Source organism: Hydrogenophaga sp. OTU3427 (assembly GCF_038440225.1).
Classification (GTDB): Bacteria; Pseudomonadota; Gammaproteobacteria; order Burkholderiales; family Burkholderiaceae_C; genus Hydrogenophaga.
Genome location: NZ_JASATI010000013.1, coordinates 1 through 105,357, shown reverse-complemented (window position 1 = coordinate 105,357; position 105,357 = coordinate 1). Strand labels below are relative to the sequence as shown.

Genomic DNA, 105,357 nt, shown 5'->3' with positions numbered 1-105,357 from the left:
GGCGGCGGTGGCCAACGTGGAAGATGAAGCAACGGGCACGCTGGCGGTGACGGGAGCCGCCCAAGAGGGCGGCAGCCTGGCGGCCTTGCTGACGGCGACCGACGCGGACGGGGCGGTCACGACGGCCTACCGCTGGCAAGAAAAGATTGCCGGAGTGTGGACGGACATCGCTGGAGCAAACACCGGCACGCTGGCGATACCGAGCGACCAGAGCTACGTGGGCAAGGAAGTGCGCGCGGTGGCCACAAGCACGGATCCGTTTGGCGGCACGACGGCGTTCGAGGGCACGGGACAGGTGATTGCCAACGTCAACGACGCGCCCACCTTGCAGGCGATCTCGTTGTCGACCGTCGAGAACGCGGCCATCCTCCTGCCCATCATTCCCGACCATGCGACGGACGCCGATGGCAATGCGTTGACCTTGGGTGTCGTGACTTTTGACACCATGCTTTGGCCGAGCGGTTTTTCCCTCATCAACCCCGTGACCAAGCAGGCAGTCAACTTGCCAGACCTCAAGGTGCAGGTGTCCGATGTGGACGGCAAATCAATTTACCTGACCCCCGCAGCGGAACTGGACTGGATGGCCTCCAACCAGACGATCACGGCGAAACTGAAATACACCGTGACCGACAGCACCGGTGTCTCCAGCACCGATGACATCACCCTCACCATCATTGGCTCCACTGCCGACAAGGGCAAGAACCTCATCGGCACCAACGGCGCGGACAACCTGGTGGGCACCACGGGCAAGGCAGAAGACGTTCTGCAAGGCGGGAATGGGAACGACACCCTCAAGGGCAACGACGGTACGGATGCCCTGTACGGCGGCAACGGCGATGACAAGCTGTATGGCGACGAGGGCATCGACTACCTGTATGGCGACAACGGCAACGACCAGTTGTTTGGCGGCGATGCCGCAGATGTGCTGTTCGGTGGCAAGGGCAACGACATCTACAGCGGTGGTGCCGGCGGTGACCATTTTGTGTTCGAGTCGCAACTGGGTGCGGACCGTGTGACCGACTTCAAATGGAGCGAAGGTGACAAGCTGCATTTTGTGGACTTCTTTTCCGGGCCGATCACCGCTGGCGACGTGGTCAGCAAGTACGCGGCGGCCACCGCCGGTGGCGACGTGGTGTTGAACCTGCAGGGTGGCTCCATCGTGCTGGTGGGCATGGCTGCCGGCGATGGCGACTGGAGCGCGCACCTGGCGTCGGCCATCTCCTTCGTTGCGCCGACCTGATGTGTCCCCGCCCGGCCCGTGCTCCGGCGTGGGCCGGGCCGGCGCGGAGCCGGGGGGCCATCGCGGGCGGGATCGCGCCGTCGGGGTGCGCGCGAGGCGGGCGTTAAGATGCACCGTGATGGCGATGCCCTTTGAACCACACACTCCCTCGGAACGATGAACTTCGAACTCAAGACCCTTTCGCTGGCCCAGGCCGCTGCCACCGCCTGTGATGCCCTGGTGCTGCTGTGGCCCGACCAGCCCGTGGTGGCCAAAGGCGATCCGCTGGCCGAGCTGGCCCGCCGTGAAGCCGCCGGCGCCCACTGGGAAGGTGGCGTGGCCAAGCTCTGGCTCAGCCAGGGCCACCCCGCCTGCAAGGCCGCCCGCTTGGTCATGGTGCGGGCGGGGGATGGCTCGCCCGCCAGCGTGCGCAGGGCGGTGGCGGCGGCGTTGGGCGCCCTGAAGTCGCCCGCCGTCAAGAAGGTGGTGTTGAGCCTGGCCGTGCTGGCGCCAGTGCCGGGTGTGTTGCGTGCCGCCATGACAGCCGCAGCCGACGCCACCTACGCCTACACCGCCACCAAGTCCAAGCCTACGCCGCGTGCGCTCCAGACGCTGTTGCTGGGCGTGGCCGACGCGGCTGCCGTGCGGGCCGACCACGCGCAAGGTGCCGCCCTGGTCAAGGGCATCGAGCTGGCCAAGGAATGGGCCAACCGGCCTGGCAACCACGCCACGCCTTCCATGCTGGCCGACGTCGCCCGCAAGCTGGGCAAGTCGCCCCGCATCCAGACCGAGGTGCTGGGCCCGCGCGAGGTGGCCAAGCTGGGCATGGGCGCCTTCATGGCCGTGGCGCAGGGGTCCGAGGAACCACTTCGCTTCATCGTCATGCGCTACCAGGGCGCTGCCAAGACAGACGCCCCGGTGGTGCTGGTGGGCAAGGGCATCACCTTCGACACCGGTGGCATATCGCTCAAGCCCGCTCCCGAGATGGACGAAATGAAATTCGACATGGGCGGGGCCGCCAGCGTGCTGGGTCTGTTCGCCGCCCTGGCCGAGGCGCAACCCAAGGTCAACGTGGTCGGCCTGATCCCCACTTGCGAGAACATGCCCGATGGCCGCGCCATCAAGCCCGGTGACGTGGTCACCAGCATGAGCGGGCAGACCATCGAGATCCTCAACACCGACGCCGAGGGCCGCCTCATCCTGTGCGACGCGCTGACCTATGCCCAGCGCTTCAAGCCGCGCGCGGTGATCGACATCGCCACGCTGACCGGTGCCTGTGTCATCGCCCTGGGCGGGGTGCGCAGCGGCCTGTTTGCCACAGACGACGCGCTGGCGCAGGCGCTGGCCACCGCCGGCGAAGAGGCGCAGGATCCGTGCTGGCGCATGCCCCTGGACGACGAATACGCCGAGGGTTTGAAGACGAATTTCGCCGACATGGCCAACGTGGCCGGTCGCCAGGCCGGCGCGGTCACGGCCGCCAAGTTCCTGCAGAAGTTCGTGGGCGATGCGCCCTGGGCCCACCTGGACATCGCCGGCACCGCCTGGAAGAGCGGGGCGGCCAAGGGCGCTACCGGCCGCCCGGTGGGCTTGTTGTTCAGCTACCTGACGCAAGTGGCCGCCGCCCCCGTGCCGGCAGCCCGCAAGGCCCCACGCAAGCCCGCCACGCCCCGCGCTGGCGCGTGACCTGAGCACGCCGTGGCCGAGGTCGCCTTCCATTTCAACGTGCCCGATCGCACGGCCTACACCTGCCGCTTGCTGCGCAAGGTGTGGCGCGCCGGGCACCGGGCACACGTGGTGCTGGACACCGCCGACATCCACGCACTGGACGCCGCGTTGTGGGCTTTCGCGGCCGACGAATTTGTGCCCCACGCCACGCAGCACGCGCCGGCCCATGTGCGCGCACGTTCGCCCATCCTGCTGGCAGACGAGCAAGCCGCCGTGCCGGCCGACGCGGTGCTGGTGAATCTGTTGCCCCATATTCCGCTGGTGCTGGAGCAGGGGGTTGCGGCACATCGCGTGATCGAGATCGTCACCCAGGACGAGCGCGACCGGGCGCCAGCCCGGGAACGCTGGCGCTGGTACGCCGCGCAAGGCCACCAGCTGGTGCGCCACGATCTGGCGGCGGTGGGGGCCCCGGCATCGTGAACGACGGGTTCGATCGCGGTGGTGGGCCAGGTGGCGTGGGGAGCGAGGCCGTGCCCGAGCCGCGTGTGCCGCCGCGCTTCGTGCCCACGCTGACCGAGGTGCTGCCCGCAGCGCCCCGGCCGGGGGCCGTGCCCCGCGCCGAAACCGAACTGGCCCCTCCCGCCCCGGAGCCCGTGGCCGTGCCGGACTGGCCCCAGGCGGCGGTGGTGCTGACGCCCGAACCCGAACCCGTCGCGCCCGATCCGCCCGCCGTGCCGAACGAGGAGGTTCTGGCCTCGCACGCGGAGGTCATGGCGCAGCAGGTCATGGTCCGACTGGAAGCCCGTTTGCCGGCCTTGACGGCGCGCTGGATGTCGGAGTTGCACGCCGAGGTGCTGGCGGTGGCGCAGGAGGTCCTGCGCACGGACCCGCCGCCACCGCCGCCCGCCGATGTGTCGGGGTTCAGCAGTTCGGCTTGAGGCCCATTCGCAGCGCTTATGCGGCATGGTCTGGGGTTGTGCCTATGCGGGCTTACCCTTGAAGCCTCAACCAACTGGGGGTGGCAGGGCGCCGACTATCAATTTTTGGAGTATCTTTATGGGTGTGGAGAAAAACTCCGCTCATAAAACGTCATTGTTCTCCTTTCATTCACAAGGGTTCCTATGCAACTGAAGATGAAATTGGCTGTTGTTTCTGCGGCCGTGATTCTTGCCGCTTGCGGCAAAAAAGAAGAAGCGCCGGCACCCGCGGCCGCGCCTGCTGCAGCACCCGCACCTGAAAGCGTCACCATCAAGATCGGCCACGTCGGCCCGACCAGCGGTGCCATCGCCCACTTGGGCAAAGACAATGAAAACGGCGGCCGCATGGCCATCGACGAGCTCAATGCCGCCGGCCTGAAGATCGACGGCAAGACCGCCAAATTCGAGCTGCTGGCCGAAGACGACGCTGGCGATCCGAAGCAGGGCACCGCCGCCGCCACCAAGCTGGTGGACGCCAAGGTCAACGGCGTGATCGGTCACCTGAACTCCGGCACCACCATCCCGGCTTCGCAGATCTACAACGCCGCCGGCATCCCCCAGATCTCGCCTTCCGCGACCAACCCCAAGTACACCCGCCAGGGCTACAACAACGTGTTCCGCGTGGTGGCTGACGATGTGCACCTGGGTGGCACGCTGGGCAAATACGCGGTTGAAAGCCTGAAGGCCAAGACCGTGGCCGTCATCGACGACCGCACCGCCTACGGCCAGGGCGTCGCCGACGAATTCGAAAAGGGCGTGGCTGCCGCTGGCGGCAAGGTCGTGGGCCGTGAGTTCACCAACGACAAGGCCACCGACTTCAACGCCATCCTGACCACCCTGAAGGCCAAGAAGCCCGACGTCGTGTTCTTCGGCGGCATGGACGCCGTGGCCGGCCCGATGCTGCGCCAGATGAAGCAGCTGGGCATCAAGGCCAAGTTCATGGGCGGCGACGGCATCTGCTCCAGCGAGCTGCCCAAGCTGGCCGGCGACGCGATCGCCGACGACCAGGTGTTCTGCGCCGAAGCCGGTGGTGTTGAAGGCGAACAGAAGGCCGGCATGGACAAGTTCCGCGCCGACTTCAAGGCCAAGTACAACGCCGACGTGCAGGTCTACGCGCCCTACGTGTACGACGCCGTCAAGGTGATGGCCGACGCCATGGTGCGCGCCAACTCCGCCGACCCGGCCAAGTACCTGGACGCGCTGAAGCAGACCAACTACAAGGGTGTGACCGGCAACATCGCCTTCGACGAAAAGGGCGACATCAAGAACGGTGCCCTGACGCTGATGACCTACAAGGCCGGCAAGCGCGAAACCATCGCCGTGATCCGCTGATCACCCTGTGATCTGAGCGCCGAAAAAGGCCGCCGCAAGGCGGCCTTTTTCTTGTCAATGTGCGCCGCCGCCACCGCCCGAGGCGCCTTGCGGCCGCTGGGCGGCCCAGATCAGCGCGATCAACGCGAAGAAGCACAGGGCCGAGGCGTAAAACAGGTCCGTCACGGCCAGGGTGAAGGCCTGCTGGTTGACCAGCCGGTCCAGCGTGGCCAGGGCCTGCCCCTGGGTCAGGCCACCCGCCGTCAGCTGGGCGAGGGTGGCCTGGGCCGTGGGACTGCCGGCGTGGATGGCCTCGACCAGTTGCGCATGGTGCATGGCCGCGCGGCTTTCCCACAGCGTGGTGAACATCGAGGTCCCGACGGCGCCGGCCGTGATGCGCACGAAGTTGGACAGGCCCGAGGCGGACGGCATGCGTTCGGGCGGCAGCCCCGAGAACAGGATGGCCTGCAGGGGGATGAAGAAGAAGGCCATGGCCGCGCCTTGCAAGAGCGTCGGGATGAGAATGGACATGAAGTCCGCCTGCGCATTGAAATGCGAGCGCATCCACAGGACACCGCCAAAACCCAGGAAGGCCACCGTTGCCAGCTTGCGCGGATCGATGCGGCCCACGTTCTTGCCTACCCAGGGCGAGAACACGATGGCGAGCAGGCCCACCGGCGCAGTGGCCAGGCCGGCCCAGGTGGCCGTGTAGCCCATGTACTGCTGCAGCCACAGCGGCAGCAGCACCACGTTGCCAAAAAACAGGCCGTAGGCCACCGACAGCGCCAGGGTGCCGGTGACGAAGTTGCGCCGCGCGAACAGGCGCAGGTCGACGATGGGATGGCGGTCGGTCAGCTCCCAGGCCAGGAAGAACAGGAAGCTGACGGTGGCGGCCACCGTCAAGGCGATGATCTCGCTGGACTCGAACCAGTCCAGTTCCTTGCCCTTGTCGATCATGATCTGCAGCGTTCCCACGAAGAGGACCAGCAGCAGCAGGCCCACCACGTCCAGCGGCACGCGGCGGGGGCCGGGGTCGCGCTTGCGGTAGATGGACCAGGTCAGCATCGCGGCAAACAGGCCCACCGGGATGTTGATGTAGAAGATCCAGGGCCAGGCGATGTTGTCGGTGATCCAGCCGCCCAGCAGGGGGCCGGCGACCGGCGCCACCAGCACCGTCATCGCCCACATCGCCATCGCCGAGCCGGCCTTGGCGCGCGGGTAGCTGGCCAGCAGCAGAGTCTGTGACAGCGGGATCATGGGCCCGGCGACCAGGCCCTGCAGCACGCGAAAGGCGATCAGCATGCCGATGTTGGGCGCCAGGCCACAGAGCCAGGACGCCAGCACGAACAGCAGGATGCTCATGGTGAACAGACGCACCTGGCCGAAGCGCTGGGTGAGCCAGCCCGTGAGGGGCACCGAGATCGCATTGGCCACCGCGAACGAGGTGATGACCCAGGTGCCCTGGCCGGGACTCACGCCCATGTCGCCCGCGATCGCCGGGATCGACACGTTGGCGATGGACGAGTCGAGCACGTTCATGAAGGTGGCCAGCGACAGGGCCAGCGTGCCCAGCACCAACTCGCTGCCTTGCAGCGGGGCGAAGGTGGCGGGCTGGGCGGGCGCCGGCGGTGTCTGGGCCGGGGTGCCGGGGTGTGTGGCTGTCGTGGACGACATGGTGGGCGGTGTCCTGCGGCTCAATGCGCCTGGGCCAGCGACGCGGCGGCGGTGGTTGTGGCGGCCTGGGCCAGGTGCGGCCGGGCGGGCAGGACCTTGGGCAGGGCCACGCCGCTGTTGCGCGCGATGATGCGGCGCACCCGCTCATCGGCCTCGGCGCGGTCCTGGTCGAACACGCTGGTCTGCAGCGTGTTGGCCGACTGGGTGCTCTCGGACAACATCCGGCCGTCGGTGCGGCTCACGTCGACCTTGGCCTCCATGGACAGGCCGACGCGCAGCGGGTGTTCCTTGAGTTCGGCCGCGTCCAGCTTGACACGAACGGGCACGCGCTGCACCACCTTGATCCAGTTGCCGGTGGCGTTCTGCGCCGGCAGCAAGGCGAATGCGGCGCCTGTGCCAGCGCCCAGGCCGTCAATGCGGCCGTGGTAGGTGACCTTGTTGCCATAGACGTCGGCGGTGAGTTCGACGGCCTGGTCCAGGCGGAGGTGCTTGAGCTGGCTTTCCTTGAAGTTGGCCTCCACCCAGACCTGGTCCAGCGGAATCACCGAGAGCAATGGTGCGCCGGCCGGCACGCGCTGGCCCAGCTGCACGTTGCGGCGTGCCACATAGCCGTCCACCGGCGCCACCAGGTCGACCCGCTTGAGCGCCAGCGCGGCCTCGCGCACCCGTGCGGCGGCGCGCGACACGCTGGGGTGTTCCTCGGGCGTGGTGCCGGCGGTCAGGGTCAGGGTGGCTTCCAGCTGTTCGCGGGCGCCGAGCAAGGCCGACTCCGCCGCCGCGGCGCCGCTGCGAGCGGCGCTCAGCTGGGCTTCGATGTGCTTGAACTCCTCCTTGCCCACGGCGCCGCTGGCCAGCAGGGGCTGGCGGCGGTTGACGTCGTCCTGCAGCCGGCCCAGCTCGCTGCGCGCCCGCGCCAGGTCGGCGGTGCGCAGCTCCACCTGCGCCTGCTGCGCGCGGTTGTTGGCGTAGAGCGTGCGCACTTCGCGCACGGTCTGCGCCAGTTGTGCCTCGGCCTGTTCCAGCGCGATCCGGGCGTCCGCCGGGTCCAGGCGGACCAGCCACTGGCCGGCCTTGACGTGGTCGGTGTCGTCGGCGCCGATGGCCAGCACGGTGCCCGGCGCCTGCGGCGTGATCTGCACCACGTTGCCCTGCACATAGGCGTTGTCGGTGGACTCGAAGTGGTTGAGCACCAGGGCCCAGTACGAGGCGTAGCCCAGGCCCGCGAGCAGGACGGCGGCGGTCACGGCGGTCAAGGCCTTCTTGCGGGCAGGGTTGCGGGTCGGGGTGGGCGTGGGGGCGGCGGCAGGGGCGTTCATGGGGTGCTCCGGTATCGGTGGTTCGGGTGGGGGCGGTTCGGTGGTGTGAGGGTCAGCGGCTTTCCGGCTGCATCGCGGCGAGTTCGGTCGGCGCCTGGTGGCCACCGCCCAGCGCACGCGCCAGCGCGGCCTGGGCGCTCAGTGCGCGGGCCCGCAGATCCAAGGCCTGGCGCCGTTGGGCCAGCACCGCGGTTTCGGCCTGGATGAGGGTGAGGTGGCCGGTCAGGCCGGCGGCGTAGCGCTGGCGCGCGAATTCGTAGGCTGATTCGGCCGCCGCCTGGGCCTGGGCCTGCTCGGCCTGCTGGCGTGCGATGGAGCGCAGCACATTGAGCTGGTCGGCGGCCTCGCGCACGGCGTCCAGGATGGCGCCGTTGTAGGTCTCGATGGCCGCGTCCAGGTCGGCCGTCTTGCCCCTGAGCTGGGCGCGCAGGGCGCCGGCGTCGAAGATGGGCAGGTGGATGGCCGGGCCGATGCCGTAGTGGCGGCTGCCCGACTCCACCAGCTGCCCCAGTCCGATGCTGGACAGGCCCGCGAAGGCGGTCAGGTTGATGTTGGGATAGAACTGGGCCCGGGCGACCTTGACGCCCGCGGTGGCCGCCTCCATGCGCCAGCGCGCGGCCGTGATGTCGGCGCGGCGCCCGAGCAGGTCGGCGGGCAGTTGATCGGGCAGGCGCGCGGCCTTCAAGGCGCGCAGCGTGGGGTGGGGGCCGTCCAGCTGCTCCAGCGGCATGGCCGCGAGCGCAGCGATCGCCAGCCGCGTCGAGGCGATGCGCTCGTCCAACTGCTCGAGCTGCAGCCGAGTCTCGGGCAAGGCCCCTTCACCCAGGCGCAGTTCCACCTGGCTGTCGAGGCCGGCCGACACACGTTCGCGGATCAGGCCCAGCATCTCCTCTCGCTGCGCCAGGGCACGCTGGGTGACCTCGCGCTGGTCGGCCAGCTGCGCCCACTGCACATAGGCCTGCACCAGCTGGGTGGCCAGCAGCTGGCGCGCCGCCGCCAGGTCGGCCTGGGCGGCCCGCTCGCTGCCCACGGCGGCGGCGATGGCCGCGCCGTGCTGGCCGAAGAAGTCCAGCTCCCAGCTGCCGGCGAGCTGTGCGTTGGCCAGCGTGCGGATGGAGCCGCCCAGGGGCGCCGGATAAATGCTGTTCGCGCTGAAATGCTGGCGCGTGCTGTCGGCGCCCGCCACCACCCGTGGCCCGTCGCCGGCTTCCTGGATGGCCACGCCCGCCGCCGCCTTGGCCAGCCGCGCCTGGGCGACCTTGAGGCTGGGGTGGGCGGCCAGGCTGCGCTCGACCAGTCCGCTCAGGCGCGCATCGCCCAGGTCTTGCCACCACTGCGCGCCCACCGCCGGCGCGGTGGAGGCCACGGCGGGCAGGCCGATCTCCCGGGGCGTCAGCGCCCGCGCGCCGGACTCGATGCCGGCGGTGCTCACGCAGCCGGCCAGCACCACGGCCAGGGCCACGGCCGTCGTCCGCAGGCCAAAGTGCTTCCGCTCATCCGTGGGCGGCAGCGGGGTCCGTGGGATTGATTGACTGGGTGTCATTTGCTTAGGCAATTAAATAGGTCAAAAAAAAAGCGGCCTTGGGTGCCTCATGGGCCATCGCGCATGTGTTCCCCATTGGCGATCATGCGTCTGAGCAGCTTCACCAGCGTCTGCAACTCGGTGTCGTCGAAGCCCGCCAGATGGTGGTTCAGCACCTCGGACAGCATGGCCGGGACATGTTCCAACGCCTTGGCGCCTTCCTCGGTGAGTTCCACATGCACGACCCGACGGTCTTCCAGCGAGCGCTCGCGCTTGCACAGGCCCTTCTTCTCCAGACGGTCCAGCAGACGGGTCATGGCACCGGCATCGGACACTTGCCAGCGCGCCAGCTCGGCCACGGTGGAACGCCCGTTCTTTTTCAAGTACATGAGCGGGTTCCACTGGGCGGTGGTCAGGTCGTAGGCGGCCAGCCGCTTGTCGATCTGCTGGCCCAGCGACAGCATCACCCGCTTCATCAGGTAGCCCACGCTTTCCTCGGCGCAGAACTTGTTGGCGTCGTAGAACGCGGCGGGGCGGTCTGGGTGTGGCATGGCGGTGGATGGGTGCGGACAGTGGGGCGGATTATCCATGCCTGATAAAATATTGCCTAGGCAATTAAATTGCCCGATATTGCATCAGGGTTATCCCGGTTCAGCCGGGCAGGTTCCACCAGGCGCGCGCACTGGCGATGCCGGCCCAGGTCAGCAGCAGGGAGCCGATCAGGTGCAGGCCGGCATGCAACAGCGCGATCGCCAGCCGGCCTTGCTGCACCAGCGCCACGGCCTCGGCGGAAAAGGTGGAGAAGGTGGTCAGCGCGCCCAGCGCGCCGGTGATGAGGAAGAGTCGCCAGGCCGGGTCGATGCCGGTGTGCGCCTGGAAGAAGATCACCGCCGCGCCGATCACGTAGGCGCCTATCCAGTTGGCCGCCAGCGTGCCCCAGGGCAGCCAGCCGCCGGCGTTGAACCACAGGCCCAGTTGCCAGCGCGCCAGCGCGCCGGCGCAGGCACCGATGCAGATGGCCAGGACGGGGTTCATGGGCCTGTGGGTGGTTCAGCCGTTCAGAAGGGGGCGCTGTCGTCGGCCGTGGCCAGGGCCACGTGGGCCGCGCCGGTGGTCACCGTGCCGCCCCCGGCGGGCGCCGAGGCCGGCGCCGCGCCGAATTCCAGCAGTTCGCCGCCCAGCAGCTCCACCAGTTCGGGAATCAGCTGGCCCAGCTCACCGGTGCTCAGGGCCACGTCGGCGTCGAAGTTGTCTTCCTTTTCCTTGGACGTGCCTTCGAACACGGTTTCCAGGAAGCCCACCTTCTTGAGCGTCATCGACTCGGTCAGCGTGAAGGCCACGCGGCCCTGCCAGTTCAGCGCGAGTTTGGTCGGCAGCTTGCCTTGCGCCACGTGTTGCTTGACCTCATCGATGTCCAAGGTGTGGCGGGCGTACTTGACCACCGCGCGGTCCTCACCGCTGGACTTGAGCTCGCACTCCTGCTCGATCTGGAAGGCGCCACCGGCCTCGCCCGCGCTGAGCCACTGCGCCATGGCGCTCTGGGGCGTCTGCTGGGTGTTGAACAGGCGCGGGGCCAGGCCGGGCACGGCCTCGACCAGGGCGGTGATCACGGTGTCGGCGCGCGACTGGCTGCCGGCGTCCAGGATCAGCAGGTCCTGTTCGTGGTCCATCCACACCCACACGCTGGAGACCTTGCTGAAGGCCTGTGGCAGCAGGGCGCGCTTGGCGTCCTCGCGCAGGTCGCGCGTTTCCTTCTTGCCGGGCTTGCGGCCGGTGCTGGCCTCGATGCGGGCGATCTCCTCGTCGGCCTTGCGGCGCACCACGTTGGACGGCACCGATTTGGACTCCACCATGAACTTGAGGATGCGCTGCCCGGCCACCGACTCGACCAGGGCGCCGTGCGCCTCGCCGCGTGGCGCCGTCCAGCCCACCGACAGCTCCTGCGAGGCCCCACATTCCACGAAACGCGCGCCGTGCAGCGCTTCTTCCATTGCTTCCAGCGTGGGCAGCGTTTCAGCGCCCAGGCGGTAGACCATCACGTTCTTGAACACGTCTTTCCTTTGTCTGCTTGCCATTCCCGCGTTGGCACGCGGGCAGGGTGGGCAGTGTAGAGGATGGCGGGAGGCGCCTTTTATTGTTCCTTGCCCATGACCAGGTCGGGCACGATGGTGACGATCTGCGGGAACAGCGTGATCAGCGCGATGCACACCACCAGGCAGGCAAAGAAGGGCAGGGCGGCGCGGGCGATGCGGTTGCTGTCCTTGCCGGTCATGTTCTGCAGCACGAACAGGTTGAAGCCCACCGGCGGGGTGACCTCGGCGATCTCCACCAGCAGGATGATGAAGATGCCGAACCAGATCAGGTCGAAGCCGGCCTTCTGGATCATGGGCAGCACGACCGCGCTGGTCAGCACGATCATGGAGATGCCGTCCAGGGCGGTGCCCAACACCAGGTAGATCAGCACCAGCGCGCCGATCAGGGCATAGGGCGACAGGTGCATGCTGTTGACCCATTCGGCCAGCTCGCGCGGGATGCCGGTGAAGGCCATGGTCTTGGTCAGGAAGGCGGCGCCGGCCAGGATGAACATGATCATGCAGCTGGTGCGGGTGGCACCCATCAGGCCTTCGCTGAAGTTGGTCCAGGTCAGGCTGCGCCCCCAGGCCGCGATGGCCAGCGAGCCCAGCACGCCGAAGGCCGCGCATTCGGTGGCGGTGGCCCAGCCGGCCACCAGCACCCAGACGATGAAGACGATCAGCAGGCCCACCGGGATCAGGCTGCCCGAGGTGCGCAGCTTGGTCATGAAGCTGCTCGGCGGATCGGCCGGGGGCACCTGGTCCGGGTGCTTGAGGCTCCACCAGCCTATGTAGCCCGAGAACAGCAGCATCAGCAGCAGACCTGGCAGAAAGCCGGCCAGGAAGATGCGAATGATGGAGGCGTCCGCCGCCACCGCGTAGACCACCATGGTGATGGAGGGCGGGATCAGGATGCCCAGGGTGCCCGCCGTGGCCAGCGAGCCGATGGCCAGCTGCTCGTTGTAGCCGCGCCGCTTGAGTTCGGGCAGGGCCACCTTGGCGATGGTGGCGCAGGTGGCGGCCGACGAACCCGACACCGAGCCGAACACGCCGCAGCCCAGGATGGTGGTGTGCATGAGCCGCCCGGGCACGCGGTTGAGCCAGGGGCGCAGGCCCTCGAACATCTCTTCGCTGAGCTTGGTGCGGAACAGGATCTCGCCCATCCAGATGAACAGCGGCAGCGCGGCCAGCTCCCACGAGGCGTTGGACTCCCAGAAGGCGGAGAACAGGTTCTTGCCGGGCAGGGTGGAGGTGAAGAAGGCCTGGCCTATCCAGCCGACGATGGCCAGCGTCATGGCGATCCAGACGCCCCCGGCCAGCAGCACCAGCATGATGGCCAGCAGCATGCCGCCCATGAGTACGGTATCCATGGGATTCCTTGAAGCGTCAGATATCGGAGGAGAAGTCGCCGCGCGCGTGGCGTTCTTCCACGGCGGTCTGGTAGTGGGGCTTGTGGCCCTGCAGCACCAGCACCAGTTCGTCCAGCACCGTGGCCAGCAACAGCCAGCAGCCCAGCACGAAGGTGCTTTGCGGGATCCAGATCGGGATCACCACCAGGCCCATGGCCATTTCATTGAACTCGTGGCTTTCCCAGGTGAACAGCGTGGCCCACCAGGTGAGGTAGGCCACCGCGACCGTGGCCACCCCCAGGCAGACCGCGTCGAGCGCGTGGCGTGCACGCGGCGGCAGGGCCTCCAGCAGCAGCGTCACGCGCACGAAGTCGCCGTGGCGGAAGGCGTGGGCCATGGCAAAGAAGGAGGCGGCGGCGCACAGCCACGCGACAACATCGTTGACGCCGCTGACCTGCAGGTTGAGTTGGCGGCCCACGCCACCCACGATCATCAGCACGAAGATCAGGAACACGCAGGCCGCTGCCAGCGCGCCCGCGAAGTCGATCAGGGTGTGCAGCCCGGCGCGAAGGCGTTGCATGGTGTGGTCTGTCGCGGCTTACTTCTTGGCCCGGGCCTTGTTGTAGGCCTCGATGATGGCCGCGCCATCGGGACCGGCGGCCTTTTGCCAGTCGGCCAGCATGATGCCGCCGACCTGCTGCATGTCGGTCATGAGCTTGGCCGAGGGCTTGTGGATCTTCATGCCCTTTTCGGTCAGCAGGCGCTTGTACTCGTCGTTCTTTTCCTGGCTGATCTTCCAGCCACGGGCCTCGGCGTCGGCGGCGGCCTTGAGCACGCCGGCTTGCGTGGCGGCGTCCAGGGCGTTGAAGGCGCGCAGGTTGACGATGACCGCGTTCTTGGGCAGCCAGGCCTGGGTGTCGTAGAAGTTCTTGATGTGTTCGTAGGTCTTGGAGTCGTAGCCCGTGGAGCCCGAGGACATGTAGCTCTCGACCACGCCGGTGGCCAGGGCCTGGCTCAGTTCGGCGGCCTGGATCTGCACGGCCTGCGCGCCGATCAGCTCGGCGATCTTGGCCGTGGCGGGACTGTAGGCGCGCCACTTGATGCCGCGCAGGTCGGCCACCGAGGCGATCTCGCGCTTGCTGTAGATGCCTTGCGGCGGCCAGGCCACGGCGTACAGCATCTTCATGCCCTGGGGCGCCAGCAACTTGTCCATCGCCGCCTTGGAGGCTTCGTAGAGCTTGCGCGAATCCTCGTAGCCGGTGGCCAGGAAGGGCACGCCGTCGAGCGCGTAGATGGGGTTCTCGTTGGCGAAGTTGGCCAGCAGGATTTCACCGATCTGCGCCTGCCCGCCCTGCACCGCGCGCTTGATCTCGGGCGCCTTGAACAGCGAGGCGTTGGCGTGGATGGTGATCTTGAGCTTGCCCGCGGTGGCCTTGTCCACGTCGTTGGCGAACTGCGTCAGGTTCTCGGTGTGGAAGTTGGTGGCCGGGTAGGCGGCCGGCAGGTCCCATTTGGTTTGCGCCTGTGCGGCGGCGCCAAAGGCCAGCGCGGTGGACAACAGGGTGGCGGAGAACAGTCGACGCTTCATGGGGGCTCCAGAAAAGGATGGGGCGAAGTGTGGTTTTGGTGCCGGGACCAACGTCACAGAATGTAGCCGGGCGCCGAGCCAGTGTGCTCCGTGTTTTCCCTTGATGTCAACAAATTGTTGGCATTTTGTTGGTGAAATTACTAGACTCTTCGCATGGCTTCCACGCGCAAATCCCAAAAAGCAGATTCCGTGCCCATTGTCTCGTCGGCGCACCTGGTGTCGCCGCAGAGCGCGGAGATGAGCGAGTTCGAGTTCGGCCTCATCGTGGCGGGCAACGCCTTCCACCGCTGGGTGGTGCACTGCATGAGCGCCGCCGGCCTCAAGGACCTCACGCCGCTGGACGTGCTGGTGCTGCACCATGTGACCCACCGCGCGCGCGACAAGCGCCTGGCCGACATCTGCTTCATCATGAACGTGGAAGACACCCACCTCATCAACTACGCCCTCAAGAAGCTGCAAGGCCTGGGCGTGGTGGCCTCCAGCAAGAGCGGCAAGGAGGTGACCTACGCCGCCACCGAGCAGGGGCGTGCCCACGTGGAGCGCTACCGTGAGATCCGCGAGAGCTGCCTGATCGACGCCCTGGGCGCCGACGAAGGGCTCAACCACGACATCGGCCAGCTCGCGCGCCTGTTGCGCGTCCTGTCCGGCATGTACGACCAGGCGGCCCGAGCGGCCGCATCCCTCTGAACCCAGGTTTCCCATGAACACACGCACCGACAACCGCTGGCAATTCTGGATCGACCGCGGTGGCACCTTCACCGACATCGTCGGCAAGCGCCCCGACGGCAGCCTCACCACCCACAAGCTGCTGAGCGAAAACCCCGAGCAGTACCGCGACGCGGCCGTGGCCGGCATGCGCCACCTGCTGGGCCTGGCGCCGGAAGAGCCGGTGACGCCGGCGCTGGTGGAATGCGTGAAGATGGGCACGACGGTGGCCACCAACGCGCTGCTGGAGCGCAAGGGCGAGCCCACGCTGCTGGTCACCACGCGTGGTTTCCGCGATGCGCTGCGCATCGCCTACCAGAACCGGCCGCGCCTGTTCGACCGCCACATCGTGTTGCCCGAGCTGCTCTACAGCCGCGTCATCGAGGCCCAGGAACGCGTGGGCGCCCACGGCGAGCTCATCGAGGCGCTGGACGAGTCCCACCTGCGCGAGCGCCTCTGGGCCGCGTTCGACGCCGGCCTGCGCAGCGTGGCCATTGTCTTCATGCACGGCTACCGCTACACCGCCCACGAGGCCCGCGCCGCCGAACTGGCGCGCGAGATCGGCTTCACCCAGGTCAGCACCTCGCACGGCACCAGCCCGCTGATGAAGTTCGTGAGCCGGGGCGACACCACCGTGGTCGATGCCTACCTCTCGCCCATCCTGCGCCGCTACGTGGAGCAGGTGGCGGCCGAGATGCCGGGCGTGCCGCTGTACTTCATGCAGTCCTCCGGTGGCCTCACCGACGCCCACCGTTTCCAGGGCAAGGACGCCATCCTCAGCGGCCCGGCCGGCGGCATCGTGGGCATGGCACGGACAGCGGAGCTGGCCTTTTCAAGTTTTCCGGCGGAGATCGCGGGACAGCCCAAGGTGATCGGCTTCGACATGGGAGGCACCAGCACCGACGTGAGCCACTACGCCGGCGCCTTCGAGCGCGAGTTCGAGACCCAGGTGGCCGGCGTGCGCATGCGCGCGCCCATGATGAGCATCCACACCGTGGCCGCGGGCGGCGGCTCCATCCTGGCCTTCGACGGCGCGCGTTTCCGCGTCGGGCCCCAGAGCGCCGGCGCCAACCCCGGTCCGGCCAGCTACCGGCGCGGCGGCCCGCTGGCCGTGACCGACGCCAACGTGATGGTGGGCAAGGTGCAGCCGGCCTGGTTCCCGCGCGTGTTCGGCCCGCAGGCCAACGAGGCGCTGGACGCCGACGTGGTGCGCGCACGGTTCGGCGAGCTGTCTCATCAAACCGGCCGTGCGCCCGAGGACGTGGCCGACGGCTTCATCCGCATCGCGGTGCAGCAGATGGCCAACGCCATCAAGAAAATTTCGGTGGCCCGCGGCTACGACGTCACCCGCTACACGCTGCAGTGTTTTGGCGGCGCTGGTGGCCAGCACGCTTGCCTGGTGGCCGACGCCCTGGGCATGACGCGGGTGCTGGTGCACCCGCTGGCCGGTGTGCTCAGTGCCTACGGCATGGGCCTGGCCGACCAGACCGTGATGCGCGAGCAGGCCGTCGAGTCGCCCTTGTCGGCCGACGCGCTGCCCGGCATCGCGGCCCAGCTGGACGCCCTGGCCGACGAGGCCCGCACCGAGCTGTTGCGCCAGGCCAGCGGTGGCGGCGCCATCACGGTGCACCGGCGCGTGCATGTGCGCTACGCCGGCAGCGATGCGGCGATGGTTGTACCTTTTGTCGACGATGTAGCGGGTGTCCAGACGGCTTTCGAAGCCGCCTATCGCCAACGCTTCGCCTTCCTCATGAGCGGCAAGCCCCTGGTGGTGGAAGCGGTGTCGGTGGAGGCGGTCCTGCCTGGCGACGCGCCGGCCGAGCCGGTGCTGCCCCTGCATCCGCCGCGTGAGGTGCCCCGCCGCGACACCGTGCGCGTCTACACCGAAGGCGCCTGGTTCGACGCCGCCCTGGTGGTGCGCGAGGACCTGCGCCCGGGCGACCTCATCCCCGGCCCGGCCATCGTTGCCGAGAAAAATGCCACCACCGTGGTCGAGCCCGGCTGGGTCGCGCGCCTGACCGAGCACGACCATCTGCTGGTGGAGCGCCAGGTGGCGCGCGCCCAGAGCTACGCCGTGGGCACCACCGCCGACCCGGTGCTGCTGGAGGTGTTCAACAACCTGTTCATGAACATCGCCGAGCAGATGGGCCTGCAGCTGCAGAACACCGCCTACTCGGTCAACATCAAGGAGCGGCTGGACTTTTCGTGTGCCCTGTTCGACAGCGAAGGCCACCTGATCGCGAACGCGCCCCACATGCCGGTGCACCTCGGGTCCATGGGCGAAAGCATCAAGACCGTGATCCGCGAGAACAGCGGGCGCATGCACCCAGGCGACGTGTTCGTGCTCAACGACCCCTACCACGGCGGCACCCATTTGCCCGACGTGACGGTGATCACGCCGGTCTACATCGGTGACGAGGCGCAGCCCACCTTCTATGTGGGGTCGCGTGGCCACCATGCGGACATCGGCGGCAGCACGCCGGGCTCCATGCCACCGTTCTCGACCCGCATCGAGGAAGAGGGTGTGCAGATCAACAACGTCAAGCTGGTCGACCGAGGCCAGCTGCGCGAGGCCGAGATGGTGGCGCTGCTGCAAAGTGGCGAATACCCGTCGAGGAACCCGCAGCAGAACATGGCCGACCTCAAGGCCCAGATCGCCGCCAACGAAAAGGGCGTGCAGGAGTTGCGCAAGATGGTGGCGCAGTTCGGCCTGCCCGTGGTGCAGTCCTACATGCGCCACGTGCAGGACAACGCCGAGGAATCGGTGCGCCGCGTCATCCCGCGCCTGAAGGACGGTGCCTTCACCCTGCCGCTGGACAACGGCGCGCAGATCTGCGTGGCGGTGCGGGTCAACGCGGCCGCGCGCACGGCCGAAATCGATTTCACCGGCACCAGCGCGCAGCAGACCAACAACTTCAACGCCCCCACGGCCGTGTGCATGGCCGCCGTCCTGTACGCCTTCCGCGCGCTGGTGGACGACGACATCCCGCTCAACGCCGGGTGTCTGAAGCCGCTCAAGGTCATCATCCCGCCCGGCTCCATGCTCAACCCCAACCCACCGGCCTCGGTGGTGGCGGGCAACGTGGAGACCTCCAGCTGCATCACCAACGCGCTGCTGGGCGCGCTCGGCGTGATGGCGGGCGGGCAGCCGACCATGAACAACTTCACCTTCGGCAACACGCGCCACCAGTACTACGAGACCATCTCGGGCGGCAGCGGCGCGGGTGGTGTGTTTGACGCGCAAGGTGTGCTCACCGGTGGCTTCCAAGGCACCAGCGTCGTGCAGACCCACATGACCAACTCGCGCCTGACCGATCCCGAAATCCTGGAGTTCCGCTTCCCGGTGCGGCTGGAGGGCTATGCCATCCGCGCCGGCTCGGGCGGCGCGGGGCGCTGGCGCGGTGGTGACGGCGGCGTGCGGCGCGTGCGGTTCCTGGAGCCCATGACGGCCAGCATCCTGAGCAATGGCCGCATCCACCCCGCCTTCGGCATGGCCGGCGGCCAGCCTGGCGCGGTGGGCATCAACCGCGTCGTGCGCGCCGATGGTGCGGTGGAGGCACTCGCCCACATCGGCCAGGCCGAGATGGCGGTGGGCGACGTGTTCGAGATCCACACGCCCGGCGGTGGCGGTTTTGGGGAACCCGCATGAAACACATCCTGCTCACCGGCTTCGAGCCTTTTGATGGCGACCACGTGAACCCTTCGTGGGAGGTGGCCCACGCGCTGGACGGCATGTACTTCGGCGGCGCCAAGGTGAGGGCCTTGCTGCTGCCCTGCGAGTTCGGTCGTGCGCGCGAGGTGCTGCAGTCGGCGTTGGCGGCGCAGCCCTTCGACGTGCTGCTGTCGCTGGGCTTGGCCAGCAACCGGCCCGAGGTGACGGTGGAGCGGGTGGCCCTCAACGTGGACGATGCGCGCATCCCCGACAACGCGGGGCAGCAGCCGGTGGACCGGCCCGTGGTCCCGGGCGGTCCCACCGCCTACCTGGCCAGCCTGCCCATCAAACGCATGGTGGCGGCGGTGCGGGCGGCGGGCGTGCCGGCCTCGGTGTCACAGACGGCGGGCACCTTCGTTTGCAACCACGTTTTCTACGCGGGGGCGCATTGGCGCGCCACCCGCGCGCCCGGCCTGAGGGTGGGGTTTGTGCACCTGCCGCCACTGCCTGTGCAGGCCGCGCGCCACCCGGGCATGACGGGCATGCGGCTGTCCATGTTGACCGACGCGGTGCGCGCGGCCCTGCTGGCGGCGGTGTCGCACGAGGACGATGCGCCGTTGGCCGGCGGCGCCGTCTCGTGACTTAGAACTTGTCCGTCAACGAGGCGGGGTCGCGCAAGCGCCTTTTTGGGATGGGCTCCAAGGCGCAAAACACAGACGGGCCGGTGGCCTGTCGAGGCTTTGCAACGCCGCAGACCGCCTAATAAGGCACTTGCCCTTCGGGGTGTGACGAAATCGGGCGATTTGCCCACCCAACCCCTTGCATGGGCCACCGGCCCATGCTGCGCGGTGTTGGCGGTCAACTCATCCCGATGGCGTCCCAACGCGGCCCCGCCGAATTGACGGACAAGTTCTTTAAAAGAGGTGGCCGACGTTGAACAGCGTCAGCACACCCAGCACCGCGAAGATCAGCGCGGTGATGCCGTGCACCAGCGTCATGGAGACCGCCTTGGCGATGCGGTCGCCCAGGAACACGGCGGGCACGTTGGCCAGCATCATGCCCAGGGTGGTGCCGGCCACCACCGAGATCAGGTCGCTGTAGCGGGCGGCCAGGGCCACGGTGGCGATCTGGGTCTTGTCGCCCATTTCGGCAAGGAAAAAGGCCAGCACCGTGGTGCCGAACACGCCCAGGCGCAGCTTGCTGTCACCGTCGCCTTCGTCCACGCTGTCGGGCACCAGCATCCAGACCGCCATGGCGATGAAGGACAGGCCGATCACCCAGCGCAAGAGGTCGGGGCCCAGGGCCTGGGCCACCCAGTCGCCGATGACGCCGGCCAGCGCGTGGTTGGCCAGGGTGGCCACCAGGATGCCGAGGACGATGGGAACGGGTTTGCGGAACTTGGCCGCCAGCAGCATGGCCAGCAACTGGGTCTTGTCGCCCATTTCGCCCAGGGCGACGACACCGGTCGAGATGAAAAAAGCTTCCATGAGAACTCCAAGGGCCAGCAATCCACCAGAGACCACACCGCATCCCCGGCCCAACCGGAGGCAGTGAGGTCAAAGGTCTTGCCAGGCTCTTGGCTGTCTGCGCCATGGCCGTGAGGACCAAGTGTGTTGACGCAAACCTCTGCAGGGCGCAGAGCGGCTACTCCCCAATGACGAGCGGAAGAAGTATACCGAGTTGGCGTGGTTGGCCTCGTCGCGGATGTTTCAGCTGTGGGCGTCGCAAGACGCCACGACCGGTATTTTTTGTTGCAAAGTGTGCCAACTTGTTCAATCTGGCCGGCCTCTGGTAATGTCTTGGTAGATCGTCAAAAAATGATACTTCAGGGAGTGTTGGACGTTTTTGGGGAATGCCCATGACCAAACACCTTGCTTGTTCCTTGGCCTTGTTGTTCTGCACAGCCGCCTTTGCCGAGGGTCCCTCGTGCAATGCCGCTGCCGCGGAGAAGAAGCTCGCTGGCGCCGCCAAGACCTCCTTCCTGAAGAAGTGTGAGAAGGACGCCTCCGCCACGTGTGAGGTGGCGTCCAAGGAGAAGAAGCTCGCAGGTGCGGCCAAGAACAGCTTCGAGAAGAAGTGTGTGAAGGACGCGGTGGGCTGATGACCTGAGTCGCGGTGCTGCGCATGCCGTGCAGCGCCGCTGGGGTTGCCATGTTTCCGCTTCCGCTCCGTACCGGGCGGTGGCCAGGGTTCGGGGAGATGAAGTGTTGCCGCAACGTGACGGGTGTTCGCCATGGTGAGCCTGCAGCGCCGTCTGGACCAGTCGGTTCAGCAGACGCTGCGCCGTGTCTTCCTGGCCATGGGGGGCGTGGTCCTGCTGGCCTTTCTGGTGTCCCTGGGCTTCGGGCGTTACCTGGTGGCGCGGCTGGACACGGTGTACGCCGACCGCGTGGTGCCGCTGCACGATCTGCAGCGCATCAGCGACATGGTCAACGCCCGCATCCCGCGTGCCCTGGCGGCCGCTGTCGAACGGGGCGCCTCGCCTGACACGGCCCTGGCCCCTCACTGGGCCGAAATCGAGGCCCTGTGGGCGGCCTACCAACTGACCTACATGACTCCGGCCGAAACCGTGCTGGCGCGCCAGGTGCGAACGGCCCTGGACCAACTGCGCCGGCAACTGTTCCGCCGCGCGACCGCGCTGGCCGGCCCCCCACAAGCGGCCCACGAAGGCGCGGTGCTGCAGTTCAACACCGAGATGGCGGCCTTGCTGAAGCTGCAGGTGGACGTGGCCCGCGACAACCTGGAGCAGGCGCGCAGCGCCAGCCAGTGGGCCGTTGTGGCCGCCTTGCTCATGGTCGCCGCCGTCCTGCTGCTGGCGCTGCTGGCCCACCGCCTGATCGCCGACAGCATCATCGCGCCCATCCGCTGGGTGGCATCGGCCCTGGAGCACCTGGCCACGGGTGAAGCCCGCCCGCAGCCCCAGGCGCGCACGCTGAACGCCGACTTTTCCGAGGTGCTGGACCAGATCGCGCTGTTGCAGGCCTTCCTGGCCGAGCGCCAGCGCCTGCTGCAGGAGGAGCAGCGGATCAGCCAGCGCCTGCGCAGCGCCCAGTCGGAGCTGGTGGAGGCCGAGAAGCTGGCGTCGCTGGGGGGCCTGGTGGCGGGTGTGGCGCACGAACTCAACACCCCCATCGGGGTGGCGGTCACGGTGGCCAGCAGCCTGGAGGAAAAGCGCCGTGTTTTCGCTGCTGCGCTGGCCGGCGGTGCGCTCAAGCGCTCGGCGCTGGACGTATTCCTGGCCGATGTGCTGGAAGCGACCCGGCTGCTGCTGCAGAACCTGGAGCGCGCCAGCGGCCTGGTGAGCAGCTTCAAGCAGGTGGCGGTGGACCGCACGGGCATGACGCGCCGCCGCTTCGACCTGCGCCAGGTGGTCGACGAGATCATGGCCTCGCTGCGGCCCAGCCTGCGCGGCAATCCTTTGCAACTGGTCAACGAAATCCCGCCCGGGATCGAGCTGGACAGCTACCCGGGGGCGCTGGGCCAGGTGCTGGGCAACCTGCTCAGCAACGCCGTGATCCATGCGTTTGGCGACGCGGCTTCGCCCTTGTCGGTGGTCCGCGTCGGCGCCAGGCGGCTGGACGGTGATCGCGTGGCGCTGACGGTGGCCGACAATGGCGCCGGCATCGCGCCGGAGCACCTGGCCCGCGTCTTCGAACCCTTCTTCACCACCCGTCTGGGCCAGGGGGGCAGCGGCCTGGGCCTGTCCATCGTGCGCAACATCGTCGTGGGCGCGCTGGGCGGGCGCCTGGACCTGCAAAGCGCGCTGGGACAGGGCAGCACCATCGACATCGAACTCCCGGTCGTGGCCCCGTTGGCCGCGGCCACCAGCCAAGAGGACACCGCGATCTATGCCGTCCACTGAGGACCTTGCGCTGCAAGGCGACGATATCCTGCTGTTCGAGGACGAGTCCGTCACCGCGCGGGCACTGAGCCAGACCTCGGTGCCGTGGCGGGTGCTGGTGGTGGACGACGAGGAAGACGTCTTCATGGCCACGGCCTTCAGCCTGCGCGACAGCGAGATCGACGGCCGTGGCCTGGAGCTGCTGCAGGCGACATCGGCGCGGCAGGCGCTGGAGCTGATCGCCCACGAGCCCAACATCGCGGTGGTGCTGCTGGACGTGGTGATGGAGACGCCCGATGCCGGCCTGCGCCTGGTCGAGCGCATCCGCGCGATGCCGGGACGCGAGCCGCTGCGCATCATCCTGCGCACCGGCCAGCCGGGCTACGCGCCAGAGTTGGACGTCATCAAGCGCTACGACATCAACGACTACAAGACCAAGTCGGAGTTGACGCAGGGACGGCTCATGGCCTGCCTGACGGTGGCCGTGCGGGGCTACCACCAGCTGGTGCGGCTGCAGGCCCACCAGCGCGGGCTCGAAAAAGTGGTGTCGGCCTCGGGCACGCTGGTGACGCAACGCCATTCGCTGCAGAGTTTTGCCGAAGGCGTGCTGACGCAGATCTGCGACATCAGCGAATGCCAGCCCCAGGGCGTGGTGGTGCTGCGCAAGCGCGAACGCCAACCCGGCGAGACGCAGGGCCAGGTGGTGGCCGCCGCCGGTGTCTACCGCGACCTGGTGGGCGAGTCGCTGAACCAGTTGCCCGAACCCGTTCAGCAGTGTTTTGCCCAGCAGCTGGGCGGGGCCGTGGGCGACATCGGTGGCTTCAAGACCGTGCACATCCGCTCGTCGGGCGGCGATGAGCTGGTCGTGCTGCTGACCGCCCAGGCGCCGCTGAACGACGTGACCCGGCACATGCTGGAGGTGTTCGCCATCAACATTTCGCTGGGCCTGGACAACGTGCAGGTCTTCCAGGAACTGGAGCATCTGGCGCACCACGACGTCGAGACCGGCCTGCGCAACCGCCTCGGTTTCCGGCGTGGCCTCAGCGCCAAGGGCGCCTGGTTTGCCCAGGTGCAGATCGACGAGCTGGAGGACATCCGCGGCACCCTGGGGGAACAGGTCACCAACCAGTTGATCGCCGAGGTCGGGCGGCGTCTGGAGCAGGGCCTGGGTGAAGGTGGGCGCGTGGCCCGCATCAACGGCGACCGCATCGCGCTGGCGGTGCCGGGCAGCGGTGGCGACGCCCTGCGCCAGCGCGTGCTGGACCTGCTGAGCCAGCCGGTGGCCGTGGCCGGTGTGGAGGTGCGGCTGCCCATCGCCATCGGCTGGTCCGAGGGCGCGGCGTCCGTCACCCAGGCCGTTGACGAAGCGGGCCTGGTGGTCTCGCGCCTGCCCACCGGGCGCCAGCTGCGTTGCGGCGACTGGACGCCGGCGCTGGCCGACGAGGTGCGCCAGCGCGTGCGCCTGCTCAGCGACCTGCAGGACGCGCTGGCCGAAGACCGCATCGAGATGTTCCTGCAACCCCAGCTGCGGCTGCTGGACGAGCGCGTGATGGGCGCCGAGGCCCTGGTGCGCTGGCGCCGTCGCGACGGCACGCTGGTGCTGCCGGCCGAGTTCATTCCCATGGCCGAACAGACCGGCGCCATCCGCAGCCTGGGCGAGCGGGTGGCCGAGAAGGCGGTACTGGCGCTGGCGAGCTGGGCCGACCCGGTGCACCGGATCTCGGTCAACGTCAGCATCCGGCAACTGGAGGAAACGGGCTTCGCGGACTGGTTGCACACCCTGTGCCAGCGCCATGGGGTGGCCAACCGGCGCCTGCGGCTGGAGATCACCGAGAGCGCTTTCGCGCAGGACCACAGCCAGGTGCAGGACACGCTGGCGGCGCTGGTCTCGCACGGCTTCGAGCTGTCCATCGACGACTTCGGCACCGGCCACTCCAGCCTGGGGCGGCTGGTCGAGCTGCGCTTCCAGGAACTGAAGATCGACCGCAGCCTGGTCTGCGCCATCGAGACCGATGCGCGCGCGCGCAAGCTCGCGGCCATGATCGTCGAGCTGGGCCGTGACCTCGGCGTCGAGGTGCTGGCCGAAGGTCTCGAAACGCCGGGGCAGTTGCTGCAGTTGCGCGACATGGGCTGCGTGCTGGGCCAGGGCTGGCTGTACGGCCATGCCATGCCTCAGGCCGACTACGAATTCCGCCACGGCCTGGCCTGAGGGCGGCCGGGGATCTGCGAGGTGCCTGGCATATGCTAGGCAACTTTCCACACTTGACCCGACCCCCATGGCCGACCAGCAGATCACTGTCACCCTGCAGCAGCAGCAGGACTACCGCTTCCTCATCGACTTCGGCGCGCCCGTGCCACCCCTTGTGGGCGACGAGCCGCCACCCATGGGTGGCGCCAGCGGGCCGTCACCGGTGCAGCTGCTGACGGCGGCGGTGGGCAATTGCCTGTCCGATTCGCTGCTGTTCGCATTGCGCAAGTACAAACAAAGTCCCGAGCCCATCCACACCGAGGTGGTGGCCGAGGTGGGGCGCAATGCCGAGGGGCGCCAGCGTGTGCTTGCCATCCGCGCCGAGCTGCGTCTGGGCGTGCCGGCCGACCAGCTCGACCACCTGCAGCGCGTGCTGGACAGCTTCGAGCAGTACTGCACCGTGAGCCAAAGCGTGGCCGCCGGCATCGCCATCACGGTGCACGTGAGCGACAGCCTTGGTCAAGCGCTGAAGTGACCCCCCGCGCCGCCTTCGGCGTCCCCCCCAGGGGGCGATGCCAGCCGACGGGCGGAGCCCGATCGGCGGCATCCTCGGTGGCGCCACTGATGTGGGCGGCGTTCAGTCGTTCAGCAGGTCCACCAGCGTGCGCGCGATCACCTGGGTGGCGCGTTGCAGGTCGGCCAGGTCCAGGCGCTCGTCGGCGCGCTTGGCGTGCGACTCCAGCACGGTGCGCGGTCCGGCGCCGTAGATCACGCCGGGGATGCCGCGCTCCACGTACAGACGCACGTCGGTGTAGAGCGGCGTGCCCACGGCCGGGATGGTTTCGCCGAAGATGGCGCCGCCGTGTTTCTGGATGGCCGACACCAGCGGCTGGTTGCCCGCCAGCGGCTTCATGGCGTTGGCCAGCAGGATGCGCTTGACGTCGACCTGCAGGGTCTTGCCGCCACGCGGCGGCTGGAAGGAGGCCGCCGCGTCGGCGATGGTCTGGCGCAGCGCGGCCTCGACCTCGACCGGGTTTTCCTCGGGGATCATGCGGCGGTCGAGCTTGAAGCTCACCTTGCCGGGCATCACGTTGGTGTTGGTGCCGCCGCTGATCTGGCCGACGTTGAGGTAGGGGTGGGTGATGCCCTCGACCGAGGAGCGCACTTTCAGGTAGTCGCTGTTGAGGCGGTACAGCGCGTTCAGGATGTGCACGGCGCCCTGCAACGCGTCGGTGCCGCTGTCGGGGATGGCGGCGTGGGCCATGTCGCCCTGTACCGTCACTTCCATTTGCAGGCAGCCGTTGTGGGCGGTCACCACTTGGTAGCTGAAGCCGGCCGCGATCATCAGATCGGGTTTTGTCAGGCCTTGTGCGAGCAGCCAGCCCGGGCCGACCTCGCCGCCGTATTCCTCGTCGTAGGTGAAGTGCAGTTCGACCGCGCCCTTGAGCGCCAGGCCCTGGGCCTGGGCCACGGCCTCGACCGCGCGCAGCGCGAAGGTGAAGGTGGCGAAGTCGCACTTGCTCACGGCCGTGGCGCGGCCATACATCTTGCCGTCCACCACCTCGCCGCCGTAGGGGTCGTGGGTCCAGCCTTCGCCGGGTGGCACGACGTCGCCGTGGGCGTTGAGGGCGATGGTCCTGCCGCCTTCGCCAAAGCGGCGGCGCACGATCAGGTTGGTGATGGTCTGCAGGCCGGCGGCGCGCACCGTGGCCTCGGGCACGGCGTGTTTCTCGGCCGTGTAGCCCATGCCGGCCAGCAGCTCGGCGGCGCGTTCGGCGTGGGGCGCGTTGTTGCCGGGCGGCGTGTCGGTGGGCACGCGCACGAGTTCACGCAGGTAGGCCACTTCTTCGTCGAAGTGGTCGCTGATCCATTGGTCCAGGGCAGGGTAGGAAGTGGTCATGGTCGTTCTCAAAGGGGATCTTGGGCAAGGCTGTCGAGCAGGTGGGCAAAGGCCTGGACACACAGCTGCATGTCCTCGCTGCTGGTCGATTCGAGCGGGTTGTGGCTGATGCCGCTGTTCTCGCCTCGCACGAACAGCATGGCCTGGGGCATCACCTCGTGCAGCTTCATGGCGTCGTGGCCGGCCCCGCTGGGCATGCGGAACAGCGGCAGGCCCTGGGCCTTCACGGCGGCTTCCCAGCGCTGCTGCAGCGCGGGCGCGCTTGGGGCGGCGGCGGCGCGCATGGTTTCCTCCAGCGTGTGGCGCAAGCCGCGGCGCTCGCAGATGGCGGCCAGCTCGGCCAACACGTCGCCGGCCAGGGCGTCGCGCTGGGCGTCGGTGGGGGCGCGCAGGTCCAGGCTGAAGCTGCAACGGCCCGGCACCACGTTGATGGAGCCGCTGGGCACCTGGAGCTGGCCAATGGTGGCCACCGAGTCGCCGTCCTTGGCGGCGCGCTGTTCGAGGTAGAGCGCGAGTTCGGCCACGGCGCAGGCGGCATCGCGGCGGCGGTCCATGGGCGTGGTGCCGGCGTGGCTGGCCATGCCGATCACCTCGCCCAGGTAGCGCACGCTGCCATTGATGGAGGTGACGACGCCCAGCGGCAGGTCCATCTCGTTGAGCACCGGGCCCTGTTCGATGTGCACCTCGACAAAGCCGAGGTAGCGGGCCGGGTCGCGCCGCAGCTTGGGGATGTCGTCAATGCACAGTCCGGCGTGCTGCATGGCCTCGCGCATGGTGATGCCATCGGCGTCCTTCTGGTCCAGCCACTCGGGCTTGAAGTCCCCGATCAGCGCACCGGAGCCGAGGAAGGTGGCCTTGTAGCGCTGACCTTCCTCTTCGGCAAAACCCACCACCTCGAAGCCGAAGGGCAGGCGGCGGCCGGTGCGGTGCAGCTCTCGCACGCAGGCCATGGGCACGAAGATGCCCAGGCGCCCGTCGTATTTGCCGCCGTTGCGCACGGTGTCGTAATGCGATCCCGTCAGCAGGTATTTCGCATTGGGTGTGGCACCGTGGTACCTGCCCACCACATTGCCCACGGCGTCGATCTCGACCTCGTCGAAGCCGCAGTCGCGCATCCAGTGGCTGATGCGTTGCGCGCAGGCGCGGTGGGCGTCGGTCAGGTAGGTGACGGTGAGCTGGCCTTTTTCGGCAAAACCGGGGTCGCTGTGGACGCTGAGTTTTTCCTGCCAGTCCCAGACGTCATTGCCCAGGGTGGGCTCGACGCCGAACTTGTCGTTCAGGCGGATCTCGGCGATGCGGTGGATGTTGCGCAAGGCCTCGGCCAGCTCGAAGTCCGGGTGGTGGTGCACGCGGCGGCCGAAGGCTTCGATGATCTGGGCCTTGTTCAGCCCCGTGCCGCGTGGGCCGCGCACGGCCAGGATGAAGGGGAAGCCGAAGCGGGCGTTGTAGTCGGCGTTGAGCTGCTGGATACGCGCGAATTCCTCGGGCGTGCAGTCGGTCAGCCCGGCCTTGCCTTGCTCGTTGGTCGATTCCGCCGTCAGCGTCTTGGCCACCATGGCCTTGCCCGCCAGCTCCGGGTGGGCGCGGATCAGGTCCAGCTGGGCGACGCGCCCGCCGGCCTTGACGGTCTGCACCAGCGCGTGCTTGAAATGCGCCAGCGACAGAAACGGGCGCTGCACCAGCGTGCGCTCGACGATCCAGGGCGAGTGTTCGTAGAGGCCGTCCAGCGCGGCGGCCACATCGGGCAGCGGCGCGGTGTTGAGTTGGTCAATGGTCAGCGGCATGGCTCAGGCCCCGGCTTGGGTGGAGGGATAGGGATGGGTGGCTTTCCAGTGGCGCGCGATGTCGAGGCGGCGGCAGACCCAGACCTTGTCGTGGCGCTGGATGTGGTCGAGGAAACGCTGCAGCGCGGTGATGCGCCCGGGGCGTCCGAGCAGGCGGCAGTGCATGCCGATGCTCATCATCTTGGGCGCGTTGTCGCCGCCCGGGTCGCCCTCGGCGTAGAGCGCATCGAAGCTGTCCTTCATGTACTGGAAGAAGGGGTCGGCGTGCGAATAGCCCTGAGGCAAGGCGAAGCGCATGTCGTTCACGTCCAGCGTGTAGGGCACGATGAGCTGCGGCACGACCTCGCCATTGCTCTTTTTCACCTGCATCCAGAAAGGCAGGTCGTCGCCGTAGTAGTCGCTGTCGTATTCGAAGCCACCATAGTCGGCCACCAGGCGGCGGGTGTTGGGGCTGTCGCGGCCGGTGTACCAGCCCAGGGCGCGTTCGCCGGTCAGGCGCTCGATGGTCTCCATGCCGCGCTGCATGTGTTCGCGCTCGATGGCTTCGTCCAGGTTCTGGTAGTGGATCCAGCGCCAGCCGTGGCAGGCGATCTCGTGGCCGAGCTCGACGAAGGCGGCGGTCAGCTCGGGATGGCGCTCCAGCGCCATGGACACGCCAAACACGGTCAGCGGCAGGCCCCGCTTCTCGAATTCGCGCAGGATGCGCCAGACACCGGCGCGCGAGCCGTATTCGTAGATGCCTTCCATGCTGATGTGGCGGTCGGGGAAGGACGCGGGGTTGAACATCTCCGACAGGAACTGCTCGGAGCCGGCGTCGCCGTGCAGCACGCAGTTCTCGCCGCCTTCCTCGTAGTTCAGCACGAACTGCACCGCGATGCGGGCGCCGCCGGGCCACTGGGCATGGGGAACGTCGCGGCCATGGCCGACCAGGTCGCGGGGGTAGGGCTGGGTGGTGTCGTAGACGCGGGAAGCGGGGTGTTTCGTGGAGCTCATGACAGGGCCATCGAAAGGTCGTTGGAGGGCAGCTTGCGGTCAAAGGTCAGGTTGGCCTCGACGTGTTGCAGGTGTTCTTGCATCAGGCGCACCGCGAGTTCGGTGTCCTTGGCGGCCAGGGCCTTGACGATGGCCTCGTGCTCATCGTGCGAATGGCCGGCCGCGCCGGCGCTCTGGTACATCAGGGTGATCAGGGCGCAGCGCGAGAGCAGTTCGCCCAGCAGCTCGGCCAGCACGTGGTTGCCCATGAGCTCGGCCATGCGGACGTGGAAATCGGCCAGCAGCTCGGTGCGGCTGGCCACGTCCTGTCCGTCCAGCGCCTTCTTTTCCTCGGCGATGTGGGCCTTGAGCGCCTTGATCTTGGCCGGTGTGACGGTGCGCACGAACTCGCGCGTCATCTCGGCTTCGAGCATGCGGCGCACCGCAAACACCTGCCGCGCCTCGTCCACGGAGGGCGTGGCCACGAAGGCGCCGCGCGCCGGCTCCAGGCGGATCAGCCGGTTCTGCGCCAGCTGGAACAGCGCTTGCCGCACCAGGGTGCGCGAGACGCCGAAGTGGTCGGCCAGTTTCTGCTCCGCCAGCTTGGTGCCGGGGTGCAGGCGGTGTTCGACGATGGCCCGGCTCAGGGTTTCGACGATGTGGCGTGTGCTGGATGATTCCATGACCAGATCATAGCCACGAATCAAAAAACTGTATACACTTTTAGTCGACCGGATAAACCCCTAGAGCCTGGCCGACCTGGCCGTCCCACCCACTTCACTCACAAGGAAACACCATGGGCCTCAGCACCCACGTACTCGACACCATGAACGGCTGCCCGGCGGCGGGCATGTCGGTGGCGCTCTACACCACCGAAGCGGTGGCCGGCAGCGACGAGCCGCGCGCCACGCTGGTCAAGCGCTTCCAGTTGAACGCCGACGGCCGCAACCCGGACGGCCCGCTCTACGACAACGCCAGCCTGCGCGTGGGCACCTACCGCCTGGTGTTCGATGTGCAGGGATACTTCCAGGCGCGCGGCGTGGCCCTGCCCGAGCCCAACTTCCTGAACCGCGTGGCGCTGGACTTCGGCGTGGCCCACACCGACCAGCACTACCACGTGCCGCTGCTGGTCAGCCCCTGGAGCTATTCCACCTACCGCGGCAGCTGAAGGCCTGCTGCACGCCGCAGCGGCGAAACCTCGCCATCACAGCTCCGAGCGTTGGCCCTCGGTCAGCGTGTCGAGCTGGAAGCGCCCGCTCTTGTCCCACAGCCAGGTCTCGGTGTAGACGACCTTGCCCAGCCGGGCCGGCGCCGGGTAGGGCGCCGCGCGGCGCACGGTGCGTTCGATCTCGGCCATGACCTCGGGCGCATGTTTGGGCGCGCGCAACCAGCCAAAGCTGCGCACCTGGCCGCGCGCGTCCAGTTCCACCTGCATCACGCCGATGGCGTACAGCAGCGGCGGCAGCTTGCCGCTGTAGATGCGGCCGTTGTTGAGCGCATACAGGTGAGCGGCGGCGTCACGGCGGTAGCTGCGCGGGTCGCTCGCATACGAGGGTTTGACGCTGGCCGGGCCGGGCGCCGACGGCGACGGGCTGCCGCTGGACGGTGTGGTGGGTGAGGTGGCCATCGGTGGGCCCGCGGGTGCGCCGGCCGGGGGGGCGGTCACCGGGCTGCTGCAGGCGGCCAGCAGGGTGAGCACGCCCAGCGGCAGGGCGCGCAGCAGGCGTTGGGTGGGCGACGGCGTGGCGTGGTGGCGAAGGCTCATGGGGGGACTCATGCGGTTTTGCGGAAGGAGTGTATGCCTGTGGCGCGCCCCTGACCACGCATGTTGCGGGGCATACTGACGGGCTGACAATCCTTGCAATTGCTTACCCGATGTCCTTGCTGGCCCAATTGATCGATCAGCTGGCACACACCGCTGCCGTGGTGGTGCAGGTGCACGCCACCCGTGGATCGGTGCCGCGCGAACGCGGGGCCTGGATGGCGGTGCTGGCCGACGGCCAGATAGGCACCGTGGGCGGCGGCCACCTGGAGTGGCAGGCCTGCGAGCGGGCCCGCGCCCTGCTGCGGGCCGGCCAGGCGGGTACCGAGCAACAGACCGTGGTGCTGGGTCCCAGCCTGGGCCAGTGCTGCGGCGGCGAGGTCACGCTGCGCTACGAATGGGTGGGACCGCGCGACCGCGAGGCGCTGGCCCGGCGCCTGCGCGCCGCCCACACGCCGGTGGCGCTGTTCGGTGGGGGCCACGTCGGGCGTGCCATCGTGGCGGCCCTGTTGCCCCTGCCTTTCGACATCCACTGGGTGGACAGCCGCGACGAGATGTTCCCCACCGATCTGCCGCCGCAGGTGCTGGCCGAACATTCCGACCCGGTGCAACGCGCCGTGGCCGACCTGCGCCCGGGCGCGCGGGTGCTGATCATGAGCTTCAGCCACGCCGAGGACCTGGACATCGTGGCCGCCTGCCTGCTGCGCCAGCGCGAGCGGGGCGACCTGCCTTTTGTGGGGCTGATCGGCAGCCGCACCAAATGGGCGACCTTCCGGCACCGGCTGGAGGCGCGCGGCTTCCTGGCCGGGGAACTGGCCCACGTCACCTGCCCCATCGGCCTGCCCGGCATCACCGGCAAGGCACCCGAGGTGATCGCCGCCAGCGTGGCGGCACAGTTGTTGCTGCACCAGGGGGAAACCCTCACTGGTGTTGGCGACTGAAAGTGTATACACTTCGACCCGAAATCGCAGCGGTGCTGGCGGCCCCCGGGCTGTCTGGTTCGCGGTTTGTTGATGGTTCAGAGCGCCCGCGGTGGTGAACCACGAGTCCCGACAACGAACCTGACCCCATGGAAACCTACCTGCTTGATTGGGCCAACCTGCTGGTGCGTTGGCTGCACGTCATCGTCGCCATCGCCTGGATCGGCTCCTCCTTCTACTTTGTCTTTCTCGACAGCAGCCTGACGTCCCCGGTCGACGACGACCTGAAAAAGCAGGGCGTCAGCGGCGAATTGTGGGCCGTGCACGGCGGCGGCTTCTACCACCCGGTCAAGTTCAACGTCTCGCCGCCCAAGCTGCCCGAGCACCTGCACTGGTTCTACTGGGAGAGTTACTCCACCTGGCTCAGCGGCTTCGCGCTGTTCCTGATCTCCTACCTCTGGAGCCCCAGCGTCTACCTGATCGACCCCAAGGTCATGGCCTGGAGCCCGCCGGCCGCCATCGCCGCCGCGCTGGCCTTCCTGGTCGTGTTCTGGCTGCTCTACGACGGCATCTGCCGCCTGCTGGGCGAGAAAGAAGGCGGCGACGCCAAGGTGGGTGCCCTGGTGCTGGTGCTGGTGTGTGGGGCGGCCTGGCTGGCCTGCCACCTGTTCGCCGGCCGCGCGGCCTTCCTGCTGGTGGGCGCCATGCTGGCCACGGCCATGAGCGCCAACGTGTTCTTCTGGATCATCCCCGGCCAGCGGACCGTGGTGGCCGACCTCAAGGCTGGCCGCCCGGTCGACCCCATCCACGGCAAACGCGGCAAGCAGCGCAGCGTGCACAACACCTATTTCACGCTGCCGGTGCTGTTCGCCATGCTGAGCAACCACTACAGCTTTGCCTACGCCAACAGCCACAACTGGCTGGTGCTGATCGGCATGATGTTCGCCGGTGCCGCCATCCGCCAGTTCTTCGTCATGCGCCACGGCTTCAAGCTCGGCCGCAACCCGCATCCCTGGCCTTACGCGGCGGTGGGCGTGGCAGCCTTGCTGGCCCTGATCGTGTGGCTCAAGCCGGCGCCCACCGCGCCCGCGCCGGCAGCGGCGGCCGCGCCCGCCCAGGTGGGCTACGCCCAGCTCAAGCCGGTGGTCGAACAGCGCTGCGCGATGTGCCACGGCGAGGCCCTGCAGTCCAAGGGGGTGCGCCTGGACAGCCCGGCCCTGCTGTCGCAGCATGCCCAGGCCATCTACCAGCAGGTGGTGGTCGCCAAGACCATGCCCATGAACAACGCCACCGGCCTGACCGAGGGCGAGCGGGCGTTGTTCGCCCAGTGGTTCCAGGGCGGCGCCAAGGTCGACTGAGCCCCGGGGCGGCCGGGCTGCGTAACATCGCGGCATGAGTTCCGCCCCTGTTGCCCCTTCTTCCGTGCGCCGCGGCGCCGGCCAGGTCCCTTCGGACGAACGCTATGGCCGTCCGGCATCGGGCTGGCGGGCACGCCTGTTCCGCGTCATCTTCGAGTCCGACACCCGCGCCGGCCTCCTGTTTGATCAGGCCCTGATTGTCCTGATCCTGCTGAGCCTGGTGGTGGTGGTCGCCGACAGCGTGGGCTCGCTGCAGGCCCGCTGGGGCGGCGTGTTCAACGTGCTGGAGTGGACCTTCACGCTGCTGTTCACGCTGGAGTACGTGTTGCGTCTGCTGTGCGTGACACGCCCGTTGCGCTACGCGCGCAGCTTCTTCGGCGTCATCGATCTGCTGGCCATCCTGCCCACTTACCTGGCCTTGTTCGTGCCCGAACTGCACGCCCTCATCGACGTGCGCATCCTGCGTTTGCTGAGGGTGTTCCGCATCTTCAAGCTGACCACCTTCATCAGCGAATACCAGGCCATGGGCAGCGCGCTGCTGGCGAGCTGGCGCAAGATCATGGTCTTTCTGTCGGCGGTGCTGATGATCGTGGTGGTGATGGGCACGGTGATGTACGTGGTCGAGGGCCCGGCCAACGGCTTCGTCAACATCCCGACCGCCATTTACTGGGCCATCACCACCATGACCACGGTGGGTTTTGGCGACATCACGCCCAAGACCGATTTCGGGCGCCTGATCGCATCGATGATGATGTTGCTGGGCTGGGGCACGCTGGCCGTGCCGACCGGCATCGTGACGGCCGAGATGACCATCCAGCGCCGCGACCAGGCGGCCGCGGCGGGTGCGCGCCAGCCGGACCGGGTGTGCCAGGTCTGTGGGCAGGAGGGGCATGCGTCGCAGGCGGCGTATTGCCACCACTGCGGGTCGTCTTTGGCGCGTTGATGCCTGGGATAAGGCGTTGGCGGGCCTGGCCGATGGGGTGAACAGCTCCGCGAATGTCCCCCGAACCGGCTGCGCCGGTTCTCCTCCTTTATTTCGCTGCGCCGTCCACCCCACCGACCAGGCCAGTCCGGGTGTGGGCAGGCCGGCGTGCCCATGCGCGTGATGGATCAGGGTGGTGGGGCGTCCGGCGCAGCGGCATAAAGGGGGAGCCGGCGCAGCCGGCGGAGGACAGCCGCGGAGCCGGATGCCCTGCCGCCCTGAGCCCGCCCAGGGTCTTTCAACCGGACACCGGCAACAGCTTCTCGATCGCAGCGACGTCCACCTCGTCGATCTGCGCCGGCAACATGAAACGGTCGGCGAATTCGCGCCACACGCCGCTGTGCAGGAAGTAGCGGAACAGCTCGCTGTCCAGGTGCTGGTCCTTGCACATGAAGGCCATGATCCGGAGCGATTCCGACAGGGTCTTGGGCGACTTGTAAGGGCGGTCGGCGGCGGTCAGGGCCTCGAAGATGTCGGCCAGCGCCATCACCCGGTCGGCCGTGCTCAGGCGCTCGGCGGGCAGGCGGCGCGGGTAGCCCTGGCCATCCAGCTTCTCGTGGTGGGTGGCCGCGATCTCGGGCACGCGCGACAGATGCCGTGGCCAGGGCAGGCCCTTGAGCATGATGTAGGTCTGCACGATGTGGTCGTTGATCTTGAAGCGGTCTTCGTCGGTCAGCGTGCCACGGCGCACCGACAGGTTGTGGACCTCGCCCATGTGCTGCTGGTGGCTGGGCAGCACCATGTCGAAACCATAGCGGTTGTGCGGGTCGTCCTTCTCCACCGGCGGCCGGTGGCTGCCCCAGGGCACCAGGTGTTCGGGTCGGTCGGCCAGCAGCGGCTCGGCCACCGGCAGGGCAGGGGCCTCGGGCTCCACCGCCAACAGGCGCCGCAATTCCTCGCCCGAGAGGCCCAGGCGGTTGTCGAAGTGGCGTTGCCAGGTCTGCCCGGCGATGGCGCGCAGGCGCTCGATGGCGGCGTCGGCCATGAACTCGCCGCCCACGTTGCACTGGGCCACGAAGGCGAAATCCTCGCGCAGCTGGGCCTGGCGCGCGTCCCGCTCGGCCTCGGAGGGGGCTGCCTCGACGCCAGCGGCCAGGCGCCGCAGGTGGGCGATCTCGGCGTCGCGCCACAGCACCTCGAAGCGCATGCGCAGCTCGTGGATGCGGTTGTAGATCAGCTCCAGCTTGGTCGCCTTGTCGACGATGTGTTCGGGGCTGGTGACCTTGCCGCAGTCGTGCAGCCAGGCGCCGAGGTAGAACTCGTAGCGCTGGTCCTCGTTCATCGCAAAAGCGGCGTAGGGGCCGCCGCTGTCGGCGCTCATGCGGTCCACCAGCATGGTGGCGAGCTGGGGCACCCGTTCGCAGTGGCCGCCGGTGTAGGGGCTCTTGGCGTCGATGGCGTCGGCCATCAGGCGGACCACGGCGTCCAGCAGGTTTTTCTGCGCCTCGATCAACTGGCGGGTTTCGATGGACACGGCCAGCATGCCCGACAGGCGCGTGGCGAAGGCGATGAAGGCGTCGTCGCCGTGTTCCTCGTCGCCCGTATGGCTCAGCACCAGCAGGCCTTGCAGCTGCCCGGTGCGTCCACGCAGCGCCAGTTCCATCTGGTGCTGGCCGCCGGCCACCTGGCGGGTGCCGCTGCGTGCGCTGCGCTGGGCGCCGTAGGCAAACTGGCCGACCAGCGAGGGCGGCAGCGTGCCGATGGCCACCGCGCGCACCATGGCCGCCTGCTCTTCGTTCCAGAGGTAGACCGCGCCGCCCTCGCAGCGGGTCGCATCCAGGAACTGCCGCAGCACGTTTTCCAGCATGCGCTCCACCTTGGGTTCGGTGGCCATGGTTTCGCTGATGCGCAGGAAGTTGTCGATCGTCGCGCCCATGCCGTCCATGGCGCGGAACAGCTGGTTGACCTCGCGCACCCAGCTGCGCTTGCGGTGGCTGGTGCGGGCGAAATCGAAACGCCCGATGCGCAGCGCCCGGCGCGACAGGCTGTCCAGGCTGCGACCGATGGTGGCGCCGGCCCACCAGCCCAGGGGCAGCAGGGCGATCACGAGCGCGATGACCAGCGCGATCACCTGCAGGCGGCGGCGCTCGATCGCGCCCATCAGTTCGCTGCTGGGCAGGGCCACCAGCAGTTTCATGCCGGGGCTGCGCCAGACGTCGAAGTCCATCGCCACGCCCAGCCATTCCCGCCCGTTGACCTCGTAGAGCGAGGCCGGCTTGTCATCGGTCAGCAGTTCGCCCAGAGGCGTCAGGCTGGGCTCGGCCAGCTCCTCCAGGGTCTTGAAGTCGAAGCTGTTGTTGGCACGCTTGAGCACCCGGTCCATCTCGGGGTAGGCCAGCACCTCGCGCTGCGGGCTGATCAGGGCGAGCTGGGTGTTGGGCGTGACCCGCAGGTCGCCCAGGCTGGCGGCCAGGTCGTCCATGACCACGTCGATGCCGATGACCGAGTGGCCGGTGCGGCTTTTCTGGCTCAGCGTGATGCCGACCTGCTGCGTGGTGAAGAACACATAGGGCGCCGAAAGCACCGAGCCCCCGGTGTCCCTGACCGCCTGGTACCAGGGGCGCGGGCGCGGGTCGAACTGGTAGTCGGCCTGCGCCCGGTGCTGGACGAGCGTGCCGTTGGCGGTGAAGAAGTGGTACTCGCCGCGACGTGTGCCATCGGGCTGTTGCGTCACCGACTGGACCAGAAAGTTGGCCATCGGCGGCGTCTCGAAGCGCTGGCGGATCTCGGGGCGGTCCAGCGGGCGCGCCAGCAGGAAGTCGCCGTTGTCGTAGCCCACGTAAATGGCCGAGATCAGTTCGTTGACGGCCAGTTCCTCCGACAGCACGTAGATGCGCTCCAGCCGCTGCTGCAGGGTGGTGGCGCTCACCAGCGGGTCGAAGCTCAACTGGCGCACCGTGGATTGCGCCGGCTCCAGCATGCGCCGGGCCTGTTCGGTGACCAGGCGGCCGGCGTCGCGTGCGGTGCGGGTGGCGGTGTTGATGGCGTTCTGGCGCGAGCCGTAGGTGCCCAGCGCCAGCACGCCCGCCGCCAGGATCAGCATGCACAGCACCACCACGCTGGCGATGGACACCCGTATCGGCCAGCCCGGGTCGGCGGCCGGGATTGGGGGAGGTGGGGACGCGTGGGGTTGGGTCATCGAATGTCAGGTGCGGGTATCACAACTGACATTGTTATAAAGTTTTAAGTCAAGGGGGCCGCTTCTGTGGACTATTTCCCGGCGGTGCGTGCCCGGTGTGGGTGGACAGGCCGGGGTCAGGCAGGGTGGCCCGCCTCGGCGCCGCCCACGGCCAGCGGGCGGTGGTGATCGATCAGCGCGGCGGCATCCTCGCGCCAGAAGCCGAGCGCGTCGTAAAAACCTTCCCACACGCAGCCGTTGCAGCCGCGGCCGCAGCAGGTGTCGGGCTCGGGCGGGGACGCACGGTGGGCGAGGCCGGCCTCGCGCAGCAGGCGCGTCACATGGGCCACCAGCGCGTGGGCGCCGGGCAGGTCCTGGGGTTGGAGCGTGCGCCAGTCAACGGCCGTGAAGCGGGGCTGTTGCCGGCCCTGGAATTCGCCCGATTCGGCAAACATCGCCGCCGGCCGCACCCACAGCCCATGTCCGCCGTACAGCGCGCGGTACAGGGTCATGGGAGCCAGGGTCTCGCTGCAGCGCACGGTGTCCAACACCTCGTACCAGCCGCCCTTGTAGTGGCGGTACAGGCCGGGCGGTGTGGCGCCCAGGGGTGCCAGGTCGGCGTCGGCGGGGGCAGGCGAGGCTGAGGTTTCGGTGTGTTGGGTCATGGCAGGTACAACGCGCAAGTGTGCCGCATGTGGGATTGGCGGAAATCCGTCACATGCCACTTTCTGGCTACCGGTTTTCCGTTTGTGTCGATGCACTCCGGTGGGGACGGCCGCCCCGCCAGGGTGCGGATCGTTCGTTTCGAGGTGCATTTCCGAGGGTTTGTACCAGGTGGCATGGCCTTTGCAGAAAGGAACACAAACCCCAGCCCCCATGCGCCGATTTCTGACTTCCTTTCTGCTGTTGATGGCCGCCACGAGTGGCCAGGCCGAGGCGCCGCACCTGGCGACGCTGCAGAAGATCGCGCAGACCGCCACCATCAGCCTGGGCCACCGCGAGTCGTCGGTGCCGTTTTCCTACTACGACGGCCGCCGTCAGGTGGTGGGTTACTCCCACGACGTGATGCTGCGGGTGGTGGACGACCTGCAGGCCGAACTCAAGCTGCCCGCGCTGGCGGTCAAGCTGGTGCCGGTGACCTCGCAGAACCGCATACCGCTGCTGCAGAACGGCGCGGTGGACATGGAGTGTGGCTCCACCACCCACAACATGGACCGCGCCCGCCAGGCGGCTTTCTCGGTGTCCATCTTCCTGACCAGCTCGCGCCTGCTGACCAGCAAGCGCTCGGGCGTCGCCGAACTGACCGATCTGGGCGGGCGCCGCGTGCTCGTGACCGCCGGCACCACCAGCGAGCGCCAGTTGCTGCTGCACATCCAGGACACCGGGCTGCGCACCGAGGTGCTGCGGGCCAAGGACCATGGCGAGGCCTTTGCCATGCTGCAGGCGGGCAAGGCCGATGCCTTCCTGATGGACGATGCCGTGCTCTACGGCCTGCGTGCCAAGGCCGATCGGCCCGACGACTGGGCCGTGGTGGGCCGACCCATGCCGGCCGAGGTGTACGCCTGCATGCTGCGCAAGGACGACGATGCCTTCAAGGCCGCCGTGGACCGCAGCCTGACCCGCCTGATGCGCTCGGGCGAGGTTCTGAAGATCTACCGCCGCTGGTTCCAGAGCCCCATTCCCCCCAAGGGGCTGAACCTGAACTGGCCGCCCCCCGACGCGCTGCTGGAGCTGTACCGTTCACCGACCGACAAGCCCCTGGGCTGACGGCCGTGCCCGCTGGACCGAATCCCTTTTCCCCAAACCACCAATCCAAAGAGGTGAAACCATGAAAAATTCCTTGTTTGTCGTGACCGCCCTGCTGGCCAGCACGGCCGCCCTGGCGCAGACGCCGCCGCCCGACACCCTCAAGAAAATCAAGGATTCGGGGTCCGTGACCATGGGCGTGCGCGAGAGCTCGGGGTCCCTGTCCTACACGCTGGGCGATGGCAAGTACGTGGGCTACCACATCGATATCTGCCACAAGGTGCTGAGCGACGTCCAGAAGCAGCTGGGCCTGGCCAAGCTGGACATCAAGTACCAGCCGGTGACCTCGCAAAACCGCATCCCGCTGGTGCAGAACGGCACGGTCGACCTCGAGTGCGGCTCCACCACCAACAACGCCACCCGCCAGAAGGACGTGGCCTTCGCCGTGACCACCTTCGTGGAAGAGGTGCGCATCGCCGTCAAGGCCAATTCGGGCATCACTTCCATCGCCCAGCTCAACGGCAAGAGCGTGGCGACGACCACCGGCACCACCTCTGTGCAGACCCTGCGCAAGAACGAGCGCGCCACCGGCGTGGACTTCAAGGAACTGATGGGCAAGGACCACGCCGACAGCTTCCTGTTGCTGGAGAGCGGCCGCGCCGACGCGTTCGTGATGGACGGCGCCATCCTGGCCGGCAACATCGCCAAGGCCAAGAACCCGGCCGATTTCAAGATCGTCGGCGAAGTGCTGTCGGTCGAGCCCATCGCCATCATGATCCGCAAGGACGACCCCGCCTTCAAGAAGGCGGTGGACGACAGCGTCAAGGCCATGATGAAGTCGGGTGAAGTGGCCAAGCTGTGGACCAAGTGGTTCGAGCAGCCGATTCCCCCGTCCAACACCAAGGTCGGCATGCCCCCCAACGAGAACACCAAGGCGGCCTGGGCCAACCCCAACGACAAGCCGATGGAAGACTACGCCAAGAAGTAAGGCCCCCACGCTCCGCCGCTGCGCGGGTCGCTGCCCCCCGGGGGGCTGGGCCTGCCTTGGGGCGGCCCGGCGGCTGGCCCGTCGTGCCCCCACGCTCCACCGCTGTGCGGGTCGCGTCCTCACCAACAACAAGGAAAACACCATGAGCGCATGGGATTGGCAGGTGTTCTGCAAGGACACCATCGACGGCGATATCCAGCCCACTTGCTTCGGCAAGGGCGGGGACATCACCTACCTGGACTGGCTGTTGTCGGCCTGGGGCTGGACGCTGAGCGTGGCCGTGCTCGCGCTGGCCGTGGCCCTGGTGGTGGGCGCGGTCATGGGCATTTTTCGCACCACGCCCAGCCGTTGGCTGGTGGCCTTGGGCAATGTGTGGACGGAGCTGTTCCGCAACATTCCGCTGCTGGTGCAGGTCTTCCTGTGGTACCACGTGCTGCCGGCGCTGGTGCCACCGCTGAGGCAGGTGCCCAGCTTCATCCTGGTGGTCTTCGCGCTGGGCTTCTTCACGTCCGCGCGCATCGCCGAGCAGGTGCGCGCCGGTATCCAGAGCCTGCCCAAGGGCCAGCGCTATGCCGGGCTGGCCATGGGCCTGACGCTGTCGCAGACCTACCGCTACGTGCTGCTGCCCATGGCCTTTCGCATCGTCATTCCGCCCCTCACCAGCGAGAGCATGAACATCATCAAGAACTCCTCGGTCGCGTTTGCCGTGTCCATCGCCGAACTGACCATGTTCGCCATGCAGGCGCAGGAGGAAACCTCGCGCGGCATCGAGGTCTACCTCGCCGTGACCGGGCTGTACTTCCTCTCGGCCTTTGTCATCAACCGCATCGCCCTGTTCATTGAACACCGCGTGCAGGTGCCCGGCATGATCGGAGGCCACTGATGAACCTCGACTTTGCTTTTCTCGACTGGGCGGTCGTTTCGAGCTTCGTGCTCAAGGGCCTGATCTTCTCGGTCCAGCTCACGCTGATCGCCATGCTCGGCGGCATCGCCCTGGGCACGGTGCTGGCGCTCATGCGCCTGTCGGGCAGGAAGTGGCTGGTGATGCCCGCCGCGGCCTACGTCAACACCCTGCGGTCCATTCCGCTGGTGATGGTCATCCTGTGGTTCTTCCTGCTGATACCGCTGCTGATCGGGCGGCCCATGGGGGCGGAGCTGTCGGCCATCATCACCTTCACGGTGTTCGAGGCGGCCTACTACTCCGAGATCATGCGCGCCGGCATCCAGAGCGTGCCCAAGGGGCAGGTGCAGGCTGGCTACGCCGTGGGCATGACCTACGGCCAGACCATGCAGCTGGTGGTGCTGCCGCAGGCCTTCCGCAACATGCTGCCGGTGCTGATGACACAGACCATCATCCTGTTCCAGGACACCTCGCTGGTCTACGCCATCGGCGCCTACGACCTGCTCAAGGGCTTCGAGGTCGCCGGCAAGAACTTCAACCGGCCGGTGGAGACCTACCTGGTGGCCGCCGTTGTCTATTTCGTCATTTGTTTCTCGCTGTCGATGCTGGTGCGTCGCCTGCAGAAGAAGATCGCCATCATTCGATAGGACGCACAGCCATGATCGACATCAAGAACGTTTCCAAGTGGTACGGCAGCTTCCAGGTGCTGACCGACTGCACCACGTCCATCCAGAAGGGCGAGGTGGTGGTGGTCTGTGGCCCGTCGGGCTCGGGCAAGTCCACCCTGATCAAGACCGTGAACGCGCTGGAGCCTTTCCAGAAGGGCGATATCGTGGTGGACGGCATTTCCATCGCCGACCCCAAGACCAACCTGCCCAAGCTGCGCAGCCGGGTCGGCATGGTGTTCCAGCACTTCGAGCTGTTCCCGCACCTCTCGGTGACCGAAAACCTCACGCTGGCGCAGATCAAGGTGCTGGGCCGCAATGCCGACGAGGCCAAGACGCGGGGCCTGAAGATGCTGGACCGCGTCGGCCTGATGGCGCACAAGGACAAGTTTCCCGGCCAGCTCTCGGGCGGCCAGCAGCAGCGGGTGGCGATCGCCCGCGCGCTGTCCATGGACCCGATCGTGATGCTGTTCGACGAGCCGACCTCGGCGCTGGACCCCGAAATGGTGGGCGAGGTGCTGGACGTGATGGTGCAGCTGGCCCACGAGGGCATGACCATGATGTGCGTGACACACGAAATGGGGTTTGCCCGCAAGGTCTCCCACCGCGTGATCTTCATGGACAAGGGCCAGATCGTGGAGGACTGCCGCAAGGACGAATTCTTCGGCAGCCCCGACGCCCGTTCGCCGCGCGCCAAGGATTTCCTCTCCAAGATCCTTGCCCATTGAGGGGTCCACCCCCGTTTCTCGCTCACTGCGTGTAGCGCGAATCCCCCCTCAAGCGGGCAACACCAGCCGTCCGGCCAAGCCGGCCCGGCGGTGTTTCCCGGTGGGGCCCGTGCATGCGTGGCGGCGCGCGCGCCGGCTGGCCGTATGCTTGCTTCCATGATGTTCCGGACTCTCGCCGCTGCACCCGAGCCCGATCCCTCGCCGCAGGCCCTCGCGCCACGCCGAGGCACCGGCGAGGTGCTGGCCCGCGTGGCCCTGCTGATGGTGGCGCTGCTGCTGATCGTGGCGGCCGGCGCCTGGGTGTACGAGCGCAGTTTTGCCCGCGGCGCGGCCAGCCTCAAGGCGGCGTCGAACGACCGGCTCGACCTGTTCGCCTCGGTGGTCGAGGCGCGCGTGCGCCGGCTGGAGCCGGTGCCGGCCACCATACAGCTCAACCCTGGCGTGGTGCGGCTGCTGCGCGAGCCCAGCGCGGCGCACACCACGGCGGCCAACGACTACCTGTCCCGCCTCAACGCCCACCTGGGCAGCGAGGCGGTGTTCGTGCTCGATGTGCGTGGCGTGGTGCGGGCCTCGAGCAACACCACCCAGCACGACGACAGCCAACTCGGCGAGGACGTGTCCTACCGCCCCTACTACCTGGAGGCCCTGGCCGGCCGCTCGACGCGGCATTTCGCGATCGGCAGCGGCGACACCGCCGGCTATTTCGCTTCCCACCCCATCTACGACGGCGCCCGGGTGGTGGGCGTGGCCGCGATCAAGATCGGCCTGGCCGCGCTGGAGCAGACCTGGACCATGCTGGGCGCGCCGGCGCTGGTGGCCGACGCCAACCAGGTGGTGATCCTGTCGTCCCAGGCACCCTGGCGCTACACCGCGCTGGCCGGCCTGTCGCCCGAGCGCCGGGTCGACCTGCACCTCAGCCGCATCTATGGCACGCTGCACTTGCCGCGTTTTCCGCTCGACGTGGACCTGTCGGTGGACGAGGACAGCCAGGAGGTGCAGGGCTGGCTGCGCCTGCACGACACGCCGGTGCCCGACGTGACCGGGTTGCCCGCCGGCCCGGCCGGCTACCTGGTGCTGGGGCGCTCGCTGGACGGCATGGACTGGCGGGTGCTGATCTTCAGCAGCCTGGCGGCGGTGCGCCAGCAGGCCCTGGTCGATGGCGTGGGCGGCGCCATCGCGCTGGCTTTCGTGATGCTGCTCGCCCTGTACTGGGCGCAACGCGGGCGCATCGAACGGCAGAAGATCGGCGCCAAGCGCCTGCTCGAACAGGCCAACGCCGAGCTGGAGCAGGAGGTGGGCCGCCGCACGCAGGAGCTCACCGATGCGAACGCCCTGCTGCGCAAGGAGGTGGCCGAGCGCGAACACACCGAGCAGACCCTGCGCGCGGCGCAGGACGAGCTGGTGCACGCCGGCAAGATGGCCGTGCTGGGCCAGCTCGCGGCCAGCATCACCCACGAACTCACGCAGCCGCTGGGTGCGATACGCACCCTGTCGGGCAATGCGGCCGAATTCCTGCGCCGCGGCAACCACGACGCCGCGCAGCAGAACCTGTCCATCATGTCTCGGCTGGTCGACCAGATGGCGCGCATCATCAACCCGCTCAAGAGCTTTTCGCGCAAGTCCACCGCCACCCCCGAGGCCACCGACGCTGGTCGGGTGGTGGAGCAGGCGCTGTTCCTGTTCCAGCTGCGTCTGCGCGACGAGCGGGTGGAGGCCGACAACCGCTGCCTGCCCGGCCAATGGGTGCTGTGGTGCGATGCCAACCGCCTGGAGCAAGTGCTCATCAACCTGATCGGCAACGCGCTCGACGCCATGCGCGAGGCGCCGCACAAACACCTGCGGATCAACGCCGAGCTGGTGCCGGGCGACGGCACGCCCGGCGCCGCGGCGCCGGCCCTGGCCATCCACGTGCTGGACAGCGGCAAGGGGCTCAGCGCCACCGACATGGCGCACCTGTTCCAGCCCTTCTACACCACCAAGGCCACGGGCGCGGGCCTGGGGCTGGGCCTGGTGATCTGCCGCGATATTGCCGCAGAATTCGGGGGCGAACTGCGCGCCCGCAACATCCCCGAGGGTGGCGCCTGCTTCAGCCTGACCGTGCCCCTGTACCTCGCCGCCACGCCCCCGAACCCTGTCCCGGATCCCGCCACCCCATGAACAGCGCGCTGACTGTCTACCTGGTCGAAGACGATGCCGCCGTGCAGCTGGGCTGCGTGCAGGCCCTGCAGCTCGCCGACATCCCGGTGCGTGCCTTCGATTCGGCCGAGTCCCTGCTGCCCCACATCGGCCCCGGCTGGGCCGGCGTGGTGGTGACCGACATGCGCCTGCCCGGCGCCGACGGCCTGTCCGTGATCCGCGAGGTCAACGACATCGATCCCGACCTGCCCGTCATCATGATCACCGGTCACGGCGACGTGAACCTGGCGGTGCAGGCCATGCGCAGCGGCGCCTACGATTTCATTCCCAAGCCCTTCTCTCCCGAGCAACTGGTGGAGGTGGTGTTGCGCGCGCTCGAAAAGCGCCGTCTCACCCTGGAGGTGGCCAATCTGCGCCGCGCGCTGTCGCTGAGCGAAGGGCTGGAGGGCCAGCTGGTGGGCAACTCACCGGCCATCCGGCGCGTGCGCCAGCTGGTGATGGAGGTGGCCGATTCGCCGGTGGATGTGCTCATCCGCGGCGAGACCGGCACCGGCAAGGAGGTGGTGGCCCGCGCGCTGCACGACCACTCGCGCCGCCACAAGGCGCCCTACGTGGCGCTGAACTGCGGTGGCCTGCCCGACACGCTGCTGGACAGCGAGCTGTTCGGCCACGAACCCGGGGCCTTCACCGGGGCGCAGAAGCGCCGCATCGGCCGCATCGAACACGCCGACGGCGGCACCCTGTTCCTCGACGAGCTCGAGAGCATGCCCATGGGCGTGCAGGTCAAGCTGCTGCGCGTGCTTCAGGAGCGCTGCCTGGAGCGCCTGGGGTCCAACCAGAGCGTGCCGCTGGACGTGCGTGTGGTCGCCGCGACCAAGGACGATCTGCTGGCGCGCGCGCAACAGGGCAGCTTCCGGGCCGACCTGGTGTACCGCCTGAACGTGGTCAACATCGAGCTGCCGCCCCTGCGCGAGCGGCGCGACGACATCCCCATGCTGCTGGAGCACTTCGTGCTGCTGGCGGCCAGCCGCTACGGGCGCCCGGAGCCCAAGATCCCGCAGGCGCAGATGCGCCAGTTCATGAGCCGCGACTGGCCCGGCAACGTGCGCGAGCTGCGCAACGTGGCCGATGCCCTGGTGCTGGGGGTCGGGCCACAATGGGTGTCGCCCCACGATCCGGTGGTCCACGCGGGCGACAGCGAGTCCGTGCCCTCGCTGACCGAGACGGTGGACCAGTTCGAACGCGCCCTGATCGCCGACGCCCTGCAACGCCATGCCGGCAACGTGGTGCAGACGGCCAAGGCGCTGCGCATCGCCAAGACCACCCTGGCCGACAAGGTGCGCAAGCACGGTCTGGGCAAGGGGGAGTTGCCGACCGAGTCCTGAATTCAGCGGGCCTGATCCAGGCCCAGTGCCTGCGCCAGCTGCGCGTCGTTCAGGCCTGCCACGTCCACCCGCTTGGTGCGGCCCGATGCGCCCAATTCGATGGTGATGGCGGACTTGGGCACGCCGCAGCGCTCGGCCAGGAAGGCGACCAGCGCCTTGTTGGCCGCACCGTCCACGGGTGGCGCTTTGAGTTGGATCTTGGGTTTGCCATCGTGCAGGCCCACCAGCTGTGTCTGTTTCGCGCCGGGCTGGCAGTAGACAACGGTGCGGGCCATGCCGGGTTTCAGGACTTTCGCACGAAGGCGGACTTCAATTGCATGGCACCCATGCCTTCGATGCGGCAGTCGATGTCGTGGTCGCCCTCGACCAGGCGGATGTTCCGGACCTTGGTGCCGACCTTGATGACAGACGAGGAGCCTTTGAGTTTGAGGTCCTTGACCAGCGTGACGCTGTCGCCGTTGGCGAGCAGGTTGCCGAACGCGTCCTTCCAGGTCTTCTGTGGCTCATCGGCGGCCGGGGCCAGCGCCGTGTGCCGGCTCCACTCGTGCGCGCATTCGGGGCAGATGAGCAGGTCGCCGTCTTCGTAGGTGAACGCGGATTGGCATTCGGGGCAGGGGGGAAGGCTCATGGGTGGTCGGACTTCAGTTGGCGTCTGGAGCCCAAGCATAACGGGCCTCACGCCCCGCAGGCCCGCAGCACCTCCTCGGCCGTGGCCGGCGCGTTCATGGCCTCTGGGCGGCCACCCGCCTGCGCCACGGCGTCGCGCAAGGCCTCGAACACGCTGATGGCCAGCATGAAGGGCGGTTCGCCCACGGCCTTGCTGCCGTGCACGTTGTCCTCGCGGTTGGGCTCGGGCCAGAGGTCCACCTTGAAGTGGGCGGGCACGTCGCCGGTGGCCGGAATCTTGTAGGTGCTGGGCGCGTGCGTCTGGAGGTAGCCCTTGTCGTTCCACACCAGCTGTTCGGTGGTCAGCCAGCCCATGCCCTGCACGAAGCCGCCCTCGATCTGTCCGATGTCCAGCGCCGGGTTGATGCTGTTGCCGACGTCGTGCAGGATGTCCACCTTGAGCACGCGGTTCTCGCCGGTCAGGGTGTCGATCGCCACCTCGGTGCAGGCCGCGCCGTAGGCGAAATAGTAGAAGGGCCGGCCGGTCAGGGTGGTCTTGTCGTAGTGGATCTTGGGCGTGCGGTAGAAGCCGTCGCTCCAGAGCTGGATGCGGTTGGCGTAGGCGGCCTGCACCACGTCGGCGAAACGCCGGCGCTGCACCGGCGAGCTGATCCAGCCGTCCGCGAAGGCCACGGCGCCGGCGCCGCAGCCGTCGAGCCCGGCCACGAAGGCGGCCAGGTTGTCGCGCACGTGGCGGGCCGCGAACTGCGCCGCCCGACCGTTGAGGTCGGTGCCGCTGCTGGCGGCGGTGGCGCTGGCGTTGGGCACCTTGCTGGTGTCGGCGGCGGTGGACAACACGGTCTCGAAGGGCACGCCCAACTCGTCGGCCACGATGGCCGCCACCTTGGTGTTCAGACCCTGACCCATCTCGGTGCCGCCGTGGTTCACTTGCACGCTGCCGTCGGTGTAGACGTGGACCAGCGCGCCGGCCTGGTTGAACAGCGTGGCGGTGAAGCTGATGCCGAACTTGACCGGGGTGATGGCGATGCCCCGCTTGATGACCCCGCTGCCGGCGTTGAAGGCCGCGATCTCGGCGCGCCGCCGCTGGTAGTCGCTGGTCAGCGCCAGCTGCTGGAGCAGCGGGTGCAGGATGTTGTCCTCCACCGCCATCTGGTAGTGGGTGACGTTGCGCTCGGTGGTGCCGTAGAGGTTGCGCTGGCGCACCACGAGCGGGTCCAGGCCCAGGCGGCGGGCGATGTCGCCCAGGATGCGCTCGATCACGATCACGCCCTGCGGCCCGCCGAAGCCCCGGAAGGCGGTGTGGCTCTGGGTGTTGAGCTTGCAGCGGTAGGACGCGATGTGCACGTCCTCCAGAAAATAGGCGTTGTCGGCGTGGAAGACGGCGCGGTCGGCCACCGGGCCGGAGAGGTCGCCCGAGAAGCCGCAGTTGGCCAGCATCTCCAGCTTCAGGCCATGGAGCAGGCCGCTGTCGTCGAAGCCGACCTCGTAGCTGTAGGCGAAAGGGTGGCGCTTGCCGGTGACCATGAAGTCGTCGTCGCGGTCCAGGCGCAGCTTGACCGCCGCGCCGAACTTGCGCGCCGCGATGGCCGCCCACACCGCCAGGTGGCCGGACTGGGTTTCCTTGCCGCCGAAGCCGCCGCCCATGCGCCGGCACTCCACGGTGACGGCGTGGTTGTGCAAGCCCAGCGCGTGCGACACCCAGTGCTGCACCTCGCCCGGGTGCTGGGTGCTGCTGTGGATCTGCCACTGCTGCTGCTCCTTCGGGAGCACGTAGGCGATCTGGCCTTCGAGGTAGAAGTGTTCCTGCCCACCCACCTCGAAGCGGCCTTGCAGCCGGTGCGGCGCGCCGGCCAGCGCCGCGTCGGCGTCGCCGCGCCGCACATGGACCGGCGGCAGCACATAACTTTGCCGCGCATGGGCCTCGTGCACGTCCAGCACGGCGGGCAGGGCTTCGATGTCCAGCTTCACCTGGCGGGCCGCGCGGCGCGCGCTCATCACGTCGCGCGCCACCACCAGGCCCACCACCTGGCCGATGTGCTGCACCGTGTCGATGGCGAAGATGGGTTCGTCGTGACCGAAGGCGGCCAGGATCTTGTCGCCCGGGATGTCCTGGTGCAGCACCACGCCGACCACGCCCGGCATGGCCAGGGCGGCGCGGGTGTCGACGCCACGCAGGTGACCGTGGGCGACGTGGGACAGGATGGGCGCGGCGTACAGGGTGCCGCGCACTTCCGGGATGTCGTCGATGTAGGTGGCGGCGCCGGCCACCTGGGCGGCGGCGCTTTCGTGCGGGCGCGAGACGCCGGCCGCCAGCGGATTGAGTTTCAGTGCGGTGTCGGGGGCGTTCATGCCAGCACTCCTGTGCGTGAAAGGGTTTCCAGGCTCACGGTGGTGGCGCCCTGCTGGTCCAGCCACAGGCGCTGCAGCAGGTTGCCCAGCACCGTGCGGCGGTAGGCGGCGCTCGCCCGCATGTCGGAGATGGGTTGAAACTCGCCGCGCAAGGTGGCCACGGCGGTGTTGACGGTCGCCAGGGTCCAGGGCTGACCGACCAGGGCCGCTTCGGTTTGTGCCGCGCGCACCGGGGTGGCGGCCACGCCGCCGGCGCCGATGGAGGCCGAGGCCACCACACCGTCGCGGATGACCAGGCGCACCGCCAGGCAAACGGCCGAGATGTCGTCGTCGAAACGTTTGCTGATCTTGTAGACGCGGCTGAATTCGTCCGCCGTGGCGGCGGGCACCTCGATGCGCAGCAGCAGCTCGTCGGCGGCCATCACGTTCTGTCGGTAGCCGGTGTAGAGCTGCTCCAGGGGCAGGCGGCGTTCGACCACCTGGCCGGACCGCCAGGCGCCCAGGACCACCGCCGCGCCGAGCGCGATCAGCAGCGGCATGCTGTCACCGATCGGTGAGCCGTTCGCCACGTTGCCGCCCAGCGTGCCCGAGCTGCGCACCGGCAGGCCGGCGAAGCGGGCGGCAAAGGCGTGCAGCTGCGGGCGGTCCTGTTCCAGCGCCGCGAAGGCGTCGCTCAGGCGCACGGCGGCACCGATGGACAGCCAGGCCTGGCCACCGTGCTGCACCCGGGCGATCTGGCGCAGCTCGGCTGCGGCCGTGGTGTCCAGCACCTGCGCATATTGTTTGTGCATCTTGGTGACCCACAGGCCCACGTCGGTGCAGCCGGCCACCACCTGGGCCTGCGGGCGCGCGGCGCGCAGGCGCAGCAACTCGGCCGCGCTGGGGGGCATCAGGTAGGCGTCGTCGTCCGCACGCTGGGCCTGGGGCAGGGCGGCCAGCTGCTTCAGCAGCGCCGCTTCGTCCACCGCCACGCGCGGCAGCTCGGCCATCTGCTGGGCGGCGTCGAGGATGGGCCGGTAGCCGGTGCAGCGGCACAGGTTGCCCGACAGGTCTTCCTGCGCCAGCTCGCGGGTCACGGCCTGCCCCTGGCAGACGCGGTTCTGGTACATGCCGAACAGGCTCATCACGAAGCCCGGGGTGCAGAAGCCACATTGCGAGCCGTGGTGGTCGACCAGGGCCTGCTGCGCCGGGTGCAGGCTGGGACCGGCCCCGCCGCCGGGCCGCCCCACGGCGGGGTCAGCCCCCGCGGGGGGCAGCGAACCACGCGCAGCGGGGAGCGTGGGGGCAATGTCCTCTGCGGTCCAGACCGCCAGGCCATCGACCGAATGCGCCAGCCGGATGCAGCTGTTGATGGCGCGGTATTCGATGTGATCGCCGCATTTTTCACCCAGCACCACGGTGCAGGCGCCACAGTCGCCTTCGCCGCAGCCCTCCTTGGTGGCGGTGGCGCCCAGGTCCTCGCGCAGCAGCTCCAGCAGCGTGCGGGTGGGTGGTACATTGAACATTTGAACGGCCTCGCCTCGGCGCACGAAGCGCAGCGGGCGGTTCTCGGAAGGGGCGGTGCGTGGGTCCATGCGCGCCAGCATATCGCTCCTCTTGGCTCTGTCCATACGTTTGACCGTATGCATGCGATGCGGCGAAGGGTATTCACCGGCATGAAAGACCAGCTACTGTTCGACAAGATTGATTTGCACCTCATCCGGGTCCTTCACACCGTGCTCACCGAACGCAGCGTTTCCAAAGCCGCACTCCGCCTGGGCATGTACCAGCCGGCGGTGAGCGCCGCCTTGAAGCGCCTGCGCGATCTCTCGGGTGACCCGCTTCTGGTGCGTTCCGGCACCGGCATGGTGCCCACCGCCACCGGCCTGCGCATGGTCGAGCCGGCCGGCGCCATCCTGCGCAGCGCGGAAGTGATGTTTTCCGAGGCCCGCAGCTTCGACCCGGCCACCGCGCGCCACACCTTCAGCCTGGCGGCCAGCGATTACCTGGACCCGCTGTTCCTGCCCCAGCTCGTCACCCGCATCAAGGCCCAGGCGCCGCTGTGCCCGATCGACATCCACCCGCTGTCGGCCGATTCGGACTACCGTGCCCACCTGGCCTCGGGCCATTTCGACGTCGTGATCGGCAACTGGCCCAAGCCGCCCGAGGACCTGCACCTGGGTCGGCTGTTCGGCGACGAGGTGGTGTGCCTGGTGTCGCAGCAGCACCCGGCCGTGCGCCGGGGCTGGGACGTGGACGCCTGGCTGGCGTCCGAACACATCGCGCCCACGCCCACCCACCCGGGCGCGCGTGGCGTCATCGACGAGCACCTGGCCTCGCTGGGCCTGTCGCGCAACATCACCGCGCGTTGCCCCCATTTCGGCCTGGTGCCCAGCATGGTGGCATCGAGCTTGCTGGTGCTGACCACCGGCCGCCAGTACTGCGAGCGCTTCACGGCCGGTCTGCCGGTCAAGATCCTGCCTTGCCCGGTGCCCTTTCCGCGCTTGATGTACTACCAGCTCTGGCATGAACGCACCCATTCCTCCACCGCCGCGCGCTGGCTGCGTGAGCAGGTCAAGTCCGTGGCCGGCACGCTACAGCGCGAGCCGTCCACCCCGGGCGACGACGGCACCTGAGTTTTTCCGCAGACACAACAAGAAGATTCCATTTCCACCGAGACAACACCCATGACCGTCAGCCGATTGCAACTCACCGGCATCACCAAACGCTATCCCGGCGTGGTGGCCAACAAGGACGTGCACCTCACCGTCGCGCCCGGCGAAATCCACGCCGTGCTCGGCGAAAACGGCGCCGGCAAGTCCACCCTCATGAAGATCATCTACGGCGCCGTCAAGCCCGACGAAGGCGCCGTGCTCTTCAACGGCAAACCGGTGCACATCCGCAACCCGCAGGAGGCGCGGGCCCTGGGCATCAGCATGGTGTTCCAGCACTTCAGCCTGTTCGACACCCTGACCGTGGCCGAGAACGTGTGGCTGGGCCTGGACAAGAGCCTGTCGCTGGACGAGGTCACGCGCAGCATCACCGCCAAGGCGGCCGAATACGGGCTGGACATCGCGCCCGAGCGCCCGGTGCACACCCTGAGCGTGGGCGAGATGCAGCGGGTCGAGATCATCCGCGCGCTGCTCACACAGCCGCAGCTGCTGATCCTGGACGAACCGACCTCGGTGCTGACGCCGCAGGCGGTGGAGAAGCTGTTCGTGGTGCTCAACAAGCTGGCGTCCGAGGGCTGCAGCATCCTCTACATCAGCCACAAGCTGCACGAGATCCGCGAACTCTGCACCGCCTGCACGGTGCTGCGTGGCGGCCAGGTCACCGGCGTGTGCAACCCGCAGGAGGAAAGCAACGCCTCGCTGAGTCGCCTGATGATCGGCGCAGAGCCGCCGGCCCTGGCCGCCCGCGCGCAGCGCGCTGGCGCGGCCGTGATGCAGGTGCGCGGCCTGACGCTGCGCAGCGACGACCCGTTTGGCACCGACCTGGCGGACATCAACCTCACGGTCTGCGCCGGCGAGGTGGTGGGCATTGCCGGCGTGTCGGGCAACGGCCAGGGCGAACTGCTGTTCACCCTGTCGGGCGAGGACCGGCGCGCGCCGCCGGGCAGCATCACCGTCAGCGGCAACGACGTGGCCCGTCATGGCCCCGGCAAACGCCGCGCCCTGGGCCTGCACTTCGTGCCCGAGGAGCGCCTGGGCCGCGGCGCCGTGCCCACCCTGGGCCTGGCGCACAACCTGCTGCTGTCGCGGCGCGACGCCGTCGGCGCTGGCGGCTGGCTCAAGCTGGGTGCGCTGCGCACGCAGGCGCAGGACATCATCACCCGCTACAAGGTCAAGGCCGCCGGGCCGGACGCGGCGGCCAAGTCGCTCTCGGGCGGCAACCTGCAGAAGTTCATCGTCGGCCGCGAGATCGAGGCCAAGCCGCGCCTGCTGATCGTCAGCCAGCCCACCTGGGGCGTGGACGTGGGGGCCTCGGCGCAGATACGCGGCGAGATCCTGGCCCTGCGCGACGCCGGCTGCGCGGTGCTGGTGGTCAGCGAGGAACTGGACGAGCTGTTTGAAATCTGCGACCGGCTTTATGTGATGGCCAAGGGCCGCCTGTCGCCCAGCATCGACCGCAGCAAGGCGTCGGTGACGCAGATCGGGGAATGGATGTCCGGACTGTGGAACGAGGGCGCCGCCGCAGCGGCTGCCCAGCACGCGGAGGTGGCCCATGCTCAAGCTTGAAGCGCGCCCCCAACCGTCGGGTTTCTGGGGCTATGCATCGCCCATCCTGGCGCTGCTGGTCACGGTGGTGATCGGTGTCATCCTCTTCATCGCCCTGGGCAAGGACCCGGTGCGTGGCCTGCAGGTCTTCTTCTGGGAGCCGATACGCAACCTCTATGCGGTCAGCGAGCTGATGGTCAAGGCCACGCCGCTGCTCATCATCGCCCTGGGCCTGGCCGTGTGTTTCCGTTCCAACGTCTGGAACATCGGCGCCGAAGGGCAGTTCGTCATCGGCGCCATCACCGCCGGTGGCGTGGCCCTGCTGGCCGACAAGACCACTGGCCCCTGGATCGTGCCGGCCATCCTGCTGGCCGGGGTGCTGGGCGGCATGGTCTGGGCCGGCATCACCGCGCTGCTGCGCGACCGCTTCAATGCCAACGAGATCCTGGTCAGCCTGATGCTGGTCTATGTGGCGGTGCAGGTGCTCAACTACCTGGTCTACGGGCCCTGGAAAGACCCGCTGGGCTACAACTTCCCGCAGACCAAGACCTTTGACGCGGTGACCAAGATCCCGCGCCTGATGGACGGCTCGCGCGTGAACATCGGCCTGCTGCTGGCCTTGGCCGGCGTGGCCAGTGCCTGGCTGTTCCTGTTCCGCACCTACTCGGGCTTTGCCCAGCAGGTGGGCGGGCTGGCGCCGGCGGCGGCGCGCTACGCCGGGTTTTCCTCGCGCAAGGCGCTGTGGATCGCGCTGCTGAGCTCAGGCGCGGCCGCCGGCCTGGCCGGTGCGCTGGAGGTGGCCGGCCCCATCGGCCAGCTCACGCCCTATGTGCCGGCGGGTTACGGCTTTGCCGCCATCATCGTCGCCTTCGTCGGCCGGCTGCACCCGGTGGGCATCGTGTTCTCGGCCCTGCTCATGAGCATGTTCTACATCGGCGGCGAGCTGGCGCAGTCGCGCCTGGGCCTGCCCAAGTCCATCACCGGTGTGTTCCAGGGCCTGCTGCTGTTCTCGCTGCTCGCCGCCGACACCCTGATCGCCTACCGCGTTCGTTTCACCGCGAAGAAAGTCTGAGATGGAATCCACCGCACTTTTGATCGCCGCCTCGCTCAACGCCGGCACCGTGCTGGCCATTGCCGCGCTGGGCCTGTTGATCAACGAGAAGGCCGGCATCGTCAACCTGGGCGCCGAAGGCATGATGTTGTGTGCCGCCCTGGCCGGTTTCGCCACCGTGGCCACCACCGGCAGCACCACGCTGGGGTTCGTGGCCGGCATGGCCGCTGGCGCGTTGCTGGCCGCCATCTTCGGCGTGCTGGTGATCTGGCTCAACACCAACCAGTACGCCACCGGCCTGGCCTTGTCGCTGTTCGGCGGCGGCTTTTCGGCCTTTGCCGGCATCAACTACGTGCAGGCCAAGCTGCCCGAGCAGGCGCAGCACGCCATTCCCGTGCTGTCCGACCTGCCTTTCCTGGGCAACGCGCTGTTCAAGCACCACCCCATGGTCTACGCCGGCGTGGCCATCACGCTGGGCCTGATCTGGTTCCTCTACCGCACCCGCGCCGGCCTGGTGCTGCGCAGCGTGGGCGAAAGCCCCGAATCGGCCCACGCCCTGGGCTACCCGGTGCGCCGCATCCGGCTGCTGGCGGTGGTGGCCGGCGGGGCGCTGTGTGGCCTGGCGGGCGCCTACGTGTCCACCGTCTACACCCCGCTGTGGGTGGAGGGCATGATCGCCGGCAAGGGCTGGATCGCGCTGGCCCTGACCACCTTCGCCACCTGGCGCCCGGCCCGCGTGCTGCTCGGGGCCTACCTGTTTGGCGGCGTGACCATGCTGCAGTTCCACCTGCAGGGCATCGGCGTGGACGTGCCCAGCCAGTTCCTGACCATGCTGCCCTACCTGGCCACCGTGGTGGTGCTGGTGCTGATCTCGCGCAACCCGCAGTGGATACGCGTCAACATGCCCAGCTCCATCGGCAAGCCGTTTTATCCAGGTGGTTGATGGTCCCCCGTCGCTTGTGCGCATTCGTGCTACACAATAGGCTTTGTCGTTTTTTTCATTCCCAACCCAGCAAGAGGTTTCCATGATCGACCTGAACAAGCGTTCCCTCATCAAGCTCACGGCCCTGACGGCCGTGGCCAGCGCGGCCCTGATCGGCTGCGGCAAGAAGGAAGAGGCGCCCGCGCCCGCTGCGGCACCGGCCGCCGCACCGGCACCCGCCAAGCCCGAGCCGCTGAAGATCGCGTTCGCCTACGTCGGCCCGGTGGGTGACGGCGGCTGGACCTTTGCCCACGACAACGGCCGCAAGGCGGTCGAGGCCGAGTTTGGCGACAAGGTCAAGACCAGCTTCGTCGAAAGCGTGCCCGAGAGCGCCGACGCCGAGCGCGTGATCCGTGACATGGCCCAGCAGGGCAACAAGCTGATCTTCGGCACCACCTTCGGCTACATGGAGCCCATGCTCAAGGTCACGGCCGACTTCAAGGACGTGAAGTTCGAGCACGCCACCGGCTACAAGACCGCCGACAACATGCGCACCTACGACAGCCGCACCTACGAAGGTGCCTACATGGCGGGCGTGATCGCCGGCAGCATGACCAAGTCCAACACCGTGGGCGTGGTCGGCTCCATCCCCATTCCCGAGGTGATCCGCAACATCAACAGCTTCACGCTGGGCGCGCAGTCGGTCAACCCCAAGATCAAGACCAAGGTGGTCTGGGTCAACGGCTGGTTCGATCCGCCCAAGGAAACCGAAGCCGCCACCTCGCTGATCAACGGCGGCGCTGACGTGCTGTTCCAGAACACCGACTCGTCGGCCGTGCTCCAGACCGCCGAGAAGATGGGCAAGCGTGCCTTCGGCTGGGATTCGGACATGACCGCCTACGGTCCCAAGGCCCACCTGGCCTCGGCCGTCATCAACTGGGGCCCGTACTACAAGAAGGCCGTGGGCGATGCGCTCAATGGCACCTGGAGCACCGGCTCGGCCTGGTGGGGCGTGAAGGAAGGCGCGATCGACATCGTGTCCATCGCCGCCGACGTGCCCGAGGCCGCCAAGAAGCGCATCGACGAGGTCAAGGCCGGCCTGAAGGACGGCAGCTTTGCGATCTGGAAGGGCCCCATCGTGGGCCAGGACGGCAAGGAAGTGCTGGCCAAGGACACGGTCGCCGACGACAAGTTCCTGGGCGGCATCAAGTTCTACGTCAAGGGCGTGGAAGGCAAAGTGCCGCAGTAAGGCCTTCACGGCCGAGGCTGAAATGGGCTACCTTCGGGTCGCCCATTTTTTTTGATTTTGACGCACCGCCGCCCGCGTGGCGGCACCCCCTTCGGAGCCTGCCCATGACCACCTTGCCTCCCATCGCCCCCGAACGCCTGGTCGAGTTGCTCCAGACCGCGCCCAAGGCCGAACTGCACATCCACATCGAAGGCTCGCTGGAGCCCGAGCTGATTTTTGCGCTCAGCCAGCGCAACGGCATCGCCATTCCCTACGCGAGCGTGGACGAGCTGCGCCGCGCCTACGCTTTCAGCAACCTGCAGAGTTTTCTCGACATCTACTACGCCGGCGCCAGCGTGCTGATCACCGAGCAGGACTTCTACGACATGGCCTGGGCCTACCTGCTCAGGGCCCAGGCCGACCACGTGGTGCACACAGAGATCTTCTTCGACCCCCAGACCCACACGGCGCGTGGCGTGGCGATGAAGACCGTGATAGCCGGCCTGCACCGCGCCTGCGTGGACGCCCAGGCGCGGCTTGGCGTGAGCGCCAGCCTGATCCTGTGTTTCCTGCGCCACCTGAGCGAGGAAGACGCCTTCGCCACGCTGGAGGACGCCCTGCCACACCGCGACAAGTTCATCGGTGTGGGCCTGGATTCGAGCGAGGTCGGCCACCCGCCGGAGAAGTTCGCGCGTGTGTTTGCCCGCTGCCGCGAACTGGGCTTCCACCTGGTGGCCCACGCTGGCGAGGAAGGCCCGCCGGCCTACATCTGGACCGCGCTGGACCTGCTCAAGGTCGAGCGCATCGACCACGGCGTGCAGTCCACCCGCGACGCCGCGCTGATGCAGCGCCTGGCGGCCGACCGCATCCCGCTCACGGTCTGCCCGCTGTCCAACCAGAAGCTGTGTGTGTTCCCCAACCTGGCCGACCACAACCTGGGCCGCCTGCTCGACGCCGGCCTGGTGGCCACCGTCAACTCCGACGACCCGGCCTATTTCGGCGGCTACATGAACGACAACTTCCTGCAGACCTTCGCCGCCACGGGCCTGGGAGTGCAACACGCCCACACACTGATGCGCAACAGCTTCGAGGCCAGCTTCCTGGCGCCGGCCGCCAAACGGGCGATGCTGGACCGGGTGGACGCCGTCTTCCTGGCTGGCTGAACCGCACCTGCGACCAGGAGCCGACCATGAACGAACTGAGCATTGCCGACATCCGTGCGCGTGCCGTCGTCGCGCCCTTGCAGCGGCCCATCCGCACGGCTTCGGGTTCGATCGAGGCGGCGCCGCTGGTGCTGCTCGATGTGATGACCGAGCAGGGCCTGACCGGCTGCGCCTACCTGTTCGCCTACACCCCCGCGGTGCTGCCGGCGCTGACCGCCCTGGTGGACCAGATCACCCCCATGCTGCGCGGCCAACGGGTGGTGCCGCTGGACCGCCAGCAGCAGTTGCTGCGCCAGTTCCGCCTGCTGGGCGTGCAAGGGCTGCTGGGCATGGTCTTGTCCACGCTGGACATGGCCTTCTGGGACCTGCTGGGCAAGGCCGCGGGCGTGCCCGTCGTGCGCCTGCTCGGTGGCGAACCCCAGCCGCTGCGGGCCTACGACAGCTGGGGACTGGTGGATCCCGGGCGCGATGCGGCGGGCCTGGAGCGGTCGGTCGGGGCGGGGTTTGCCGGCATCAAGATCAAGCTGGGCGGCGGTGAGCTGGCCGACGATCTGGCGACCGTGCGCGAGGTGCGCCGCATCATCGGCGACCGGGTCGCGCTGATGGTCGACTACAACCAGAGCCTGACGCCCACCGAGGCCTTGCGCCGGGTGCGGGCGCTGCAGGCCTTTGACCTGGCCTGGGTGGAAGAACCCGTGGCCGCCGAGGACCTGCAAGGCCACGCCCAGGTGCGTGTGCAGTCGCCCGTGCCCATCCAGACCGGCGAGAACTGGTGGTTTCCCCGCTCGGCGCAGCAGGCGCTGGACGCGGGCGCCTGCGACCTCATGATGCCCGACCTCATGAAAATCGGTGGCATCACGGGCTGGCTCAGTGTCATGGGCCTGGCCCACGCCGCGTCCATGCCGGTGTCCAGCCACCTCTTCATCGAGGCCAGTGCCCACGTGCTGGCGGTCACCCCGACCCGCGACTGGCTGGAGTTCATGGACTTTGGCGCTGCCATCCTGCAGACCCCGGCCCGGCTCGAACAAGGCTGCGTCACTGCCCAGGGCCCGGGCCTGGGCATGGCCTGGGACGAAGACGCGGTCGCGCGTTGCCGCGTGGGTTGAAGGCCGCTCTCACCAGGCGGCCAGCCGCGCGCTCAGGGCCGCGCGGGTGTCCGCGTCGGCAAAGCTGGCGTCTATCGACGTTTGGGCCAGGGCCCGCACGGTGGTGTCGTCCCAGCCGAAATGGTCGGCACAGAGCGCGTATTCGCCCGGCAGGCTGGCCCCGAGCAGGCTGGGGTCGTCGGTGTTGAGCGACAGGCGCACACCGGCCTGGCGCAGCCGCTCCAGCGGGTGGGCGTCCAGCGAGGGGTAGACCCCCAGGGCCAGGTTGGAGCTCGGGCACACGCCCAGTGCGATGCCGCGCTCCACCAGCAGGGCCACCACGGCGGGGTCCTCCATGGCGCGCACGCCGTGGTCGATGCGGTCGGCGCCCAGCAGCTCCACCGCGTCGCGCACCCCGTCGGCGCCGCTGGATTCGCCCGCGTGCACGGTGCGCCGGAGCCCGGCCCGGCCGGCGCGGCGGAAGGCCTCGGCAAATCGCGGCCCGGTGCGCCCGGCCGTGGCCTCGTTGCCGTCCACCGACAGCGCCACCACCCGTGGGTGGCGCCAGGCGGCGAGCAGGTCCACCAGCTCCACGGCCTGGGCGGCGGTCTGGGTGCGCAGCAGGCTCACACACAGGCCCACCTTGGGCAGGCCGTCCTGTTCGGCTTCGCGGAATCCCGCGTCCAGGGCGTCGAGCAGCTGGCGCAACCGGCCGTGCCAGGCGCTCCAGTGGGTCGGGTTGACGATGAGGTCGGCGTAGCCGGTGCCGTCGCGCTGCAGGCGTTCGCAGAACGCCCGCGCCAGGGCGGCCAGCCGCTGCGGCGTGTGGGCCAGGCCGCAGGCCCAATCGAGGAAGTCAAGGAAGTCGGCCAGGCCACTGAACTGCAGCAACTGCTCGCGCGGGCGGGGCATGGGCTGGCGGGCCTCGATCGCCCACTGTTCGAGCAGGGCGGGCTCGAACGTGCCTTCCAGGTGCACGTGGACTTCGGCCTTGGGCAGGGCGATCAGGCGGGGCAGGGTGGGGCTGGTGTTGGGCATGACGCCATGATCCCGCATGGCTGCGCGCGGGCCATGCGCCGGGGCGTATGGCCTTCATAGCCGCCGCGCCATGGAGGCCGGCGGTAAAATGGAGCCGCGCGCCGGTGCTTCCCCGGCGCGCTTTTTCATTGTTCCGGAAGCCATGTAGAGGACTACCATGTACAAAAACCTCGCCGCCACGCTCGTGGCCGCTTGTTGTTTCTCCCCCGTTTTTGCCCAATCCGCCGCGCCTGCCCAGCCCCCGCTGAAGGCGGCGTTTGTCTATGTGGCGCCGTTGACCGACGCCGGCTGGGTGCGCCAGCACGACGACGCCCGCAAGGCGGTCGAGGCCGCGCTGGGCAACAAGGTCCAGACCACCTATGTGGAGAACGTGGCCGAGGGCCCGGACGCCGAACGCGTGATCCGCGACCTGGCGCGCCAGGGCCACCAGCTCATCTTCACGCCCAGCTTTGGCTACATGGAGCCCACGCTCAAGGTGGCGGCCGAGTTCCCGAACGTGAAGTTCGAATCGGTCACCGGCTACAAGACGGCGCCCAACGTGGCGGTGTCCAACGCGCGCTACTACGAGGGCCGCTACCTGGCGGGCGTGGCCGCCGGCCACATGGCCTCGTCGGCGGGCTACGTGGCCGGTTTTCCCATCCCGGAGGTGCTGCAGGGCATCAACGCTTTCACGCTGGGCATGCGTTCGGTCAACCCCAAGGCCGAGCTGCGCGTGATCTTCCTCGGCGAGTGGTTCAACCCGCCGCGCGAGCGCGACGCCGCCATGACGCTGATGAACCAGGGTGCCGAGGTGCTGGCCTTCCACACCGGCAGCACGGCGGTGATGGTGGCGGCACAGGAGCGTGGCAAGCTGGCCGTGGCCTACCACTCCGACATGCGCAAGGCCGCGCCCGACGCGCAGCTGGCCGCCGTCACCCACCAGTGGGGCGACTACTACACCCGCCGCGCCCAGGCGGCCCTGGACGGCACCTGGAAAAGCGAGCGCCTGTGGGGCGGCGTGAAGGAGGGCATGATCCGCGTCGACCACTTCGGCCCCAAGGTGCCGGCCAAGGTGCGCGACGAGGTGATGGCGCGGCAGAAGGACATCGCGGGCGGCAAGCTCCACCCGTTTGCCGCCCGGGCCGACGTGAAGGACAACGAGGGCAGGCTCGTGATCGCCAAGGGGGCGACACTGAGCGACGAGCAGATCCTCAACATGAACTTTCTGGTTGAAGGTGTGCTGACAAAGCTGGCACGCTGAGGCTTCGTTCGGACGGGCGGGCGGGGCCGGCTGGCGCGTGCGCCCGTTCTCCGGCCCACTCGCGGGCGTCTGCCCGTGCAAGCCGACGCCACCTCGTCAACGCCGTGTGGGCGCGCGGTTTCTGTGGCAACCGCAAATAGGGCCTGCGCCCGGACGCCCTCACCAGCCGACCCAACGAGGTGTGGGCACGCCCAGGCAGGCTTGTCCAGGTATCTCTCACAGGTGGAGGGTGGCGTCCGTGGGCGCAGGCCCTATTTGCGGTTGCCTCAGAGCCTGCATGACGTGGCGGTGTTGACGAGCCAGCGGTGGCGGACCCGTGCATGCGACCGCGAGTGGGCCGGAGCCCACGGACGACGCCCTCCGCCTGGCGCGAGGTCTGCACCCAGCACAACCCAGCACAACCCAGCTCAACCCAGCTCAACCCAGGGCGACGGATAAACACTATCCATCCCACCGCATAAACACGGAGGCGGATTGCGCTAACCTCAACCACCATGAAAGCCTACCGCGCCGCCCTCCTGCGTTTTGACGACGCCCACCAGCCCCTGTACGACGAGGACGGCCTGCTGGTCATCGGGCCCGACGAGCGCGGCCAGCAGGTGGTGCGCGCCGCCGGGAACTTCAACACCCTGAAGGACCGCTACCCCGGCGTGGCCATCGAACACCTGCCTGGGCGCCTCATCGCGCCGGGCTTTGCGGATCTGCACATCCACTACCCCCAGACCGATGTGATCGGCTCGCCTGCCGAAGGCCTGCTGCCCTGGCTGGAGAACTACACCTTCCCGCACGAGTCCCGTTTCAGCGACCCGGCCTACGCCGCCGAGGTGGCCACGTTTTTCCTCGACGAACTCGGGCGCAACGGCGTCACCACCGCGCTCACCTTCGCCACCTCGCACCCGCAGTCGGTCGACGCCCTCATGGGCGAGGCGCGCGCGCGTGGCCTGCGCCTGGTGGCGGGCAAGGTGCTGCAGGACCGCCACTCGCCCGACGGCGTGCGCGACCAGACCGAACAAAGCCTGCGCGACACCGAGGCCCTGATCGCCAAGTGGCACGGCGTGGACCGGCTGGGCTACGCCATCACGCCGCGTTTTGCGCCCAGCTGCTCCGACGCGCAGATGCGCGGTGCGGGCGAGATCGCCGCCGCGCATCCCGACGTCTGGATCCAGTCCCACGTGGCCGAAAACCTCGACGAAGTGAAGTGGGTGCGCGAGCTGTATCCCCAAGCGCGCTCCTACCTCGACGTCTACCGCCAGTTTGGCCTGCTGCGCGAGCGCGCCGTCTACGCCCATTGCATCCACTTCGATGACCACGACCGCGCCCTGATGCGCGAGACCGGTGCCGTCGCGGCGGTGAGCCCCACCAGCAACCTGTTCCTGGGCAGCGGCTTCTTCGACTACGCCGCCGCCGACCAGGCCGGCATGGGCTATGGCCTGGCCAGCGACGTGGGTGGCGGCACCAGCTTCAGCCCCTTCCACACCATGCTGGCCGCCTACCACGTGGGCCGTGCGGGTGTCACCGGCGGTGGTGCGTTCAAGCAGGGCCTGAGCCTCAAACCCTCCCAGCTGTGGTGGCAACACACGGCCGGCGCGGCGCGGGCCATGGGCCTGGGTGGCGTGGTGGGCAACCTCACGCCCGGGCACGAGGCCGATTTCGTGGTCATCCGCCCCGACGCCACGCCGCTGCTGGCGCGCAAGACGGCGCAGGCGGATTCGCTGGAGGAGCTGCTGTTCGCGCTGATCGTGCTGGGCGACGACCGGCTGATCGAGCGCACGGTGGTGGCTGGGCGCTGACCGGCGCGGGGCTCGCGCCGCTCGCGGCGACAATTCCGGCCAAAGGGGACTCCATGAAGCTGTACGTGTTGTTTGTGGCCATGGCGGCGGTGACCGTGTTGAGCCCGGGGCCGGGTGTGGTGATGACGTTGAGCAACGCGCTGCGTTACGGCATGCGGTCGACCTTGGGTGGCATCCTGGGCATCGCCACCGGGGCGCTGGTGGTGGCGGCCTTTTCGGCCACCAGCGCGGGCGCGTTGCTGGCAGCCTCGTCGCTGGCCTTCACGGTGCTCAAGCTGGCCGGCGCGGCCTACCTGATCTACCTGGGCATCAAGCTGTGGCGCTCGCCGCCCTTCGTGTTCAGCGCGTCCTCCGCGCCGGCGGCGGGTTTCGGGCGCCGTTTCGCCGAGGGACTGTCGCTGCAGTTCACCAACCCCAAGGCCATCTTCTTCTTCCTCTCGGTGTTTCCCCAGTTCATCGATCCGGCGCAGGACTACGCCTCGCAATTCACCGCGCTGGTGCTGACCTACAGCGCGCTGGTGGTGCTGATCCATTCCGGCTACGCGTTCTTTGCCCAGTCGGCCCAGCGCTGGCTGCGTTCCGAGCGTGGCGGGCGGCAGGTGAACCGCGTCGCGGGCACCACCTTCGTGCTGTTCGGCCTGGCCCTGGCCACGGCCAAACGGGCGCCGTGACGCAGCGTGTGGCGCGGGGCGGTTCGGCGGCCGGCCGCGCTCTGCCTACAATCACGCCCACCCCATCCCGCAACACCCGAAGACACCCATGAGCATCAAGAGCGACAAGTGGATACGCCGCATGGCCGAGCAGCACGGCATGATCGAGCCCTTCGAGCCGGGCCAGGTGCGGCAGGTGAATGGCCAGAAGGTCATCAGCTACGGCACCAGCAGCTACGGCTACGACATCCGCTGCGCGCCGGAATTCAAGGTCTTCACCAACATCCACAGCACGGTGGTGGACCCGAAGAACTTTGACGAGAACAGCTTCGTGGACATCAACAAGGATGTCTGCGTGATCCCGCCCAACAGCTTCGCGCTGGCGCGCACCATGGAGTACTTCCGCATTCCGCGCAACGTGCTGACCATCTGCCTGGGCAAGAGCACCTACGCGCGCTGCGGCATCATCGTCAACGTCACGCCCTTCGAGCCCGAATGGGAGGGCTACGTGACGCTGGAGTTCTCCAACACCACGCCTCTGCCGGCCAAGATCTACGCCGGCGAGGGCTGCGCCCAGGTGCTGTTCTTCGAGAGCGATCCCGACGACGTCTGCGAGACCAGCTACAAGGACCGGGGCGGCAAGTACCAGGGCCAGCATGGCGTGACCCTGCCGCGGGCCTGAGCATGTCGACCCTGAAGCTCAGCGGCTTCGGCCTGCCGGTGTCGGGCGCGGCCGAGCTGTCCCACCCCCGGCCCGAGCGCCTGATCCAGGGCAACCCGCAACGCGAGACCTGGAGCGCCGTCGAGGCACCGCTGGCGGGCGCCGCCACGCTGTATTCGGGTGTGTGGCGCAGCGAGGTCGGCCACTGGCGCATAGCCATGGGCCCGACCGAGCAGGAGGTGTTCACCGTGCTCAGCGGCCGCTGCCGCGTGCACGGCGACGGGGGCGGTGTTCAGGAGGCCGGTCCCGGCCAGGCCATCCACATCCCGGCGGGCTTCACCGGCTCCTTCGAGGTGCTGGAGACCGTCACCAAGGTCTACGTCATCACCGAGTGAGCAGGCTGCGCAGGCGGGCCACCGCGCCGGCCGGCAGCAGCACGGCTGAAATGGCCGCCATCACGAACACCACCGCCAGGGCGTCCTGCCAGCCCGGTACCTCGCCGGTGATGAAGGTGGCCGACAGCGTGCCGATGGCCGGAATCGCCATGATGCTCATGGCGCTGGTCGAGGCCGGCAGGTGCCGCGCAAGGCCAAACCAGATGATCTGCGCCACGCCGTAGTTGATGAACACGGCGAAGGCCAGCGCCCCCCACATGACCGGGCTGAACTGCCAGCCGGGCCAGGGCTCCAGCACGGCGGCCACGACCCACAACACCGCCGCCGAGCTGGCCATCATCCACACCGTGAGCGCCTCCACCGGCAGGGTCAGGCTGGCGCGGCGCATGAGCAGGGTGCCCAGCGCCCAGGACATGGCGGCGATCTCCATCCAGACAATGCCCACGGGCCGCCCGGACAGCGAGCGCAACTCGTCCACCAGCAGCAGCGCGATGGCCGCCGCCGCAAACACCACCGCCAGCGTGACGCGGCGCTTCAGCGCATGGCCAAAAAAGGCGGCGCCCAGCAGCACCGTCCAGATGGGCATGGTGAAGCCCAGCACCGCCGCGCGGCCCGAGGCCAGCTCGTGCACGCCCAGGATGGTCAGGGTGTGCCAGCCCAGCACGTTGGGCAGGCCCAGCACCACCACGCTGCGCCACTCGCCCGCCTGCGGCCACATGCGCACGCCGCGCGCGCGAAAAAAGAAGAACAGCCAGAGCGCGCCGCCGCTCATGGTGAGGGCGCGGAAGTACAGCGGCGACAGTTCCCGCAGCGAGAGCTTCATCATGGGCCAGTTGATGCCCCACATCACGGTCAGGGCCACCAGGCCCCAGAGCTGCCGGCGGGACATCATGGCGGCGTCAGCAGGGCGCCGCCGTGCACCGCTGCCGGCGCGGGCGTCCCTGCGCAGCGGGACCGGGTGGGGGCCACCGGCTCAGACCGCCACCGGTGCCTTGATCGCCGGGTGGCACTGGTAGTCCAGCACCTCGAAGTCCTCGTACTGGTAGTCGAAGATCGAGTCCGGGCGGCGCTTGATGTGCAGCGTGGGGTAGGGGTAGGGCGCGCGGCCCAGCTGCTGCTCCACCTGCTCGGTGTGGTTGCTGTAGATGTGGCAGTCGCCGCCGGTCCAGATGAAGTCGCCCACCGCCAGGTCGCACTGCTGCGCCAGCATGTGGGTCAGCAGGGCGTAGCTGGCGATGTTGAAGGGCACGCCGAGGAAGATGTCGGCGCTGCGCTGGTAGAGCTGGCAGCTGAGCCGGCCGTCGGCCACGTAGAACTGGAAGAAGGCGTGGCAGGGCATGAGCGCCATCTTGGACAGCTCGGCCACGTTCCAGGCGCTGACGATGATGCGGCGGCTGTCGGGGTTGCTCTTGAGCGTCTTCACGACCTCGGCGATCTGGTCGATGTGGCCGCCGTCCGGCGTCGGCCAGCTGCGCCACTGCACGCCGTAGACCGGGCCGAGGTCGCCGTCGGGCCGCGCCCATTCGTCCCAGATGCTGACGCCGCGCTCCTTGAGCCAGTTGTTGTTGCCGGAGCCGGTCAGGAACCACAGCAGCTCCTGGATGATGGAGCGCAGGTGCACCTTCTTGGTGGTCACCAGCGGAAAACCTTCGTTGAGGTCGAAGCGCATCTGGTGGCCGAACACGCTGCGCGTGCCGGTGCCGGTGCGGTCGGCCTTGAACACCCCGTGCGTGTGCACGTGGCGCATGAAGTCTTCGTATTGGCTGCGGATGGGGCGTGTGGGCATGTCGGTATCCACCGGGCAGGTGGCAAGGGGAAGCAAGCGGTCGGATGCGCAGCCGCGGGCGGGGTGGGCACTAACCTCAAATTCTATGTGGACGGGGCGGTGTCCGCTGCCGGACGCCCTGCACCAAAAAGGTTCATTATCATCACTTGATGACCACGCCCACCACACCGACCTCTCCCGCCGATCCCGGCCTCATCGATTCCCGCTACGCCGCGCGCCGCCTGCTGGTCACCCTGGGCCTGGTCACGCTGGGCAACAGCGGCATGTACGTGGTGGCGGTGGTGCTGCCGGCGGTGCAGGCCGAGTTCGGCGTCGGGCGCGGTGTCGCCGCCTTGCCCTACACGCTGATGATGATCTGCCTGGGGCTGGGCGGCCTGTGGACCGGCAAGCTCGCCGACAAACACGGCATCACGCCGGTGCTGCAGGTGGGCGCGCTGGCCGTGTGTGGCGGTTTTGTCTGGGCCGGGTTGTCTGGCAGCATCTGGACCTTTGGGCTCGCGCACGGCCTGCTGCTGGGCATGCTCGGCAGCTCGTCCACCTTCGCGCCGCTGCTGGCCGACACCGCGCTGTGGTGGAACAAGCGCCGTGGCATCGCGGTGGCGATCGCGGCCAGCGGCAACTACGTGGCCGGCACCGTGTGGCCGCCGCTGGTGCAGTGGGGCATAGAGACCATAGGCTGGCGCCAGACCTATGTGCTGCTGGGCCTGGTGTGTGGGGCCGGCATGCTGCTGCTGTCGCGCAGCATGCGCCAGCGCCCGCCGCTGGTGGTGCTGGCACCGGCGGGCGCGGCCACGCGCGCGGTCAGCACCGACCGGCCCTTTGGCCTGGCCGTGGGGCAGGCGCAGGCGCTGCTGTGTGTGGCCGGTGTGGCCTGTTGCGTGGCCATGTCCATGCCTCAGGTGCATATCGTCGCCTACTGCACCGACCTCGGGTTTGGCGCCGCGCGCGGCGCCGAGATGTTGTCGCTGATGCTGGCCTGCGGCATCGTGAGCCGCCTGGTGTCGGGCCTGATCTGCGACCGCATCGGCGGGGTGCGCACGCTGCTGCTGGGTTCGGCGCTGCAGGGCATCGCGCTGCTGCTCTTCCTGCCGTTTGACGGCCTGGTGCCGCTGTACGTGATTTCGGCCCTGTTCGGCCTGTTCCAGGGCGGCATCGTGCCGTCCTACGCCATCATCGTGCGCGAGCACTTTCCCCCGCAGGAAGCCGGCGCCCGCGTCGGCGCGGTCATCATGGCCACGCTGGTGGGCATGGCGCTGGGCGGCTGGATGTCGGGCTGGGTGTTCGACCTCACCGGCAGCTACCACGCCGCCTTCCTCAACGGCATCGCCTGGAACGGGTTGAACCTGTTGATCGCCGGCACGCTGTACTGGCGTGTGCGGCGCATGGGGGCGGCCTCGCTGGCGCGGGCGTGACTCCGCGGCCAGTGCGCCTCACCCCCTGACGATGCGGGCGAAGCGCGGCAGCAGCGACGCCGCGATCTCGGTGGGGCGCACCGCGCCGTCGGGGGCGGAGCCGGTCAGGGTGGACAGGTAGGCGCGGGTGGCGGCTTCGCCGAATTCGGGGTGGAACTGCACGCCCCAGGCCCTGGGCCCGGCGCGGAAGGCGTGGTGGGGCTCGAAGCTGTTGCCCGCCAGCAGGGTGGCACCCTCGGGCAGGCGGCGCACGCTCTGGCGGTGGGCCGCCTGGGCATCGAAGTGTTCGGGCAGGCCGGCGAACAGTGGGTCGTCCTGCGCGGTGGCATTCAGCGTCACCGGCACGGTGCCCAGCTCGATGCCCTGCGGGTGGTCGTTCACCTCGCCCCCCAGGGCATGCGCCAGCAGCTGGTGGCCGTAGCAGATGCCCAGCACGGGCAGGTCGGCGGCCACCGCTTCGCGCAGCCAGGCCGCGGTCCACTCGCTCCAGGGTTCGCGGTCGCTGACCATGCTGTGCGAGCCGGTGACCACGACGCCCGCGATCTCGGCCGGCGCCGGCAGCGCCTGGCCCTCGCGGGGGTCGACCACCGTCACGGGCAATGCCGGGTCCTGCAGGCCTGCCTGTATCCAGTGCTCGAAGTCTTGCAGCTGCTCGGCGATGTGGGGGTGGGTGCTGCCCACTTTGAGGATCAGCAGCGGTTTGGCGTGGGAAGGGGTCATGGGTTTCAGAGCACGCGGCCCGGATTCATGATGCCCTGGGGGTCCAGCGCGGCCTTGATGGCGCGCATGAGGTCCAGGGCGACGGGGCTTTTGTAGTGGGGCAGCTTGGCGGCCTTGAGGCTGCCCACGCCGTGTTCGGCGCTGATGGAGCCGTCGAATCGCGCCACGGCGTCGAACACCAGGGTGTTGATGTGTTCCTCCTCCTCGCGCAGGAAGGCCTTGCCGTCCACGCCCTCGGGGGCCTGCACGTTGTAGTGCAGGTTGCCGTCGCCCAGGTGGCCGAAGTTGACCAGGCGCACGCCGGGGATGGCGGCCTGGAGTGCGGCGTCCGTGGCGTCGCAGAAGGCCGGGATGCGCGAGACCGGCAGGCTGATGTCGTGCTTGATGTTCAGGCCTTCCTCGGCCTGGGCCAGCGGAATGCTCTCGCGGATGTGCCACAGCGCCTTGGCCTGCGTGAGGTTCTCGGCCACCACCGCGTCGCTCACAGTGCCTTGTTCGAAGGCGGTTTCCAGCAGCGACTCGAACAGCGCCCGCGCATGGGCCTCGCTCTCGAAGTCGCTGTTCTCCAAGAGGACAAAATAAGGTGCCCCCACGCTCCCCGCTTCGCGTGGTTCGCTGCCCCCCGGGGGTGCTGCATCCGGCTTGGGGCGGCCCGGCGCCGATGCGGGCGAGTCACGCCACAGCGGCACCCGCAGCTGCGGGAAGTGTCTGTCCACCAGGCCCAGGGCAAACTGGCCCATGACCTCGAAGCCGGTCAGGCCGGCGGCCAGGCGCTGCTGGGCCTGGCCCAGCAGGTCCACGGCCGCCTGCAGGGTCGGCACGGCGGCCCAGGCGGTGAGCCGGGCGGCCGGCTGGGGGTAGAGCTTGAGCGTGGCGGCGGTGATGATGCCCAGCGTGCCCTCGCTGCCGATGAAGAGATCGCGCAGGTCGTAGCCGGTGTTGTCCTTGCGCAGGCCGGAGAGGCCGTTCCAGACTTCGCCACGGGCGGTGACGACCTCCAGGCCCAGGCAGAGGTCGCGTGTGTTGCCATAGCGCAGCACCTGGGTGCCGCCGGCGTTGGTGGCCAGGTTGCCGCCGATGGTGCAGCTGCCCTCGGCCGCCAGGCTCAGCGGGAACAGGAAGCCCGCATTGGCCGCAGCGGCCTGCAGGTGCTGCAACACACAGCCTGCGTCCACGGTGAGGGTGAGGTTGGCGGCGTCGATGGCGCGCACGGTGTTCATGCGGGTGAGGCTCAGCAGCACCTGGGTGCCGCTGGTGTCGGGCACGCCGCCGACCACCAGGCCGGTGTTGCCACCCTGGGGGACGATGCTCACGCCGGCCGCGGCGCAGGCCTGGACCACGGCGGCCACCTCGGCGGTGGAGGCGGGGCGCACCACGGCCAGGGCGCAGCCGTGGGCGCGTTTGCGCCAGTCCTGCTCCCAGGCGCTGAGGTCGGTGGCGGGGTCGTCGTGGGTGAGCACCTGGGCGGCGCCCACGATGGCACGGAGCTGGGGGACCAAGGGGTTCATGGCGTGGTTCCGGCGGCGGTGGCCTTGGCGTCGCGCAGGCGCAGGCGGATGTGCAGGGTGCAGGCCACGAACAGCAGCACACACAGGATCAGCTGCAGCCCGGCCAGCACGGCGCTCAGGCCGCTGTCGCTGGTGGCGCGCACCACGGCTTCGGTGAAGTACAGCCACACCAGCAGGCTCAGCCAGCGGTAGGTGTACATGCGGTTCTTCAGCAGGCCGGGCAGGGCGGGCAGCAGGGGCAGCACCTTGATGACCCACCAGGAGCCGCCCGGGCGCAGCGGCGCCAGCCACAGCTCCCAGGCCAGGCCCAGGACGATCAGCCCCAGCAGGCTGGCCACGGCGACGCGGCGGCTCAGCGCCACGTGGGCGGCGGGGGCAGTGGTGGGTTGGGGGGCGGTGGGGCCGGCGGCGCGCGGGGCGCCCGGCTGTTCAAGGGGCTCGGTCATCGTGGTGGCATGATACCGGCCCATGACCATTGACGAAGCCATGCGCTCGCTGCGGGCCTTCCCCTGGCGCGTGACCGGGCGCACCCTGCTGCAGCGCTTCCGCGAGGACCGCCTGGGCAACACCGCCAGCAGCCTGACCTTCACCACCCTGATTTCCCTGGTGCCCCTGTTCACGGTCATGCTCGCCGTGTTCTCGGCCTTTCCCATGTTCGCCAAGCTGCAGGGCAGCCTGCAGCAGTGGCTGGCCGCGAGCCTGATCCCCGATCCCATCGCCAAGCAGGTGATCGGCGCCCTGACCCAGTTCGCCAGCAAGGCCAACCGCCTGGGCCTGCTGGGCTTCGCGGTCCTGCTGATCACCGCCATCTCCCTGGTGCTCACCATCGACCGCACCTTCAACGCCATCTGGCGCGTGCGCCGCGCCCGGCCGCTGGCCCAGCGCGTGCTGGTCTACTGGGCCCTGCTCACGCTGGGGCCGCTGCTGCTGGCCGGCAGCCTGTCGCTCACGTCCTACGTCATCTCGGTGTCCAAGGGCCTGGTGGACGCCATGCCGCAGTTCCTCAAGACGTTGCTGGACCTGATCGACTTTGCCCTGTCCTCGGCCGGCATCGCGGCCCTGTACCGCTACGTGCCCAACACCGCCGTGCAATGGCGCCACGCCATGGCCGGTGGTCTGTTCGCCGCGCTGGGCCTGGAGCTGGCGCGCTCGGGCATGGTCACCTACATCGGCATGGTGCCGGCCTACGCGTCCATCTACGGTGCCTTCTCGGCCGTGCCCATCCTGCTGCTGTGGGTCTACCTGATGTGGCTGGTGCTGCTGCTGGGCGCCGTGATCGCCGCCTACCTGCCCAGCCTGCTGGACGGCGTGGCGCGGCGCGGCAACACGCCGGGCTGGCGTTTCCAGCTGGCGGTGGAGGTGCTGCAGCACCTGCACGAGGCCCTGCCGCAGGCGCCCCACGCGCTGGACGGCGTCAGCCTGTCGCGCCGCATGCGGGTGGACGGCCTGCAGCTGGAGCCGGTGTTCGAGGCCCTGCTGGAACTGGGCTGGATCGGCCGCCTGGAAGACGGCAGCTACGTGCTGCTGGCCCCGCCCGACGACACCACCCTGGCGCCGCTCATGCGCCGCCTGCTGCTGGCGCCGGCCCCCGGCACCGGCTTCGTCTGGACGCAGGGGCTGCTGCCCGGCATGCACCTGCGGGACGTGCTGGGTGGCGCGGAAGCCACGCACTGATGAGCGCGCACTGATCGCTTCTCGGCGCCGTGAACCGGTGCTCAGAACGGAATGCGCCCCGTCCAGATGTCCTTGTACATCACCCAGTCGCCCATGAAGCTGTAGAGCGGGCGCTTGAAGGACGCGGGCTTGTTCTTCTCGAAACCGAAGTGGCCTATCCAGGCAAAGGCATAGCCACACAGCAGGCCCACCAGCAGCCACCACGGGTTGCCCGTGGCGAGCAGCGTGGCCAGGCACACCAGTCCCAGGGACGAACCCACGAAGTGCAGGCGCCGACAGGTGCGGTTCTGGTGTTCGCTCAGGTAGAAGGGGTAGAACTCGGCGAAGCTGTGCATCTGCGCCGGGTCGGCGTGGGTGGGAGCCGTGGTGGGCATGGGTGTCTCCAGTCCTTGTTGTGCCGCCACTTTAGCGCCGGCGCAGGTGGGCGGCCAGTGTCAAGGCCCGGGCCACGGCCTCGCCTGCCGGGCGTCACCCGCTTGCGCGAACAGGCCGCCGCCCAGGTGGTGGATGCTGCGCAGCGCGGTGTTGGTGTCGTTGAAGGTCCAGTGCCCGTTGGCGAACACCCGGCTGTCGGCGGCGGCCGACACCACCTCGGCGAAACAGGTGTCGTAGGCGTCCTCGGTGTGTGGCTCGCGGATCAGCCGGCATTCCAGCCAGGCCAGGCAGCCGGCCTCGATGGTGGGCACGCCCAGCACCGGCCCCGGCGTGGCCTCGATGTGGAAGCGGGCGAACTTGTCCACCTCGCGCCCCGAGCAACTGCCCACCGCATGGGTCAGGTCAATCGCCTCCGTGGCCGGCACACACAGGCCAAAACCGCCGTGCGCCGCCATCAGCTCCCGCGTGAAGGTGTGTTTGTCGATCACCACCGCCACACGCGGCGGCGAGAACTCCACCGGCATGGACCACGCTGCCGCCATCACATTGCGCCGGCCCTGGAACACGCTGGTGACCAGCACCGTGGGGCCGTGGTTGATGAGGCGGTTGGCGTGGGGCAGGGCGACGGGGGCGAAGTGGCTCATGGGGGTGGATTGTGGTTCAGGCGCCGCGCGGCTGCAGCCCGATCACCGCCATGCCCACCAGCGCCAGGGCGGCACCGGCCAGGTCCCAGCGGGACAGCGCCACACCATCCACAAAATGCAGCCACAGCAGTGCCACGGCAATGTACATGCCGCCATAGGCCGCGTAGGTGCGGCCGGCCGCCGTGGGGTGCAGCGTCAGCAGCCAGGCAAACAAGGCCAGCGCCAGCGCGGCCGGCAACATTAGGACCCACGGCTTGCCTTGGCGCAGCACCAGCCAGGGCAGGTAGCAACCCACAATTTCAGCCAGCGCGGTCAGGGCGAACAGCAGGGTCAGGCGCAAGAGGTCCAAGGGGGGGCTCCGCAGTGAAGGGGGGGATGTTGGCACAGTCAGAAGTGATCTATTCCGATGACACCCTGCGCGACGGAACGGTGGGCCTGCAAGCTGGCCGTCTCGGGTAGTCAGGCGAGGTCAAGGTAATTGACTGGAATCGGCCAGGAGCGGGCACTGGCGTCATATCGGAGCAGACGCTCAACGAATTAGTTAACTGGCGTCCGCGTTGACCGACCAGTTAGGCATCATCTGTGTGTTTGAAGCGCTTCGGAGCGTACCGGAATGAGTAGAACGATTGCCAGCGTCACGAGCATGACAAGGAACAGGGCGAGCGCAAGCATCAAGTCGGATGTTGCGAACAAGGCAACTGGCGTCAATACGGCAAGCGCCAAGTTGAATGCGTGTACCTTGTACATATGCGACTTGAGCCCAACAGTTTGATAGTGGTCTGTGTAGTCTGAGACTATTGACCAGTCATCCGATATGAACAGCAGGCACCAACTGGCCGCAGCAACTGCAATTGAAGGCTTGCCATCAATTACGCACAGCCAGAGCGCGGCCAATGTTGATAGGTAAAAGGCGAACTGTGCCGAAGATACGAGAGCAAGATCGCCGGATAACCACAGCTTCGCCTCGGCCGGCTTTAGATTGACTGTGAAGTTGGCAATCTCATGCTCCTTCAGACCACGCTGTGTGCGTATCCTCGCGAGTTCTCTTTTGCGCGTGATGAAGCGATAGATAGACCTGGAGACTTGGAATGACAAGACGTAGCTTGAGATTCGAAGAGCGAACGCGCCAGTGGCCAATTCCGATCTCCAAAATGCAGCCGAGAAAAATGGTTGTTCTGCGAGATTAAGTGTGCAATAGACAAGTGGGAAGAAGGCGAAAGTGACCGCTAGCGTTGCTGCGGCTAGGCCAAAGAATGAAAAGGTCTTTAAGCTAAGGCGGTGAATAAGCCTGGCCGACCACACAAGGCGTGCGGCCCCTACGATGAATAGACCTGAGCCCATCACCGCGAGCACCGTCCAAGTGGCGTCGAGACCGGCGGTGTACGAGTAGTTGGGGTTCATGACGGCTAACGTGGAGCTAACCGGCCTGCGCAGCTTTTCGCGCAGGTCCGGTTGAGCGCAGGGTTATCACTTATGTTCCCGCAACCTTTTCGGAAACACGCGCGAGCATCCTAATGGCCTCCCGAAGTTCATCGAAGCTGACCGCCTGCTCTCGGGTATGCATTGCCTGATCGCTTAGCCAGACCCGGTGGGTGTCGCCTTGCGGGAGAGCTTCTGGATCAAAGTGGCGAGAGACGTTGTAGACCCAGTTCATGCGCTCGTAGGCGCTCCCGTCTCCTTTCTTGAAAAGATCTTGACCCAACGACTTTCGAGCGAACTCAAGTCCTTGCCAGACGGAGCTAATGCAGCTTTCCAGATGGCGAAGTACGCTGAAGAACGTGCCAATACTCCGCAAATCGCCTTGGGCAGCAGCACTGGCGAGTTCCCATTCCTGCAACGACGCGTGTGTTCGGCGAATTATTGCAAACGCCAATGCAGCCTTCTCATCCGGCACATGTGCCTGGAAAATTCTCCGAAGGACAAACTGCGCAAACCACTTGTCTGCGTTCGGAAATTCCTCAGCCAACGACTTGATCGAGAGCTGTGTCAGCTTCGACATATCTTGCGCGACAAACGTGTCCAAAGCGTAGTTGCTAATGCCCATGGTGGCCTATGAGGGATAACGTAATGTATCCCGCAGAACTTGCGGGATAAGCTGGACGATGCGGGATATTCTGGACACGGCTTCCTCCTGAAGGTGGATTGCAGCCTGGGTTGGCGCTCGATACGCTGTGCAAAAACACAAGTATAAAATTCCATGAAACCCGGCACGCCTTTTTTGCGCTCCACTCGACTGTTGGACCAAGTCCGGGAGCGTGTTCGTTACCTGCTCTATAGCCTCAGCACCGAGAAGGTCTGCCGGTACTTGGTACGCTTTTTCATTCATTGGCATGGCTGCGGGCGGAGCGGTCAGCCCGCTGGACACCATCGATTTCGGCACATGACAGACCGCTTTGAGGTTGCCGGATGAGTGTCTCTTGTGGGTCGTATGCAGCCCTTCATTGCTTACTCGATCCATGTGATCTCTATCGCCTCCGAAACGCCTCGCCCGGCGACGCCGACTTCCTGTCCCCACTCAACTCAAACAAACATTCCACATAAACCCGGGCATCGGCCCATTTCGCGCCATTCTGGTTCAGCTCGAACAACTGCTTCGTCGCCAGGATGGCCGAAGGCCAGTCGTCGGGGCCTTCGCCAGTGACCATGGCCTGGCGTTCGTCACCGTGGTCGTGCAATGTGCCGTCTTGCGCGCCGTAGGTGTGGAATTCGACGATGGGGCGGGGTTTGACGAAGTGGGTGCCGTCACAGGTTTGGGTGCTGAGGCCGGGTTCGCGGCTGACGTGTGCGGCGGCGAAGGAGTCCTGCACGGTGTGCAGCACCGAGCCGAAGGCGATGTGGCGGATCTGGCTGATCAGGCCGGATTTCGTGTCCTGGCGCCCCAGCAGATAGAGGTCGGCCACGGTCCATTCGGTGCAGCCGAAGTGCTCCTTGAAGGTTTGCAGCGGCACATCCTTCAACCGCCCCGAGGTGGGTATCTCACCCGACGACACTTTCCAGGCAAATTCGATCCAGTCCAGAATTTGGGCCCGTGTCAGCACGGGGTGCATGCCGTCCTGGCTGGCCATGCCATGCAGGAACTGCAGGTCGCCGAAGTGCGAACGGGTCATGAGGTTGCCGCGCGCGATGTCGGGAGATGCCCGCTCACAGCCGCCCACGATGCGTTTGGTCTGGGCGGTTTTTTCAGCGTCCTTGAACAGGCAGTACCAACACAGCGGCTGGGTGCTGAAGCGCACGGTTTGTGGCTTGCAGACGTAGGCCTGGCCGAGAAACTTGCAGTCACCTTCCCCTGGCGACAGGGCAAAGGGTGGCAGGTCGTTCCAGCGCACGCCGTAAATCACGAAGGGCGAGGCGGCCATGCCGTCCTGGGTCGAGCAGAACGTGTCGTCCCCCAACTGGTTGCGCTCGATGGGGCAGCCGGCGCCAATGTGGGTGATTTCCTCGTGCACCTTGCCCTTGATCAGCACGCCCACCTTGTCGGCCGCCTTGGCCAGAGAGGACTCTGGCTCCCGGGTCAACCGGGCTTCGTGCGCGGTGCCCAGAGGGCCAATCTGAAAGGCGAGCGCACCGATGGCAAGCACGCTGGCCACGAGGCCGACGGCGGATTTCATCCAGGCATTTTTGATGAGCGACGGTGGCGTTGGCTGTGGGCGAGGCATGCTGGTGGGGCGTGATGTCAAGGACCCTGCCATCCGTCGTCGGGTGGCGGTTCTTGGATCGTAGAGGCGACACAGTTGCGCCAGCCATCCCCCATTTGGTAGAGATGTCGGTGAATTGCCACACGCACAGGCGCCCGTGTGACGGTCCTTGTGGGTGCCTTGGGCGGCGCCCAGGCCGTGTCTATCCCGGCAGCAAGGGCGCCACAAACGCCTGCACCACCGCCAGATTGCGTCGCGCCAGCTTGCGGAACGCGGGCGACACCGGCAGTCCCACCTGGTTGTGCTCCACCGCGCGCCAGAAGCTGTGGGCCGCCTGCGCGGTCTGTCGCCACACCTGGGGCTTGGCGCCCATGCGGCCCAGCCGGGGGGTGATGGGGGCGAGGTCCGGGTCGAGGCCGCCGCCGATGGAGGCGTAGCGCATGGGCAGGATGTCGTAGGCGGGGGCCAGGCCGGCGAAGCCCGCCGTCTCAGGCCGCCAGCACTTGCAGGTCTTGTCCGCTGTTCACCAGCCGGCAGGCCGTTTGCCCGACCAGCGCCAGGGCCTCCTGGGTGCCAGGGTCCCACGCCCCCGACAAACTCAGCCGCAAGCAGTTGCGGTAGCGGTCGGTGGCGGTGAACAGGGGGCCGGGGCCGAAGGTGATGCCCTGGGCGGTGCACAGGCGGAACAGGGCCATGCTGTCCGTGCCTTCGGGCAGTTCCACCCACAGCGCGTAGCCCGAGGGCGGGTTGCTGACGCGGGTGCCGCGTGGGAAGTGCTGGCCGATGATGTGCCGCGCTTCCTTGAGGCGGTGGCGCATGGCCAGGTTGATGCGGCGCAGGTTGGCTTCGTAGAAGCCCTGGGTGAGCAGGTCGGCCAGGGCTTCTTCGAGGATGACGTTGGTGGCCGCGCCCTGCAGGCGCTTGCGGTTGGCCACGGTGTCGCGCCAGCGGCCGGCCTCGACCCAGCCCAGGCGCAGGCCGGGCGACAGGGTCTTGGCGAAGGAGCCGCACACCATCACGAAACCGTCGGTGTCGTAGGCCTTGGCGGCCTTGCGGCGCTCGTCGCTGGCCAGCAGGTCGTTGAACACCACGTCCTCGATCAGCGGCAGCCCGCGCGCGGTGAGCAGGCGCACCAGGGCCTGCTTGTGGGCCAGAGACATGACCGCGCCCAGCGGGTTGGACAGCGTGGGCGCCAGCAGCACGGCCTTGACCGGCTGGGTGTCCAGCGCCAGTTCCAGCGCGGGCAGCGAGACGCCGTTGCGCGGGTGGGTGGGGATTTCCAGCGCGCGCAGGCCCAGGGCTTCGAGCAGGTCGATGTAGCCAAAGTAGGTGGGCGATTCCAGCGCCACCACGTCGCCGGGCTTGGTGACGGCCTGCAGGCACAGGCTCACGGCCTGGGTGCAGCTGGCGGTGGTGATGATGTGTTCGGCCGCCAGCGTGCAGCCCAGGTACAGCGCGCGCCGGGCCACGGCCTGGCGCAGGCTGTGGGTGCCCATGTCGGCGTTGTTGTAGCGGGTCAGGCTCTGGCGGTGCAGGCGCGAGGCGCGGCCCATGGCGATGCGCAGCCGCTCCTCGTCGAACAGGTCGCTTTCCTGCGGCAGGTAGCCGCCGAAGCAGGCGCGGTCGCCGGGTTGTTCCAGCGTGGCGAAGGATTCCGAGCGCCGTTGCGCTTCCAGCGTGAAGCTGCGCAGCGGCGGCGTGGTGGTCACCAGCGGCGTCACGCTGCGCCGTCCGCGCCGCACGAAGTAGCCGGCCTTGGGCTTGGCTTGCACCAGGCCCTGTTCCTCCAGCTGGTGCAACGCCTGGTTCACGGTCGAGATCGACACGCCCTCGCTGGCCGCCAGCTCGCGTATGGATGGCAGGCGCGAACCGGCCTTGAGCGCGCCGCTGTCGATCAGCCGCGCCAGACGCTGCGCGAGCTGGGCGTACAGGCGTTGCGGCTGTGCCCGGGCGTCGGGCAGGGGCTGCTCGGTGTGGATGGGGGCGGACGAGGGCGGGGCGGCCATGGTGGGGTGATCGTAGCGCGCCGGGACGGTTTGCCACCGCGGCCTGTCGGCGCGAAGCGGTACAGACGGGCCTCAAGCGGTGCAGCACAGATGGGCGGACTGTGCCCTTGCGGCGGCACAGAAAGCCGGCCGTTGTGTCTGTTGCGCGCGGGCCGGCCGCGCGACAGTGGATGCCCATCACAGGAGCTTGCCATGACCACCGCCACCGCACCCTCTTTCCTCGCTGCCGTTCTGGGCCTCTTGCGCCGCCAGGCGCGGGCCACACGCACCGGTCGGCGGGGCGACATCGCGCCGACGCGGCTGCTGCCCGGCCAGGCCCGCACCATCCACGCCGCCCAGGGCACGAACCTGCAGGTGCTCAGCGGCCGCCTGTGGCTGACGCAGCCCGGCGCCACCCAGGACGTCTTTCTGACGGCGGGCGACTCCCTGGCATTGACGCAGGACTGGGTGGTGATCGAAGCCGATGCGATGCCCGACGCGCCCCGGCAACTGGCGCGCGCCGAGTACCTGCTGCGGTCGCTGTGAGTGGCCGGCCTGCCTGTCTCACAATTCTCGCCATGCACATCGCGCCAGACACTTCACAGCGCATTGCCGACATCTGCCGGCGGTACGGGGTGCTCCGTCTGCAGATGTTCGGGTCGACCGCCGAGGGGACCGAGAGGCCGCACGGGCTGTAGCGCCTGTCCGTGAGGGGTTCATTGACTTCCACCCATTCCGGGTGGAAGTGGCATCCGCTCAGGCCGTCTTGAGAAACCGCGCCAGCGCGAACAGCGTTTCGTCCGGCGCCTCGGTCATCTGGTGGTGGCCGACCGGCACCGTCACCACGTGGGGTGGCTTGCCGCTTTCGCGTGCGGCGTGCATGAGCGTCTGGGCCGCCTTGGGCACGGTCATCTGGTCCTGCGCGCCCAGCACGAACAGCACCGGGCAGGTCGCGGCCTTCATCGCCGCTTCACCGTTGGCGTAGTCGTTGCAGGCCTTGAAGCCGCGGTGGAACACGTTGACCCGGGGGTTGCTGCGCAGCACGCGCCGGCCCAGGGCCAGGCTGTTGCCATACACCCAGGTGCCCGGCCCCAGGGCCGAGGGCGGCGGGGCCAGGGTGGAGCGCGAGAACACGTTGATCATCTTCAGCGCCTGCTCCGGGTCGCTGATGGAGGTGTCCAGCAGCGCCTGCGAGACCTTCATCGGGTAGGCCGTTCCCACCAGCGCCAGGTGGGTGGCGCGTGTGCCCAGGCGGGACGCGGCCTCCAGCGCGATCAGCGAACCCCAGCTGTGGCCCACCAGCGCGGCGCGCGCCACGCCCGCGGCGTCGAGCAGGGCAACGATGAAATCGGCCGCCTGTTCCACCGTTTCGGGGGCGTCGCCGGCGCTACGGCAGTGACCCGGCAGGTCCACCGCCAGCACGTTGAAGCCGTGGTTGGCCAGGTAGCGGCTTTGCAGGCCCCACACGCTGTGGTCGTTGAGCACGCCGTGGATGAACACCACCGTGGGCAGCGCGGGGTTGAAGGGCTTGCCGCCGGTGTAGCAGTAGGCTGTGGCGCCGTTGACTTGCAGTTGCATGGTCAGGCCCCCGCTTTCTCGGCCGCCTTCAGTGCGCGCTTCAGGTCGTCGATCAGGTCGTCCGGATCCTCCAGGCCGATGGACAGGCGGATGGTGCCCTGGGTGATGCCGGCGCCGGCCAGGGCCTCGTCGCTCATGCGGAAGTGGGTGGTGCTGGCGGGGTGGATCACCAGGCTGCGACAGTCGCCGACGTTGGCCAGGTGGCTGAAGATCTTGAGCGTCTCGATGAATTTCTTGCCCTGTTCGCGCGTTCCCTTCATGTCGAAGCTGAAGACCGAGCCGGCGCCGCGTGCGCCGAAGCGCAGCAGCCGGTTGGCCAGCGCGTGGCTGGGGTGCGATTCGAGCATGGGGTGGCCCACGCGGGCCACGAAGGGCTGGCTGGCCAGGAACTGCACCACCTTCTCGGTGTTGCTCATGTGGCGCTCCATGCGCAGCGGCAGGGTTTCGATGCCCTGCAGGATGAGCCAGGCGGTGTGCGGGCTCATGCAGGCACCGAAGTCGCGCAGGCCTTCGCGGCGCGCGCGCAGCAGGAAGGCGCCGACCGTGCTTTCCTCGCTGAACACCATGTTGTGGAAGCCGTCGTAGGGCTGGCTCAGTTCGGGGAAGCGACCCGAGGCCTCCCAGTCGAAGCTGCCGCCGTCGACCACGATGCCACCGATCACGGTGCCGTGGCCGCTGAGGAACTTGGTGGCCGAGTGGTAGACCAGGTCGGCGCCGTGTTCCAGCGGCTTGACCAGGTAGGGCGAGGTGAGGGTGGAGTCCACCAGCAGCGGCACGCCGGCCTCGTGCGCGATCTGCGCCACGGTGGGCATGTCCAGCACGTCCAGCCCTGGGTTGCCCACGGTCTCGCCGAAGAACAGCTTGGTGTTGGGGCGCACGGCGGCACGCCAGCCGTCGATGTCGCCGGGCTTGACGAAGGTGGTCTCGATGCCGAAGCGGCGCAGGGTGTAGTGCAGCAGGTTCTGGCTGCCGCCGTAGAGCGCCGTGCTGGCCACGATGTGCGAGCCCGCGCCCATGAGGGTGGCCACGCTCAGGTGCAGCGCCGCCTGGCCGCTGGCGGTGGCGATGGCGCCGATGCCGCCCTCCAGCGCCGACACGCGCTGCTCCAGCACCGCGTTGGTGGGGTTGCTGATGCGGCTGTAGACGTGGCCGGCGCGTTCCAGGTTGAACAGCGACGCCGCGTGGTCGCTGGACTCGAAGACGAAGGAGGTGGTGAGGTGGATGGGCACGGCGCGCGCGCCGGTGCTGGGGTCGGGCGACGCGCCGGCGTGCAGCGCCAGGGTGTCGAAGCCGGGGTCGGAATAACCGGGCATGGAAGTCTCCAGGGTGGTTTGTCTCGTGGCGCAAGGCGGGGCGGGCCCGCAAGCTTGTGTTGAAGCCGATTATGTGGGCTATATTTGAGCCACCTATCCAGTCCAATGGCCGTCGAGGCCCCGGAGGAAACCCATGAAAGTCAGTGACATCCTGCGCGTCAAGGGCAACACGCTCTACACGGCCCAACCCGACGAACCGCTGGCCAGCGCCCTGAACCTGATGGCCGAGAAGGACATCGGCTCGCTGGTGGTGATGGACCATGGCGACCTGGTGGGCATGCTGACCTTCCGGGAAGTCATCCAGACCGTGGTCCGCAACGGCGGCGCGGTGGGCACGACGGTGGTGCGCACGGCGATGGACGACCACCCGCTGACCTGCACCATGGAAACCGAGCTGGACGAGGTCCGCCGCATGATGCTGGACCGCCACGCGCGCTACATGCCGGTGATGGACAAGAAGATGCTGATGGGCGTGATCAGCTTCTACGATGTGGCCAAGGCCGTGGTCGACAGCCAGAACTTCGAGAACAAGATGCTCAAGGCCTACATCCGCGACTGGCCGGCATCGGCCGAGGACGAGTCCGACACCACCAAGCTGTGAGTGTGAGCCCGGCCAGCGCCACGGCCTGGCCCACCCCCGCAGCGCTGGCCGACGAAATCGCAGCGCTGCTCCTCGATCCCGCCGTCACCGTACCGCCCCGCCTGGTGCAGCCGCTGCCCGGCGGCGGCAGCCTGTTCGTGATGCCCGCCCACGACGCGCGCGTGGCCATCACCAAACTCATCACCTACACCCCCGCGAACGTGGGCAGCGCGTGGCCCAGCATCCAGGGCGACGTGGTGGTGTTCGACGTGGCCGGCGGCCAGCGCCTGGCCGTGCTGGACGGGCCCACCGTCACGGCCCGGCGCACGGCGGCGGTGTCGCTGCTGGCGGCCCGGCTGCTGGCGCCCCGCACCGACGGCCCCTTGCTCATCGTTGGCGCCGGGGTGCAGGGACGCGCCCACCTGCACGCCTTCGCCCAGGGCCTGGGCGTGCGCGAGGTGTGGGTGACTTCACGCAGCAGCGCCAGTGCCCGGGCGCTGGCGGACGAGGCCGGCGCCCTGGGCCTGGTGGCCCGCGTGGTGGCCGATGCCGATGCGGCGCTGGCCGATTGCCCGCTGGTGGTGACGGCCACGCCGGCCAGCGGCGTGGTCTTGCGGGGTCAGCTCCCGGACCACAGCTTCATCGCCGCCGTGGGCGCCTTCACGCCGCAGATGGTGGAGCTGGACGCCGCGCTGTGCCGGCACGTGGCCCGGGTGGGCGAGGTGGTGATCGACACCCCCGAGGCCTTGCACGAAGCCGGTGACCTGCTGCTGGCCGGCGTGCCCATGGACGGCCTGCTGACCCTGGCCGACGTGGTGCGCCAGGGCGGCGGTCGGCGGCGCGGGCCGGTGCTGTTCAAGAGCTGCGGCTGGGCCGGCTGGGACCTGGCGCTGGCCCGCGCCGTGGCCGGCATGGGCAGCCCCATCACTCCTTGATGTTGGCGCGCTGAACGATCTTCTGGTTGCGCGTGTATTCCGCCCGCACGAAGGCGCCGAACTCCGCCGCGCTGCCACTGCCGGCGGTGGCGCCCTGTTCGGCGAACTTGGCGCGCACCTCGTCCGACTTCAACACCTCGCCCAGCTCGTGGTTGAGGCGGCTGACGATGTCGGCCGGCGTGCGGGCCGGCGCGAACAGGCCGATCCAGGTGTTCATCTCGTAGCCCTTGAGGCCCGGCATCTCGCCGAAGGTGGGCACCTGCGGCAGCGCGGCCAGGCGCTTGCCGCCGGTCACGCCCAGGGCCTTGACCCGCCCGGCCAGCACGTGGGGAGCCGCCGTGGTGGCCACCAGCATGGCCAGGTCGACCTGGTTGCCGATCACGTCCGAGGCGATCTGCGCGCCGCCCCGGTAGGGGATGTGGGTCACGAAGGTGCCGCTCTGCTCCTTGAGCAGCTCCATGGACAGCTGCAGCACGGTGCCGATGCCCGAGGTGGCGTAGCTGTAGCGCCCGGGCGATTTCTTGGCCAGCTGCACGAACTCGGCGTAGCTGTTGACCGGCAGGCCGGGCCGGGCCACCAGCACCATGGGCGCGGTGCTGATCAGGCCCACGGGTGCGAGGTCGGTCAGCGGGTCGTACTTGAAGGCGGCGGGGTTGACCAGGCGGCCGATCGCGATCGGGCTGTCGGGGCCGACCACCAGGGTGTAGCCGTCGGGGTTGGCCTGGGTCACGCGGGTCACGCCGATGGCGCCGCCGGCACCGGCCACGTTCTCGACCACCACCGACTGCTTGAGCCGCTCGCCCAGTCGCGTGGCGACCAGGCGGGCGCTGAAATCGACGCTGCCGCCGGCGGTGAAGGGCACGACCAGGGTGATGGGCTTGGCGCCGGGCCAGGCCTGGGCCGAGGCCAGCAGGGGCGAGGCGGCGGCCAGCAGGCCGGTCAGCAGGGGCAGGGCCAGACGGAGGAGGGTGCGGGTGCGCATGGGTGGTCTTTCAGAAGGGCAGGTCAGGGGTTGGGCAAGGCGGCCAGGGCGGCGGGGCTGAGCCGGGCGCGCAGGGCCTGGAATTCGGCGCTCCATGTATCGCGCCAGGCCTGGCGCTGGCCGCTGTCCATCCAGGCGGCGTCCAGTCCGTTGAGCATGAAGCCGTGCAGCGCGTCGAGGCCAAATCCGAAGTCGCGCACCATCATTTCCCAGGCGCCGGTGGGTGTCACGTGGTGCAGGGTGGGGTCGTCGGTGTTGGGGTGCAGGCGCAGGCCCAGCGCGGCCATCTGGCGTATCGGGTGGTCCAGCGCCCAGCGTTCGGGCGCCAGCGTGCGCAGGTAGTAGGAGTTCGTGGGCACGACGGTGAAGACCACGCCCTGCTCGGCGCAGCGGCGGGCGAAGTCGGGCGCGTCGATGATGGTGTAGCCGTGGTCCACCCGGTCCACCTGCAGCATATCGAGCGCGGTGGCGACGTTGTGCCAGGGCATGCCGAATTCGCCCGCGTGGGCGGTGGTCTTGAAGCCGGCCTCGCGTGCCCGCTGGTAGGCCAGGGCGAACAGCTCGGGCGGTCGGTCGACCTCGCGGTAGTCGATGCCCAGGCCGACCACGTCCTCGGCGCGGTGCGCCACCATCCAGTCGACCAATTCCAGCGCCGCCTCGGGGCTGGCCTCACGGTCGATGCTGGGGACCAGCCGCCCGGCGATGCCGAAGTCGCGCCCGGCGTCGCCGATGGCGCGCACGATGGCGGCCTGCGCGTCGGCGTAGGGAATGCCCGAGACATGCACCGTGCCGGTGGGGTTCCAGAAGAACTCGGCGTGGCGCACGTTGTGGCTGGCCGCGTCTTCCAGGTACTCGTGGGTGAGGCGGTACAGGTCGTCGGGGTGTCGGATCAGATGGGCATCCAGCGCCCGCAGCACGCGCAGCACGCCCACCGGCTTGTCGCCCCGGGTGTAGAAGGCCTCGATCTCCTCGCGGGCGATGGGCGCCCCGGCGCGCTCGACCAGGTCGATGAAGGTGGCCTTGCGCACGGTGCCGAACAGGTGGCAATGCAGCTCCACCTTGGGGATGGCGTGCAGGAAGGCACGCAGGTCGAGCGGGCCGTCGGTGAGGGGGTGGGCGCGGGGATCGGGGGCGGGCATGGTTTCAGTTTAGGACCCGTTGTTTGATAATCAAAGTTTCAAATAACTATGATTTCATTCAAGCCATGAATGAGCAAGCGAGCTCGGCGCTGCGGGGCCTCACGCTGCGCCACCTGCAGTGTTTTGCCACGCTGGCGCGCGAGCGCCATTTCGGGCGCGCGGCCGGGTTGTTGTCCATCACGCAGCCGGCACTGAGCAACGCCATCAAGCAGATGGAGCACCTGATCGGCGCACGCCTGTTGCAGCGCTCCACCCACCAGGTCGAGCTCACGCCCATCGGCGCGGCGGTGCTGGAGCGGGCGGGTTTCCTGGTCCACACGGTGGACCTGGCCCTGCAGGACATCGCGGGCGTGGTGCAGCGCGGGCGGGCGGTGGTGCGGGTGGGGGTGGTGCCCTCGGCCAGCGGCCTGCTCGCGCAGGCCATACGCGGCTTCATCGACAGCGCGCCGGGCGAGGTGGAGTTCGAGGTGCGCGACCGGCCGTCCAACGCACTGATCGACGCGCTGCGCGCGGGCGAGCTCGACGTGGCGGTGGCGGCCGTGACCCAGCCGCCCTCGGGGCTGAGCTGCGTGGAGCTGTTCGACGACCCGCTGGTGCTGGTGGTGCCGCGCGACCACGCCCTGGCGCGGGCGGGCAGCGCCACCTGGCGCGCCATCGCGCAGGCGCAACTGGTCCTGTTCAGCAGCGGCAGCATGCCGGCGCTGGCCGGGCCGGCCAGCGCGCAGTTCGGACGCATTGCCCACACGCCCTACCGGGTCGACTACGCCGAGACCTTGTACGCCTTTGTCCGTGGTGGCCTGGCGCTGGGCCTGATGCCCCGGCTCTACACCACCTCGCTGGTCGGCACCGACCTGGTGGTGCTGCCGCTGCGGCGTCCGGTCATCCAGCGCCGGGTGGCCTTGCTGTACCGGCCGGGCCGGCTGCGCAATGCCGTGGCGCAGGCCTTCATCGAGCACCTGCGCCGCCAGCTGGCCGATCAGCCGCAGGCCGCGTGAATCATGTCCCGCACGCGTGGGTAGATCTGCTGGTTCCACTTGCGGCCGCTGAACACGCCGTAGTGGCCCACGCCGGTCTGGATGTGGTGGGTCTTGAGGTAAGGGCGCACGCGGGTGCAGAGGTCTTGCGCGGCCACGGTCTGGCCCACCGCGCAGATGTCGTCGCGTTCGCCTTCCACCGTCATCAGGGCGGTGCGCCGGATGGCGCCGCAGTCCACGCGGCGGCCGTTGACCACCAGCTCGCCGCGCGCGAGGTCGTAGGTCTGGAACACCTTCTCCACCGTCTCCAGGTAGAACTCGGCCGGCAGGTCGTTGACGGCGAGGTATTCCTCGTAGAAGTTCTGGATCACGGTCGCCTGTTCCACGTCGCCATCGACCAGGTGGTTGAACATGTCGATGAAGGACTGCTTGTGGCGGTCCGGGTTCATGCTCATGAAGGCGCTGACCTGCACGAAACCCGGGTAGACCCGGCGCATGAAGCCGGCGTGGGGCAGGGGCACGTGGCTGATCAGGTTCTGCTCGAACCATGTGATGGGCTTGCTGACCGCCAGCCGGTTCACTTCGGTCGGGTTGACGCGGCAGTCCACCGGGCCGGCCATCAGCGTCAGGCTGCGCGGCTGGGCCGGGTGGTCGTCCTCGGCCATCAGGGCGGTGGCCGCCAGCGCCGCCACGCAGGGCTGGCACACCGCCACCACGTGGCATCCGGGACCGATGCGGGCGATGAAGCGCACCATGTAGTCGACGTAGTCGTCGAGCCGGAAGGCCCCGTGGCGCAGGTGCACGTCGCGCGCGTTGTGCCAGTCGGTGATGTAGACGTCGTGGTCCTGCAGCAGGGTGCGCACGGTCTCGCGCAGCAGGGTGGCGAAGTGGCCCGACAGCGGCGCCACCAGCAGCACCGGCGGCTGGTCGCCAACGCCACTTTTCTTGAAGTGCAAGAGGGTGCCAAAGGGCAGTTCCAGCGTCTTTTCCTCGGTCACCGGCACGGTCTCGCCTTGGACCCGCGCGCTGTCGATGCGGTAGGGCGGCCGGGTGTGGGTGAGCTTCAAGCGGTGGAACACCTCGCTGGCGGCCGCGACGCGGCGCAACAGGCTGCGTTCGGTCTTGTGCAGCCACAGGGCGGCGCCGGTGTGTTGCGCCAGCAGGCGCAGGGGGGACAACAGGTCGGACTGGTTCTGGTAGGCCTGGTACAGCATGGGGGTCCTGTCGTGCGGGGGACTTGTGGTCCGGTGCATGGAGCCACGCAATTTGCGGGCCAGCGCCACACGGTGGTGGGGTGCGTTCATCGGCGCGTCTCCATCTGGCACAGGGCTTGCTGATGGCCCCCACCAACGAGGAGTGAACCCATGGCCAAGGCCCAATTGACGATCAGCAGCAAGAACTACGGTGCCTGGGCCTTGCGGGGCTGGCTGATGTGCAGGCTGGCGGGGCTGGACTTCGTGGAGAAGGTGATTCCGCCGGACGATCCGGCCATGAAGGCGGAGATGCTGCTGCTGTCGTCCAGCATGCTGGTGCCTTCCCTGCTGCACAACGGGGTGAAGGTGTGGGACACGCTGGCCATCGGCGAGTACCTGCACGAGGTCAAGCCGCGCGCCGCGCTGTTGCCGGCGGACCTGAAGGCGCGCGCGCACTGCCGGGCCATTTGTGGCGAGATGCACTCGGGCTTCAGCGCCTTGCGCAGTGCCTTGCCCATGAACATCAAGGCCCATTTCCCGAACTTCAAGGTGTGGTCGCGCGCGCAGGCCGACATCGAGCGGGTGGTCGCGATCTGGAAGGAGTGCCTGGTGACCCACGGCGGCCCCTTCCTGTTCGGCAAGCACCCTTGCATGGCGGACGCGATGTACGCGCCGGTGGTGACCCGTTTCCTGACCTACGACGTGGCGCTGGACCCGGTGTGCGCGGCCTATTGCCAGCGCATCATGGCCCTGCCGGCGATGCGGGAGTGGGTGGCGGCGGCGCTGGAGGAGCCGGAGGAGATTGACGAGTTGGATGCCGAGTTTTGAGTTGAGGTGGCTTGTACGCCCGGGGCCACGGCGTACCTGGCTCCGCGGCTGTCCTCCGGCCTTCGGCCTCCCCCTTTATGCCGCTGCGCCACGCACACCATGCCCCCGGGCAGCCGGCGGGGTGGTGAACCCACGGTGGCATGCCAACACCGTTTCAGATCGGGGTGGCGGGGTACCCTGTGCAGCGAAGTAAAGGCGGAGGGCGCGCAGCGCCCGGGGGACATGAGCGGAACAGGGCACCCCGTCGCCCCGATCCCGCGAAGCCGACGCGCACACACTCGACGAACGTTACTTCCAAGGTGTCGACGGCGGCACCACACACACCGGGTCCACGTCGATGGTCTTGAAATCCGCCGGCGAGACGATCTCCAGGTACTCCATGTCGGGCGAGTAGTCGAACAGGTAGTGCCGTATGCCCGGGCGCTGGTGCACCACGTCGCCGGCTTCCACCAGGGTCTCCTGGTCCTCGTACATGAAGCGGGCCCAGCCCTTGACCATGATCACGATCTGGAAATCCGCATCATGTCGGTGCCAGCCGGTGCCCTCATCCGGTGCCATGTTGGCCTTGACCAGGTGCGCGATCACCTTGCCGTGGGTGGCCTCGGCGATGCCGAGGTCGCGGTAGAGGAAAAAGTCGCGCAGCCCGCCAGAGACATAGGTGGTGTCCGTGGGCTTGACGTGGGAAAACTGGGTGCCGGTGCGGTCGAGCATGGGGTTCTCCTTCTGCAGCGGGACTGATGCTGCAAGGCCCTGTCAAGCATGAAGCATTCCAGCCTCGTGCGGCCACCGTCCCGGGGCTCTGGGATAATCCCCGCCATGAGCGGCAACACCTTCGGCAACCTCTTCGCAGTCACCAATTTTGGTGAATCCCACGGCCCGGCCATCGGCTGCGTGATCGACGGCTGCCCGCCGGGCATGGACCTGTGCGAGGCCGACATCCAGGTCGAACTCGACCGCCGCCGTCCCGGCACGTCCAAGTTCGTCACCCAGCGCAACGAGCCCGACGCGGTCGAGATCCTCAGCGGCGTGTACGAGGGCAAGACCACCGGCACGCCCATCGCCCTGCTGATCCGCAACACCGACCAGCGCAGCAAGGACTACGGCAACATCCTGCAGACCTTCCGCCCCGGCCACGCCGACTACACCTATTGGCACAAGTTCGGCATCCGCGACCCGCGTGGCGGCGGCCGTTCCTCGGCCCGGCTGACCGCGCCCACCGTGGCCGCTGGCGCGGTGGCCCGCAAGTGGCTCAAGGAACGCTACGGCACCACCTTCCGCGGCTGCATGACGCAGATCGGCGACGTGCAGATTCCCTTCGAGAGCTGGGACCACGTGCCGAACAACCCCTTCTTCGCCCCCGTGGCCGACGTGTCGGCGCTGGAGGCCTACATGGGCGAGCTGCGCAAGAGCGGCGACTCGTGTGGCGCGCGTCTGCGCGTGACGGCGCAGAACATGCCCGTGGGCCTGGGCCAGCCGCTGTACGACAAGCTCGACGCCGACATCGCCTTCGCCATGATGGGCCTGAATGCCGTCAAGGGCGTGGAGATCGGTGCCGGCTTCGACAGCGTGACCCACAAGGGCAGCACCCATGGCGATGCGCTGACCCCCGGTGGATTCGCGCACAACAACGCTGGCGGCGTGCTGGGCGGCATCAGCACCGGCCAGGACCTCGAAGTGTCCATGGCCATCAAGCCGACCAGTTCCATCCTGATCCCGCGCGACACCATCGACGTCGATGGCCAGCCCACCGAGGTCATCACCAAGGGGCGCCACGATCCCTGCGTGGGCATACGCGCCACCCCCATCGCCGAGGCGCTGCTGGCGCTGGTGGTGATGGAACACGCCCTGCGCCAGCGGGCCCAGTGTGGCGACGTGAAGGTCGGCACGCCGGACATCGCGGCGGTTCGGCGCGCGTCCTGAATCGGCCTGGGCATGCCTGGGCACGCGTAGGAGGCGGTCGTCATGAAAGCTGGGCTGCTCTGTTTCCTGTGTGTGGCGCTGGCGGGCCCGCCGGCCTGGGCCGTGAACAAGTGCACCGGGTCCGATGGCAAGGTGTCCTTCCAGGACGCCCCTTGCGCGGGCAAGGGTGGCGAAATCGAGGTCCGGCCGGCCTCGGGCGCCGCTCCGGTGCCGCCGGTCCCCCAGGCCGGTGACGCACCCCCGGTGACCGAAGCCCAGCGCCTGAACAAGCTCACCGAGGAAAGCCAGAAGGAGCGGCGCCGCCGCGACCTCCAGGGCCGCCTGCTGCCGGACGCGCGCAATGCGCTGGAACTGCACCGCCAGCGTTGCAAGCAGACCCAGGAGCGGCTGGCGGCTGAGCAATACCGCTACGTGCAAAACCTCTATGGCAAGACCCACGCGGCGCAGATCGCCAGCGAAAAGGCCGCCGCCGCCGCCCTGTGCGACACGCGCGACCGCGAACTGAAGGAACAGATCGACGCCTTGGCCAAGGAATGCGAGGCCCTGGGCTGCAAGTGACCGGCCGGCCCCCGGGCGGGCGGCGCACCGGCGCGGGGTGGGTGCGAAAATGGCCCGCATGCACCGTTCCGACAGTCCCCGGTCCGCCCCGCCACCGGGGGTGACCGCCACCACCACCCTGGATCCGTTTCCCTCGCCACCGGCCACCGCGCCGGGCCGCCGGCAGCTCGCGCCCTTTGCCGCGCTGTCGGCGTCCTATTTCGCGCACATCGGCTTTTTCAATCCCTACCTTCCCCTGTGGCTCAAGGAGCTGGGCTACGGGCTGTTCGCCATCGGCCTGCTGACCTCGGTGCAGTCGGGCACGCGGCTGTTCGCGCCCTACGCCTGGGGCTGGTTCAGCGACCACACCGGCGAACGCGTCAAGCTGCTGCGCTACAGCGCCCTGATCGCGCTGGTGCTGTCCATCGGCCTGTGGTTCGAGTGGTCGCTGGGCGGCCTGCTGCTGCTGCTGTCGCTGATGTTCGCCCACACCAGCGGCATGATGCCCATGAGCGAGGCCGCCATGGCCCACCTGGTCAGCCAGGGTGGCCGTTTCGATGCCGCCCGCTACGGCCGTGTGCGGCTGTGGGGCTCGCTGGGTTTCCTGGTCACCGTGATGGCGGCCGGCGCCTGGTTCGAACACGCCGGCATGGGCAGCTTTCCGGCCTGGACCACGCTGAGCCTGCTGGCGGTGGTGGCCAGCACCTGGTGGTTGCCCGACATGAAGGAAGCGCACGCGGCGCAGGGCGGGCGGGTCGATCTCTGGCCGGTGCTGCGCCAGCCGGCGGTGCGCTGGTTCTTCGCGGCGCTGTTCTTCCACGTGCTGGCCCACATCGCGCTCTACATCTTCCTGTCGCTCTACCTGGATTCGCTGGGCTTCAGCAAGCTGGTCATCGGCGTGTTGTGGGCGGTGTCGGTGGTGTGCGAGATCGCCTGGTTCTTCACCCAGGGCCGCTGGCTGCCGCGCCTGAGCCTGTCGGCCTGGCTGCTGCTGGCGGCGGCGCTCACCGCGCTGCGCATGGGCTTCACCGCCGCCTGGCCGGTGCTGCCGGTGCTGCTGCTGGTGCAGACGGTGCACGCCATCACCTTCGCCACCCACCACACGGTGTGCATCGCGCTGCTGTCGCACCATTTCCCGGGCCGCCTGCGCGGGCGCGGGCAGGCGCTGTTCGCGGTGCTGGGCTATGGCCTGCCCGGGGTCATCGGCGGCTTGTGTGGCGGCCTGCTGAGCGCGCGCTTCGGGCTGGCCAGCGTCTACTGGGCGGCCACCGCCAGCGCCGTGCTGGCCACCCTGTGCGCGTTCAAGGTGTGGCGCCTGGCGCGGCACCGCCCCTGATCAGAGCAGTTTGCGCATGGCCCGCGCGGTTTCCTGCAGCACGGGCAGCACCCGCGCCACGGCGTCGGCGCTGCTTTCGTGGTTCATGGGCATGGAGATGTTGAGCGCGCCCACCAGCTCGCCGTGGTGGTCGTGCAGCGGCACGGCGATGCCGCGGTAGTTGAGTTCCAGCTGCTGCTCGCTCAGCGCCCAGCCCTGGGCACGCACCCGGGCCAGTTCCAGCCGCAGCCGCTCCTTGCTGGCGATGCTGTGCGAGGTGAAGGCCTTGAGTTCGCGCTGCGCCAGCCAGGCGTCGGCCGCCGCCTCGCCCTGCATGGCCAGGATGGCCAGGCCGGCGGCGGTCACCTGTGCCTGCACCCGCGTGCCCAGGCCGTAGCCGTTGTTGAGGTTGCGGTGGGTGCCGCTGCGGGCGATGTAGACCACGTCATCGCCGTCCAGCACGGCCACGTAGGCGATCTCCTGGGTGCCGGCGGTGACGCGTTGCAGGAAGGGTTGCACCGTGCGCGGCAGGCGGGCCGAATCGAGGTAGGACTGGCCCAGGCGCAGCACCCGGGGCGTGAGCCAGAACAGCTTGCCGTCGGTGGCCACGTAGCCCAGGTGGGCCAGTGTCAGCAGGTAACGGCGGGCGGCGGTGCGGGTCAGACCGCAGCGCTGGCCGGCCTGGCTGGCGGTCAGCCGGGCGTGTTCGGCGTCAAAGGCCTCGATCACCGACAGGCCCTTCTCCAGGCCGGCGATCCAGTCGCGTTTGTCCAGGGCCGGCGGGGCGGGGGCGGGTGTTGTCATGGCATGAAGCATAGGAACGGCGGACCCGCCAGGCTGCTTGGTGTTAACCCGCGATATGATCGATGATCGAACGATATTGAGCGATTATCGATCTTTAAAATCAAAACTTCGTTGGATTGTGCTGACGATGCTGCTTACAGTCGAGCCCGAATCGGAGATTTGATCGATGAGCGTTCAAATTGAGCCCGATCGCCGCTTCACCCGGCTTCACCTATTCACCACGCAGGACCGCCCCCGGGGCGCCGCACTTCACTCCCAGGAGACACAGATGAACAAACGCGTCACGTTGAAATGGATCGCGGTCGCCGCCGCCCTGGTCGCCACTGCCGGCGCCCAGGCCCAGCAGACCATCAAGATCGCCAACATCGTCGAACTCTCGGGTGGCGGCGCCACGGCCGGCACCAACTTCAAGAACGGCGTCGAGCTGGCGGTGAAGGAAATCAACGCGGCCGGTGGCATCCTGGGCAAGAAGATCGAGACCGTCACCAGCGACACCCAGAGCAACCCCGGCGTGGCCAAGGGCCTGACGCAGAAGGCCGTGGACGATGGCGTGTTCGCCATCTTCGGCCCGGTGTTCTCGGGCTCCATCATGGTCAGCATGGCCGAGAGCCGCCGCGCCGAGCTGCCCAACTGGACCGGTGGCGAGGCCGCCGCCATCACCCAGCAGGGCAACCCCTACATCTTCCGCACCAGCTTCACCCAGGCCACGGCCATGCCCAAGGTGGCCAAGTACATCACCACCAAGTCCAAGGAACTGGCGGTGATCTACGTCAACAACGACTTCGGCAAGGGCGGCCTGGACATGATCAAGAAGGCCCTGGCCGGCACGTCGACCAAGATCGTGGCCGAGATCTCCACCGACGCCGGCCAGGTCGACTTCTCGGCCGCCGTGCTCAAGGCCAAGCAGAGCAACGCCGACGCGGTGTTCGTCTATTCGAACGAGGAAGAGTCGGCCCGCGCGCTGCGCGAACTGCGCAAGCAAGGCTGGAACAAGCCCATCATCGGCGAGACCACGCTGACCGGCCAGAAGGTGATCGAGCTGGCCGGCGATGCCGCCAACGGCGCGGTGGCCCACGTCGGCCTGACGGTGGACGCGCCCAACCCCGAGATGCTGAAGTTCAAGGCCAAGTTCTACCAGGACTACAAGTACATCTCGGACCACAACGGCATCAAGGGCTACACCGGCGTGTACTCCATGAAGGCGGCGATCGAGAAGGTCGGCAAGCTCGACCGCAAGGCCGTGGCCCAGGCCATGAAGGGCCTGGAGATCAGCGCCAAGAAGTACCCGGGCATCATCATGGACGTGAGCTTCGACCAGAACGGCGACCTCGACCGCGAGAGCTACATGGTCGAGGTCAAGGCCGGCAAGCAGGAGGTGGTGGCCACGCTGCCGCCGCTGAACGCGCCCGCCAAGAAGTAAGTTCCTTTTCTCGCTGCCGTCCTGGCCCCCATCGCGGGTGGCCAGGCTGGCGCGCGCAACCGCGAGGCCACCATGGTCGACTTCCTCCAACTCTTTTTCAGTGGCCTGTCCACCGGCGCGATCTACGCGCTGGCGGCACTGGGCTTCACCTTGCTCTGGCAGGCCAGCGGCACGATCAACTTCGCGCAGGGCGAGTTCGTGATGCTGCCGGCCTTCATGATGCTGGCGTGCATGGCCGCGGGCCTGCCGCTGTGGCTGGGTTTTGTGGTGTCGTGTTTCGCCGCCGTCCTCGTGCTGGGCTGGGTGTTCAAGCGTGGCATCGTGGACCCGTTGTTCAAGTACGGCATGATGCCCATCGTGGTGGCCACCATCGGCCTGTCGATCGCCATGCGCAACGGCCTGCGCGCCGGCTACAGCGCCGAAGCCCACCCCTTCCCCAGTCTGTTTCCCGACAAGCTGTTCAACATCGCCGGCGTGACCATCTCGGCCTCCGACGTGGGCACCTTCGTGCTGGCGCTGGGCCTGGTGCTGTTCACCCAGGCCTTCATCACCAAGACCGTGACCGGACGCGCCATGCAGGCCGTGGCCCAGAACACCGAGAGCGCCTCGGTGCTGGGCATCAACGTGCCGCGCATGATCTTCTACACCTTCGCCATCAACGCCGTGCTGGCGGTGTCGGCCGCGCTGCTGGTCACGCCCACCTATCTGGCCAAGTTCGACATGGGCGAGAGCCTGGGCACCAAGGCCTTCTTCGCCGCCATCATCGGCGGCTTCAACAACAGCCGTGGCGCGCTGCTGGGCGGGCTGATCGTGGGCGTGTGCGAAAACCTCGCCGCGGCCTACATCTCACCGGCCTACAAGGACGCCGTGGCCCTGGTGATCTTCATGGTCGTGATCCTGTTCAAGCCACAAGGCCTGCTGGGCAAGAAAGTGGAGCGCAAGGTATGAAAAAGTCCACCCTTATCGCCCTGGCGATCACGGCCGCCGTGCTCGTCGTGGTGCCCCAGTTCCTCAAGAACTACGGCGTCTACCTGCTGACCTACTGGCTGATCTACATCATCGCCACCATGGGCCTGAACCTGACGGTGGGCTACGCCGGGCAGAAGTCGCTCGGGCACGCCGCCTTCTTCGGCATCGGCGCCTACACCGTGGCCATCATGATGAAGGCCGGCCTGAGCTTCTGGCTGGGCCTGCCCACGGCCATGCTGATCTGCTTCGTGGTCGGCATCATCCTGGGCTTTCCGGCCCTGCGGGTGCAGACCATCTACCTGGCCTTCGCCACCCTGGGCTTCAACACCGCCATCTGGCTGGTGATGCGCAACGAGGAATGGCTCACCGGCGGCACCTTCGGCATCAACAACATCGCCCGGCCCAGCCTGTTCGGCTTCAGCCTGGAAGGCAACGTGCCCTATTACTACCTGGTGCTGGGCGTGACGGCCCTGCTGGCCGTGCTGCTGTGGGGGCTGTTGCGCAGTCCCTGGGGCAAGGCCTTCACGGCGCTGCGCGACAACCCCATCCGGGCCGAGAGCCTGGGCGTGGACACCCGCAGCTACACGCTGCTGAGCTTTGCCATCGGTGCGGTCTATGCCGGCATCGCCGGAGCCCTGTTCGCCAGCCTGGTGCAGTTCATCGAGCCGGCCCCCTTCACCGTGGGCGCCTCCATCATGATGTACCTGATGGTGGTGGTCGGCGGCCCGGGCTACTTCCTGGGGCCGGTGCTGGGCGCGGCGGTGGGCGTGATCCTGCCGGAGTGGCTGCGTTTCGCGCAGGCCTGGTACCTGTTCGTGTTCGGCGCGGCCGTGGTGCTGCTGATGATCTGGCTGCCCGACGGGCTGCTGTCCATCCCCGACCGCATCAAGGCGCGCCGGCAATCCAGAGAAGCCTCGGCGGCACGCGCCGCTGCTGCAAAAGCACAAGGAGCCCAGGCATGAGCACAGCACCCTTGCTCAAGGTCACCGGTCTGAAAAAAGCCTACGGCGCCATCCAGGCGGTGGGTGGCGTGAGCTTCGAGGTCCGACCCGGTGAGATCTTCGGCGTCATCGGCCCCAACGGTTCGGGCAAGACCACGCTGTTCAACAGCATGCTGGGCCAGATCACGCCCGACGAAGGCAGGATCGAACTCAACGGCGAGGACGTCACCACCTGCGGGCCGCTGGAGCTCAACCGCAAAGGGGTGGGGCGCACCTTCCAGACATTGCAGGTGTTTGGCAAGATGAGCGTGCGCGACAACCTGATCGTGGCCGCGCAGGAGCATTCTGGGTCCATGTTCAGCCGCATGTTCGCGCCCGGTGATTCGGGCCTGGGCGCCAAGGCCGACGCGCTGATCGATCAGTTCCGCATCCGGCACGTGGCCGACAAGAAGGCGGGCGAGCTGAGCTACGGCCAGCAAAAGCTGGTGGACATCGCCATGGCCTTCATGAGCGAGCCCGACCTGGTGCTGCTCGACGAGCCCTGCGCCGGGGTCAACCCCAGCCTGGTGGGCGGCATCAGCACCCTGCTCAAGGACCTCAACCACAACCCGCGCTTTGGCAAGAAGAGCAGCTTCGTGGTGATCGAGCACAACATGGACTTCGTGATGGACCTGTGCCACCGCATCATGGTGATGGTGGAGGGGCAGGTGATGGCCATCGGCACGCCGGCGGAAATTCGCGGCAACAAACAGGTGCTGGACGCCTACCTGGGGAATTGACATGGGCCAGACCGACACCTGCATCGAGTTCGACAACGTGGTCGCGGGCTACAAGGATTTCATGATCCTGAACAACCTGAGCTTCAAGGCCAGGCGCGGCTCCATCACGCTGCTGCTGGGCCCCAATGGCGCGGGCAAGTCCACCGCGCTCAAGGCCTTGTTCGGCCTGCTCAAGCCGCGCCAGGGCCGCATCCTGCTGGACGGCGAGGACATCGGCGGGGCCAGCCAGAAGGCCTTGCTGGCCAAAGGCATCGCCTTCGTGCCGCAGGGGCGCAACCTGTTCGGCCAGCTCTCGGTGTACGAGAACCTGGAGCTGGGCGGCATCACCCTGGGCATGAAGACCACCCACGAGCGCATCCCCGAGGTGCTGGACTTCTTCCCCCGGGTCAAGCAGCGCATGCACAGCGCGGCGGCCAGCCTGTCGGGCGGCGAGCAGAAGCAATTGGAGATCGGCCGCGCGCTGCTGCTGCGGCCCAAGGTGATCCTGATCGACGAGCCCAGCATCGGGCTGTCGCCCATCGTGGTGCAGGACGTCTTCAAGCTGCTGCGCAAGCTGGCCGACCAGGGCACGACGGTGCTGATGGTGGAGCAGAACGTCAAGAGCGCGCTCAAGATATCGGACGAGGCGATCGCGCTGGAGTCCGGGCGCCTGGTGCTGCAGAAGCCCGCCAGCGAGCTGCTGGCCGATCCGCACATCGAGCGCCTGTTCCTGGGCGGCGCCCACACCGGCGCGGCGGCCGCACCTGCTACTGTTGCGCCTGTCTGATTCATTTTTGGAGAGCGCCCGCCATGACCATCATCGACAGCAACCGAGAAGCCATCACCGACGTGCCCAACCCGTTGGGCATGGAAGGCATCGAGTTCATTGAATACGCGACCTCCAAGCCCCAGGCCCTGGGCCAGGTGCTGGAGATGATGGGCTTTCGCCCGGTGGCGCGGCACCGCTCGCGCGAGGTGATGTTGTACCGCCAGGGCGACATGAACGTCATCGTCAACGCCCATGCCGCCGGCCTGCCACACAGCGTGGCGCCGGGCGAGGCACCGGTGATCGCCGCCATCGCCCTGCGCGTGCGCGACGCCGCCACCGCCTACAAACGCGCGCTCGACCTGGGCGCCTGGGCCGTGCCCACCCATGTGGAGGTGATGGAGCTCAACATCCCGGCGGTGCACGGTGTCGGGCCCAGCCGCATCTATTTTGTCGACCGCCACCGCGAGTTTTCCATCTACGACGTCGACTTCGTGCCGATCCCGGGCGTGGACCCGCGTCCGCCCGCACTCGGTGGCCTGCACCTGTTTGGTGTCGTGCAGTACATCGGCAACGACCGCTCGGACGACTGGACCGACTTCTACCGCGCGCTGTTCGGCTTCACCGAGCTGGAGCCGGCGGTGCGTTTCGGCATCCTGCCCAAGGGCCGCATCCTGCGCAGCCCCTGCCAGAGCTTCTACCTGCAGCTGATCGAGCCCGAGCCCGGCCTGCTCGACGTCGAGGACGACGAGCGCCTGCAGCGCATCGGCCTGGGCACGCCCGACGTGCTGGCCGCCGCCAAGCTGCTGCGCGAGCGGGGGGTGGAGTTCATCGAGTCCACCGGCGTGCACGTGGAAAACCGCGGTGCGCTGACCCGCACCTACATGGGGGCGCTGAGTTTCGAGCTGGTGCACGACGAGAGCACGCCGGGGACGCTGTCATGAGTCACTTGTACGGGAATCTGGACGACTTCGGGATGGACACCATCTCGCTGGCCGGGCCGTTGGAGGCCAAGCTGGCGGCCATCCAGGCGGCCGGCTTCACCCAGGTGATGCTGTCGGCGCGCGACGTGGTTGGCCATCCCCAGGGCTTCGCGGCGGCGGTGGCGGCGGTGCGCGGCAGCGGCCTGCGCGTGACGGGCTTCCAGGTCCTGCGCGATTTCGAGGGCCTGTCGGGCCACCTGCACGAGTACAAGATCGACATCGCCAAGTCCATGCTGGAGATGGCCTCGGCCCTGGGCGCCAAGGTGCTGCTGGTGTGTTCGTCCACCTCGGGCCACGCCAGCCAGGACCTCGACGCCCTGGCCGCCGACCTGCGCAAGCTGGCCATGCTGGCGGTGCCGCTGGGCATCAAGGTGGCCTACGAGGGCCTGAGCTGGGGCCGCACCGTCAACGAGTTCACCACCGCCTGGGACGTGGTCAGCCGCGCCGATGCGCCCAACCTCGGCATCGGCCTGGACTCCTTCCACATGTTCGCCACCAAAACGCCGCTGGACGACCTGGAGCTGCTCGACCCGGCCAAGATCTTCCTGGTGCAGTTGGCCGACTTCATGTGGCAGGAAATCCGTTCGGTGGAGGAGCGCATCACCACCGCGCGCCACTTCCGCGTGTTTCCCGGCGAAGGCGTGCACAGCGAGGCACTGGCCGACCTGGTGACGCGGCTCTACAAGCTGGGCTACCGGGGCGACTACAGCTTCGAGGTCTTCAACGACGACTACCAGCAGCTGCCGCTGGACACCGTGGCCGCGCGCGCCTGGCGCTGCGCCTCCTGGCTGGGCGAGGATGTGTTGCGCCGCACCGTGCCCCTGCCCAACCAGATGAAGCTGCGCCAGCGCATCGGCTGAAGTCCGCGCCCCCCGCCTGCATCCCCATGGGCCACTACAACGACGCCTTCCTGGTGCCGCCCGAGATGCAGGACGTGCTGGGCGACGTGCGCCTGGTGAGCGCCTTGCTGCAGGTGCAAGGCGTGTTGGCCCGTGCCCGCGCCCGCGTGGGCCAACTGCCCAGCGAGCTGGCCCTGTCCATGGCCAGCACCTGCAAGGTCGAACTCTTCGACGTGGCCAAGATCGCGCGCGAAGGCGCGCGTGCCGGCGACGTGTTGCCCGCGCTGCACCGCGACCTGCACGAGGCGGTGGCCCTGTTCAACCCCGAGGCGGCGGCCCAGCTGCCGCGCCTGCCCGTGGCCGGCTGGCTGGACGCCGCGCTGGCCATGGTGGTGCGCGATGCCATGGCGCTGCTGCTGGCCGATCTGGCGGCAAGCGCCGAGCACACGCCACCTGACGCGGCCGGGGTGCTGCGTGCTTGCCACCTGCGGCTGACCGCGCTGGCCGGCAGCGCCTGCGTCATGCCTGTCGGTCTTTGGGCTGATCAGCCCGCGACCGAACGCGCCTGGGTGGCGGCGGCCCTGGGCCTGCCGGTGCACGAGGGCCCGGCCCTGGCACTGGCCACCGACGTGCAGCGCCTGGCGGCCGAACTGAGCCTGACCGTGGCCGTGCTGCGCCATGTTTCCGTGGTGTCCGACGTGGGCCAGGTGGCCACGCGCTGGGCGGCGCAGCGTGTCGGGCCGGTCTCGACGGCGCTGCTGGGATCGTGGTCCGAGGTGGACGGGCCGGCGGCGGCGTTCGATCCCGCCCTGTGGTGGCCCCTGCTGGGTGCGGCCCACGCGGCGGTGCGTGTTTGGGCCTGCGCCCAGCCGGGCATTCCCAAACGGCCTAACATCGCAGCCTGATCCACTGCCGCCCCACACCGTGAGGGCCCTTGCTGCCATGTCGTCCGTTGCCCAGCTCAAGATTGATTTTGTCTCCGATGTGTCCTGCCCCTGGTGTGCCGTGGGTCTGGGTGCGCTGGAGCAGGCGCTCGACCGCCTGCAAGGCGCGGTCTCGGCCGAGCTGCATTTCCAGCCCTTCGAACTCAACCCACAGATGCCCCCCGGCGGCCAGGACATTGGCGAGCACCTGACCCAGAAATACGGTTCCACGCCCGAGAAGCAGGCCGAGATCCGCGAAATGATCCGCCAGCGCGGGGCCGAGGTGGGCTTCCAGTTCAACCCGCAAGGACGCGGCCGCATCTACAACACCTTCGACGCCCACCGCCTGCTGCTGTGGGCCGACCGCGAAGGCCAGCCCGGCCAGCAGCACGCGCTCAAGAAGGCCTTGCTGACGGCCTACCACGGCCGCGCCGAAAGCCCCGAATCGCACGAGGTGCTGCTGCGCCTGGCCACCGAGGTGGGCCTGGACGCCGAGCGCGCCCGTGCGCTGCTGGCCAGCGACGAACTGGCCGACGAGGTGCGTGAGCAGGAGCTGATGTACCAGCGTGCCGGCATCCGTTCGGTGCCGGCCGTGGTCATCAACGACCGCCACCTGATCTCGGGTGGCCAGCCGGCCGAGGTGTTCGAGCAGGCGCTGCGCCAGATCGCCACCGAGGCCTCGGCGTGACGGCAGCCGGCGCCGAGGTCGACCGGCGGCTGACCGATCTGGAGATCAAGGCCAGCTTCGCCGAAGACCTGCTGGACCAGCTCAACCAGATCGTTTACCGCCAGCAGCAGCAGATCGACCGGCTGGAGCGCGAGCTGCTGCAGCTGCGCCAGCAACTGCCCGAGGCCGGCAGCCCGGTGTTCCGCAGCCTGCGCGACGAACTGCCACCCCACTACTGATTTCCCACACGACCTTTTTCCACGGAGACACAACCATGAGCATCACCCTGTCCAGCGCCAGCCTGCCGGTGTTCCGCAACGCCCTCACCCACCTGCACCACCTGCTGGAGAAGGCCCGTGCCGACGCCACCGCGCGTGGCTACGACCCCCAGGTGCTGGTGGCCTACCGCCTGGCGCCCGACATGCTGCCCTTCAAGTCGCAGGTCTTCATCGCCTGCGACGCCGCCAAGCTGTGCGCGGCCCGCCTGAGCGGCCTGGAGGCGCCCAAGTTCGACGACACCGAGAACACGCTGGAGGAACTGCAGGCCCGCATCCAGAAGACCATTGACTGGATCGCCACCGTGCCGGCCAGCGCCGTGGACGGCCAGGAGGCGCGCGAGATCACCTTCCCCGTGGGCAAGACCGCTTCCCGAACCATGCTGGGCGAGGACTACCTCAAGACCTGGGCACTGCCCAACATGTTCTTCCACATCACCACGGCCTACGCCATCCTGCGCCACAACGGCGTGCCGCTGGGCAAGCGGGACTACCTGGTGGGTGCCGGTGGCTGAATGTTGCAGGAGGTTTCGAATCATTCGGCCCCGATGATGCAAACTTTTTGAATGATGACTTCAGCCTCCGTCGGTTGAAATTCGGGGTCGGCGGTGCCATCCTTGGGGCATACCGACACTCCAAGGAAAGACCATGTCAGACACCGCCTTGCCCACCCTGTTCCTGTCGCACGGCTCGCCCATGTGGGCGCTGGAGCCCGGCGCGTCCGGTCCGGCGCTCACCCGCTGGGGCCAGGCGCTGGGTGACCAGCTCGCCGCCCGTGGCACGCCGCTGAAGGGCGTGGTGCTGATGTCGCCCCACTGGATGGCGCGCCAGCCGGCGGTGATGAGCAGCGCCCGGCCCGCCACCTGGCACGACTTCGGCGGTTTTCCCGAACCCCTGTACCGCCTGCAATACCCGGCGCCCGGCGCGCCCGAGCTGGCGCAGGACGTGCTGCAGCGCCTGCAGGACGCCGGCCTGCCGGTGGTGGCCGATCCCAAGCGCCCGTTGGACCACGGCGCCTGGGTGCCGCTGATGCACCTGTTCCCGCAGGCCGACGTGCCGGTGGTGCAGGTGGCCCTGCCGGCCAGCGCCGGCCCGCGCGAGGTGTTTGCCATGGGTCAGGCCCTGGCCGACCTGCGCGAGGCAGGGGTGCTGGTCATCGGCTCGGGCAGCATGACGCACAACCTGGGCGAGTTCTTCAACGGCCGCCCCGAACTCAACGACCCCCCGGCCGCCTACGCCAACGAATTCAGCCGCTGGATCGAGGACGTGGTGGCGCGCGGCGATGTCGACGCCTTGCTGAACTACCGCACGCGTGCCCCCCACGCCGTGCACGCGCACCCGACGGAGGAACATTTCCTGCCCATCTTCTTCGCGCTGGGCGCGGCGGGGTGGGGCGGCGACGTGGCCGTCAAGCCCGATTACCTGACCCGCGAAATCATGTACCGCTACCTGGCCATGGACGCCTTCACCTTGCAGTGAACCCAACCCGTTTAAAGGATTGTTATGAACGGTAAGTCACTGACCTATCTGGAGCGCCCCGCCACCGGCGCGGTGCCGCCCTGGCTGCTGGTGCTGATGCACGGCGTGGGAAGCAACGAGCAGGACCTGTTCGGGCTCGCGCCTTATGTGCCGGGGCACTTCCATGTGCTGAGCCTGCGCGCGCCTTTTGTGATGGGGCCCGGCAGCCATGCGTGGTTCCAGTTCGACGTGCGGTCCGACGGCTCGCGCGTGATCGATGGCGAGCAGGAGCGGGTCAGTCGCGCCCTGCTGGTGGCCGAGGTCGCCGCCCACGCCGAACGCCTGGGCGTGCCGGCGCAGCGGGTGCTGGTGGGCGGTTTCAGCCAGGGCGGCATCATGGCCCTGAGCCTGCTGCTGACCCGGCCCGCGCTGATGGCCGGCGCCTTCGCGCTGCACAGCCGTCTGCTGCCCGAGGTGTTGCCTGAGGCCGCGCCCGCGGCCAAGCTGGATGGCAAGCGGCTGTGGGTCTCCCATGGCCTGCAGGACATGGTGATACCGCTGCCCCAGGCGCAGCGCATACGCGAATACTTCGGCGCGCTGCCGGTGGTCCTGGCCGGCGCCGATTTCCCCGGCGGCCACGAGCTGCGCCCGGCCGAACTGCAGCAGTGGATAGACTGGCTGCAACGCAGCAGCACCGGCGCCTGAGCCGGCACACCCAAGGACACCCCGTGAGCGACACCCATCCCATCGTCGGCGCCCAGGCCCTGGGCTTTCAGTGGCCCACGCTCGATCCCTTTCTGTTCTGCGTGCACCACCACGACCACTACCCGCCGGGCAATGGCCGGCTCGGGCCGGCCGCGTCCTTGGCCGGACGGCAGATCGGGCAGGACTTCTCGCAGAAGGACGGCTGGAGCATGTACCACGGTGAGCAGGTGCCCGGTTTTCCGGCCCATCCGCACCGCGGCTTCGAGACCGTGACCATCGTGCGCGATGGCCTGATCGATCACTCGGATTCGCTGGGTGCGGCCGCGCGATTTGGCCAGGGTGACGTGCAGTGGTTGACCGCCGGGCGCGGCATCGTGCACGCCGAGATGTTCCCGCTGCTGCACGACAACGCGCCCAACCCCTGCGAGCTGTTCCAGATCTGGCTCAACCTGCCGGGCGCGCGCAAGATGGCGGCGCCCCACTTCACCATGTTCTGGGGCCGCGACATCCCGTCCCTGCAAGCCCCGGGCGTGGCGGTCAGCGTGGTGGCCGGTGCCTTGCCCGGCGCGGCGGCACCGCTGGCGCCGCCACCCGAATCCTGGGCCGCGCAGGCCGACGCCGACGTTGCCATCTGGACCCTCAAGCTCGCGCCCGGCGCGCGTTTCACCTTGCCCGCCGCAACGGGGCAGGGCACGCGCCGCATGCTGTATTTCTTCGCCGGCAGCTCGCTGCAGGTGGCGGGCCACATGGTGAACCAGCACGCCGCGCTCGAGCTGGACGCGGGCGCGGCGGTGGACCTGCGCAACGGCGATACCGCCGCCGAATGCCTGCTGCTGCAGGGCCGGCCCATCGGTGAGCCGGTGGCGCAGTACGGCCCCTTCGTGATGAACACCCAGGCCGAGATCCAGCAGGCCTTCACCGACTACCAGCGCACACGTTTCGGTGGGTGGCCCTGGGGCAGCGACGCCCCCACCCACGGCGATGTATCGCGCAGCCGTTTTGCACGCCAGCCGCAAGGCGAGGAACTGTTGCCGGACTGAAAGCCGACCGAGAAGATGTGAGCGGGGCGTCCGCAGGCGGGCGCCCGGGGATCGGTGAACGAATCCCTCAGCCAGCAGTTGGACGCGGATGCGTCGAGCCATAGAATGGTTTGACAATTTCTCGGAGACAACATGGGCTCACTCAAAATCAGGCAGCGGCTGCTGCTGGCCTTCGCGCTCATCCTGGTGCTGCTGGCCGTGTCGGTGGCGGTGGGCGTGTGGCGCCTGCAGCAACTGGCGGAGACCACCCGTGCCCTGGCCACGGTGGAACAGGAAAAGCTCACCCTGGTCATACGCTGGCGCCAGACCATCGACATCAACTGGGTGCGCACCAAGGCGGCGCTGGCCGAGGTCGACCCGTCCCGCATCGCGGCCTTGCAGGCCGAGATGGACAAGACCTCGGAGATCACGGTCGCCGCTCGCAAGAAGCTGGTGGAGCAGACCCAGTCCGAGCAGGGCAAGGCCTTGCTGGCGCGCATCGACGCCGCCCGCGAGGCCTACCGCACGCCGCGTGGCAACCTGGTCAAGCGGCGCCTGGCCGGCGACAACGTGGCGGCGCAGGTCGACACCGAGTTGCGCCCCCTGGCCGACGCCTACCTCAAGACCCTGGACGACCTGGAAACCTTCCAGCAGCAGGCCTACGAGGGCGCGCTCACCAGCGCCATGGGCAATGCAGTGTCCGGCCAGCAGATCATGGTGGGGGTGGGGGTGCTGAGCCTGCTGGCCGCGATGTGGCTGGCGCTGGCGCTGGCGCGCTCCATCGTGCGGCCCATACAGACCGCGTCCCAGGTGGCCAGCCGCATCGCCGGCGGCGACCTGACCCACGCGATCACGGTGGTGGGCCGCGACGAATCCGCCGACCTCCTGCGTGCCCTGCAAGGCATGCAGGGCAGCCTGGTGCAGCTCGTGTCGGGCGTGCGCAATGGCGCCGAAGGCGTGGCCACGGCCTCGGGCGAA

Annotated in this window: 101 protein-coding genes, 1 pseudogene and 1 riboswitch; of the genes and pseudogenes, 60 read left to right on the top strand and 42 right to left on the bottom strand. The window is 68.3% G+C overall.

Translation table 11 applies throughout. The features are described 5' to 3' along the window. From AAHB17_RS10360 to AAHB17_RS10340, 5 genes and pseudogenes are all read left to right on the top strand, one after another. Positions 1 to 1,240 (top strand): annotated as a pseudogene (locus AAHB17_RS10360) (hypothetical protein); the annotation flags it as partial. Positions 1,241 to 1,396: 156 nt separating this feature from the next. After that, entirely contained in the window at positions 1,397 to 2,902 is a 1,506-nt protein-coding gene (locus AAHB17_RS10355) for a leucyl aminopeptidase (protein ID WP_342130483.1), read from the top strand. 12 nt (positions 2,903 to 2,914) lie between these two features. After that, entirely contained in the window at positions 2,915 to 3,364 is a 450-nt protein-coding gene (locus AAHB17_RS10350) for a DNA polymerase III subunit chi (RefSeq protein ID WP_342130482.1), read from the top strand. 50 nt (positions 3,365 to 3,414) lie between these two features. Beyond that, entirely contained in the window at positions 3,415 to 3,822 is a 408-nt protein-coding gene (locus AAHB17_RS10345) for a hypothetical protein (protein ID WP_342130481.1), read from the top strand. A gap of 183 nt (positions 3,823 to 4,005) precedes the next feature. Then, positions 4,006 to 5,193: a branched-chain amino acid ABC transporter substrate-binding protein gene (locus AAHB17_RS10340; protein WP_342130480.1), complete on the top strand. Its 1,188-nt coding sequence runs from the start codon at positions 4,006 to 4,008 to the stop codon at positions 5,191 to 5,193. A gap of 54 nt (positions 5,194 to 5,247) precedes the next feature. On the opposite strand, the gene AAHB17_RS10335 is transcribed toward AAHB17_RS10340, so the two are convergent. The 9 genes from AAHB17_RS10335 to AAHB17_RS10295 all read right to left on the bottom strand — a co-directional run bounded on the left by AAHB17_RS10335 (position 5,248) and on the right by AAHB17_RS10295 (position 14,693). After that, positions 5,248 to 6,846, bottom strand: coding sequence for a DHA2 family efflux MFS transporter permease subunit (locus AAHB17_RS10335; protein ID WP_342130479.1), 1,599 nt, complete (start codon positions 6,844 to 6,846; stop codon positions 5,248 to 5,250). Positions 6,847 to 6,866: 20 nt separating this feature from the next. Continuing rightward, on the bottom strand, positions 6,867 to 8,162 hold the full coding sequence (locus AAHB17_RS10330) for an HlyD family secretion protein (RefSeq protein ID WP_342130478.1): 1,296 nt from the start codon (positions 8,160 to 8,162) through the stop codon (positions 6,867 to 6,869). A 52-nt stretch (positions 8,163 to 8,214) separates the two neighbouring features. Further along, positions 8,215 to 9,624, bottom strand: coding sequence for an efflux transporter outer membrane subunit (locus tag AAHB17_RS10325; protein ID WP_342130477.1), 1,410 nt, complete (start codon positions 9,622 to 9,624; stop codon positions 8,215 to 8,217). Positions 9,625 to 9,752: 128 nt separating this feature from the next. Next, on the bottom strand, positions 9,753 to 10,235 hold the full coding sequence (locus AAHB17_RS10320) for a MarR family winged helix-turn-helix transcriptional regulator (protein ID WP_342130476.1): 483 nt from the start codon (positions 10,233 to 10,235) through the stop codon (positions 9,753 to 9,755). A gap of 100 nt (positions 10,236 to 10,335) precedes the next feature. Beyond that, the gene (gene crcB / locus AAHB17_RS10315; RefSeq protein ID WP_342130475.1) at positions 10,336 to 10,719 is read right to left on the bottom strand and encodes a fluoride efflux transporter CrcB; all 384 of its coding nucleotides are present in this window, start codon (positions 10,717 to 10,719) and stop codon (positions 10,336 to 10,338) included. Positions 10,720 to 10,742: 23 nt separating this feature from the next. Next, positions 10,743 to 11,735, bottom strand: a complete 993-nt coding sequence (locus AAHB17_RS10310; protein ID WP_342130474.1) for a recombination-associated protein RdgC — start codon at positions 11,733 to 11,735, stop codon at positions 10,743 to 10,745. Between the two features lie 80 nt (positions 11,736 to 11,815). Continuing rightward, positions 11,816 to 13,126 (bottom strand): TRAP transporter large permease, encoded by a 1,311-nt coding sequence (locus AAHB17_RS10305; protein WP_342130473.1) that lies wholly within the window; start codon positions 13,124 to 13,126, stop codon positions 11,816 to 11,818. Between the two features lie 16 nt (positions 13,127 to 13,142). Next, on the bottom strand, positions 13,143 to 13,685 hold the full coding sequence (locus tag AAHB17_RS10300) for a TRAP transporter small permease (RefSeq protein ID WP_342130472.1): 543 nt from the start codon (positions 13,683 to 13,685) through the stop codon (positions 13,143 to 13,145). Between the two features lie 18 nt (positions 13,686 to 13,703). Further along, the gene (locus AAHB17_RS10295) at positions 13,704 to 14,693 is read right to left on the bottom strand and encodes a TRAP transporter substrate-binding protein (protein ID WP_342130471.1); all 990 of its coding nucleotides are present in this window, start codon (positions 14,691 to 14,693) and stop codon (positions 13,704 to 13,706) included. Between the two features lie 153 nt (positions 14,694 to 14,846). Between AAHB17_RS10295 and AAHB17_RS10290 the strand changes: the two genes are divergently transcribed. Genes AAHB17_RS10290 through pcp form a run of 3 tightly spaced genes read left to right on the top strand, consistent with a single transcriptional unit; the run spans position 14,847 to position 19,691 of the window. Continuing rightward, positions 14,847 to 15,380 carry a winged helix DNA-binding protein gene (locus AAHB17_RS10290; RefSeq protein WP_342130470.1) on the top strand — a complete coding sequence of 178 codons (534 nt, stop codon included), beginning with the start codon at positions 14,847 to 14,849 and terminating at the stop codon, positions 15,378 to 15,380. Positions 15,381 to 15,393: 13 nt separating this feature from the next. Continuing rightward, positions 15,394 to 19,047, top strand: coding sequence for a hydantoinase B/oxoprolinase family protein (locus AAHB17_RS10285; RefSeq protein WP_342130469.1), 3,654 nt, complete (start codon positions 15,394 to 15,396; stop codon positions 19,045 to 19,047). After that, positions 19,044 to 19,691: a pyroglutamyl-peptidase I gene (gene pcp, locus AAHB17_RS10280; RefSeq protein WP_342130468.1), complete on the top strand. Its 648-nt coding sequence runs from the start codon at positions 19,044 to 19,046 to the stop codon at positions 19,689 to 19,691. The genes AAHB17_RS10285 and pcp overlap by 4 nt, the downstream gene beginning before the upstream one ends. Before the next feature lie 273 nt (positions 19,692 to 19,964). On the opposite strand, the gene AAHB17_RS10275 is transcribed toward pcp, so the two are convergent. After that, positions 19,965 to 20,537, bottom strand: coding sequence for a TMEM165/GDT1 family protein (locus AAHB17_RS10275; RefSeq protein WP_342130467.1), 573 nt, complete (start codon positions 20,535 to 20,537; stop codon positions 19,965 to 19,967). A 2-nt stretch (positions 20,538 to 20,539) separates the two neighbouring features. Next, positions 20,540 to 20,715, bottom strand: a riboswitch (yybP-ykoY riboswitch). 193 nt (positions 20,716 to 20,908) lie between these two features. On the opposite strand from AAHB17_RS10275, the gene AAHB17_RS10270 reads away from it, so the two are divergent. The 4 genes from AAHB17_RS10270 (at position 20,909) to AAHB17_RS10255 (ending at position 25,614) form a co-directional block, all read left to right on the top strand. Continuing rightward, positions 20,909 to 21,151 (top strand): PsiF family protein, encoded by a 243-nt coding sequence (locus AAHB17_RS10270; RefSeq protein WP_342130466.1) that lies wholly within the window; start codon positions 20,909 to 20,911, stop codon positions 21,149 to 21,151. Between the two features lie 132 nt (positions 21,152 to 21,283). Then, the gene (locus tag AAHB17_RS10265; protein WP_342130465.1) at positions 21,284 to 22,912 is read left to right on the top strand and encodes an ATP-binding protein; all 1,629 of its coding nucleotides are present in this window, start codon (positions 21,284 to 21,286) and stop codon (positions 22,910 to 22,912) included. Then, positions 22,899 to 25,100, top strand: a complete 2,202-nt coding sequence (locus AAHB17_RS10260) for an EAL domain-containing response regulator (RefSeq protein WP_342130464.1) — start codon at positions 22,899 to 22,901, stop codon at positions 25,098 to 25,100. The genes AAHB17_RS10265 and AAHB17_RS10260 overlap by 14 nt, the downstream gene beginning before the upstream one ends. Positions 25,101 to 25,167: 67 nt before the next feature. Continuing rightward, positions 25,168 to 25,614, top strand: coding sequence for an OsmC family protein (locus AAHB17_RS10255; protein WP_342130463.1), 447 nt, complete (start codon positions 25,168 to 25,170; stop codon positions 25,612 to 25,614). A 102-nt stretch (positions 25,615 to 25,716) separates the two neighbouring features. Here the strand turns inward: AAHB17_RS10255 and AAHB17_RS10250 are convergent, their stop codons facing one another. The 4 genes from AAHB17_RS10250 to AAHB17_RS10235 are packed head-to-tail and all read right to left on the bottom strand — an operon-like array spanning position 25,717 to position 30,418. Continuing rightward, a complete protein-coding gene (locus AAHB17_RS10250; RefSeq protein WP_342130462.1) occupies positions 25,717 to 26,979 on the bottom strand; it encodes a M20 family metallopeptidase in 1,263 nt (420 codons plus the stop codon). Positions 26,980 to 26,987: 8 nt separating this feature from the next. Further along, on the bottom strand, positions 26,988 to 28,763 hold the full coding sequence (uraD, locus tag AAHB17_RS10245) for a 2-oxo-4-hydroxy-4-carboxy-5-ureidoimidazoline decarboxylase (protein ID WP_342130461.1): 1,776 nt from the start codon (positions 28,761 to 28,763) through the stop codon (positions 26,988 to 26,990). Between the two features lie 3 nt (positions 28,764 to 28,766). Further along, complete coding sequence (gene puuE / locus AAHB17_RS10240; protein WP_342130460.1) at positions 28,767 to 29,756, bottom strand: allantoinase PuuE; 990 nt, start codon at positions 29,754 to 29,756, stop codon at positions 28,767 to 28,769. Then, positions 29,753 to 30,418, bottom strand: coding sequence for a GntR family transcriptional regulator (locus AAHB17_RS10235; RefSeq protein WP_342130459.1), 666 nt, complete (start codon positions 30,416 to 30,418; stop codon positions 29,753 to 29,755). Before AAHB17_RS10235 ends, puuE begins: the two co-directional genes overlap by 4 nt. A 113-nt stretch (positions 30,419 to 30,531) precedes the next feature. Between AAHB17_RS10235 and uraH the strand changes: the two genes are divergently transcribed. After that, the gene (uraH, locus tag AAHB17_RS10230) at positions 30,532 to 30,903 is read left to right on the top strand and encodes a hydroxyisourate hydrolase (RefSeq protein ID WP_342130458.1); all 372 of its coding nucleotides are present in this window, start codon (positions 30,532 to 30,534) and stop codon (positions 30,901 to 30,903) included. Positions 30,904 to 30,939: 36 nt separating this feature from the next. On the opposite strand, the gene AAHB17_RS10225 is transcribed toward uraH, so the two are convergent. Then, a complete protein-coding gene (locus AAHB17_RS10225; RefSeq protein WP_342130457.1) occupies positions 30,940 to 31,500 on the bottom strand; it encodes a hypothetical protein in 561 nt (186 codons plus the stop codon). Positions 31,501 to 31,610: 110 nt separating this feature from the next. On the opposite strand from AAHB17_RS10225, the gene xdhC reads away from it, so the two are divergent. The 3 genes from xdhC (at position 31,611) to AAHB17_RS10210 (ending at position 34,718) form a co-directional block, all read left to right on the top strand. Then, positions 31,611 to 32,438: a xanthine dehydrogenase accessory protein XdhC gene (gene xdhC / locus AAHB17_RS10220; RefSeq protein WP_342130456.1), complete on the top strand. Its 828-nt coding sequence runs from the start codon at positions 31,611 to 31,613 to the stop codon at positions 32,436 to 32,438. Between the two features lie 128 nt (positions 32,439 to 32,566). Next, positions 32,567 to 33,775, top strand: coding sequence for a urate hydroxylase PuuD (locus tag AAHB17_RS10215; RefSeq protein ID WP_342130455.1), 1,209 nt, complete (start codon positions 32,567 to 32,569; stop codon positions 33,773 to 33,775). 34 nt (positions 33,776 to 33,809) lie between these two features. Then, positions 33,810 to 34,718 (top strand): ion transporter, encoded by a 909-nt coding sequence (locus AAHB17_RS10210; protein WP_342130454.1) that lies wholly within the window; start codon positions 33,810 to 33,812, stop codon positions 34,716 to 34,718. A 277-nt stretch (positions 34,719 to 34,995) separates the two neighbouring features. On the opposite strand, the gene AAHB17_RS10205 is transcribed toward AAHB17_RS10210, so the two are convergent. Both AAHB17_RS10205 and AAHB17_RS24745 read right to left on the bottom strand, forming a co-directional pair. Next, positions 34,996 to 37,896: an HD domain-containing phosphohydrolase gene (locus AAHB17_RS10205; RefSeq protein WP_342130453.1), complete on the bottom strand. Its 2,901-nt coding sequence runs from the start codon at positions 37,894 to 37,896 to the stop codon at positions 34,996 to 34,998. Positions 37,897 to 38,012: 116 nt separating this feature from the next. Beyond that, complete coding sequence (locus tag AAHB17_RS24745) at positions 38,013 to 38,540, bottom strand: DUF1653 domain-containing protein (RefSeq protein ID WP_446719582.1); 528 nt, start codon at positions 38,538 to 38,540, stop codon at positions 38,013 to 38,015. Between the two features lie 211 nt (positions 38,541 to 38,751). Between AAHB17_RS24745 and AAHB17_RS10190 the strand changes: the two genes are divergently transcribed. The 7 genes from AAHB17_RS10190 to AAHB17_RS10160 all read left to right on the top strand — a co-directional run bounded on the left by AAHB17_RS10190 (position 38,752) and on the right by AAHB17_RS10160 (position 46,424). Further along, entirely contained in the window at positions 38,752 to 39,642 is an 891-nt protein-coding gene (locus AAHB17_RS10190) for a transporter substrate-binding domain-containing protein (RefSeq protein WP_342130452.1), read from the top strand. Between the two features lie 61 nt (positions 39,643 to 39,703). Next, positions 39,704 to 40,609 carry an amino acid ABC transporter substrate-binding protein gene (locus tag AAHB17_RS10185; protein WP_342130451.1) on the top strand — a complete coding sequence of 302 codons (906 nt, stop codon included), beginning with the start codon at positions 39,704 to 39,706 and terminating at the stop codon, positions 40,607 to 40,609. Positions 40,610 to 40,751: 142 nt separating this feature from the next. Beyond that, positions 40,752 to 41,492, top strand: a complete 741-nt coding sequence (locus AAHB17_RS10180) for an amino acid ABC transporter permease (RefSeq protein WP_342130450.1) — start codon at positions 40,752 to 40,754, stop codon at positions 41,490 to 41,492. Next, positions 41,492 to 42,157: an amino acid ABC transporter permease gene (locus AAHB17_RS10175; protein WP_342130449.1), complete on the top strand. Its 666-nt coding sequence runs from the start codon at positions 41,492 to 41,494 to the stop codon at positions 42,155 to 42,157. The genes AAHB17_RS10180 and AAHB17_RS10175 overlap by 1 nt, the downstream gene beginning before the upstream one ends. 11 nt (positions 42,158 to 42,168) lie before the next feature. Continuing rightward, positions 42,169 to 42,903 (top strand): amino acid ABC transporter ATP-binding protein, encoded by a 735-nt coding sequence (locus AAHB17_RS10170; protein ID WP_342130448.1) that lies wholly within the window; start codon positions 42,169 to 42,171, stop codon positions 42,901 to 42,903. A gap of 156 nt (positions 42,904 to 43,059) precedes the next feature. Continuing rightward, on the top strand, positions 43,060 to 45,060 hold the full coding sequence (locus AAHB17_RS10165) for an ATP-binding protein (RefSeq protein ID WP_342130447.1): 2,001 nt from the start codon (positions 43,060 to 43,062) through the stop codon (positions 45,058 to 45,060). Next, entirely contained in the window at positions 45,057 to 46,424 is a 1,368-nt protein-coding gene (locus AAHB17_RS10160; RefSeq protein WP_342130446.1) for a sigma-54-dependent transcriptional regulator, read from the top strand. The genes AAHB17_RS10165 and AAHB17_RS10160 overlap by 4 nt, the downstream gene beginning before the upstream one ends. A gap of 2 nt (positions 46,425 to 46,426) precedes the next feature. On the opposite strand, the gene AAHB17_RS10155 is transcribed toward AAHB17_RS10160, so the two are convergent. Genes AAHB17_RS10155 through xdhA form a run of 4 tightly spaced genes read right to left on the bottom strand, consistent with a single transcriptional unit; the run spans position 46,427 to position 50,974 of the window. After that, positions 46,427 to 46,699 (bottom strand): DUF167 domain-containing protein, encoded by a 273-nt coding sequence (locus AAHB17_RS10155; protein ID WP_342130445.1) that lies wholly within the window; start codon positions 46,697 to 46,699, stop codon positions 46,427 to 46,429. 8 nt (positions 46,700 to 46,707) lie between these two features. Continuing rightward, positions 46,708 to 47,052, bottom strand: a complete 345-nt coding sequence (locus AAHB17_RS10150; RefSeq protein ID WP_342130443.1) for a zinc ribbon domain-containing protein YjdM — start codon at positions 47,050 to 47,052, stop codon at positions 46,708 to 46,710. A 47-nt stretch (positions 47,053 to 47,099) separates the two neighbouring features. Then, positions 47,100 to 49,400, bottom strand: a complete 2,301-nt coding sequence (xdhB, locus tag AAHB17_RS10145) for a xanthine dehydrogenase molybdopterin binding subunit (protein ID WP_342130442.1) — start codon at positions 49,398 to 49,400, stop codon at positions 47,100 to 47,102. After that, a complete protein-coding gene (gene xdhA, locus AAHB17_RS10140) occupies positions 49,397 to 50,974 on the bottom strand; it encodes a xanthine dehydrogenase small subunit (RefSeq protein ID WP_342130441.1) in 1,578 nt (525 codons plus the stop codon). The genes xdhB and xdhA overlap by 4 nt, the downstream gene beginning before the upstream one ends. A gap of 81 nt (positions 50,975 to 51,055) precedes the next feature. On the opposite strand from xdhA, the gene AAHB17_RS10135 reads away from it, so the two are divergent. The 7 genes from AAHB17_RS10135 (at position 51,056) to AAHB17_RS10105 (ending at position 59,066) form a co-directional block, all read left to right on the top strand. Next, on the top strand, positions 51,056 to 52,015 hold the full coding sequence (locus AAHB17_RS10135; RefSeq protein ID WP_342130440.1) for a LysR family transcriptional regulator: 960 nt from the start codon (positions 51,056 to 51,058) through the stop codon (positions 52,013 to 52,015). Positions 52,016 to 52,066: 51 nt separating this feature from the next. Beyond that, complete coding sequence (locus tag AAHB17_RS10130; protein WP_342130439.1) at positions 52,067 to 53,617, top strand: ABC transporter ATP-binding protein; 1,551 nt, start codon at positions 52,067 to 52,069, stop codon at positions 53,615 to 53,617. Then, positions 53,604 to 54,668: an ABC transporter permease gene (locus tag AAHB17_RS10125; RefSeq protein ID WP_342130438.1), complete on the top strand. Its 1,065-nt coding sequence runs from the start codon at positions 53,604 to 53,606 to the stop codon at positions 54,666 to 54,668. Before AAHB17_RS10130 ends, AAHB17_RS10125 begins: the two co-directional genes overlap by 14 nt. 1 nt (position 54,669) lies before the next feature. Beyond that, entirely contained in the window at positions 54,670 to 55,590 is a 921-nt protein-coding gene (locus AAHB17_RS10120; protein WP_342130437.1) for an ABC transporter permease, read from the top strand. A gap of 82 nt (positions 55,591 to 55,672) precedes the next feature. Continuing rightward, positions 55,673 to 56,818 (top strand): BMP family ABC transporter substrate-binding protein, encoded by a 1,146-nt coding sequence (locus AAHB17_RS10115; protein ID WP_342130435.1) that lies wholly within the window; start codon positions 55,673 to 55,675, stop codon positions 56,816 to 56,818. A gap of 104 nt (positions 56,819 to 56,922) precedes the next feature. Then, a complete protein-coding gene (locus AAHB17_RS10110) occupies positions 56,923 to 57,960 on the top strand; it encodes an adenosine deaminase (RefSeq protein WP_342130434.1) in 1,038 nt (345 codons plus the stop codon). A gap of 26 nt (positions 57,961 to 57,986) precedes the next feature. After that, positions 57,987 to 59,066, top strand: coding sequence for an enolase C-terminal domain-like protein (locus tag AAHB17_RS10105; protein ID WP_342130433.1), 1,080 nt, complete (start codon positions 57,987 to 57,989; stop codon positions 59,064 to 59,066). Between the two features lie 9 nt (positions 59,067 to 59,075). Here AAHB17_RS10105 and add read toward each other — a convergent pair whose 3' ends face one another. After that, positions 59,076 to 60,083, bottom strand: coding sequence for an adenosine deaminase (add, locus tag AAHB17_RS10100; protein WP_342130432.1), 1,008 nt, complete (start codon positions 60,081 to 60,083; stop codon positions 59,076 to 59,078). Between the two features lie 157 nt (positions 60,084 to 60,240). On the opposite strand from add, the gene AAHB17_RS10095 reads away from it, so the two are divergent. From AAHB17_RS10095 to AAHB17_RS10075, 5 genes are all read left to right on the top strand, one after another. Beyond that, on the top strand, positions 60,241 to 61,323 hold the full coding sequence (locus tag AAHB17_RS10095; protein WP_342130431.1) for a BMP family ABC transporter substrate-binding protein: 1,083 nt from the start codon (positions 60,241 to 60,243) through the stop codon (positions 61,321 to 61,323). A 494-nt stretch (positions 61,324 to 61,817) separates the two neighbouring features. Next, positions 61,818 to 63,113: a guanine deaminase gene (gene guaD, locus AAHB17_RS10090; RefSeq protein ID WP_342130430.1), complete on the top strand. Its 1,296-nt coding sequence runs from the start codon at positions 61,818 to 61,820 to the stop codon at positions 63,111 to 63,113. Between the two features lie 53 nt (positions 63,114 to 63,166). Continuing rightward, complete coding sequence (locus AAHB17_RS10085) at positions 63,167 to 63,784, top strand: LysE family translocator (protein ID WP_342130429.1); 618 nt, start codon at positions 63,167 to 63,169, stop codon at positions 63,782 to 63,784. 88 nt (positions 63,785 to 63,872) lie between these two features. Then, positions 63,873 to 64,445: a dCTP deaminase gene (gene dcd, locus AAHB17_RS10080; RefSeq protein WP_342130427.1), complete on the top strand. Its 573-nt coding sequence runs from the start codon at positions 63,873 to 63,875 to the stop codon at positions 64,443 to 64,445. A 2-nt stretch (positions 64,446 to 64,447) separates the two neighbouring features. Then, positions 64,448 to 64,819, top strand: a complete 372-nt coding sequence (locus tag AAHB17_RS10075; protein WP_342130426.1) for a cupin domain-containing protein — start codon at positions 64,448 to 64,450, stop codon at positions 64,817 to 64,819. Here AAHB17_RS10075 and AAHB17_RS10070 read toward each other — a convergent pair. Together AAHB17_RS10070 and AAHB17_RS10065 are read right to left on the bottom strand one after the other, a co-directional pair. Next, positions 64,809 to 65,711, bottom strand: coding sequence for a DMT family transporter (locus tag AAHB17_RS10070; RefSeq protein ID WP_342130425.1), 903 nt, complete (start codon positions 65,709 to 65,711; stop codon positions 64,809 to 64,811). The two genes, AAHB17_RS10075 and AAHB17_RS10070, sit on opposite strands and share 11 nt — an antisense overlap. 81 nt (positions 65,712 to 65,792) lie before the next feature. Continuing rightward, positions 65,793 to 66,605: a thymidylate synthase gene (locus AAHB17_RS10065; RefSeq protein WP_342130424.1), complete on the bottom strand. Its 813-nt coding sequence runs from the start codon at positions 66,603 to 66,605 to the stop codon at positions 65,793 to 65,795. A gap of 149 nt (positions 66,606 to 66,754) precedes the next feature. Here AAHB17_RS10065 and AAHB17_RS10060 point away from each other — a divergent pair, with 149 nt between their 5' ends. Beyond that, complete coding sequence (locus AAHB17_RS10060) at positions 66,755 to 68,017, top strand: MFS transporter (protein WP_342130423.1); 1,263 nt, start codon at positions 66,755 to 66,757, stop codon at positions 68,015 to 68,017. A gap of 18 nt (positions 68,018 to 68,035) precedes the next feature. On the opposite strand, the gene AAHB17_RS10055 is transcribed toward AAHB17_RS10060, so the two are convergent. Genes AAHB17_RS10055 through AAHB17_RS10045 form a run of 3 tightly spaced genes read right to left on the bottom strand, consistent with a single transcriptional unit; the run spans position 68,036 to position 70,691 of the window. Then, positions 68,036 to 68,737 carry a glutamine amidotransferase gene (locus tag AAHB17_RS10055; protein WP_342130422.1) on the bottom strand — a complete coding sequence of 234 codons (702 nt, stop codon included), beginning with the start codon at positions 68,735 to 68,737 and terminating at the stop codon, positions 68,036 to 68,038. Between the two features lie 5 nt (positions 68,738 to 68,742). Beyond that, positions 68,743 to 70,245, bottom strand: coding sequence for an FAD-binding oxidoreductase (locus AAHB17_RS10050; RefSeq protein ID WP_342130421.1), 1,503 nt, complete (start codon positions 70,243 to 70,245; stop codon positions 68,743 to 68,745). Continuing rightward, positions 70,242 to 70,691: a DUF2069 domain-containing protein gene (locus AAHB17_RS10045; protein ID WP_342130420.1), complete on the bottom strand. Its 450-nt coding sequence runs from the start codon at positions 70,689 to 70,691 to the stop codon at positions 70,242 to 70,244. The genes AAHB17_RS10050 and AAHB17_RS10045 overlap by 4 nt, the downstream gene beginning before the upstream one ends. Positions 70,692 to 70,713: 22 nt before the next feature. On the opposite strand from AAHB17_RS10045, the gene AAHB17_RS10040 reads away from it, so the two are divergent. Beyond that, positions 70,714 to 71,919, top strand: coding sequence for a YihY family inner membrane protein (locus tag AAHB17_RS10040; RefSeq protein ID WP_342130419.1), 1,206 nt, complete (start codon positions 70,714 to 70,716; stop codon positions 71,917 to 71,919). A 41-nt stretch (positions 71,920 to 71,960) separates the two neighbouring features. On the opposite strand, the gene AAHB17_RS10035 is transcribed toward AAHB17_RS10040, so the two are convergent. The 8 genes from AAHB17_RS10035 to AAHB17_RS10000 form a co-directional block, all read right to left on the bottom strand. After that, positions 71,961 to 72,293, bottom strand: a complete 333-nt coding sequence (locus AAHB17_RS10035) for a DUF962 domain-containing protein (protein ID WP_342130418.1) — start codon at positions 72,291 to 72,293, stop codon at positions 71,961 to 71,963. Between the two features lie 60 nt (positions 72,294 to 72,353). Next, positions 72,354 to 72,938, bottom strand: coding sequence for a flavin reductase family protein (locus AAHB17_RS10030; RefSeq protein WP_342130417.1), 585 nt, complete (start codon positions 72,936 to 72,938; stop codon positions 72,354 to 72,356). 16 nt (positions 72,939 to 72,954) lie between these two features. Beyond that, complete coding sequence (locus AAHB17_RS10025; RefSeq protein ID WP_342130415.1) at positions 72,955 to 73,287, bottom strand: YnfA family protein; 333 nt, start codon at positions 73,285 to 73,287, stop codon at positions 72,955 to 72,957. Positions 73,288 to 73,514: 227 nt separating this feature from the next. Further along, complete coding sequence (locus AAHB17_RS10020) at positions 73,515 to 74,339, bottom strand: hypothetical protein (protein WP_342130414.1); 825 nt, start codon at positions 74,337 to 74,339, stop codon at positions 73,515 to 73,517. A 70-nt stretch (positions 74,340 to 74,409) separates the two neighbouring features. After that, positions 74,410 to 74,982, bottom strand: coding sequence for a hypothetical protein (locus tag AAHB17_RS10015; RefSeq protein ID WP_342130413.1), 573 nt, complete (start codon positions 74,980 to 74,982; stop codon positions 74,410 to 74,412). 421 nt (positions 74,983 to 75,403) lie between these two features. Continuing rightward, positions 75,404 to 76,546, bottom strand: a complete 1,143-nt coding sequence (locus AAHB17_RS10010; protein ID WP_342130412.1) for a hypothetical protein — start codon at positions 76,544 to 76,546, stop codon at positions 75,404 to 75,406. Between the two features lie 229 nt (positions 76,547 to 76,775). After that, positions 76,776 to 77,015, bottom strand: a complete 240-nt coding sequence (locus AAHB17_RS10005; protein WP_342130411.1) for a hypothetical protein — start codon at positions 77,013 to 77,015, stop codon at positions 76,776 to 76,778. A 46-nt stretch (positions 77,016 to 77,061) separates the two neighbouring features. Then, positions 77,062 to 78,579 (bottom strand): aminotransferase-like domain-containing protein, encoded by a 1,518-nt coding sequence (locus AAHB17_RS10000; protein WP_342130410.1) that lies wholly within the window; start codon positions 78,577 to 78,579, stop codon positions 77,062 to 77,064. A 192-nt stretch (positions 78,580 to 78,771) separates the two neighbouring features. On the opposite strand from AAHB17_RS10000, the gene AAHB17_RS09995 reads away from it, so the two are divergent. Further along, a complete protein-coding gene (locus AAHB17_RS09995) occupies positions 78,772 to 79,104 on the top strand; it encodes a DUF2917 domain-containing protein (protein ID WP_342130409.1) in 333 nt (110 codons plus the stop codon). A gap of 210 nt (positions 79,105 to 79,314) precedes the next feature. Here the strand turns inward: AAHB17_RS09995 and AAHB17_RS09990 are convergent, their stop codons facing one another. Together AAHB17_RS09990 and AAHB17_RS09985 are read right to left on the bottom strand one after the other, a co-directional pair. Beyond that, positions 79,315 to 80,136, bottom strand: coding sequence for an alpha/beta fold hydrolase (locus AAHB17_RS09990; protein WP_342130408.1), 822 nt, complete (start codon positions 80,134 to 80,136; stop codon positions 79,315 to 79,317). A gap of 2 nt (positions 80,137 to 80,138) precedes the next feature. After that, positions 80,139 to 81,449: an O-acetylhomoserine aminocarboxypropyltransferase gene (locus AAHB17_RS09985; protein WP_342130407.1), complete on the bottom strand. Its 1,311-nt coding sequence runs from the start codon at positions 81,447 to 81,449 to the stop codon at positions 80,139 to 80,141. A gap of 133 nt (positions 81,450 to 81,582) precedes the next feature. Between AAHB17_RS09985 and AAHB17_RS09980 the strand changes: the two genes are divergently transcribed. Together AAHB17_RS09980 and AAHB17_RS09975 are read left to right on the top strand one after the other, a co-directional pair. Then, positions 81,583 to 82,050, top strand: coding sequence for a CBS domain-containing protein (locus tag AAHB17_RS09980; protein ID WP_342130406.1), 468 nt, complete (start codon positions 81,583 to 81,585; stop codon positions 82,048 to 82,050). After that, positions 82,047 to 82,964 carry a delta(1)-pyrroline-2-carboxylate reductase family protein gene (locus AAHB17_RS09975; protein WP_446719581.1) on the top strand — a complete coding sequence of 306 codons (918 nt, stop codon included), beginning with the start codon at positions 82,047 to 82,049 and terminating at the stop codon, positions 82,962 to 82,964. Before AAHB17_RS09980 ends, AAHB17_RS09975 begins: the two co-directional genes overlap by 4 nt. Here AAHB17_RS09975 and AAHB17_RS09970 read toward each other — a convergent pair. Both AAHB17_RS09970 and AAHB17_RS09965 read right to left on the bottom strand, forming a co-directional pair. Beyond that, entirely contained in the window at positions 82,954 to 83,946 is a 993-nt protein-coding gene (locus tag AAHB17_RS09970) for a Bug family tripartite tricarboxylate transporter substrate binding protein (RefSeq protein ID WP_342130404.1), read from the bottom strand. The two genes, AAHB17_RS09975 and AAHB17_RS09970, sit on opposite strands and share 11 nt — an antisense overlap. Positions 83,947 to 83,969: 23 nt before the next feature. Next, positions 83,970 to 85,085 carry an adenosine deaminase family protein gene (locus AAHB17_RS09965; protein ID WP_342130403.1) on the bottom strand — a complete coding sequence of 372 codons (1,116 nt, stop codon included), beginning with the start codon at positions 85,083 to 85,085 and terminating at the stop codon, positions 83,970 to 83,972. Positions 85,086 to 85,150: 65 nt separating this feature from the next. On the opposite strand from AAHB17_RS09965, the gene AAHB17_RS09960 reads away from it, so the two are divergent. Continuing rightward, positions 85,151 to 86,080: a LysR family transcriptional regulator gene (locus AAHB17_RS09960; protein ID WP_342130402.1), complete on the top strand. Its 930-nt coding sequence runs from the start codon at positions 85,151 to 85,153 to the stop codon at positions 86,078 to 86,080. Here the strand turns inward: AAHB17_RS09960 and AAHB17_RS09955 are convergent. After that, on the bottom strand, positions 86,062 to 87,273 hold the full coding sequence (locus tag AAHB17_RS09955) for a polyhydroxyalkanoate depolymerase (protein ID WP_342130486.1): 1,212 nt from the start codon (positions 87,271 to 87,273) through the stop codon (positions 86,062 to 86,064). The genes AAHB17_RS09960 and AAHB17_RS09955 overlap by 19 nt on opposite strands. A 150-nt stretch (positions 87,274 to 87,423) precedes the next feature. Between AAHB17_RS09955 and AAHB17_RS09950 the strand changes: the two genes are divergently transcribed. Next, on the top strand, positions 87,424 to 88,080 hold the full coding sequence (locus tag AAHB17_RS09950; protein ID WP_342130401.1) for a glutathione S-transferase: 657 nt from the start codon (positions 87,424 to 87,426) through the stop codon (positions 88,078 to 88,080). A 288-nt stretch (positions 88,081 to 88,368) separates the two neighbouring features. Here the strand turns inward: AAHB17_RS09950 and AAHB17_RS09945 are convergent, their stop codons facing one another. Beyond that, positions 88,369 to 88,791 carry a cupin domain-containing protein gene (locus AAHB17_RS09945; protein WP_342130400.1) on the bottom strand — a complete coding sequence of 141 codons (423 nt, stop codon included), beginning with the start codon at positions 88,789 to 88,791 and terminating at the stop codon, positions 88,369 to 88,371. A 105-nt stretch (positions 88,792 to 88,896) separates the two neighbouring features. Here AAHB17_RS09945 and aroC point away from each other — a divergent pair, with 105 nt between their 5' ends. Genes aroC through AAHB17_RS09930 form a run of 3 tightly spaced genes read left to right on the top strand, consistent with a single transcriptional unit; the run spans position 88,897 to position 91,873 of the window. Continuing rightward, entirely contained in the window at positions 88,897 to 90,000 is a 1,104-nt protein-coding gene (gene aroC / locus AAHB17_RS09940) for a chorismate synthase (protein ID WP_342130399.1), read from the top strand. A 42-nt stretch (positions 90,001 to 90,042) separates the two neighbouring features. Further along, positions 90,043 to 90,558 carry a DUF4124 domain-containing protein gene (locus AAHB17_RS09935; protein ID WP_342130398.1) on the top strand — a complete coding sequence of 172 codons (516 nt, stop codon included), beginning with the start codon at positions 90,043 to 90,045 and terminating at the stop codon, positions 90,556 to 90,558. Positions 90,559 to 90,616: 58 nt separating this feature from the next. Continuing rightward, positions 90,617 to 91,873, top strand: a complete 1,257-nt coding sequence (locus AAHB17_RS09930) for an MFS transporter (protein ID WP_342130397.1) — start codon at positions 90,617 to 90,619, stop codon at positions 91,871 to 91,873. Here AAHB17_RS09930 and AAHB17_RS09925 read toward each other — a convergent pair whose 3' ends face one another. Continuing rightward, positions 91,874 to 92,656 (bottom strand): IclR family transcriptional regulator domain-containing protein, encoded by a 783-nt coding sequence (locus AAHB17_RS09925; protein WP_342130396.1) that lies wholly within the window; start codon positions 92,654 to 92,656, stop codon positions 91,874 to 91,876. A gap of 268 nt (positions 92,657 to 92,924) precedes the next feature. Here AAHB17_RS09925 and AAHB17_RS09920 point away from each other — a divergent pair, with 268 nt between their 5' ends. The 15 genes from AAHB17_RS09920 to AAHB17_RS09850 form a co-directional block, all read left to right on the top strand. After that, on the top strand, positions 92,925 to 94,076 hold the full coding sequence (locus AAHB17_RS09920) for an ABC transporter substrate-binding protein (protein ID WP_342130395.1): 1,152 nt from the start codon (positions 92,925 to 92,927) through the stop codon (positions 94,074 to 94,076). 72 nt (positions 94,077 to 94,148) lie between these two features. Beyond that, positions 94,149 to 95,024: a branched-chain amino acid ABC transporter permease gene (locus tag AAHB17_RS09915; protein ID WP_342130394.1), complete on the top strand. Its 876-nt coding sequence runs from the start codon at positions 94,149 to 94,151 to the stop codon at positions 95,022 to 95,024. After that, the gene (locus AAHB17_RS09910; protein WP_342130393.1) at positions 95,021 to 96,007 is read left to right on the top strand and encodes a branched-chain amino acid ABC transporter permease; all 987 of its coding nucleotides are present in this window, start codon (positions 95,021 to 95,023) and stop codon (positions 96,005 to 96,007) included. The genes AAHB17_RS09915 and AAHB17_RS09910 overlap by 4 nt, the downstream gene beginning before the upstream one ends. Continuing rightward, positions 96,004 to 96,765 (top strand): ABC transporter ATP-binding protein, encoded by a 762-nt coding sequence (locus AAHB17_RS09905; protein ID WP_342130392.1) that lies wholly within the window; start codon positions 96,004 to 96,006, stop codon positions 96,763 to 96,765. Before AAHB17_RS09910 ends, AAHB17_RS09905 begins: the two co-directional genes overlap by 4 nt. Before the next feature lies 1 nt (position 96,766). Beyond that, positions 96,767 to 97,531 (top strand): ABC transporter ATP-binding protein, encoded by a 765-nt coding sequence (locus AAHB17_RS09900; protein ID WP_342130391.1) that lies wholly within the window; start codon positions 96,767 to 96,769, stop codon positions 97,529 to 97,531. A gap of 23 nt (positions 97,532 to 97,554) precedes the next feature. Next, positions 97,555 to 98,454: a VOC family protein gene (locus tag AAHB17_RS09895; protein WP_342130390.1), complete on the top strand. Its 900-nt coding sequence runs from the start codon at positions 97,555 to 97,557 to the stop codon at positions 98,452 to 98,454. Next, a complete protein-coding gene (locus AAHB17_RS09890) occupies positions 98,451 to 99,353 on the top strand; it encodes a sugar phosphate isomerase/epimerase family protein (protein WP_342130389.1) in 903 nt (300 codons plus the stop codon). Before AAHB17_RS09895 ends, AAHB17_RS09890 begins: the two co-directional genes overlap by 4 nt. 26 nt (positions 99,354 to 99,379) lie before the next feature. Continuing rightward, on the top strand, positions 99,380 to 100,237 hold the full coding sequence (locus AAHB17_RS09885; protein ID WP_342130388.1) for a hypothetical protein: 858 nt from the start codon (positions 99,380 to 99,382) through the stop codon (positions 100,235 to 100,237). Positions 100,238 to 100,274: 37 nt separating this feature from the next. After that, positions 100,275 to 100,943 carry a DsbA family oxidoreductase gene (locus AAHB17_RS09880; RefSeq protein ID WP_342130387.1) on the top strand — a complete coding sequence of 223 codons (669 nt, stop codon included), beginning with the start codon at positions 100,275 to 100,277 and terminating at the stop codon, positions 100,941 to 100,943. After that, positions 100,940 to 101,161, top strand: coding sequence for a SlyX family protein (locus tag AAHB17_RS09875; protein WP_342130386.1), 222 nt, complete (start codon positions 100,940 to 100,942; stop codon positions 101,159 to 101,161). Before AAHB17_RS09880 ends, AAHB17_RS09875 begins: the two co-directional genes overlap by 4 nt. A gap of 35 nt (positions 101,162 to 101,196) precedes the next feature. Continuing rightward, positions 101,197 to 101,712: a DUF1993 domain-containing protein gene (locus AAHB17_RS09870; RefSeq protein ID WP_342130385.1), complete on the top strand. Its 516-nt coding sequence runs from the start codon at positions 101,197 to 101,199 to the stop codon at positions 101,710 to 101,712. A gap of 133 nt (positions 101,713 to 101,845) precedes the next feature. After that, a complete protein-coding gene (locus tag AAHB17_RS09865; RefSeq protein ID WP_342130384.1) occupies positions 101,846 to 102,676 on the top strand; it encodes a DODA-type extradiol aromatic ring-opening family dioxygenase in 831 nt (276 codons plus the stop codon). Positions 102,677 to 102,700: 24 nt separating this feature from the next. Further along, positions 102,701 to 103,360 (top strand): alpha/beta hydrolase, encoded by a 660-nt coding sequence (locus tag AAHB17_RS09860; RefSeq protein WP_342130383.1) that lies wholly within the window; start codon positions 102,701 to 102,703, stop codon positions 103,358 to 103,360. Between the two features lie 23 nt (positions 103,361 to 103,383). Continuing rightward, positions 103,384 to 104,400, top strand: a complete 1,017-nt coding sequence (locus AAHB17_RS09855) for a pirin family protein (protein ID WP_342130382.1) — start codon at positions 103,384 to 103,386, stop codon at positions 104,398 to 104,400. A 132-nt stretch (positions 104,401 to 104,532) separates the two neighbouring features. After that, positions 104,533 to 105,357, top strand: an 825-nt coding sequence (locus AAHB17_RS09850; RefSeq protein WP_342130381.1) for an MCP four helix bundle domain-containing protein, incomplete at its 3' end; no start/stop codon positions are given.

Excerpts from the sequence above, each read along its gene's own strand:
- AAHB17_RS10355 (WP_342130483.1), top strand. The coding sequence starts at position 1,397 with ATGAACTTCGAACTCAAGACCCTTTCGCTGGCCCAGGCCGCTGCCACC.
- AAHB17_RS10340 (WP_342130480.1), top strand. The coding sequence starts at position 4,006 with ATGCAACTGAAGATGAAATTGGCTGTTGTTTCTGCGGCCGTGATTCTT.
- AAHB17_RS10335 (WP_342130479.1), bottom strand. The coding sequence starts at position 6,846 with ATGTCGTCCACGACAGCCACACACCCCGGCACCCCGGCCCAGACACCG.
- AAHB17_RS10330 (WP_342130478.1), bottom strand. The coding sequence starts at position 8,162 with ATGAACGCCCCTGCCGCCGCCCCCACGCCCACCCCGACCCGCAACCCT.
- AAHB17_RS10320 (WP_342130476.1), bottom strand. The coding sequence starts at position 10,235 with ATGCCACACCCAGACCGCCCCGCCGCGTTCTACGACGCCAACAAGTTC.
- crcB (WP_342130475.1), bottom strand. The coding sequence starts at position 10,719 with ATGAACCCCGTCCTGGCCATCTGCATCGGTGCCTGCGCCGGCGCGCTG.
- AAHB17_RS10305 (WP_342130473.1), bottom strand. The coding sequence starts at position 13,126 with ATGGATACCGTACTCATGGGCGGCATGCTGCTGGCCATCATGCTGGTG.
- AAHB17_RS10300 (WP_342130472.1), bottom strand. The coding sequence starts at position 13,685 with ATGCAACGCCTTCGCGCCGGGCTGCACACCCTGATCGACTTCGCGGGC.
- AAHB17_RS10295 (WP_342130471.1), bottom strand. The coding sequence starts at position 14,693 with ATGAAGCGTCGACTGTTCTCCGCCACCCTGTTGTCCACCGCGCTGGCC.
- AAHB17_RS10290 (WP_342130470.1), top strand. The coding sequence starts at position 14,847 with ATGGCTTCCACGCGCAAATCCCAAAAAGCAGATTCCGTGCCCATTGTC.
- AAHB17_RS10285 (WP_342130469.1), top strand. The coding sequence starts at position 15,394 with ATGAACACACGCACCGACAACCGCTGGCAATTCTGGATCGACCGCGGT.
- pcp (WP_342130468.1), top strand. The coding sequence starts at position 19,044 with ATGAAACACATCCTGCTCACCGGCTTCGAGCCTTTTGATGGCGACCAC.
- AAHB17_RS10275 (WP_342130467.1), bottom strand. The coding sequence starts at position 20,537 with ATGGAAGCTTTTTTCATCTCGACCGGTGTCGTCGCCCTGGGCGAAATG.
- AAHB17_RS10270 (WP_342130466.1), top strand. The coding sequence starts at position 20,909 with ATGACCAAACACCTTGCTTGTTCCTTGGCCTTGTTGTTCTGCACAGCC.
- AAHB17_RS10265 (WP_342130465.1), top strand. The coding sequence starts at position 21,284 with ATGGTGAGCCTGCAGCGCCGTCTGGACCAGTCGGTTCAGCAGACGCTG.
- AAHB17_RS10260 (WP_342130464.1), top strand. The coding sequence starts at position 22,899 with ATGCCGTCCACTGAGGACCTTGCGCTGCAAGGCGACGATATCCTGCTG.
- AAHB17_RS10255 (WP_342130463.1), top strand. The coding sequence starts at position 25,168 with ATGGCCGACCAGCAGATCACTGTCACCCTGCAGCAGCAGCAGGACTAC.
- AAHB17_RS10250 (WP_342130462.1), bottom strand. The coding sequence starts at position 26,979 with ATGACCACTTCCTACCCTGCCCTGGACCAATGGATCAGCGACCACTTC.
- uraD (WP_342130461.1), bottom strand. The coding sequence starts at position 28,763 with ATGCCGCTGACCATTGACCAACTCAACACCGCGCCGCTGCCCGATGTG.
- puuE (WP_342130460.1), bottom strand. The coding sequence starts at position 29,756 with ATGAGCTCCACGAAACACCCCGCTTCCCGCGTCTACGACACCACCCAG.
- AAHB17_RS10235 (WP_342130459.1), bottom strand. The coding sequence starts at position 30,418 with ATGGAATCATCCAGCACACGCCACATCGTCGAAACCCTGAGCCGGGCC.
- uraH (WP_342130458.1), top strand. The coding sequence starts at position 30,532 with ATGGGCCTCAGCACCCACGTACTCGACACCATGAACGGCTGCCCGGCG.
- AAHB17_RS10225 (WP_342130457.1), bottom strand. The coding sequence starts at position 31,500 with ATGAGCCTTCGCCACCACGCCACGCCGTCGCCCACCCAACGCCTGCTG.
- xdhC (WP_342130456.1), top strand. The coding sequence starts at position 31,611 with ATGTCCTTGCTGGCCCAATTGATCGATCAGCTGGCACACACCGCTGCC.
- AAHB17_RS10215 (WP_342130455.1), top strand. The coding sequence starts at position 32,567 with ATGGAAACCTACCTGCTTGATTGGGCCAACCTGCTGGTGCGTTGGCTG.
- AAHB17_RS10210 (WP_342130454.1), top strand. The coding sequence starts at position 33,810 with ATGAGTTCCGCCCCTGTTGCCCCTTCTTCCGTGCGCCGCGGCGCCGGC.
- AAHB17_RS10205 (WP_342130453.1), bottom strand. The coding sequence starts at position 37,896 with ATGACCCAACCCCACGCGTCCCCACCTCCCCCAATCCCGGCCGCCGAC.
- AAHB17_RS24745 (WP_446719582.1), bottom strand. The coding sequence starts at position 38,540 with ATGACCCAACACACCGAAACCTCAGCCTCGCCTGCCCCCGCCGACGCC.
- AAHB17_RS10190 (WP_342130452.1), top strand. The coding sequence starts at position 38,752 with ATGCGCCGATTTCTGACTTCCTTTCTGCTGTTGATGGCCGCCACGAGT.
- AAHB17_RS10185 (WP_342130451.1), top strand. The coding sequence starts at position 39,704 with ATGAAAAATTCCTTGTTTGTCGTGACCGCCCTGCTGGCCAGCACGGCC.
- AAHB17_RS10180 (WP_342130450.1), top strand. The coding sequence starts at position 40,752 with ATGAGCGCATGGGATTGGCAGGTGTTCTGCAAGGACACCATCGACGGC.
- AAHB17_RS10175 (WP_342130449.1), top strand. The coding sequence starts at position 41,492 with ATGAACCTCGACTTTGCTTTTCTCGACTGGGCGGTCGTTTCGAGCTTC.
- AAHB17_RS10170 (WP_342130448.1), top strand. The coding sequence starts at position 42,169 with ATGATCGACATCAAGAACGTTTCCAAGTGGTACGGCAGCTTCCAGGTG.
- AAHB17_RS10165 (WP_342130447.1), top strand. The coding sequence starts at position 43,060 with ATGATGTTCCGGACTCTCGCCGCTGCACCCGAGCCCGATCCCTCGCCG.
- AAHB17_RS10160 (WP_342130446.1), top strand. The coding sequence starts at position 45,057 with ATGAACAGCGCGCTGACTGTCTACCTGGTCGAAGACGATGCCGCCGTG.
- AAHB17_RS10155 (WP_342130445.1), bottom strand. The coding sequence starts at position 46,699 with ATGGCCCGCACCGTTGTCTACTGCCAGCCCGGCGCGAAACAGACACAG.
- AAHB17_RS10150 (WP_342130443.1), bottom strand. The coding sequence starts at position 47,052 with ATGAGCCTTCCCCCCTGCCCCGAATGCCAATCCGCGTTCACCTACGAA.
- xdhB (WP_342130442.1), bottom strand. The coding sequence starts at position 49,400 with ATGAACGCCCCCGACACCGCACTGAAACTCAATCCGCTGGCGGCCGGC.
- xdhA (WP_342130441.1), bottom strand. The coding sequence starts at position 50,974 with ATGGACCCACGCACCGCCCCTTCCGAGAACCGCCCGCTGCGCTTCGTG.
- AAHB17_RS10135 (WP_342130440.1), top strand. The coding sequence starts at position 51,056 with ATGAAAGACCAGCTACTGTTCGACAAGATTGATTTGCACCTCATCCGG.
- AAHB17_RS10130 (WP_342130439.1), top strand. The coding sequence starts at position 52,067 with ATGACCGTCAGCCGATTGCAACTCACCGGCATCACCAAACGCTATCCC.
- AAHB17_RS10125 (WP_342130438.1), top strand. The coding sequence starts at position 53,604 with ATGCTCAAGCTTGAAGCGCGCCCCCAACCGTCGGGTTTCTGGGGCTAT.
- AAHB17_RS10120 (WP_342130437.1), top strand. The coding sequence starts at position 54,670 with ATGGAATCCACCGCACTTTTGATCGCCGCCTCGCTCAACGCCGGCACC.
- AAHB17_RS10115 (WP_342130435.1), top strand. The coding sequence starts at position 55,673 with ATGATCGACCTGAACAAGCGTTCCCTCATCAAGCTCACGGCCCTGACG.
- AAHB17_RS10110 (WP_342130434.1), top strand. The coding sequence starts at position 56,923 with ATGACCACCTTGCCTCCCATCGCCCCCGAACGCCTGGTCGAGTTGCTC.
- AAHB17_RS10105 (WP_342130433.1), top strand. The coding sequence starts at position 57,987 with ATGAACGAACTGAGCATTGCCGACATCCGTGCGCGTGCCGTCGTCGCG.
- add (WP_342130432.1), bottom strand. The coding sequence starts at position 60,083 with ATGCCCAACACCAGCCCCACCCTGCCCCGCCTGATCGCCCTGCCCAAG.
- AAHB17_RS10095 (WP_342130431.1), top strand. The coding sequence starts at position 60,241 with ATGTACAAAAACCTCGCCGCCACGCTCGTGGCCGCTTGTTGTTTCTCC.
- guaD (WP_342130430.1), top strand. The coding sequence starts at position 61,818 with ATGAAAGCCTACCGCGCCGCCCTCCTGCGTTTTGACGACGCCCACCAG.
- AAHB17_RS10085 (WP_342130429.1), top strand. The coding sequence starts at position 63,167 with ATGAAGCTGTACGTGTTGTTTGTGGCCATGGCGGCGGTGACCGTGTTG.
- dcd (WP_342130427.1), top strand. The coding sequence starts at position 63,873 with ATGAGCATCAAGAGCGACAAGTGGATACGCCGCATGGCCGAGCAGCAC.
- AAHB17_RS10075 (WP_342130426.1), top strand. The coding sequence starts at position 64,448 with ATGTCGACCCTGAAGCTCAGCGGCTTCGGCCTGCCGGTGTCGGGCGCG.
- AAHB17_RS10070 (WP_342130425.1), bottom strand. The coding sequence starts at position 65,711 with ATGATGTCCCGCCGGCAGCTCTGGGGCCTGGTGGCCCTGACCGTGATG.
- AAHB17_RS10065 (WP_342130424.1), bottom strand. The coding sequence starts at position 66,605 with ATGCCCACACGCCCCATCCGCAGCCAATACGAAGACTTCATGCGCCAC.
- AAHB17_RS10060 (WP_342130423.1), top strand. The coding sequence starts at position 66,755 with ATGACCACGCCCACCACACCGACCTCTCCCGCCGATCCCGGCCTCATC.
- AAHB17_RS10055 (WP_342130422.1), bottom strand. The coding sequence starts at position 68,737 with ATGACCCCTTCCCACGCCAAACCGCTGCTGATCCTCAAAGTGGGCAGC.
- AAHB17_RS10050 (WP_342130421.1), bottom strand. The coding sequence starts at position 70,245 with ATGAACCCCTTGGTCCCCCAGCTCCGTGCCATCGTGGGCGCCGCCCAG.
- AAHB17_RS10045 (WP_342130420.1), bottom strand. The coding sequence starts at position 70,691 with ATGACCGAGCCCCTTGAACAGCCGGGCGCCCCGCGCGCCGCCGGCCCC.
- AAHB17_RS10040 (WP_342130419.1), top strand. The coding sequence starts at position 70,714 with ATGACCATTGACGAAGCCATGCGCTCGCTGCGGGCCTTCCCCTGGCGC.
- AAHB17_RS10035 (WP_342130418.1), bottom strand. The coding sequence starts at position 72,293 with ATGCCCACCACGGCTCCCACCCACGCCGACCCGGCGCAGATGCACAGC.
- AAHB17_RS10030 (WP_342130417.1), bottom strand. The coding sequence starts at position 72,938 with ATGAGCCACTTCGCCCCCGTCGCCCTGCCCCACGCCAACCGCCTCATC.
- AAHB17_RS10020 (WP_342130414.1), bottom strand. The coding sequence starts at position 74,339 with ATGAACCCCAACTACTCGTACACCGCCGGTCTCGACGCCACTTGGACG.
- AAHB17_RS10015 (WP_342130413.1), bottom strand. The coding sequence starts at position 74,982 with ATGGGCATTAGCAACTACGCTTTGGACACGTTTGTCGCGCAAGATATG.
- AAHB17_RS10010 (WP_342130412.1), bottom strand. The coding sequence starts at position 76,546 with ATGAAATCCGCCGTCGGCCTCGTGGCCAGCGTGCTTGCCATCGGTGCG.
- AAHB17_RS10005 (WP_342130411.1), bottom strand. The coding sequence starts at position 77,015 with ATGCGCTACGCCTCCATCGGCGGCGGCCTCGACCCGGACCTCGCCCCC.
- AAHB17_RS10000 (WP_342130410.1), bottom strand. The coding sequence starts at position 78,579 with ATGGCCGCCCCGCCCTCGTCCGCCCCCATCCACACCGAGCAGCCCCTG.
- AAHB17_RS09995 (WP_342130409.1), top strand. The coding sequence starts at position 78,772 with ATGACCACCGCCACCGCACCCTCTTTCCTCGCTGCCGTTCTGGGCCTC.
- AAHB17_RS09990 (WP_342130408.1), bottom strand. The coding sequence starts at position 80,136 with ATGCAACTGCAAGTCAACGGCGCCACAGCCTACTGCTACACCGGCGGC.
- AAHB17_RS09985 (WP_342130407.1), bottom strand. The coding sequence starts at position 81,449 with ATGCCCGGTTATTCCGACCCCGGCTTCGACACCCTGGCGCTGCACGCC.
- AAHB17_RS09980 (WP_342130406.1), top strand. The coding sequence starts at position 81,583 with ATGAAAGTCAGTGACATCCTGCGCGTCAAGGGCAACACGCTCTACACG.
- AAHB17_RS09970 (WP_342130404.1), bottom strand. The coding sequence starts at position 83,946 with ATGCGCACCCGCACCCTCCTCCGTCTGGCCCTGCCCCTGCTGACCGGC.
- AAHB17_RS09965 (WP_342130403.1), bottom strand. The coding sequence starts at position 85,085 with ATGCCCGCCCCCGATCCCCGCGCCCACCCCCTCACCGACGGCCCGCTC.
- AAHB17_RS09960 (WP_342130402.1), top strand. The coding sequence starts at position 85,151 with ATGAATGAGCAAGCGAGCTCGGCGCTGCGGGGCCTCACGCTGCGCCAC.
- AAHB17_RS09955 (WP_342130486.1), bottom strand. The coding sequence starts at position 87,273 with ATGCTGTACCAGGCCTACCAGAACCAGTCCGACCTGTTGTCCCCCCTG.
- AAHB17_RS09950 (WP_342130401.1), top strand. The coding sequence starts at position 87,424 with ATGGCCAAGGCCCAATTGACGATCAGCAGCAAGAACTACGGTGCCTGG.
- AAHB17_RS09945 (WP_342130400.1), bottom strand. The coding sequence starts at position 88,791 with ATGCTCGACCGCACCGGCACCCAGTTTTCCCACGTCAAGCCCACGGAC.
- aroC (WP_342130399.1), top strand. The coding sequence starts at position 88,897 with ATGAGCGGCAACACCTTCGGCAACCTCTTCGCAGTCACCAATTTTGGT.
- AAHB17_RS09935 (WP_342130398.1), top strand. The coding sequence starts at position 90,043 with ATGAAAGCTGGGCTGCTCTGTTTCCTGTGTGTGGCGCTGGCGGGCCCG.
- AAHB17_RS09930 (WP_342130397.1), top strand. The coding sequence starts at position 90,617 with ATGCACCGTTCCGACAGTCCCCGGTCCGCCCCGCCACCGGGGGTGACC.
- AAHB17_RS09925 (WP_342130396.1), bottom strand. The coding sequence starts at position 92,656 with ATGACAACACCCGCCCCCGCCCCGCCGGCCCTGGACAAACGCGACTGG.
- AAHB17_RS09920 (WP_342130395.1), top strand. The coding sequence starts at position 92,925 with ATGAACAAACGCGTCACGTTGAAATGGATCGCGGTCGCCGCCGCCCTG.
- AAHB17_RS09915 (WP_342130394.1), top strand. The coding sequence starts at position 94,149 with ATGGTCGACTTCCTCCAACTCTTTTTCAGTGGCCTGTCCACCGGCGCG.
- AAHB17_RS09910 (WP_342130393.1), top strand. The coding sequence starts at position 95,021 with ATGAAAAAGTCCACCCTTATCGCCCTGGCGATCACGGCCGCCGTGCTC.
- AAHB17_RS09905 (WP_342130392.1), top strand. The coding sequence starts at position 96,004 with ATGAGCACAGCACCCTTGCTCAAGGTCACCGGTCTGAAAAAAGCCTAC.
- AAHB17_RS09900 (WP_342130391.1), top strand. The coding sequence starts at position 96,767 with ATGGGCCAGACCGACACCTGCATCGAGTTCGACAACGTGGTCGCGGGC.
- AAHB17_RS09895 (WP_342130390.1), top strand. The coding sequence starts at position 97,555 with ATGACCATCATCGACAGCAACCGAGAAGCCATCACCGACGTGCCCAAC.
- AAHB17_RS09890 (WP_342130389.1), top strand. The coding sequence starts at position 98,451 with ATGAGTCACTTGTACGGGAATCTGGACGACTTCGGGATGGACACCATC.
- AAHB17_RS09885 (WP_342130388.1), top strand. The coding sequence starts at position 99,380 with ATGGGCCACTACAACGACGCCTTCCTGGTGCCGCCCGAGATGCAGGAC.
- AAHB17_RS09880 (WP_342130387.1), top strand. The coding sequence starts at position 100,275 with ATGTCGTCCGTTGCCCAGCTCAAGATTGATTTTGTCTCCGATGTGTCC.
- AAHB17_RS09870 (WP_342130385.1), top strand. The coding sequence starts at position 101,197 with ATGAGCATCACCCTGTCCAGCGCCAGCCTGCCGGTGTTCCGCAACGCC.
- AAHB17_RS09865 (WP_342130384.1), top strand. The coding sequence starts at position 101,846 with ATGTCAGACACCGCCTTGCCCACCCTGTTCCTGTCGCACGGCTCGCCC.
- AAHB17_RS09860 (WP_342130383.1), top strand. The coding sequence starts at position 102,701 with ATGAACGGTAAGTCACTGACCTATCTGGAGCGCCCCGCCACCGGCGCG.